This is a genomic window from Nonomuraea sp. NPDC050556, assembly GCF_044457355.1.
Taxonomy (GTDB): domain Bacteria; phylum Actinomycetota; class Actinomycetes; order Streptosporangiales; family Streptosporangiaceae; genus Nonomuraea.
On record NZ_JBITGU010000007.1, the window covers coordinates 1 to 113,735 of the forward strand.

Here is a 113,735-nt window from a genome sequence, read left to right on the forward strand (position 1 = left end):
CCCACCCGCGCCCTTATCCCTTTAGTGTCTTCCACTGGTGTGCCCTCCCTAACTACCCCCCGCCCCCCGCGCCCCCCCCCCCCCCCCCGGGGGGGGGGGGGCCCCGGGGGGGGGGGGGCCACGTCACTCTCCTACGGCGTCGCGTACGGGTTCGGCTCGGGGCAGTCGTGGATCACGATGATCGCCTCGCCCTGGGAGCAGTTCCCGCCGTCGCACGCCTTGACCGGCACCCGGTAGGTGCCCGGCTTGGTCGGCGTGCCGGTGACCGTACCGTTTGACCCGATCGTCACTCCCGGCGGGAGCTTGGACGGGTCCGTCACGGTGTAGGTGGGGCCGCCGTAGGCGCCGCCTCCCGTGCCGACCGAGCCGGTCAACGGCTTGCCGACCGGGCCGGACAGCACGGCGTCCGGCGCGGCGGGACCGGCGGGCGCCGGAGGCACGACCGGCACCGGCGGCAGCGGCATTACCGGCGGAACGACCGGGACCACCGGGACGACCGGCGCGGGCTGCCCGTAGGGCGGTGCCGGGGTCGTGCAGGTCACCTCGACCGAGTCGACGAAGTTGCCGTAGCTGGGGTAGCCCGTCCCGGAAGAGACCGGGACGAGTTCCAGCCTGGTCACCGTCTGACCGGCGGGAACCGTGTAGGAGCCCTTGTAGTGACCCCAGGCGTCGCTGCCGTCGGCCATGTCCGGCCCCTGCTGGACGCCCCCGATGCGCACGCGCATCACGTCCCTCTTGTACGGCCCGGTGCGCGCCCGGTGGGCGAGGCTCCAGTTGATCGTGGAGCCGGGCACGGTCTCGATGTCCTGGTAGACCGGCGAGTTGCTGGTCGCGTTGACCTCGATGTACTGCGAGCCGCTGTCGGCGGGGATGGTGAAGTTCATCGGATCCGCCCGGTTGCCCGGGCCCCAGACCTCGATGAGTCCGTCCCGGGCGGAGCTGTGCCAGCCGGGCATGTCCCTGGTCGTGTAGCCCTGGCCCCTGATGCCGCCGGGCTCCTCGAAGCCGCCGTTGACCAGGCCGCACGCGGCCATGGCCGCGGCCTGTCCCGGTACGGCGAATGCCGGGACGGCCAGCATCGCGGCCGCGCCCAGCAGGAATATCTTGCTTTTCATGTGTTTCCCCCGAAAGGACCGCTTTCTGCGGTCACGCCGGGTATGTTCCCCGCTACGGAGGGTGTCATACAGCCAGGTCGCGAATCAGCGCGTCGGCCAGCAGGCGGCCCTGGAGCGTGAGCACCATGCGGCCCTGCTTGAACGGCTCCGGCTGTAGGAGTCCGGTGCCGAGCGCCTGGGCGACAGCCGTACGGACCGAGGGGTCGACGTCGGCCAGCGGGAAGCCCGAGCTCAGCCGGAGCTCCAGCATCAGCCGCTCGACCCGCCGGTCGGCCGCGGTCAGCTCCTCGCGGGCGTGGGCCGGGGAGGCGCCCCCGGCCAGGCGCTGGGCGTAGGCGGCCGGGTGCTTGACGTTCCACCAGCGGGTGCCGCCGACGTGGCTGTGCGCGCCGGGGCCGACGGCCCACCAGTCGCCGCCGGTCCAGTACAGGAGGTTGTGGCGGCACTGCCCGGCTTCCGAGGTGGCCCAGTTGGACACCTCGTACCAGGCGAAACCGGCGCCCGACAGCAGCTCGTCGGCCATCAGGTAGCGCTCCGCGGCGACGTCGTCGTCCGGCATGGGCAGCTCGCCGCGCCTGATGCGGGCGGCGAGCTTGGTGCCGTCCTCGACGATCAGCGAGTAGGCGCTCACGTGGTCGGGTTCCGCCGCGATCGCCGCTTCCAGCGAGGCGCGCCAGTCGTCGTCCGACTCGCCGGGAGTGCTGTAGATGAGGTCGAGGTTGACGTGGTCGAACCCGGCGTTCCTGGCTTCTTTTACGGCTTGCGCTGCCCTGCCCGGTGTGTGCTGGCGGTCGAGGATCTGGAGCACGTGCTCCTTGGCGGACTGCATGCCGAAGCTGACCCGGTTGAAGCCGCCTTCGCGGAGTTCTTCCAGATATTTCGGGTCGACGGACTCCGGATTCGCCTCCGTCGTCACCTCCGCGTGCGGTTGGAGCCCGAACTCCTCGTCGATGGCCCCGAGGATGCGCGCGAGATCCCGCGCGGGCAGCAGGGTCGGGGTGCCGCCGCCGAAGAACACCGTCTCGACCGGGAGGTCGGCGTCACCCAGGACGCGCCTGGCCAGCCGTACCTCCTCGATGGCCGTGTCCGCGTAGTCGCGGTGCGAGGCGCCGGGGCCCAGCTCACTGGCGGTGTAGGTGTTGAAGTCGCAGTAGCCGCACCGGGTCACGCAGAAGGGCACGTGCACGTAGAAACCGAACGGGCGCTCGCCGAGGCCGTCGAGGGCCGAGGCGGGCAACTCGCCCGACGCGGGGGCCGGGTCGCCGTCGGGAAGGGTGGAAGGCACGAACCAACGGTAAGGCCGCCATTGACGTGCCCATTCCACGGGCCTACGATCCGGGAAAATCTTATAGGAAAGTTTCCTATCCGGAGCTGCCAGTGAAAAAGGTCCTGCTCGCCGTCTGCCTCGTGTTAGGCCTGACCCCCGTTCCGGCGTCCGCGTCTACCTCGCCGGGATTCAACCGTGTCGCCTACTTCATCCAGTGGGGCATCTACGGCCGCAACTTCCACGTCAAGGACATGGACACCAGCGGAGCGGCCGCCAAGCTCACCCACGTCAACTACGCCTTCGGCTTCGTCAGCGCGGCGGGCGAGTGCTACTCGGCCGACCCGTGGGCCGACTGGCAGCGTCCCGTCTCCGCCGAGGAGAGCGTGGACGGCGTCGCGGACTCCGGCCAGGAGCTCAACGGCAACCTGAACCAGCTGCGCAAGCTCAAGGCCAAGCACCCCGGGCTCAAGGCGCTGATCTCCCTCGGCGGCTGGACCGGGTCGAAATACTTCTCCGACGCGGTCCTGACGCCCGCCTCCCGGGCCAAGCTGGCGTCCTCCTGCGTCGACCTGTGGCTGCGCGGCAACCTGCCGGGCCTCACGCCGGGCGCCGGAGCCGGGGTCTTCGACGGCATCGACCTCGACTGGGAGTGGCCGGGCTCGTCGGGCAACGACGGAAATGTCATCCGTCCCGAGGACAAGCAGAACTTCACCCTCTTCCTGGAGGAACTGCGCGCCCAGATGCGGGCGTTCTCGTCCTCCTCGCAGCTGACCGCCTTCCTCCCTGCCGCCGCCCTGAAGATCGACGCCGGGTTCGAGGTGCGGCGCGTCTTCAGGCAGCTCGACTTCGCCACCATCCAGGGCTACGACCTGCGCGGCAGCTGGGAGCCGCAGACCGGGCACAACGGCAACCTGCTGACCGACCGGCGCGACCCCAACCCGGTGCGCTACAGCGTCGACCAGACCGTGCGTGACTTCCTGTCGCGCGGGGCGCCCGCCCGCAAGATCGTGGTCGGCGTGCCCGCCTACGGTCAGGGCTGGACCGGGGTGACCGGCGGCGGCAACGGCCTCTACAAGGCGGCCACGGGACCGGCCGCCGGCAAGTGGGGACCGGGCACCGAGGACTACAAGGACCTCGTCACCAAGCCGGGCAAGCGGTACCGGGACCTGCTCACCGGCACGCAGTGGCTCTACGACGGCAATGACTTCTGGTCCTACGACGACCCGGCCGTGATGCTGCAGAAGGCCGCCTACATCAGGCTCAAGGGCCTGGGCGGCTCGATGATGTGGTCCATCGACCAGGACGACGCCAAGGCCTCGCTCACCTCGGCTCTCTACCGGGTGCTGCGCTGAGTCCACCCTGGGGTGGAGATCCGGGACTTCTCCACCCCAGGGCCCATCCGGTTCTCCCGTCCCGTTCCTAACCTCGGCCGCATGACCACCCCTGTCTATCTCGCCATCGTCGCCTTCGTCGTCTACCGCCAGATGCGGACCAGGAAGACGGACGAGCGCGGCCTGCTCGTGCTCGCCCTCGCGCTGATCGTGCTCGGATCGCCGTCCGCCCTGTCCAGCCTCGCGTTCAGCGGTGTGGAGGTGGTCGCGGCGGTCGGGTTCGGCTTCCTGCGGGCGGCCACCGTACGCGTCTGGCGGGACCCCTCGGGCGTCGCCTGGTCGCAGGGCACGCTGTGGACGCTGGCCGCGTGGCTCTCCTCGGCGGCGGCCCGTTATGCCCTGTACGGCGTGGCCGCTCAGCTGGGCGTGGCGACGGACCCCACGGCGTTCCTGCTGTTCGCGGGGGTCACGATCGGGGTGCAGTCCCTGGTCGTCACCTACCGAGGGCGTACTACCGTCAGTGTGTGACCCTTTCCGGACGCCTGTCTTCGGCCTCGCGCCTCTTCGTGGGTCACCCGTCGTCGGCGTTGCGCCTCGTCGTGATCGTGCTCTTCGTCGTCGCCCAGGCCAGGAGCTCGCCCGGCCTCGACCATCTCCCCGTAGCGGTCGTCACGGCGGGCATTGCCCTGGCCATGGCGGCGGCCATCATCCCCAGTGTCCGGCTGGTCGCCCTCTACGTGATGGTGGCGCTGGCCCTCGTCCTCGACCACATCGCGTTCGGCGGCGGATCGGTGCTGGCCCTGCTGTACGGCGTGAGCGTCGCGTCGGCCCGCTACCCCCTGCGCCAGTCACTCCCCCTGGCCGGGCTCGCCCTGACCGGCCTGCTCGTCTCGGGACTCCTCGCCGGAGACGCCGAACGCGACCTGAGCCTCGGCTTCAGCACCTGCGTGATCTTCCTGACCTCCTACGCCGTCCGGCAGCGCAGGGAGACCAGGGCGGCGGAGGACAGGGAGGCCGTCCTGGCCGAACGCGCCAGGATCGCCCGCGAACTCCACGACGTCCTCGCCCACTCCCTCTCCGCCCAGATCATCCACCTGGAGGGCGCCAAGCTCCTCCTCCGCGCCTCTCGCCCGGAGGAGGCGTTGGAGCGCGTGGAACACGCCAGGGAGCTGGCCAAGAGCGGCCTGGAGGAGGCCCGCCTCGCCGTGTCCGCCCTGCGGGAGGACCTGCCTTCGCTTCCTGCGGCTCTATCCTCGTTGGCTGGGGAGTTCCGCGCGGCCACGGGGGCCGCGTGCTCGGTGGAGGTGTCCGGGGTGGAGCGGCGGATGGCCGGGGAGGCGCAGCTGGCTCTGCTGCGTACGGCTCAGGAGGCCTTGACGAACGCCCGCAGGCACGCGCCGGGCGCGGAGGTCACCGTACAGCTCAGCTACGGTCCGACGTCCACCTCCCTGACCGTGACCAACCCTCTTCAGGAGACCGTTTCCTCCACCGGGCGGGGCTACGGCCTGCTGGGCATGAGGGAACGCGTAGAGGGATTGGGCGGCTCCACAGCGGCGGGCCCCGTTGACGGCCGGTTCCAGGTGCGGGTGACCGTTCCCACATGACCCAGCCGATCCGCGTGGCGGTGGTGGACGACCAGGCCGTGGTCCGTGAGGGCTTGGTCCTGCTGCTCGGGCTGCTTCCCGGCATCGAGGTGGTGGGCGCGGCGGCCGACGGCGAAGCAGCCCTGGCCCTGGTCGCGGACCGGCGTCCGGACGTGGTGTTGATGGACCTGCGCATGCCAAGGATGGACGGCGTGGAGGCGACCGCCCGGATCCGCGCAGACTACCCGGACACCCAGGTAGTGGTCCTGACCACGCACGCGGACGACCAGTCCTTGTTCACCGCTTTGCAGGCGGGGGCGCGGGGTTATCTGACGAAGAGCGCCGACTCGGAGGAGATCGCCCGCGCGTTGACCACCGTGGCCGGCGGGCAGGCGCAGCTGGACCCCACCATCCAACGCCGCCTCCTGGAAACCCTCACCCCCGCCCCGCAAACCCCACCCCGAGCCACCTCGGACGACCCACCCCGTTTCAGCTCAGGCCCAACCCCACCCCCAGCCCCCACCGCCTCATCTCCACGCGACACCACCGCCCTTCCCGCACCCCTTTCCGCTACCCCAACCCCCGGAGCTCCCCGCAGCGACGCACCCCCAAGCAGCCCGCCCCCTCCCGACGACCTGACCCGTCGAGAGACAGAAGTGCTGCGCCTGATCGCCAACGGCCTGACCAACGCCGAAATCGCCACCCACCTGTTCATCAGCGAAACCACCGTCAAGACCCACATCAACAACCTGTTCGCCAAGACCCACGTACGCACAAGAGCCCAAGCCGTCACCTACGCCTACCGCCACGGCCTGGCCACCCCGCGCTAACGCCCTCCCACAGAAGGCCCCAGCGCCCGAAGCAAGGCATGGCGAATCAAACCCGACCCTGGAGCGGGGGGCTGTGACTCAAGCCCCACTTCGGGCGAGCATGGTGACTCAACCCCTGCCCCCAGGCGGGCGTGCACCCCGAGCTCCGCCCGCAGGCGGGCGCGATGGCTCCACCCCCTGGGCGGGCGTGGCACCCCAAGCGCCGACCCGGGCAGGACGTGGCGCAGCGCAAGCCCCTTCCCCAGCGGGCGTGGTGGCTCAAGGCCCGAGCCCAGGGCAAGGTGACGAGCCCAGGGCAAGGTGACGAGCCCAGGGCAAGGTGACGAGCCCAGGGCAAGGTGGAAGGCTAGAGGGGCAGGGTGGGGCCCAGGACTCGGTCGGCGACCTTGTCCCAGTGGGGGGCGTGGCCGGGGAAGGCGAGGATGCGGCGGAGCAGTTCCTTGTCGCCGTGATAGGCGCGGAACGACTCGGTGATCGTCACCGTCTCCGGGCGGGCGATGATCTCCACCGGGTCGTTCACCCCAAGGGTGCCCTCCTCCACGACGCGCAGGTACGCGCCGGGTCGGCCCGCTTCGGTGAAGCGTTTGACCCACCCCGGTTCGTCGACCCAGTTGCGGAACACCACGCACGGCACCCGCGGCCCCGAGACCTCGAGCACCGTGGTGCCGATGCGCCACTGTTCGCCCAGCATCGCGCCGTTGACGTCGAGCCCCGACGTGGTCAGGTTCTCGCCGAACTGGCCGTCGCGCAGGTCACGGCCCAGCTCCTGCTGCCACCAGTCGTAGTCCTCCCTCGCGTAGGCGTAGACGGCCTGGCTCGGTGAGCCGTGGTTGGGGGTGTCGGCGCGTTCGTCACCTGCCAGACCGTTCGGGGATACCCGCACTTGGCCCTGTACGGGCAGCTTGTTGATGGCGGTCCTGCCGAGCTTGCCTGCCCAGTCGGCCTCGACCGTCGTCCCTGTGTTCACCGATATGACCCGCATATCGGCGACGCTAGCCGACCTGTCTGTTGAGCTGCGACTCGGTATCCAGGTCGGTGAGTTGTAAGAGCTTGTCGAGCGCCCCCTGCCGCATTTCCTCCACCGAGGAGCCGCGGACGTCGAAGCACTCGGCGGCCACGTCGAGGACGGCTTCCACGACGGCGGCGTCCGGGTAGGGGACGCTGACGGCCACGGTGCCGTCGCCGCCCACTTCCACGGGTCTCAGGTGGCGTCGGAGCAGACGTCTCGTCTCCTCGGCCACGGCGACGCCCAGTAGGGCGGCGCTCTCGTATCGTTCGGCAGCACCCATCTCCACACTCCCAACTGTCGCACGTGTGTTCGAAATGAACAGTAGAACGCCCCACCGACAAAATCCCGCCCCTCACTCCTACACACCCCTTCCATGAGTCCTACGGGTGGCATCGCGGGCGGGGTGATTGGAGGCGAGGGGGAGGTCGCTGTGTGAGGTGGAGAGCGCGAGCGCAGGCCCGCACAGGCGTGGTGGCTGGGGGCCCGTTAAGGGCGCCGGGCTCCACCGTGCCTCGTCTCTCCGACGCGGCGCCTTGGAGTGCCCGGGTGGAGGAAGAAGGCGCGAGCGCGGGCCCGTTGTACGCGAGATGGCTGGGGTCGCCCAAAGGCGCCGAGCTGGGCCGTACCTCGTCTCGCCGACGCGGCGCCTTGGAGTGCCGGGGTGGAGGTGAGAGCGCAGGTCCGTGCACGGGAGATGGCTGGGGTCGCCGAAGGGCGCCGGGCCACGCCGTACCACGTCTCGCCGACGCGGCGCCTTGGGCGGCCGACATGGGAGGTGAGGGAGGAGGGCATGGGCCCGTGTCGGCGGATGGGTTGGAGGGTGGCGGGCCCGAGGTGTGACGTGGGTTAGAGCGTGGCGGTGAGGAGGGCTTGGGCGAGGGACTGCAGGTGGGATCTGAGGGCCACGGGGGCGTCCTCCAGGGTGAAAGGGGCGCCCAGGGAGGCCAGGTCGCGGGCGATCGGGGGGAGGGTGTCGGCGCCCAGCCGGAGTCTGCAAGTCCTGTCGTCGATCTTCTCTACGCGTCCGGGCAAAGCGTCTACCAGGCGGGCCAGCACCACCTCTGCTGGGGCCTCTACCACTGCATATGCCACGTAGCGGTACGGCGCTGCTGCCAATCCGGCGGCCACGTAGTCGCTTGCCTCTGGCACGTCGTCACGCACAGGGAAGCGGCGCTGCGCCAAAGAGAGGTCGGTCATGCGGTCCACGCGGTACGTTCGCCACCCCTCACGGTGCAGGTCGTAGGCCAGGAGGTACCAGAGGCCGTGGGATGTCACCAGCCGATACGGCTCCGCACGCCGCGACGAAGGCTCGCCCTCCCGGGACTGGTAGGAAAAGGACACTAGCTCCGCGTCCCGGATCGCCACGGACAGGAGCGCCAGCGCCGAGTGGTCCGCCGACGGCCCGGGGCGCGCCGAAATGGCCGAGCTCACCGCGTGCACCCGGTGTCGCAGCCGCACAGGCAGCACCTGCTCCAACTTCCCCAACGCCCGCAACGACGCCTCGTCAGCAGACGCACGCAGCCCGACGGCCACCGCCACCGCCTCCTCGTCGTCCAGCAACAACGGCGGCAACGACGCCCCCGCGCCGAGCCGGTAACCGCCGGCCGTACCCGTCGTCCCCACCACGGGATAGCCCAGCTCGCGCAGCCGTTCGATGTCCCGGCGCAAGGTGCGCACGGTGATCTCCAGCCGCGCGGCCAGCTCGGGCCCCGCCCAGGTCCGCCGCGACTGCAGCAACGAAAGCAGCTGAAGCATCCGAGCACGCGTCATACGTCCACATTAAGGTCGGAAACTGACCTCAAGCGTGGCTAGCGTGGAACGCATGAGAATCACCCGAGACCAACACGGCTACGACGAGGAGCGGTCCGGCTTCCAGACGCTCAAGCCCCACTCCCCCGACGTGATCTTCGCGGTGGAGACGGCGAGCGAGATCCAGGAAGCAGTGCGACACGGCCCGAAGGTGGCGGTCCAGGCGACGGGCCACGGGCTGTGGAAGCCCCTCGACGGCGGCGTCCTGATCAGCACGCGCCGGATGACCGCGGTGCGGATCAACGAGGAAGAGCAGACGGCGACGCTCCAGGCGGGCGCACAGTGGGCGCACGTGATCGAGGCGGCCGCGCCGTACGGGCTGGCCCCTCTCTCGGGCAGCTCGCCGCACGTCGGCGCCGTCGGCTACACGCTCGGCGGCGGCATCGGCCTGCTGTCCAGGCAGTACGGCTACGCCGCCGACCTCGTGCGCGCCATGGACGTGGTGACGGCCGACGGCGAGCGCGTACGGCTCACGCCGGGCGACGAGCTGTTCCACGCCATGCTCGGCACCAGAGGCGCCCTGGGCGTCGTGACGGAGATGGAGATCGGCCTGCTCCCGGTCACCACGGTGTACGGCGGCGGCCTCCAGTTCCCGGCCTCCCGCGAGGTCGTCGAGGGCTACCTGGAATGGACGCGAACCCTCCCGGACGAGGTCACCTCCGCCCTAGCCCTCATGACCTTCCCCGACGGCAGGCACCTGGCGCACATCAGGCTCGCCTCCACCGCCAAGAACGCCGCCGACCTGGCGGAACCGCTCAGATCCCTCGGCACCCCGCTGACGGACACCCTCAGAACGCTCCCCTTCACCGAGTCGGGCGCGATCGCCAACGATCCACCCCACCCACACGCGTACACGGGCACGAGCACCTATCTCGACTCCGTGGACGCTCGGGAGCTCCTGGAGGCCAGCACCCACCTGGTCGTCCAGCTCCGCCACCTGGGCGGCCGCATGACGGAGCCGAGCAGGAACCTCGTGGCCCACAGGGACGCGCAGTACCTGCTGAACGTCGTCTCCCCAGCAGCCGAGCCCCTGGAAGGCTTGAAAGGAAGGGGCCCGTTCCTCAACCTCGTGTACGGCGAGCCGACGGCGGACGAGCTGCGCCGAGCCTTCACCGACTACGACGAGGTGACCCAGCTGAAAAACACGTATGACCCGCAAAACCGCTTGACGGGCGATGTTACGGCGAGCACCACAACCGCCCGAATGCCATGAAAGAGAAAGGGCCACCCGCGTCGGCGGGTGGCCCTGACCTGGCGAAAGCCGTACAGAAAAGGGAAGTTACTTCTTGCCCGCCGACGAGTCGGTGGAGAGCGCGGCCACGAAGGCCTCCTGGGGGACCTCCACGCGTCCGACCATCTTCATGCGCTTCTTGCCCTCCTTCTGCTTCTCCAGCAGCTTGCGCTTACGCGAGATGTCGCCGCCGTAACACTTGGCGAGCACGTCCTTGCGGATCGCCCGGATGTTCTCCCGCGCGATCACCCGCGCCCCGATCGCCGCCTGGATCGGCACCTCGAACTGCTGGCGCGGGATCAGCTCACGCAGCTTCTTCGCCATGTCCACGCCGTACGCGTAAGCCTTGTCCTTGTGCACGATCGCGCTGAACGCGTCGACCGCCTCCCCCTGCAGCAGGATGTCGACCTTGACCAGGTCCGCCTCCTGCTCGCCAGCGGGCTCGTAGTCGAGCGAGGCGTAACCACGCGTCCGCGACTTGAGCTGGTCGAAGAAGTCGAAGATGATCTCGCCCAGCGGCAGCGTGTAGCGGATCTCCACCCGGTCTTCCGACAGGTAGTCCATGCCCTGCAGCGCGCCGCGCCGCCCCTGGCAGATCTCCATGATCGCGCCGATGAACTCGGCGGGCGCCAGGATCGTCGACTTCGTGACCGGCTCGAACACCGAGGCGATCTTGCCGTCGGAAGGGAATTCGGACGGGTTGGTGACGGTCAGCTCCTTGCCATCCTCCATCTCCACCCGGTACACCACGTTCGGCGCGGTGGAGATGAGCGACAGGTTGAACTCGCGCTCCAGCCGCTCCCTGATGATCTCCATGTGCAGGAGCCCGAGGAAGCCGACGCGGAAGCCGAAGCCCAGCGCGGCGGAGGTCTCCGGCTCGTAGACCAGGGAGGCGTCGTTGAGCTGCAGCTTGTCGAGCGCCTCGCGCAGCTCCGGGTACTCGTCGCCGTCGATCGGGTAGAGCCCGGAGAACACCATCGGCCTGGGGTGGTCGTAACCGGCCAGCATCTCGGTGGCCCCGCGGACGGCGGAGGTGACGGTGTCGCCGACGCGCGACTGGCGCACGTCCTTCACACCGGTGATGAGGTAGCCGACCTCGCCGACGCCCAGCCCCTGGTCGGCGACCTTCGGCTCGGGCGAGATGACGCCGATCTCGAGCGTCTCGTGGGTGGCCTGCGTCGACATCATGGTGATGCGCTCGCGCTTGCCGAGGTGCCCGTCGACGACCCTGACGTAGGTGACGACGCCGCGGTAGGTGTCGTAGACCGAGTCGAAGATGAGCGCGCGGGCGGGCGCGTCGGCGTTGCCCACGGGCGGCGGCACGGTCTGGACGACGTGGTCGAGCAGCTCCTTCACCCCGATGCCGGTCTTGCCGGACACCCTCAGCACGTCGGAGGCGTCGCAGCCGATCAGGCCCGCGATCTCCTCGGCGAACTTCTCTGGCTGCGCGGCGGGCAGGTCGATCTTGTTGAGCACCGGGATGATCGTCAGATCGTTGTTCATGGCCAGGTAGAGGTTGGCCAGCGTCTGCGCCTCGATGCCCTGGGCGGCGTCCACGAGCAGGATCGCGCCCTCGCACGCCTGCAGCGACCGGGACACCTCGTAGGTGAAGTCGACGTGCCCCGGCGTGTCGATCATGTTGAGCACGTGACCGTCCCACGGGAGGCGCACGGCCTGCGACTTGATGGTGATGCCGCGCTCGCGCTCGATGTCCATCCTGTCGAGATACTGTGCGCGCATGGAACGGTCGTCGACCACGCCGGTGATCTGCAGCATCCGGTCGGCAAGTGTGGACTTGCCGTGGTCGATATGCGCGATGATGCAGAAGTTGCGGATCAACGCGGGGTCGGTCTGGCCAGGCTGATTGCGCACCGAAGTCCGTTTCGACAGGGTTGAGGTCAAGCGTCTTCCATGGTGACATGTCCGGATGCTGATCCGGACCGTCCTCCGCCGCGGCCTGCGCCTGCTCGCGCTGGCATTGGCCGTCGTCGTCGCGCTGGCCGGTCTCCTCGCCGGCGCGCACCTCATCAAGTTTACCGGTGCGCCGGCGACTTGGGCGAAGAGCACCGGCAACGACGCTCTCTGGCTCGGCCACGCCTGGGTCGACGGCCGCAAAACCGAGCAGGACGTCAAGGACTTGGCGGTACGGCTACGCGCCACCGGCATCAAGGACGCCTACGTGCACAGCGGACCTTTCGCCAAGGACGGCACCCTGCAGCCCACCCAATACCCCGCCGCCCGAAATTTCGTTAGATGGTGGCGGCAGGAGCTCCCCCAGATCCGCCTCTCCGCCTGGCTCGGCCAGAAGGTCGACGACTACCTCGACCTGGACGACGCCACCACCAGGCAGAACGTCCTGACCAGCGTGCGGCAGGTGCTCCAGGAGGGCTTCGACGGCATCCACTACAACTTCGAGCCCATCGGCAGTGGCGACGAGGAGTTCCTCGACCTGCTCGACCGCACCAGGCCGCTCACCAAGCTGCTGTCCACCAGCACCCCGCAGATCGAGCCCTATCCCCTCATGCGCCCCCTGGCCCGCGTCCTGATAAGTCATGACAAGTATTGGTCGCAGGGCTACTTCGGCGAGGTCGCCAAACGCGTGAACCAGGTGGCGGTCATGACCTACGACTCCGGCATGCCGTTCAAGAGCCTGTACGGCGGGCACGTCGTACGCCAGGCGGAACTCGCCATGGACGTCACCCCCGCCACCACCTCGATCGTCATCGGCGCCCCCGCCTACCACGACCACGGCGTCGCCTACCTGGACAACGCGGAAAGCGTGGCCGTCGCGGCAGAGGCCGCCAAGCTCGCCCTGACCGGTCACGGCCGCCGCGAGGGCTTCGGTCTGGCGATGTACGTGGACTTCGCCGCCACCGAGGAGGACTGGAGCGAGTATCGCACCGGCTGGGCCGGATAGACTGGTGCACGCATCCGGTCGTTGATTTGAGCGACGACCTGGATTATTGGTACCCTGTACAACTGCGTGTGGCGCGCCCTCTGACCGAGCCCGCGCGCCCCATCCGATTCCAGATCTTCTTTTGAGGCTTCTTCGTGGCGAACATCAAGTCCCAGATCAAGCGTAACAAGCAGAACGAGAAGGCTCGTCTGCGCAACAAGGCCGTCAAGTCTTCCCTGAAGACCGCGGTGCGCAAGTTCCGCGAGGCCGCCGAGCAGGGCAATCTCGAGGAGGCCGCGGTGCTGCAGCGCGCTGCCGCCCGCCAGCTCGACAAGGCCGTCAGCAAGGGCGTCATCCACAAGAACCAGGCCGCCAACCGCAAGTCGGCGATCGCCAAGCAGGCCGCCTCCCTGGCTGCCGCCAAGTAACACCGCTCGTCGTCAGACGCCGCGCTCCCCTGGGGCGCGGCGTTCTTGGCGTTACCCGCGCGACGATACTTCGCGTGAATGAGTGAGAACATCCCCATTCTGTGCTTTTACTGTCACAATCTCGATATCACCGCAGCGTATCGGGTATGCAACCGTTGAGAAGATCGCCTTGCCCTTGTCCGACAAATCCTCAAAGGTGCTGTCAACGGGAGACAAGAGAGCGGGGTGCTCATGCGGGGGCGTGTGCCGTTGGTCATCAAGCGCGCCTTCAGCGAGCCCCTGCTCCTGCTGGCCGCCTTCGGCTCGATCCTCCTGGCCACCACCACGCTCGTCGCGCTGACCATGTACGCCTCCTCGATCGCCGAGGTGGGCGTCCGCCGGATCATGGAGACCGCGTCCCAGAGCACGATCTCGGCCACCGTCACCAGCTCGGTCACCGCCGAGACCTTCCCCAAGATCGACGCCGTCGTCCGCGACCAGGCCGTCAAGGCGTACGGCGGAGCCCCGCTGACGCTCTCGCTCAGCATCCGCTCCGACTCCTACGTGATGCCCGGCCAGGAGCGCCGCAAGAAGCCTGAACTCCTCAAGTTCGGCAGCTACGACGGCCTCGACCAGCACGCCAAGCTCGTCCAGGGCCAGTGGCCGTCGCCGGGGAACACGGGTGTCGTCGAGGCGGCGATCCCGCTCGCCGCCACCTCCAGCAGCGGCTTCAAGCTCGGGCAGACCTTCACCACCCGCAGCCGCCTGGACGGCAAGCCCGTCCAGGTGCGCATCAGCGGCGTCTTCCAGCTCGACGAGCCGTTCGGCGACCGATGGACCGGCGAGCAGCTGCTCAGCCGCGGCGTGGAGGTCGGCAGCTTCACCACCTACGGGCCGCTCATGGTGCCGCGCGAGACGTTCATGTCACGCTTCGCCACCCATGTCAGCGCGACCTGGACGGTCGTCCCCGACCTGCGTAATCTCACCCCGGAACAGCTCCGCCCGCTGGCCGAGGGCATCGCGCGGCTGCTGCCCGCGCTCAAGGACGCCGGATGTGACACGTGTACGGCCGGCAGCCGCCTGCCCGACATCCTCATCCAGCTCAACACCGCCTCGCTGGTGGCCCGCTCGACCATGCTGATCCCGGTCCTGCAGTTGCTGCTGCTCGCCGCCTACGCGCTGATGCTGACCGCGCGGCTGCTGGCCGACCACCGCCGCATGGAGGTGGCCCTGCTGCGCTCGCGCGGAGCGGGCTCGGTCACGCTCGCCTCGCTGGCCGGCGGTGAGGCGCTGCTGGTGGCCGTGCCGTGCGCGCTCATCGCGCCGTTTCTGGCCCCGCCGCTGCTCGCACTGGTCAACGCGCTGCCCTGGATCCAGGCCTCCGGCGTACGGCTGGCGCCCTCTGCCGACGTCGGGACGTTCGTCGTCTCGGTGAGCGTCGCGCTCGCCTCCGCCGTCCTGCTGGCGCTGCCCGCGCTGGCCGGGGCGCGCCGTACCTATGTCGAGGAGCAGTCGTCGCGTGGGCGCAGCGGCGGGCGCGGGCTCATCGAGCGCGCGGGCGCGGACCTGGCGCTGCTGGTGGTGGCCGGGCTGGCGATCTGGCAGCTCCAGCACTACGGCGCGCCGGTGACCGCCACCGCCTCGGGCGACCTGGGCATCGACCCGCTGATCATCTCCGGGCCCGCGCTGGCCCTGCTCACCGGCGGCATGCTGGGACTGCGCCTGGTGCCGCGCATCTCGAAGCTCGCCGAGCGGCTGACCACGCGCAGGCCGAGCCTGGCGCCCGCGCTCGGCGCCTGGCAGGTGAGCAGGCGGCCGCTGCGTTACGCGGGGCCCGCGCTGCTGCTGACGATGGCCATCGCGATCGGCATCGTCTCGATGTCGACGGCGGCCACGTGGCGCGGCTCGCAGCTCGACCAGGCCCGACACCAGGCGGGAGCAGACCTGCGCGTCTCCGGGCCGGCTGAGGAGCCCGAGCTCGGCTCGCTGGGCAGGGGGACGGCGTTCGCGTCCCTGCCTGGTGTGCGCGCGGCCGCTCCGGCGTTCCGCGGGCAGATCGAGTTCGGCGGCGAGGACGCCGTCCTGGTCGGGCTCGACGCCGACCGCCTCGGGGAGCTGTTCCAGCTCCGCCCCGACCTGTCGTCCTCGACGGTCGGCGAGATGGCCGCGGGGCTGCGCGCCGCCAGGCCGGAGTCCGGCACGCTGCCGATCCCCGGCCGTCCGAGGACGCTCGGCTTCGACGTGCGGGTCACGCGGGCCGGAGTGCCGCTGCAGGTCACGCTCTCCGACGGGCTGAACGTGTGGCACGAGGCGCAACTGCCGCCGCTCCAGGCCGGGCTCAACCACGTCGAGCTGGACCTCAGGCAGCTCGCGGGCAAGCGCGGCGCGCTCACCTACCCGCTGACCGTCCGCGCCTTCACCGCCCGCTCGGTGCCGGGCGTCACGGCCGTCAACGTCCTGACCATGGAACGGATCACCGCGGACGGCACGCCGCTCACCCTGCCCAAGGGCGCCCGGTGGGCGCAGAAGCGGCCGCAGGAGCAGCCGGTGGACGTCAGCTCCTTCGCGCTCAACGTCACCTGGAGCGAGGACGAGGAGTCCAGCACCTACGTGGCGCTGCCCGCGCCCGCCGGGCTCAAGGACGGCGACCTGTTCGCCGCGCCGCGCGCGCCGGAGGCGCTGATCAACAAGCCACTGCCCGTGGTGCTGACCGCCGCCCTGGCCGCCAAGCTCGGCCTGGCCGAGGGCAGGACGGCGGACATGACCATGGACCGCCTGCCCATCTCGGTCAAGGTGGCCGCGATCGTCGACCGGATGCCCACCACGGAGGCCACGCAGAACGGCGTGCTGGCCGACTGGACCTCGCTGCAGGGCCGCGCGCTCGCCGCCGGGCAGCTGGTCCGCCCGGCCACCGAGTGGTGGCTGTCGGCGGGCGGCGAGGACACCGGCAGGGCGGTGGCCGCCCTGCGCGGCAAGCCGGAGTGGAACGTCACCTACGTCGACCGCGTCGAGCTGGCCACCAAGCTCAGGGACGACCCGCTGGCCAGCGGCCTCCAGGGGGCGCTGATCCTCGGCTTCGCCGCCGCCCTGGTCTTCGCCGCGCTCGGCTTCCTGGTCAACGCGACCGTGGCGGCGCGCGAGCGGATGGGCGAGTTCACCATCCTGCGCGCGCTCGGCGTGAGCTTCCGCCAGGTGTTCGGGCTGCTGGCGATCGAGCAGGCGTTCATCATCGGGCTGTCGCTGGTCGCGGGGACCGTCCTGGCCGTCGTCGTCGGCGCGCTGGTCGTCCCGCACATCGTGCTCACCGGGCAGGCCTCGGCTGTGACGCCGGACGTGATCCTCGACATCCCGTGGCCGGCCACCGCCGCCATGCTCGCGCTCGTCGCGGCCGTGCTGTTCGCCATCGTCGCCGGGCTGGCGCGCAACCTGCGCAGGCAGGGGCTCGGCCGCGTGCTGCGCATCGGGGAGGACCAGTGAAGACCCTCGTTCTGGCCCGCGCGCACCTGGCGGCGGTAGCCGTACTGGGACTGCTCGCCCTGAGTGCGAGCCTGCTGGTCGCGGGGGCGCCCCGGGCGCTGCAGCAGGCCTACGACCAGGCGATGCGCTCCGGGCTGGCCGCCGCGCCGGCCGTACAGACCGATCTGGCCGTTCGTTTCCAGCCCTACGCGGCCGCCGACACGCTGTCGGGGCTCGACGCGTTCGAGATCAGGGACCGCGGTTTCCGCGAGGACCTGCCCGCGCAGCTCAAGCCGCTGGTGTCGGCGCCCGGTGTGGGCACCGGGCATATGAGCGCCAAGACGTTCGACACCCCGGTCACGGGGTCGCGGCACGACTTCGTCAACCTCGCGTGGCTGTCCGACGCGGACAAGCGGGTCGACTGGGTCAGCGGCTCCGCGCCCGGCGCGCCGACCTCGGTGAAGGGGCCGGAGGGCAAGCCCATCCCGCTGCTCGAGGTGGGCCTGCTCGACGAGGCCGTCACCAAGATGGGGATGAAGGTCGGCGACGTCAGGACGCTCGGAAACAGCGACCACGTCGCGATCAAGGTCGTCGGCGTCTTCCGTGCGAAGGACCCGGCCGACCGCTACTGGTCGCACAACGCCGACGTGCTGCACGTCAACCTGGTGCAGCAGCCGGGCGCCGCCGAGCTGGACCGCTACACGACCGTCCTGACCTCGACCGAGAGCCTCGGCTCGCTGAACGGCAAGGCCAGGCGGCTCGTCTACAGCTGGGTGTTCGCCTTCGACGCGACCAGGGCGGGCACGACCGACATCGAGGCGCTGACCGGCGCGGTGGCCGGATTCAAGCGGCTCGTCACGCTGACCGCCTCCGGCTACACCACCTTCACCCTCGACACCCGGCTGCCCGAGCTGCTCGCCGCCTTCAACGCCAAGCTGGCCACCGCGCAGACGGTGATGTTCCTCGTGCTCGGCGGGCTGCTGGTCGTGGGGATCGGCGTGATCGTGCTCGCCGTCCAGTTGCTGCTGGAGCGGCTGGACCCGGCGCTGACGCTGATCAGGGCGCGCGGCGGCTCGCTGCGCCAGGTGTCCTCGACGGGCACCGCGCTCGTCGCGCTGGCCGTCGCGCCGGGTGCGCTGGCCGGATTCGCGCTGTCCACGCTCGTGGCCGGTCCCGTCAGCCTGTTCGTGTACCTGGGGCCGGTGCTGGTCCTGCTCGCTTCGACCGCTTTCGCCGCTGTACGGCTGGCGCTGACCCACGTCGCGCCGCTCCACGAACGGCGCGGCGACGTGGCCACCGCCAGGCCGTCGGCCAAGCGGATCACGCTCGAGGTGCTGGTGGTCGGCCTGGCGCTGACCGGGGCGTACCTGCTGCGCTCGCGCGGGCTGACGACCTCGGTGGCGCGGCAGGGGCAGGACCCGTTCCTGCTGCTGGTGCCGGTCGCGCTGACCGTGGCGGCGGCGCTCGTCACGCTGCGCTGTTATCCGTACCCCCTGCGGTTGATCGTCAGGGCGGCGGCGCGCGGTCGCCTGGCGGTGCCGTTCCTGGGGCTGACCAGGGCGGCGCGGGCGCGGTCGTTCACGGCGCTGCCGGTGCTGATCCTGCTGCCCGCGCTGGCGGTGTCGGTGTTCGCCTCGGTGGTGTCCAGCGGCATCACCACCACCCAGGAGCTGGCCGCCTGGCGCAAGGTCGGCGCGCCGATCAAGGTGACGCTCGACGGGGAGCTGCCCGCCGCCGCCGTGGAGAAGGTCAGGCGGCTCGCCGGTGTCGACCTGGTCGTTCCCGCGCAGACCGGGCGGGTGCAGGTGGGGTTCGGCGGCGAGCGGGCGCAGATCATCGCCGTCGACCTGGCCGCCTGGCAGCGGACGCTGGACGGTTCCCCGCTCACGCTGCCGTCCCTGACCGGGTCCGGCATCCCAGCGCTGGTCTCCAAGGATCTGGCCGGGCGCGGGACGATGGAGATCGGCTGGCAGAGCCGGATGAAGGTGGAGACCAGGGGCGTCATCGACGCCGTGCCCGGGTTCTTCACCTCGGGCAAGTTCATGGTGGTGCCGCTGAGCGCGAACCAGGCGGGTGGCACCCGGGTCCAGGTGAACACGCTGCTGATCGCCGGGTCGGTCTCCGGCGACGCCGTGGCTCGTGCGCTGGCCGTACCGAGGGCTGTGGTGGAGTCGCAGGCGACCGTCCTAGCGGACATTCAGCACGATCCCCTGACAGATACCATCAGAACCACCCTGGTGGTGGTCACGGTCGCCCTGGCCGTCTACGCCCTCATCGCAGTGATCATCGCGCTGGTGATCAGCGCGGCCGACCGGGGACGGGCGGTGTCGTTCCTGCGGACCCTCGGACTGTCGGCCGGGCAGGCGCAGCGCCTGACCGTGCTGGAGATCTCCCCCATGATCGTCCTGACCGCGCTGGCCGGGCTGGCGCTCGGCCTCGGGCTGCCCGCCGCGCTCGGACCAGGGGTGGACCTGTCCTCCTACACCGGCGACGTCGCCGTCGGCAGCTACGACCTCGACCTGTTCACACCGACCTTGCTGGCCGCCGGACTCACCGCCGTCGCGGTGGGCGGGGCCTACGTGCACACAGCCATCAGCCGCCGGCGCAGCCTCGGCTCAGTTCTACGAGTGGGTGACTAGATTGAACCCGACCCTGTCCGAGCTGGAAGCCGATGCCAGCAGGCAACGGGCCGCATTCGGGGGCGACGCGCACATCGTCTGCGACAACCTCGTCCGCATCTACAAGACCGAGGGCGTCGAGGTCGTCGCCCTGCAGGGGCTCGACCTGCTCATCCAGAAGGGCGAGCTGATCGCCATCGTCGGCGCGTCGGGCTCGGGCAAGTCGACGCTGCTCAACGTGCTGTCCGGGCTCGACATCCCCACCGCGGGCGTGGCCAAGGTGGCGGGCACCGACCTGCTGTCCATGACCGCCAAGGACCGGCTGCGCTACCGGCGCGAGGTCGTCGGGTTCATCTGGCAGCAGACCGCGCGCAACCTGCTCCCCTACCTGACCGCGCGGGAGAACGTCGAACTCCCCATGAAGCTGGCCGGCAAGGCCCGATCCGGGCGGGCTCTGCAGTTGCTGGAGATGCTCGGCGTCGACTACTGCGCCGGCCGCAAGCCCTCCGAGATGTCCGGCGGCGAGCAGCAGCGGGTCGCCATCGCCGTCGCGCTGTCCAACTCGCCCCAGCTCATCCTCGCCGACGAGCCCACCGGCGAGCTCGACAGCGACACCTCGGAAGAGGTGTTCGACGCGCTGCGCAAGGCCAACAGGGAGCTCGGCGTCACCGTCGTCATCGTCACGCACGACTCGCTCGTGTCCGAGCAGGTCGACAGGACCATCGGCATCCGCGACGGGCGCACCTCCAGCGAGACCCTGCGCCGCGAGGGCGCCGAGGGGCAGATCATCGCCGAGGAGTACGCGGTGCTCGACCGCGTCGGGCGCCTGCAACTGCCGCGCGACTTCATGAACGCCCTGGAGATGGAGCGCAGGGTCCGTCTCGAACTCGAATCGGACCACATCGGGGTGTGGCCGTCTCGTGAGGAGTCTTCCGATGACAAGTGAACCGCTGGTCGAGGTCGAAGGCCTGCGCAAGGTCTACCGCACCGGGCCCAAGGAGGTCGTCGCGCTGCGCGAGGTGACCTTCAAGGCGTATCCGGGCGAGCTCATCGCGATCAGGGGGCGGTCGGGGTCGGGCAAGACGACGCTGCTCAACCAGATCGGCGGGCTGGACAAGCCGGACGCGGGGCGGGTGGTGGTGGCGGGAAAGGAGGTCACGTCCCTGTCCGAGGAGGGGCTGCTGGAGCTGCGGCGGGACGTGGTCGGGTTCGTGTTCCAGTCGTTCGGGCTGATCCCGGTGTTGTCGGCGGCCGAGAACGTGGGGGTGCCCATGCGGCTCACCAGGACGGCGGTGGACGAGCGGGAGAAGCGGGTGCGGATGTTGCTGGCCTTGGTGGGGCTCGAGCAGCATGTCAACCAGCGGCCGTACGAGCTGTCCGGGGGGCAGCGGCAGCGGGTGGCCATTGCTCGGTCGCTGGCTAACCGGCCGCGGTTGCTGGTGGCTGACGAGCCTACGGGGCAGTTGGACTCGCAAACGGGGCGGCAGATCATGCAGTTGATCAGGGCGTTGGTGCGTAGTGAGGGGGTTACGGCGTTGGTGGCCACGCACGACCCCAGCTTGATCACGCTGGCGGACCGGGTGCTGGAGATCAACGACGGGACTGTGCGCGAGGCGGAGCCGGTACTTCAGGAGTCCTAGGCGTTCCCCGATGGACGCGCGTCCCCCACGGGACTGCCGCGTCCCCCGGGGGGCGTACCGCGTCCCCGGCGGGATTGCCGCATAACCCGCGGGATTGCCGCATCCCACGCGGGGGACACCGCGTCCCATGCGGGGGTCTTCCGCGCCCCGGCAGGGTTGCCGCATCACCCGGCGAGGCCTACCGCATCCCCGGCGAAGCCTGCCGCATCACCCGCGGGGTTGTCGCCTCACCCCGCGCACGCCCTCAGGTTGGCCGCCTCACCCCGGACATGCCCCAGACAACCGCCTCACCCCGCGCACGCGCGTCCCCCGGGTTGCCCCCGGGCGGCCGCCTCACCCCGCGGCCAGCCGTACCCCCGCGTGAACTCAGCGCCCCGTCCGACTGGCCACGATGGTCTGAACGGCATGCTCCAACGCATACGCCGGATCCGCCCCACCCCCCTTGACCTGCTCGTCCGCCGAAGCCACCGCCTGCAACGCCCGCGACAACCCCTCAGGCCCCCACCCGTTGAGCTGCCGCCGCACCCGATCCACCTTCCACGGCGGCATCCCCAGATGGCTGGCCAACTGCCCGCCCCGAAGATTGCGCGGCGCCCCACCCACCTTCGCCAGCCCCCGCAACCCCCCGGCCAGCGCACTGACCAGCAACACCGGCGCCGTACCCGTGCCCAACGCCCACCGCAACTGCTCCAACGCGTCAGCGAGCCGCCCCTCCACGGCAGAGTCAGCCACGGTGAACCCACTCACCTCCGCCTGCCCCTTGTGGTAACGCGCCACCGCCTCCAGCGTGATCGTCTTGTCATGCGTGTCGAACGCCAGCTGATTGCACGCCGCCGCCAGCTCACGCAGGTCGTGCCCCACCGCATCCAGCAGCGCCTGAGCCGCGTCGGAAGCGATCCCCCGCCCAGCCCGCTTGACCTCGCTCTTGATGAAGTCAAGCCGCTCGCCGGCCTTGGTCACCTTGTTAACGGTGACCACATGCGCCCCAGCCTTCTTGACCCCGTCGACCAGCGCCTTGCCCTTCACCCCACCGGGATGCACCAACACCAGAACGGTGTCATCCGACGGATTCCCCGCATAGGCGACAACCTCCGCGATGACATCCTTGCCAAGATCCTGAGCGTTCCTGATCACCAGCACCGTACGGTCACCAAAGAGCGACGGTGACGACAACCGCGTCAACTCCCCAGGGTCCACCTTGCCGCCGAACAGGTCATGCACCTCAGCCGCCTGATCAGCCGCCCGCGCCGCGGCCACCACGCCGCTCACCGCCCGGTCCGCCAGCAGTTCCTCATCGCCGAGGACCAAAGTTACAAGTGCTGGATCGCTTCCCGCCATGCCGTGCAGCATGCCATGCCCCACCGACAACCCGCGCCACCTCCCCCAACAACCCTCCCCAACTCCCCCCACCCCGGCTCCCCAAGCCCCTCCCCAACACTCCCCTAACCCGGCTCCCCCGACGCTCCTCCCAACCGAGCTCCCCCAGCCAACTCCAACCCCTGCCAAACCCCTACCGAGCCCTCGCCATGACCCACCACCCACCCCTCGCCCTTGGCTCTACCCACCGCCCAACCCTCGCCCTTAGCTCTCATCCAGCCGTTTCCCGCATGACCTCCTGCTCACCACCATCCGCCCAGCCCCGCCTCCACCGGCCCGCACCTTCCCCGCCCAGCCCCGCCTCCACCACCCACCCGCACCCCGCATTAACCCGCCTCACCCCGCCTAGCACCCCCGTGCCCCACTACCTCGCCCGTCCACAGGCCCACCCCGCCAAAGCCCGCCCGTCCACAGAACCCCGCTCGCCCGCTTCGTCCAAACCCCTCTCCGCCTACCGTCTCGGGCGTGCGCACCCCCGACCCCACCTCGGAGCAGACGATCGCCGAGTCCCGCCTGCGCTCGATCACCACCCCGGCCACCGGCGTGCGCCCGCCCAACATCCCCCAGTCCTTCCAGGCCTTCCGCACAGCCATCTCCACCCAGGCACCCACCCTCGACCCAGGCCGCCCCGCCGTACGCATCCTCCTGATCCTGGCCGTCATAGCCGCCCTGGCAGGCGCCATCTACGCCTGGCAATCCCAACCCACCCCCGCCCCACTCCCCCCGCCACCATCCCCCACAGCCCCACCCACACCCGCCCAAGCCCCCACCCCCACAACAGGCGTGACCATCCACGTGACAGGCAAGGTCCGCCACCCAGCCGTCTACACCCTGCCCACCGGCGCCCGAGTAGCCGACGCAGTGGAGGCGGCAGGCGGCGTACGCCCAGGAGCCTCCACCGGCACCATCAACCTCGCCAGACGCCTAATGGACGGCGAACAAATAATCGTCGGCGCCCCAGCACAACCAGGCACACAACCAGCCCCAGCCCAAGACCCCGCCAGCACGATCCTCGACCTCAACACCGCCACCCCAGACCAACTCGAACAACTCCCCGGCGTAGGAGAGGTCCTGGCCCAACGCATAACCGACTACCGCACAGCCCACGGCGGCTTCCGCTCAGTGGACCAACTCCGCGAAGTCACCGGCATCGGCCCCCGCAAATACGAAGAAATCAAACCCAAGGTCCACACCTAACGCCCCAACCCCACGCCTAACGCCCCACCCCACGGCCTCACATCTCCCACCCACGCCCGCACCCAGCCCCAAGAGCAGCGCACTGTAGCCCTACCTCCACGCACACCCACCCCGGCACCCCCGCGCACGCCGTTGTCCCTAGACCAGCGCCCGCAGGCCCAGTCCCTAGACCAGCACACAACCGCGGGTCCCACCCACCGCCCCACACGTCCCACGTCCCGCCCGCGCCCCAACCCCGAGCCGTCCACACACACCCGCACCAGCGCCCTATAGGCCCGTCCACGCCTGCACAGCCCGCCCTACTCCCCGCGCTGATGCCTCCAACCCACGCACACCCTCAACCACGACCTCGACCGGCCATCCCAGCCCGACCACGCGCTCTGGCACGCCATGCCATCGGCCAACCGAGCAGTGCCACCACCGTCATCGAGTCCAAGCCACCCGAAGGGAGCCACGAGTGACGTCCACAGATGACGCCCTGAGGTCGCCGCACTCGTGGACCCTCGCCCTCCCCGCCATCTCCGCCTGGGCCTGCGCCCTGGCCCTCCTCGGCGCGCCCGCAGCCCTCGGTGCCGCCGTCTCCCTGACCGCCGCCCTCAGCGCCCTCGCCATTGCACTCTGCACGCGCGGCACCCCCACGCCCCGCCGTACCAAACCCAGCCCTCTACACGCCTGGCCACCCGTCACCAACCACCTGACCGCCCTGTGGACCTGGATCCACGCACAACCAATGAAGACAGTCAGGGCAGACGTCCGATCCCTACGCCTCTGGCGCAACACGCTGATCGCCGTCCTCGGCTGCTCAGCCGCCGCCTCGGCCGCCGTCGCCTTCCGGGTCCATGCCGTCACGACCAGCCCCGTAACCGCACTCGCCACCCGAGGCGCCACCGTAACCGCCGACATCGAACTCACCGACGACCCCCGCATCCGCCCCAGCCGCGCCGCGTTCATGCGTGACAGCATCGTGGTAGAAGCCACAACCCTGACGATCCAGACGGGCACCGTACGGCAGGCCGTACGCGCCCCGATCGTGATCTTCGCCTCAGGAAGTGTGTGGCGGACCCTCCTCCCCAGTCAGCAACTCCACGTCACCGGCCGCCTGGCCCCCTCCGACCCAGGCAACCTCACCGCCGCGATCCTCCTGGTCCGCGGCCCCCCGCGGATCCTGACCGGACCCTCGCGACTCCAAGCGGTCGCCGGGGAGCTGAGGGCTGGGCTGCGAACGGCCTCCGACGTGCTCCCGCCCGACCAGCGCGGCCTCCTGCCCGGCCTCGTCGTGGGTGACGTGTCACGTATGGACCCCCACGTCACGGCAGACCTCAAGGAAGCGGGCCTCAGCCACCTCAACGCCGTAAGCGGCGCGAACCTCGCCATCGTGGCTGGCGCCGCTCTCGCGCTGTCACGGCTCGCGGGGCTGCCACTGGCCGCAAGGGCAGTGATCGCCGCCATCGCCATGCTGGCGTTCGCAGTGGTGGCGAGGCCGTCGCCGAGCGTGCTGCGTGCGCTCCTCATGGGCCTGACCGCCGCGATCGCCCTCGGCACGGGCCGCGCGAAGGACGGCGTCGCCGCGCTGTCCTGCTCGGTGCTGCTTCTGATCATGTTCGATCCGGAGCTTGCAAGGTCGTACGGCTTCGCGCTGTCGGTCTGCGCCACGGCTGGCATCCTGCTGCTCGCGCCTCGATGGCGCGACCGCCTGGCCGTACGCCTCCCCCGATGGGCCGCCGAGGCCATCGCCGTACCCGCGGCGGCTCAGGCGGCCGTGACGCCCGTATTGGTGCTGATGTCCGGGCAGTTGACGCTCGTCGCAGTGCCAGCGAACCTCCTCGCGGGGCCGGCCGTCGCGCCCGCAACCCTGCTCGGGTTCGCCGCCGCCCTGATCGCCCCGTTCTGGACGTCCGCTGCCCAGTTGGTCGTACGGCCTGCCGGGTACGCGGTCGGCTGGATCATCCTGGTGGCGCAACACGCCGTCCAGATGCCCTTCGCCACGGCACCGTGGCCGGGCGGCCTCGCGGGGCTGGCGATGCTGGCCGTCGCGGTGGCGATCGCCGTACCGATCCTGAGACGCGCCTCGTGGCGGTGGATCGTGGCCACTCTGACGGTGGCCGCGCTGATCGGCGTGCTCGCCGTGGGACCCGTCGTGTCGTCGTGGCCGGCGGCGCGGTGGCTCATGGTGGCATGTGACGTGGGCCAGGGGGACGGGCTCGTCGTGTCAGCGGGTCCCGGCCGGGCGGTGGTGGTGGACACGGGGCCGGATCCGGTGGTCATGGACCGCTGCCTGCGCGACCTCGACGTGACGGAGATCCCACTGCTGATCCTCACCCACCCCCACGCCGACCACATCGGCGGCCTCGCCGGCGCCGTCCGAGGCAGACGCGTCGGGACCATATTGGTCAGCCCCCGCCACCCACCAACCCAACGAGACCTCACACCGAGCGGTACGGACAACGCGGCGATCCAACCTCTGCCCCTCGCCTCAGCCACCCAGGGACAGGCCACCGACAAGACCTCTACAAGACCGACGAACACCCGCCCAGCCCTCACCACCCCGGGAGGCACCCTCACCCCATCGAACAACTCCGACACATCAGACAGCACCCTCTCCACGCCAGGGATCAGCACTGGCCTGCCAGCGATCAGCCCTGCTCTGTCAGGGCTCAGCCCTGCCCTGTCGGAGAGCGGCCTTGCCTCGCCGAGGGACGGAGTGAAGGTTCAGGCTGCGCTCGGTGGAGCGGTGAGTTGGCAGGTGGCTGTGCCGGGTGCGCGATGGGTGTTCGGACCGTCGGAAGTGACCGTACTCGCTCCCGACGGTTCCGACCCCGCAGACGACGGGCCGGGAGAAGGCAGCGTGCTCAACAACTCGAGCGTCGTGGTGATGGTGCGGTGGCGGGCGGGGACCGCGCTGCTCAGCGGCGACATCGAGACAGAGGCACAGGCTGAGCTGCTCCAGAAGGCGGCGCCGAGGGCGGACATCCTGAAGGTCCCGCACCATGGATCGGCTCGGCAGGATCCGGCGTTCCTCGCGGCTGTGGGTGCTCGGGCGGCGTTGATCAGCGTCGGTGCGGACAACGACTACGGGCATCCGGCACCGGTGACGCTTGGGGCGTTGCAACGCTTCGGAGCCACCGTGTACCGAACGGACCTGTCGGGCGACCTCGCAGTGGTGGACCAGGACGGCCACTTAGCCGTGATCGCCAGAGGCAAACGCTGACACCGCACCCCTACCCGGGGGGTGAGCACGAGCGTTGCGGCGCGCCAGACACGAGACACAGCCCCGGAGGCCGCACCCAGGGGGGCCGATGGGCGTGAGGTGATCGTCGGGGCGGGGTGCTGCGGGCGTGAGGGCGTGAGCCGATGGTCGGCGCGGGGAGTTGTGGGCGCAGGGGCGCGAGGGCGCGGAGGGGTGATCGGCCCAGGGGCAGGGCGCGAGGGCGCGAGGGCGGGGAGGGCGGGGAGGGCGGGGAGGGGTGGTAGGCCCACGGGCGAGGCACGGTGCGCTGGGCGAGGGGCGCGCGAGGCGCGAGGCGCGCGGAGGGGTGGTGGGCGCGGGGACGGCGGGCGGTGGCGGGACGGTGGGCGCAGGGGCGCGGGGGTGGTGGGGCGGGGTGGTGGTGATGGGGGTGGGGTTAGGGGGTGGGGCTGATGGTTAGGCCGAGCATGCCGGGGCCTACGTGGGCGCCTATCACGGTGCCCAGCTCTACCACCATCAGGGTGGCCAGGTTGGGGAGGCGTTGGCGGAGGTGGTCGGCCAAGGCGTTCGCTCGATCCAGGGCTGCTACGTGTTGTACGGCTACCTCTACCTCGGACAGGCCTGCGGCGTCCACCGCCAGGTCTTCCAGGCGGGCGATTCCTCTGGCGGCTGTTCTGACCTTTTCGAGGGGGGAGATCTTGCCGTCGGTTATGTGGAGGAGGGGTTTGATGTGGAGGGCTGAGCCGACCAGGGAGGCGGCGGCGCCTATGCGGCCGCCTCTGCGGAGGTACTCCAGGGTGTCCACGTAGAAGAACGTGCGGGTGGTGCTGGCTCGGTGGCGGGCTGTGGCGGCTACCTGTTCCAGGGAGGCGCCTGCTTTGGCTGCCTGGGTGGCGGCCAGTACGGGGAAGCCCAGGCCCATGGCTATGGAGCGGGTGTCCACGACCTCCACCGGGATGGGGGCGTCGCGGGCGGCGATCTTGGCTGCGTCGGCTGTGCCTGACAGGTCTCCGGACAGGTGGATGGAGACCACGCCTGTCGCACCACGGGCGGCCGCCTCGGTGTACGCCTCCAGGAACCGCTCGGGGGATGGGCGGGAAGTGGTTATGGGTGAGGGGCGAGGGGTCGCCGTGGAGGGCCCGGGTGGGGAGGGTCGTGCGGGTGAGGATGGGGGGCCGTCTGGTGACGCGGCGGCTGCGAGGGAGGGGGACGGTCTGCCAGGTGGGGTGGATGGCGGCTCGCCGCGCGAGGTGGTGGTTGGGGAGGGCGAGCCACCAGACGCGGCGGCGGCGCTGGTCGGGGACGGCGAATCGCCGGACGGGGCGGCGGTTGACGGGGTGCCCAAGAAACCGGCTGGCGGGGCGTCCGAGAGAGCGGCTGGTGGAGTGGCCGAGGGGGCGGCTGGTGGGGTGCCCAAAACAGCGGCTGGTGGAGTGGCCGAGGGGGCAGCTGGCGGGGTATCCGAAACAGCGGCTGGTGGGGTGCCCCACACTGCGGCTGGTGGGCTGGCCGAGGGGGCGGTTGGGGTGGTGGGCGGGGTGCCCGAGGGAGCGGCTGGCGGGCCGGCGGCGGGAGTGGCGGCCGGTGCGGGAGATCCGGCGGCGGGAGCCAGGTGGGGCCAGGGGAGGGTGGTGGGGGTCATGGGGAGGTCGTCGTAAGAGCGGCCGCCGATGATGACCTGCAGAGGCACCACCAGAACGCGCGAGTCCGCCGCCAGATACGAGCTCGAGTCCGTGACGATGAAGATCATCGGCTACTGGACAGGGGTTCCACCCCGCCACACCCGGCGCGGCTTGAGGCCGAAGGACCAGGCGAACGCGCCCTCGTGATCAGCGTCCCACTGCACGATGTCGGCCAGCCGCCCGGGCGCGAGCACCCCGCGGTCCGGCGCGCCGAGTACGGTCGCCCCGCCCAGAGTCGCCGCGCGCAGCGCGTCGCCCACGGACATGCCGAACGCCGCTACCGCCATCGCGATGACCAGCGACATCGAGGTGATCCCGCAGTGTCCGGGGTTGTGGTCGCTGCCGAGCGCTACCGTCACGCCCTGGCTGATCATCCGACGGACCGGAGGGACGCTGCCGCGGCCCATGGCGGTCGCGGGGCAGACCACGGCAGGCACGCCGTACCTGGACATGATCGCGATGTCCTCGTCCGACGTGTGGTGGAGGAGGTCGGCGGAGGCGCAGCCGAGTTCGGCGGCGAGCTGTACGGCTCCGCGGCGCGAGTAGGCGCCGGCGTGGATGCGCGGCAGCAGGCCGACGTTGCGGCCGGAGGCGAGGACCCAGCGGGCTTCCTCGGTGGTGAAGTGGCCCTCGTCGCAGTAGACGTCGACGCTGTCGGCACCGGCAGCGGCCGCGTCGGCGCACCAGGAGCCCACGGCTTCGACGTAGTCGCGCTGGCGGCCGAAGTACTCGGGCGGCACGACGTGCGCGGCGAGGAACGTGACGTGCACCCGCGGCATCATCGGCTCCTTCTCCAGCTCGCGCAGGAGCCGCACGTCGGCGAGCTCGCCGTCGCGGGTGAGGTGGTAGCCGGTCTTGGCCTCGACCGTGGTGGTGCCGCTGAGCAGCCAGGAGCGCAGCCGTTCGCGCACGCCGTTGCAGAGCGTCCAGGGGTCGGTGCCGCGCGTCACGGTGACGGTCGAGCCGATGCCGCCGCCCGCTGCGTTGATCGCCGAACTAGACGAGCCACCGGAGCGCATGGCCATTTCGGCGTAACGGTTGCCCGCGTAGACGGGGTGCGTGTGGGCGTCGATGAGGCCGGGCGTGACGAGCGCGCCGCCGAGGTTCTCCACGTGGTCGACGTCGACGATGTCGTCGACGACACCGGGCACGCTCTGCGGGAGGTCCGCCGCACGCCCCACCCAGGCGATGCGGTCGTTGTGGACGAGGATGGCCGCGTTGCTGAGGACGTCGTTGCCGGTCCACAGGCGGCCGATGTTGGTCAGCAGGCGAACGGTCACCGCATCACCGCCCCCGTAAGAGCGCAGCACTCAGCACGCGGCGGGTGCACCGCGCCCACTGAGTCCGCTCCGGGTCCGGACGGCATGGGGGTCTCCTGCTCTCATCCCGCTGAAGAGCCGCCGGACTCATGATCCGGCGATTCAGTTCAGTTACGTTATTTCACAGGTCCGTCGGCTGTACAGGCTTATTCGGAAGAAATCACACGCATCACGCGTCCCTGCAGCAGCCATCGGTCGGAATGCTTGGCTCATCCTAGCAATCAGGCCGCGCGAGAACCATAAGCCGGTACGGCGAGAGCCGTACCGGCAAAGGATTGGTCAGACGCGCTCGACCGGCTTGGCCACCTTTTCCAGCTCGTGGTAAAGGCTGGGCAGCACCCGGGCGTGCAGGACGGTGCCGTCCTCGGTGTGGTCGACCGAGAGCACCTCGCCCTCCTTGTGCGCGCGCGAGATCAGGTCGCCCCTGTCGTAGGGGACCAGCAGCGTCACCTCGAGGTCGAGCCTGGGCAGCTCGCGCTCGATGACCGCCATGAGCTCCTCGATGCCGGCGCCCGTCCTGGCCGAGACGACGATGCTGTTGCGCTCGCGGCGCTGCAGCCTGTCGATCACGTCCTGGTCGGCCGCGTCCGCCTTGTTGATCACCACGATCTCGGGCACGTCGAGCGCGCCGTCGATCTCGGAGAACACCTCGCGGACCGCTACCAGCTGGCCCTCGGGGTCGGGGTGGGAGCCGTCGACCACGTGCAGGATCAGGTCGGCGTCCGCGACCTCCTCCAGCGTGGAGCGGAACGCCTCGACCAGCTGGGTCGGCAGGTGCCGCACGAAGCCGACGGTGTCGGCGATCGTGAACAGCCTGCCCTCAGGTGTGCGCGACTTGCGCACGGTCGGGTCGAGGGTGGCGAACAACGCGTCCTCGACCAGCACGCCCGCACCGGTGATGCGGTTGAGCAGCGAGGACTTGCCGGCGTTGGTGTAACCGGCGATCGCGACGGCCGGGACCTCGCGGCCCTGGCGGTGCGCGCGCATGGTGTCACGCGCGACCGACATGCCGGCGATCTGGCGGCGCAGCTTGGCCATCCGCTCGCGGATGCGGCGGCGGTCCAGCTCGATCTTCGTCTCACCGGGGCCACGGCCACCGATGCCCACGCCGCCGGCGGCACGGCCACCGACCTGCCTGGACAGGTTGCCACCCCAGCCGCGCAGGCGCGGCAGCAGGTATTGCAGCTGGGCCAGCTCGACCTGGGCCTTGCCCTCGCGGCTCTTGGCGTGCTGGGCGAAGATGTCGAGGATCAGGGCGGTCCTGTCGATCACCTTGACCTTGACGATCTCTTCCAGCTCGCGCAGCTGCGCGGGGGTCAGCTCACCGTCGCAGATGACGGTGTCGGCGCCGGTCGCCTCGACCACGTCACGCAGCTCGAGCGCCTTGCCCGAGCCGATGTAGGTGGCGGAGTCCGGCTTCTGGCGCCGCTGGATGAGGCCTTCGAGCACTTCCGAGCCCGCGGTCTCTGCCAGCAGTTTCAGTTCGAGCAGGGAGTTGTCGGCGTCGACCGCCGTTCCCGTGGTCCAGACGCCGACGAGTACGACCCGCTCCAGCCGCAGCTGCCGGTATTCGACCTCGGTGACGTCCTGCAGTTCGGTGGAAAGACCAGCCACACGCCGCAGCGCCTGGCGCTCTTCTAGATCGAGTTCACCGGTCTCGAAATCGGATATACGGGTTTCGTTCTGCATTCGTGTCATCTCTACTAGGGAACGTCGGGACACCGCAGTGTCTTCCCTGATGGTGACACGACGCACCGACAAGCTTCATCCCCTTATCGGGGCAACACGCTCACGTCGATCTTGGTGAACGACCCGAGAGGACTGGCGACACCGCATTTCAGACAACAAAGGCCCAAACAGGGCTTGGGCCGGTGGCCGGGGCCTGGGGCTGGAGTCGGGGTCGGGGCATGAGGTCGGGGCATGGGGTCGGGGCCAGGGGCCCGGGGTCGGGGGCCCGGGGTCGGGGGCCCGGGGTCGGGGGCCCGGGGTCGGGGGCCCGGGGTCGGGGGCCCGGGGTCGGGGGCCCGGGGTCGGGGGCCCGAGGTCGGGGGCCCGAGGTCGGGGGCCCGAGGTCGGGGGCCCGAGGTCGGGGGCCCGAGGTCGGGGGCCCGAGGTCGGGGGCCCGAGGTCGGGGGCGGGGCTTGGGGCTGGGGCTGGGGACAGCCGGGTCGCAGACAGCGGGATCGCGGACAGCCGAGCCCCACACAGCCGGGTCGCGGATAACCGAGCCCCACACAGCCGGGTCGCGGACGGCGGGGCCCCAGACCGCGGGGCCGCCGGCAGCGGGCGTGAGCGATCCGAGCGGCGCCTTAGCCAGGCAGTACGCTCACGTCGCCTGAACCGGCGCTCAACGAGATCTTGTGCGCGGACTTGGGGTCGTTGGTGACCTTGATGTCGGAATCACCAGAGCCGATGTCCGTGGAAACCGCATAAGCCCCAGCAGGCACGTAAATCTGGGTATCCCCCGACCCCGTCCGCGTCTCCACGCTGTCCGGCGCGACCGCGAACTTCAGCTCCAACGTCCCCGACCCGTTCTCCGCCACCACCGTCTTCGACGTCAGCCCGTTGGACTGCACGTCGCCAGAGCCCAGCTTGGCCTCCAGCGCCCCCGACAGCGACCGCAACGTCACGTTCCCCGACCCCGCGTCCAGGATGACCTGCAACCCCCGAGGCACCTCGATCCGGTAGTTCACCCCGCAACTCCCGAAGGCGTCGCTCTTGCACTCGTAGGACATGATCAACGTCTCGCCCTCGACCTTGTGCTCGGGCTTCGGCTCGTTCTTGCGCCAGTAGAGGTTCTCGGTGACCTTGATCCCCGTCCGGTCGGTCTCCGTGATGACGGTGTCACCGGAGCCGCTCGTCAGGTTCAGGCTCGCGACCTTGTCGGTCACGTCATAAGTCGTCTCTTTGTGCTGGTTCGCCCCGCCGATCCCGGCGAACCCACAGCTCGTCAGCGCGACCGATGCGGCCAGCGCCGCGCCAGCAATGGCCACAGTCCTCATGTTCATGGAGCCAATCCTGCCGCTCCCCGCAGGCACCGGCATCGGGGATACCCCCGAGGCCACCCCGCCTTTGACCCCCGAGAGACCATGAAGTAGCTTCCTTCCATAATTCAGAAGTCATTTTCCACAATGCGGAAAGAGATCCCATGGAAAACGAGATCCTCACGCCGGAAGCCCTGGAGTTCGTGGCCACCCTGGAGCGCGAGTTCGGCGCCAGGCGCCTGGAGCTGCTCGAAGCACGTCAGGTACGGCAGGCAGAACTGTCGGCCGGCGGGACCCTCGACTTCCTCCCCGAGACCAAGGCGGTCAGGGACGGCGACTGGACGGTCGCTCCCCCGGCGCCCGGCCTGGAGGACCGCAGGGTGGAGATCACCGGCCCGGTGGACCGCAAGATGACCATCAACGCCCTCAACTCCGGCGCCAAGGTGTGGCTGGCCGACTTCGAGGACGCCAACTCCCCGCTGTGGGAGAACTGCGTGAACGGCCAGCTCAACCTGCGCCTGGCCCTCGACCGCGAGATCGACTTCGAGCAGGGCGGCAAGTCCTACACGCTGAAGGACGACGCCGAGCTGGCCACGATCGTGGTCCGCCCGCGCGGCTGGCACCTGGAGGAGAAGCACGCGGGCGGCATGTCGGCGAGCCTGTTCGACTTCGGCCTCTACTTCTTCCACTGCGCCCAGAGGCAGATCGACAAGGGCAAGGGCCCCTACTTCTACCTGCCGAAGATGGAGTCGCACCTGGAGGCGCGGCTCTGGAACGACGTCTTCGTCCGGGCCCAGGACCTGCTCGGCATCCCGCAGGGGACGATCAGGGCGACCGTGCTCATCGAGACGTACCCGGCGGCGTTCGAGATGGAGGAGATCCTCTACGAGCTGCGCGACCACTCGGCCGGGCTCAACGCGGGCCGCTGGGACTACCTGTTCTCGGTGATCAAGAAGTTCAGGACGCGCGGGCGCGAGTTCCTGCTGCCCGAGCGCAACGCGGTGACCATGACGGCCCCGTTCATGCGCGCCTACACCGAGCTGCTGGTGCGTACCTGCCACAAGCGCGGCGCGCACGCGATCGGCGGCATGGCGGCCTTCATCCCCAGCCGCAGGGACCCCGAGGTCAACGCGACCGCGATGGCCAAGGTGACGGCCGACAAGACGCGCGAGTCCGGCGACGGGTTCGACGGCTCGTGGGTGGCGCACCCCGACCTGGTGCCGATCTGCCGCGAGGTGTTCGACAACATCCTCGGCGACCGGCCCAACCAGCTCGACAACAAGCGTGAGGACGTCCACGTGACGGCCGCCGATCTCCTCGCGGTGAACCAGACCCCGGGCGACATCACCGAGGCGGGCCTGCGCAACAACGTGGACGTGGCGCTGCGCTACCTGGCCGCCTGGATGGGCGGGCTCGGTGCGGTCGCGATCCACAACCTCATGGAGGACGCGGCGACCGCCGAGATCTCCCGCTCGCAGATCTGGCAGTGGATCCACAACGACATCGCGCTGGCCGACACCGGCAACGTCGTGACCAAGGAGCTCGTCGAGCGGATCATCGCCGAGGAGCTGGCCAAGATCGCGCAGGAGCCCGGCTACGACGAGGGCCTTTACAAGCAGGCGGCGGAGCTCTTCAAGGAGGTCGCGCTGGACGATGATTTCGCCGAGTTCCTCACGCTTCCGGCTTATGCTCGGATGCCATGATCCCTCTCGATGAGCTGCGCGAGGTCGCCGAGATCATCACCGATCCAGTGCGCCTGCGCACCTACGAGTCCGACGGGCTGACCTATCACCGGGCCACCCCGGGCGTCGTGGTGCTCGCCGAGTCCGCCGAGCAGATCGCCGCCGTGGTCAGGCTGTGCAACGTGTACGGCGTGCCGTTCGTGGCCCGCGGTTCCGGCACCGGCCTGTCCGGCGGCGCGCTGCCCAGGACGGACGGCGTGCTGATCGTCACCTCGAAGATGCGCCGCATCCTGGAGATCGACCTGCCGGGACGGCGCGCGGTGGTCGAGCCTGGCGTCACCAACCTGGCGATCACCGAGGCGGTCAGGGAGCAGGGCTACTACTACGCCCCCGACCCGTCCAGCCAGCAGATCTGCTCGATCGGCGGCAACGTGGCCGAGAACTCGGGCGGCGCGCACTGCCTGAAATACGGCTTCACGGTCAACCACGTCGAGGCGTGCGAGATCGTCACTCCGGACGGCGACATCATCCAGCTCGATCGGATGGACCCCGGCTACGACCTCCTCGGCGCCTTCGTCGGCTCCGAGGGCACCCTGGGCATCACGACCAAGATCACGGTACGGCTCAGCCGTACGCCCGAAAGCGTGATCACGGTGCTGGCCGCCTACGACGACATCGAGCAGGGCGGCCAGGCGGTCTCGGAGATCATCGGCGCGGGCATCGTCCCCGCCGCGATCGAGATGATGGACGCCCTGGCCATCGAGGCGGCCGAGGCGGCCGTCGCCTGCCGGTATCCGGAAAAGGCGGGAGCCGTCCTCATCGTCGAGCTGGACGGGCCGCAGCAGGAGGTCGAGCGGCAGTTCGAGCAGCTCAAGGAGATCTGCAGGGGCGCGTTCGAGCTGCGCGTCGCGGCCGACGCGGCCGAGCGGGCGGCCATCTGGAGGGGTCGCAAGTCGGCCTTCGCGGCGGTCGGCCGCATCAGCCCCGCCTACATCGTGCAGGACGGCGTCGTGCCGCGCACGGCACTCCCCCAGGTTCTCGCCGCGATCGACCGGATCTCCCAGGAACACGGCATCAGGGTCGCCAACGTCTTCCACGCGGGCGACGGCAACCTGCACCCGCTCGTGCTGTTCGACGACGCGGAGCCGGGCGCGGGCGAGCGCGCCGAGACGGTGTCCGGCGCGATCCTCGACCTGTGCATCGAGCACGGCGGCTCGATCACCGGCGAGCACGGCGTCGGGGTGGACAAATCCCGCTATATGCCGAAGATGTTCACGGACGAGGATCTCGACACCATGCAGCTCGTCCGCTGCGCCTTCGACCCGCACGGCCTGTCCAACCCGGGCAAGGTCTTCCCCACGCCGCGGCTGTGCGGCGAGGTGCCTGGGGTGCGCAAGGGCGTGCATCCGCTGGTCGAGGCGGGAAAGGCGGAGCAGTTCTGATGCAGGGGGTCACGGTGCGGGACGCCGGTCCCGGCGACGCCGTCGAAGGGGTCCAGCCGCGGTGGGTGGCGCTGCCCGAGTCGGTCGAGGAGATCGCCGCGGTGCTGCGGTCGTGCGCGGAGCGGGACCTGGCCGTGGTGCCCGTGGGCGGCGGGACCAAGCTGCACTGGGGTTCGCCGCCTGAGCGTTGCGACGTGTTGCTCGACCTGTGCTGCCTCAACGAGATCGTCGAGCACGCTGCCGGGGATCTGGTGGTCCGCACCCAGCCAGGGGTGACGATGGAGGCGCTGGCCGAGGTGCTGGCGGGCAAGGGGCAGGAGCTTGCGCTCGACGTGCCGCTGGAGGGGGCGACGGTCGGTGGCACGCTGGCCACGGCTACGGCGGGGCCGCGGTCGCTGCGGTACGGCACGGCCAGGGATCTGCTGATCGGCATCACGGTCGTGCTGGCTGACGGGACGATCGCACGGTCCGGGGGCAAGGTCGTCAAGAACGTGGCGGGCTATGACCTCGGGAAGCTGTTCACTGGCTCGTACGGCACGCTGGGCGTGATCGCGGAGGCCACGTTCCGCCTGCACCCCTTGCCTGCCGATCGGCGCTGGGTGGTGGGTGAGGCGAGTGAGGCTCTCCTGGAAACCCTCGCGGCCAGCCAGGCGGAGCCGTCGGGCATCGCGGTCGACCTGCCCAGCGGTACGGTGGCCGTCCTTCTGGAGGGTTCTGCGGCGGACCGAAGGGCGGCCGCGATCGGCCTGCTGATGGGAGGCCGCGTGACGGACACCGCGCCTGGGTGGTGGGGCGCGTTGCCGGGTGAAGGGGCCGATGACGAGGTGCTCGTGGAGGTGCGGGCGCGGGTCACCGAGGCCGACGCGCTGATCCGGGCGCTCGGTGACGCTCCGGCCAGGATGTGGGTGGCCGACCATCTGGTGGCGCACGTCGCACCACCACCCGGCAGCGACCCGACCGCCCTCGTGACCCGCCTTCGTGAAGACGCGGGGTGGCGCACCCGGGTGGTTGCCGGGCGGGTGGGGGTGGATCGGTGGGGGGCGGTCGATGCGCTGCCGCTGATGCGGCGGGTCAAGGAGCGGTTCGATCCCGGGCGAAGGATGTCTCCCGGACGTTTCGTGGGAGGCATCTGATGGACCCGGAACTCATCAACGACTGCGTGCACTGCGGCTTCTGCCTGCCCACCTGCCCGACCTACGTCCTGTGGGGCGAGGAGATGGACTCCCCACGCGGCCGCATCCACCTGATGAAACAGCACGTCGAAGGCGTCCCCATCACCCCCGAGATGGCCGGGCACTTCGACGCCTGCCTCGGCTGCATGGCGTGCGTCACCGCCTGCCCGTCCGGCGTGCGGTACGACCGGCTGATCGAGCAGACCAGAGCCGAGGTCGAGACGAAACACGTGCGCGACCCCCAGGAGCGGGCCGTACGCGGGATCGTCTTCTCCCTCTTCCCCTACCCGCGCAGGCTGCGGCTGCTCAGGCTGCCGATGAAGCTCACCGGACGGCTGCAGCCGTTCCTGGCAAGGGTGCACCCGAGCCTCGGCGCGATGGCGGCACTCAAGCCGGACACCGGCAAGAGGCAGCGCCTGCCGCGCAGGGTGCGCGCGAGGGGCCCGCGCAGGGCGGTGGTGGGCATGCTCACCGGCTGCGTGCAGGGCGAGTTCTTCCCGCAGGTCAACGCGGCGACGGCGCGCGTGCTCGCGCTGGAGGGCTGCGAGGTGGTCATCCCGCAGGGCCAGGGCTGCTGCGGGGCGCTGAGCACCCATTCAGGGCGCAACGACCAGGCCAGAAGGTTCGCCAAGCGGACGATCAGGACCTTCGAGCGCGCCGGGGTCAGGACCGTGGTGGTCAACGCGGCGGGGTGCGGATCGTCGATGAAGGAGTACACGGAGCTGCTGGCCGGGGAGCCGGAGTGGGCGGCCAGGGCGCGGGCGATCAGGACCGTCGACCTGGCGGAGTGGCTGGCCGAGCTGGGGCCGGTGGCCGAGCGGCACCCGCTGCCCGTCAAGGTCGCCTATCACGACGCCTGCCACCTGGCGCACGCGCAGGGCATCAGGAGCCAGCCGCGCGAGCTGTTGCGTGGCATCCCCGGGCTGACGCTGAGCGAGGTGCCCGAGTCGGCGATCTGCTGCGGCTCCGCCGGGACGTACAACATCTTCCAGCCGGAGGCGGCCCGCGAGCTGGGCGACCGCAAAGCAGGAAATGTCAGGACTACGGGGGCTGAGCTGCTCGTCTCGGCCAACCCCGGGTGCACGATGCAGATCGTCGCGGCGATGCGGCGTAAGGGCGACGACATCAGGGTCGCGCACACCGCCGAGGTCCTGGACGCCTCCCTGCGAGGGGTAACCCTGTGAGCGTGCAGTCCGTCGACCGGGCGCTCGACGTGATGGAGGCGCTGGCCGCCCACGGCGGTGAGGCAGGGCTGTCGGAGATCGCCCAGCGCACCGGCCTGCCGTACGGGACCATCCACCGGCTGCTGCGCACGCTGCTCGACCGCGGGTACGTCCGGCAGGAGTCCGACCGCCGCTACGCGCTCGGCGGCGCGCTCGTACGGCTGGCCGGGGTCGCCGAGCGCATGGTCGGGGTGTGGGCGCAGCCGTACCTCACCAGGATGGTCGAGCTGTCCGGTGAGACGGCCAACCTGGCGGTGCTGGAGGGCGACTTCGTCGTCTACGTCGCCCAGGTGCCCTCGCCGCGCAGGCTGCGGATGTTCGCCGAGGTCGGCCGCAGGGTGCTGCCGCACAGCACGGCCGTGGGCAAGGTGCTGCTGGCCGACAGGTCCCAGGCCGAGGTCCTGGCCCTGCTGGAGCGCACCGGCATGCCCAAGCGGACGGCCAACACCATCACCACCGCGCCCGCCCTCCTGGAGAAGCTCGAGGAGGCCAAGGAGCGGGGCTTCGCCATGGACCTCGGCGAGGAGGAGCTGGGCGTGCACTGCCTGGCCGTCCCCGTGCGGGACGGCGAGCGGGTGATCGCGGCGATGTCGGTGTCCGGCCCCGCCGAGCGCATCGACGCGCTCGACAGGACCGAGCTGGCCGAGGGAATGTGCAAGATCGCCGCGGAGTTCAGTCGCGACCTCGGGGCGTGATGTTGACGCTGCCGTCCTGAGGCACGGGCACCACGTCGACCTTGCCCTCCTGGATGGCCTTCCACATGATCGCGCCGTTGGGGCCGAGGACCTTCACCAGGTCCTGGATCGACTCCAGCTCGGTCTTCACCTTGGCGTTGATCTGCTGCTGGGCCAGGTTCTGCTGCTTGGCGGCCTGCTCGGCGGCGAGCGCGCTGATCAGGCTCTCCGGCGGCTGCGGCTTCTGGATGGTCAGCACGACGTCGCCGCAGTCGCCGGTGCCCGCGTAGTTGGGCTGGCAGAAGTACTCGGCGCCAGCGGTCTCCTTGATGAACTGCCTGGCGAGCTGGCCGACGCGCTGCTCCCACTGCTGCTTGACCGCCGGGTCGTTGAACAGCTTCTTCCACTCGAACTCCTGCGAGGCGGCGTCCATCGCCCGGTCGAGCGGCTGCTTGAAGTAGAAGTTGAGCATCTTGGTCCAGCCGCGCGACTCGCCGTCCTCGAAGTAGGCGCCGAACTTGCGGCCGATCTTCTCGTGGAACTGCTGCAGGACCTTGCAGTCGGTGTTGAGCGTGAAGGTGGCCGACCCGGCGACCTTCATCTCGACGTTGTCCTTGGAGACGATGCTGATCCCGCCGGACTCGGACGTGTCGGTGCCGGAGAAGTCGAACGTGCGCTGGCCGAACGGGTAGTGGTAGGCGGTGTCACCGGGCCCGAGCAGGGTGGCGCCGCTGGAGGGGTTGATGCACCGCTCGAACTTGATCGCCTCGAACGTGCCGCCCGCGTAGTGCAGCACGACCTCGTCCGGCTCGGTGCTGACCCGCGAACACCCCGTGGCGGTGAACCCGAGCACCACGGCCAGAACCACCGCTAACCAGAACGCCCGCCAGAGCCAGGACCGCTTGCCACTTCGCTGATTATTCACGCGCCGAGATACTAGTCTGTTGCGCTATGAGCAACAGCTCGGTTCAGTCAGTCGATCGGGCGATCGCGATCCTGGAGATCCTCGCCCGCAAGGGCGCGACGCGGGTGACCGACCTCGCCGCCGCCCTCGACGTGCACAAGTCGACCGCGTTCCGCCTGCTCGGCGCGCTGGAGCAGGGCGGTCTGGTGGAGCAGAGCGGCGACCGCGGCCGCTACCGGCTCGGCTTCGGCGTCGTACGGCTCGCCGGGGCGGCCACCGCGCAGCTCGACCTGTCCAGGGAGAGCCGCGAGGTGTGCCTGCGCCTGGCCCAGGAGGTCGGCGAGACGGTCAACATAGCCGTCGCCCAGGACGGGCACGCCGTCAACATCAGCCAGGTCCGCGGCCCTGCCGCGATCAGCGGCCACAACTGGGTGGGCCAGCGCACTCCCCCGCACGCGACCTCCAGCGGCAAGGTGCTCATCGCCTTCGGCGCGCTGGCGCCGCCGGAGAAGCTGGAACGCTACACGCCGCACACCCTTCAGAGCCTCGACGACCAGCTCGCCGAGATCAGGGAGCGCGGCTACGGCTCGACGATCGAGGAGCTGGAGCTCGGGCTCAACGCGGTCGCCGCGCCGATCAGGGGCGCGGACGGCGCGGTGATCGCCGCGGTCAGCGCGTCCGGGCCGTCCTACCGGCTGACCCCCGAGCGCATCCCGGACATAGGCCGCATCCTTGTGCAGGGCGCCGACGAGATCAGCGAGCGCATCGGCTATTACCGTTAGGGGCATGTGCCGAAGCATCAAGACCCTGCGCCCGCCGTACACCGAGGACGTGACCGAGGAGGACGTGCGCGCGGCAGCCCTGCAGTACGTCAGGAAGATCTCCGGGTTCCGCGCGCCGGCCGCGCACAACGCGGAGGCGTTCGACCGGGCCGTCGCCGAGATCACCCGCGCCTCGGAAGAGCTGCTCGCCTCGCTCCAGGTTCGCGGAGCCCATTGACAGTTTCCCCAGGTAGGGGGAGTCTCCCGGTGTAGCCTTCGATCCTCCGGGAGCCTCAATGATCAGTGGGCTTTATCGCGGCCAGGACCTCGAGTTGCGCGTCGACGTGGACGGGAACCGGCCGATGGGCCGGGTCAGCGGCGACCTGTTCACCACCGCTGGGGCGACGACGTCGTACGTGGGTTCGTTCGTGGTCAACACGCCCACGGTGAACGGCGGGCAGATCGAGGGGCTGGGCGTCTTCAGCTTCGCCGTACCCACCAAGGCCGTGACGGTGTCGATCACCGAGAGCGCCGCGACCGCGTCCGTCGGCGGCAGGGACTACGAGCTGACGTTCGCGTCGCGGTTCTTCCGCACGGTCGACGTCGAGCAGGACTCGGTGGTGGGCACCGTGCCGTTCGTCGACTACAACACCGGCTCGCTGCCCGGCCCGTCCGGCTCTCCCGCCAGGACCCTGGGAGTGGCGGCCGCCTACGCCGAGGCGGGCATCGAGGTGCGTACGGCTCCGCCGGGCGTGATCCCGACCGGCATCGAGGGCGCCGACCTGGCGTGGGACGACGCCGAACTGCACCACGCGATGACGCAGCAGTTCAGCATGTTCGGCAACGCGCCCGCGTGGAAGTTGTGGCTGCTGGTGGCCAGCAAGCACGTGGGCGGCTACCGCGGCATCATGTTCGACTACAACGACGCGTTCCAGCGCCAGGGCTCCGCCGTCTTCTACGACGCGATCAAGGGCGACTCGGCGGCGGCGCAACGCGCCCAGCTCCGCACCTACGTGCACGAGCTCGGCCACGCCTTCAACCTGCTGCACTCGTGGCAGAAGAACCTGGGCAACCCGCCCCAGCCCCTCGGCCCGCGCGGCGGCTTCGGCGACCTGTCGTGGATGAACTACGTCCAGAACTACCAGCCCGGCGGCGAGTCGGGCTACTGGGCCGCGTTCCCCTTCCAGTTCACCGACAACGAGCTCGTCCACCTGCGCCACGGTTTCTTCCGCGAGGTCGTCATGGGCGCCAACGCCTTCGGCACGGGCGCCGCCGAGATCGCCCCGTTCGAGCAGCCCCTCGACGACCGGTCCGGCCTGCTGCTGGAGGTGCGCGCCAAGGAGTCGTTCTGCTTCGGCGAGCCCGTGGTCGTCGAGCTCAAGCTGTCGACGGCCGGAGAGCCGCGCCTCACGCACAGCCACCTGCACCCGGACACCGAGTTCACCCAGATCGCCATCACCCAGCCGTCCGGCAGGACCGTCCTCTACCGGCCGATGATGCGCCACTGCGTCGACCAGTCGCTGGAGGTCAGGCTCGACGCGGCCAACCCGGCCATGTACCGCAGCGCCTACATCGGGCACGGACGCGACGGCCACTACTTCCAGCAACCCGGCGAGTACCAGGTCAGAGCCCAGTACATCGCGGCCGACGGCTCCCGCATCGTGTCGCCGTCGTGCCTGGTCAGGGTGCGTTACCCGATCTCGCACGACGACCACCGGGTGGCCGAGCTGATGCTGGGCGAGGACCAGGGCAAGCTGTTCTCCCTGCTCGGCTCGGACTCCCCCACGCTGCGCTCGGGCAACGACGCCCTCGACGAGGTCATCGACCGGTACGGCACGCACCCCCTGTCGATCTACGCCCGCATGGTCAAGGGGCTCAACGCCGAGCGGGGGTTCAAGAACATCACGTCGGCCAAACGCCTGGTGGTGCGCGCCCCCGATCCGAAGGAGAGCATCGAGCAGCTCAGCGAGGTGGCCCGCGAGGCGACGATCGACAACATCACGCTCAACATGGTCATGCGCCGCCTGGCCAGGGCGGAGGCGCGTCAGGGCGACCTGGTCAAGGCGAACGCGGTGATGGACGACATGGTCGCCACCTTCGCCGCCAAGGGCGTGAACCCGTCGGTGATGCGGCAGATCAAGCGGCAGGCGGAGCTGACCAAGGACGCGCTCAGCGCGGAAGCATGACCGGTTCGCCGTTTGCGCAGCCGAGTTCGAGCTCGACGTCCTCGCCCTCGTCGGCCTCGAACTCGACCTTCACCTTGTCGTCGGGGTCGGTGTCCGGGTCGTCGACGGCGTAGCCCTGGGCCGGGCTGGCCGAGCGGACCTGGACGAGGCCGTCGTGGCAGGAGGCGATGACGGTGCCGCCCGCCGTACGGAAGGCCTTGGGGGTGCCGTTCGCCGGAGCAGGGGCTCCTGACGCCAGAGCGGGCGCGGAACCCAGCGCGGCGCGGGCCTCCTCCTGGGTCATCACCCGGCCGGAGGCGCCGGTGAGCGACCCGCCGAGCAGCCCGAGCACCGCCACGGCCGCCGCCGTGGCGGCGACGGCGGTGGCCAGCCAGGCCAGCACGAGCCTCTTCATCACCCCAGCGTCCCCCATCGCTCTTTAAAGCCAGGTTAACGTGGCCATAAACCGCAAGCGGCTACGGTTCTTCCCATGGCGGACATCCTGCTCATCGAGGACGACGTGACCATCCGGACGGCCCTCACCCGGGGCCTGCGCGAGCGCGGTCACGCCGTCTCCTCCTCCCCCACCGCGCTCGACGGGCTCCGCCTGGCCGTCCAGGACCGGCCCGACCTCATCGTGCTCGACCTCGGCCTGCCCGACCTGGACGGCAAGGAGCTGCTGCGCATGCTGCGGGCGGTCAGCCAGGTGCCGGTGATCGTCGCGACGGCCCGGGACGGCGACGCGGCGATGGTGCCCGTCCTCGACGCGGGCGCCGACGACTACGTGGTCAAGCCCTACACCGCGGCCCAGCTCGACGCCAGGATCCGCGCGGTGCTCCGCCGCACCAGCTCGCCGCAGGCGGCGGCGCTGGAGGTGGGCGGCCTGGTCGTCGATCCGCGCGCCAGGACGGCCACGCTGGACGGCTCCGCGCTCGATCTGACGCCGCGCGAGTTCGACGTGCTGCACTACCTGGCCGCCCGCCCCGGCGAGGTGGTTACCAGGCGCGAGCTGCTGACCGAGGTCTGGCAGGTCCCGTACGGCGGCGCCGACAAGACCGTCGACGTGCACCTGTCGTGGCTGCGCCGCAAGCTCGGCGAGACCGCCTCGTCCCCGCGCTACCTGCACACCGTGCGCGGCGTCGGCGTCAAGCTGGTCGACCCGTCGTGAGGCGGTGGCTCGCCCTGCTGGTGGCGGCGACGACGTCGCTGGTGCTGATCGCGCTGCTGGTCCCGATGGCGCTGCTGATCAGGGCCGTCGCGGAGAACGGCGCTGTCGTGCGCGCCACCACCGCGGCAGAGTCGGTGGCCGTCGCGGTGGGCACGCCCGAGCTGGAGCTGACGGTGGCGCGCGTCTCGCTGCCGCTGACCGTCTTCCTCCCCGGCGGCCGCACGCTCGGCCGCCCCGTCGAGCCCTCCGACGCCGTACGGCTGGCACAGACCGGGCGCAGCCTGACCGCCGAGGCGCCCGGCGGCAGGGAGGTGCTGGTGTCCGCGCGGTCCAGCGAGGGCACGGCCGTGATCAGGGTGTTCGTCGGCGACGCCGAGCTGCTGAAGGGCGTGCCGCAGGCGTGGCTGGCGCTGCTGGTGCTGGGTGTCGGGCTGGTGGCGCTCGGCATCGTGCTCGCCGACCGGCTGGCCCGCGCGGTGACCACGCCGATCGCCGGACTGGCCGGGGTCTCGCACCGCCTCGCCGGAGGCGATCTGGCCGCGCGGGCCACGCCGGGCGGGCCGCCCGAGGTCAGGTCGGTGGCGCTCGCGCTCAACCACCTGGCAGGGCGCATCGACGACCTGCTGGCCGCCGAGCGGGAGTCGGTCGCCGACCTGTCGCACCGGCTGCGCACGCCGCTCACCGGCCTGCGTCTGGACGCCGAGGCGCTGCGCGACCCGGCGGAGGCGGCCCGCATCGCCGAGCGGGTGGACGCACTGGAGCGGGCGGTGAGCGCGGTGATCACCGAGGCCAGGCAGCGCTCGGCGGAACGCGCCTCGTGCGACGCGGCCGCCGTGGTGGCAGACCGGGTGCTGTTCTGGTCGGTGCTGGCCGAGGACCAGGAGCGCGAGGTGACCCTGGAGCTGGATGCGGGCCCCCTGCCCGTGGCCGTCGGCGCGGCCGAGCTGGCCGCGTGCGTGGACGCCCTGCTGGGCAACGTCTTCGCGCACACCCCCGAGGGGACGGCCTTCGGGGTACGGCTGTCGCCCGGAGTGTCGCTGACGGTGTGGGACGCGGGCCCCGGGTTCTCCCCGGAGTTCCTGGAGCGGGGCACCAGCGGGGCAGGGTCCACGGGGCTGGGTCTCGACATCGCCCGCCGTACGGCCGCGTCGTTCGCGGTGACGCGCGCGCCGGACGGCGGCGCGCAGGTCTCGCTGACGTTAACCCCCGCTTAGCGCGCCTTTACCGTGGATCGCGATGTGCTGGGGGCATGCAGATCACCACGAAGATCATCGCCGTCAGCGTCGGAACCATGGTTCTCGTCGGAGCCGGGAGCGCCGCGTTCGCCATGACCCGCGAGGGTCCGGCGATCACCCGCGAGCAGGCCGTGAAGATCGCCCAGACCGAGGTGCCCGGGGCGCGCGTCACCGACGTCGACTACGAGCACCGCTGGGGCACGCGCCCCGCGCACTGGGACGTCGAGCTCAAGACCGGCACCACCGAGCACGACGTCGAGATCCACGCGACCACCGGCAAGATCCTCGACCACGACGTGGAGACCGACGACTAGCAGTTGCTGAGGATGCCCTCCATGGCCGTCTTCTCCGCCGCCGTCACCCAGACGTCGTACTTCGCCTTCACCGAGATCTGGCGCGCGATGTACGCGCACCGGTACGCCTTGCGCGGCGGGAGCCAGGTGGCGGCGTCGGAGTCGCTCTTCTGCCCGTTGAGCGGCCCGTCGACGGCCAGGAGGTTCAGCGGGTCGTTGGCCAGCTGCTTGCGCTTGTCGGCCGACCACTGCTGGGCGCCCTTCTGCCAGGCGTCCGACAGCGGGATCACATGGTCGATCTGCACGTCGGTGCTGGTGTCCTGGCCGCGCTTGAACTTGATCGTCTTGCCGCTGTAGGGGTCGTCCAGGACGCCGGTCAGCACGATGCAGTCGTGGGTGCCCGGCTTGAAGGTCTCGTCGTGCAGGTCGCGCTTGAGGATGTCGTTGCGGGTGTCGCACCCGTTGTGGTCGACGTCGGACCAGGCGGGGCCGAAGTTGTCGCGGTCGAAGCCGGTGCGCGGGGCCCGGCCCTTGACCTTGAGCGTCTTGAGCTGCTCCTTCGCCTTGCCGACGTCGGCGGGCTCCGTCTTGTCGCCCTTGTCGCCCTTGACGGCCGGAGCCGCCGCCTCCAGCCCGCTGCACCCGGTGAGCAATGCCACCATGGCCAGCCCGGCACCGAGCTCACGTACCCGCAAAGCAACCCCCAGACCTTGAATGTGCAAAGTCTAGGTCAAGTACCCATTTATCGGTTTAATGCACCGAGAAGCCACTCCGACAGGTAAGACGTGAAGGACGACCGCACGTAGATGCGGAAAGCGTCCTGATCCGTGCGTTCGAGGATCACGCCGGTCTTGGCGAGCAGCGTCTGCACGTGGCCGTCGAGGCGCTCGACGTCGGCGGGGCAGCCGGTGATCAGTACCTCGACGGCGTCGGGGCCGGACAGCTCCAGGACGGTTCGCTGGCCGGACACGTCCACCCAGCCGTCGGCCGCCTGGCCGCCCACGACGAGCCACCACGCTGGGCCGAGCCGCAGGCCGCGCCCGGGGTCCTCGCCGCGCACCTCCCACATGGGCTGGGGCGGCAGCTCGCGCAGCCGGACGCTCTCGTTGGAAGCCTCGGCGAACCTGCTGGCGAACGCCGATGCCGGGCTGATCGCCTGGGCGGGGGAAACCTCCACGGAGACCTGGCCCGCGTCCTCCCCGTCGCGGCGGAGGTTGTCCTTGTCGTAGAAGACCGGCTCGGTGACCGTGACCGGCGTGGAGACGCCGTCGGAGACCGCGACCAGCCGATCGCCGACCACCACGTCCTTCACCAGGGCGAGCGTCGCCCCCGGATAGCTGGACGTCACATGGCCCAGCATCGATCCATCACTGACTACCTGTGCACCCTCAGGCACGACCACGTCCGCCAGCAGGCCGACCATGCGCTTGCGTCCGGTGCGGGCCGTGTCCGGCCTGGCGTGCGACCTCTTGCCGACGTAGTCGGGCTTGCGCTTGGAGACGATCCACGACATCCCGAGGTCCTGCGGGGTGACCGTCCCGTCGGTGTCCTGGCCGACGATCGCGAACCCCTTCTCGGCGCGCAGCACGTGCATGGTCTCCGTGCCGTACGGCACCGCGCCCAGGTCGAGCACGGCCTCCCAGACGGCTCTGCCGTACGCCCAGGGGACGTTGACCTCGAAGGCGAGCTCGCCAGAGAAGCTGATCCTGAACACCCGCCCGGCCACCCCCATGACCGTCGTCTCGGAGAACGTCATGAACGGCAGGTCCACCGCGTCGGGGGCGATCGCGGCGATGATCCGGCGCGCGTGCGGCCCGACGACCGCGACGGTCGCCCAGTGGTCGGTGACCGAGGTGAAGGACACGTCGAGCGACGGCCACTCGGTCTGGTGCCACTCCTCCAGCCAGTCGAGGACGGCCGCCGCGTTGCCCGTGGTGGTCGTCATCAGGAAGCGGTCCTCGGCCAGGCGCGTGGTGACGCCGTCGTCGAACACCATGCCGTCGGCCTTGCACATCAGCCCGTACCTGCACGAGCCGACCGCGAGCGTGGAGAACAGGTTCGTGTAGATCCGGTCCAGGAACTCGGCCGCGTCCCCGCCCCTGATGTCGATCTTGCCCAGGGTGGAGGCGTCCATGGCCGCGACGTCCGTGCGCGCCGCCAGGCACTCGCGCGCCACCGCGTCGTGCATCGACTCGCCGTCCTGCGGGAAGTACCAGGGGCGCTTCCACTGGCCGACGTCCTCGAACAACGCGCCCCTGGCCACGTGGGCGTCGTGCATGGAGGTCGTCCTGATCGGGTCGGACAGCGGCCCCCTGTCCCGCCCCGCGAGCGTGGCGAAGGACACCGGCGCGTACGGCGGGCGGAACGTGGTCGGCCCCGCCTGCGTACCGGTAAGGGCGGAGACCACCCCGGCGACCAGCACGCCGGAGGTCTTGCCCTGGTCCGCACCGGTTCCCGCGGTGGTGTAGCGCTTGATGTGCTCGGCCGAGCGCATGCCGGTGCCCGCCGCCCTGGCCACGTCCGCCACGGTGACGTCCCGGTGCAGGTCCACGAAGGCCTGCTCGGGCGCCCCCTCGACCACCCACAGCCGGGCGGGCGGCCGCAGCTCGTCCTCGTCGCTCCTCGGGACGTGGAACACCTCGCGCTCGCGGATCCCGGCCAGCTCGGCCGCCTGGGAACCGGCGGTGTAGCCGTCGGCGATCGCCTCTGCCGTGCCGTACCAGCCCCTGCAGGCCCCGGCCGACCGCTCGGCCTGGGCGGACAGGTGCGGGACGAAGGCCTGCAGCTCCTCGTCGAACCTGGCCCTGCCCTGCGACTGGCTGAACAGGTGGATCGCCGGGTTCCAGCCGCCCGCGACAGCGAGCAGGTCGGCCTCGACGTGCAGGTCGCCGATGCGGACGCCGGTCAGGACGCCGTCGGCGTCTGCCGTCGTGCCGGTGACGACGCTGCCGTCCACGCGCGGGTCGACGATCTCGGCGATCTCCACGCCCGCTTCCGCGAGGTCCCTGGCTGCTTCGTAGCCGGAGTCCGCGCAGGCGAACACGACGGCGCGGCTGCCGGGGAGCGCGCCGTACCGGTTGGCGTAGGTCCTGGCCGCCGAGGCGAGCATGACGCCGGGCCGGTCATTGCCGGGGAAGGCGATCGACCGTTCGTGCGCGCCGGTGGCCAGCACGACGCGGCGCGCTCTGACGTGCCACAGGCGCTCGCCTCCGCGCGCGCGTCGCTCCACGGCGACGACGTAGTTGTGGTCGTAGTAGCCGATCGCGGTCGTCCTGGTCAGCACGCGCGCCTTCAGCTCCAGCGCGTCCACCCAGTCCAGCGCGGGCGCGCCGTCCAGGCGGACCTTGCTATTGAGCAGGTCGCCGCCGAGCCTGGGCTGGTCGTCCATGAGGATGACCCGCGCGCCGACCTCGCCGGCCGCGTGCGCGGCCGCGAGACCGGCCGGGCCGCCGCCGATCACCAGGACGTCGCAGTGCAGGTAACCCTTGTCGTTGCGGCGATCGTCCACCGCGTCCAGGTCGATGCGGCCCTTGCCGCGCAGGCTCCAGGCCGCCAGCCCGTCGAACAGCTCCACGGTCGTCGCCGCGACCATCGGGTCGGGGCCCACCTTGACCAGGGCGTTCGGCTCCTCGGAACCGGCCGAGAAGACGCCGCGCGGCCGTCCGAGGTCGACGCTGTGCCCGGTGATCCGCACGCCGTTGCGCAGCAGCGCGGCGGCGAGCGTGTCGCCCTCCCGGCCCTGCATCGTGCGGCCGTCGAAGGTGAAGGTCAGCATCACGCCTGCCTGATCTCGTGGGTGACCGTGTGCCGCCGCACGGTGAACCAGACGCGGCAGCCGTGCGCGTGGAACCAGCGCTCGTGGAACCAGCCCTTGGGGTTGTCGCGCATGAACACGTACGCGGCCCACTCCTCGTCTGTGGTGCCCTCGGGGGCGTAGGCGATTCCGGCCTGCCCGCCGTAGGAGAACTCGTTCTCGTCGCGGGGCCCGCAGTGCGGGCAAGTGATCATCAACATCAGTGTGCGACCGCCGCTGCTCCGTGCTCGTCGATGAGCGCGCCTGTGCTGAACCGCTCCAGCGCGAACGGCTCGGCCAGCGGGTGCGGCTCGCCGTTCGCGATCGTGTGCGCGTACACCCAGCCGGAGCCCGGGGTGGCCTTGAAGCCGCCGGTGCCCCAGCCCGCGTTGATGAACAGGTTCTCGACCGGGGTGCGTCCGATGATCGGCGAGGCGTCGGGCGAGACGTCCACGATCCCGGCCCAGGTGCGCAGCACCCGCACCCTGCTGAAGATCGGGAACAGCTCCAGGGCCGCCGCCATCTGCGCCTCGATGACGTGGAAGGCGCCGCGCTGGCCGTAGGAGTTGTAGGAGTCGATGCCCGCGCCCATGACGAGCTCGCCCTTGTGCGCCTGGCTGACGTAGACGTGCACGGCGTTGGACATCACCACGCAGTCGAGCACCTGCTCCAGCAGCTCGGAGACGAGCGCCTGGAGGGGGTGCGACTGGAGGGGCAGCGCGATGCCCGCCTGCTCGGCGAGCACGGAGGTGTGCCCTGCCGAGGCCAGCGCGATCTTCCCGGCTGAGATGGTCCCTCTGTTGGTCTTCACCGCCACGGCTTTGCCGTGCACGATCTCGAAGCCGGTGACCTCGCAGCCCTGGATCAGGTCGACGCCCAGGAGGTCGGCCTGGCGGGCCAGCGCCCACGCGACGTGGTCGTGCTTGGCGATGCCGCCGCGCCGCTGCAGCGTCGCCCCCATGACCGGATATCTCGCGTTGTCAGAGGTGTTGATGATCGGGCAGAACTTCTTGACCTCGTCGGCGTCCAGCCACTCGGCGTCGACGCCGTTGAGCTGGTTGGCGTTCACGCGGCGCCTGCCCTCGCGCACGTCGTGCAGGTTGTGCGCCAGGTTGAGCACGCCGCGCTGGCTGAACTGCAGGTCGTAGTCGAGCTCCTCGCTCAGGCCCTCCCAGAGCTTCAGCGAGTGCTCGTAGATCGCCGCGCTCTCGTCCCAGAGGTAGTTGGAGCGGATGATCGTGGTGTTCCTGGCCATGTTGCCGCCCGCCAGCCAGCCCTTCTCCAGGACGGCGACGTTCGTGATGCCATGATTTTTCGCGAGATAGTAGGCGGTGGCCAGCCCGTGCCCGCCGCCACCCACGATGATCACGTCGTAGGCGGGCTTGGGGTCGGGGTTGCGCCAGAGATGGTCGGGATGCTGGCTCACCGGCGGATCTTCTCCATCTTCGCGTCGAACAGCGGCTCGGCGGCTACCTCGGCGGCAACGCTCCGCCCAAAGTATGAAATATCCAGCTGTGTCCCAGGTGAGGTCAGCTCGAACGGCAGCCAGGCATACGCGATCGGCCGCTGGATCGTGTAGCCGTAGGCCGCGCTGGTCACGTAGCCGACCGTGCGCCCGTCGTGCCTGACCGGCTCCTTGCCCATCACCACCTCGTCGGAGAGCAGCGGGACGAGCTTGCGCGTGATGTCCTTGGTCAGGGCGTCCCTGCCCAGGAAGTCCTTGTCCTCCCGTACGGCGAAGCCCAGCCCGGCCTCGTACGGACCGTGCTCGGGCGTCATGTCCACGCCCCACAGCCGGTAGCCCTTCTCCAGCCGCAGGCTGTTGAACGCCGAGCGCCCACCGGCCGTCACGTGCGGCTGGAACAGCGTGTCCCAGAGCTTCAGCCCCAGGTCGGCGGTGGTGTAGAGCTCCCAGCCGAGCTCGCCCACGTACGACACCCGCATCGCGGTGACCGGCACGTGCCCGACGTACCCCTGCTTGGCGGTGAAGTAGCGGAACCCCTCGTGCGACAGGTCCATGTCGGTGAGCGGCTGCACGAGCTCCCTGGCCTGCGGCCCCCACACGCCGATGCAGCAGGTGCCCGGCGTGATGTCGGTGACGCGCACCCCGGTGGGCGCGTGGCGGCGCAGCCAGTCGAGGTCGAGGTTGCCGTTCGCGCCGACCTGGAACCTGTCCTCGTCGAGCCTGGCCACCGTGAGGTCGGACCTCACGCCGCCCTCGGCGTCGAGCAGCAGCGTGTAGGTGACGGCGCCCGGCTTCTTGTCGACGTTGTTCGTCGTCATGTGCTGCAGGAACGCCACCGCGCCAGGACCCTGGACCTCGATGCGCTTGAGCGGGGTCATGTCGTAGAGGGCGACGCGCTCGCGGGTGGCGTGCGACTCGGCCGCCGCGATCGGCGACCAGTATCGGCTCGCCCAGGCGTCCCTCTTGCCGGTTTCTCCGTACTCCAGCGCGCTGTTGGCCTCGAACCAGTGCGGACGCTCCCACCCGGCGCCCTCCAGGAAGAACGCGCCGAGCTCACGCTGTCTCGCGTGGAAAGGGCTGACCCGCAGCGGGCGCGGCGACTCCATCGGCTGCAGCGGGTGGATGATGTCGTAGACCTCGACGAAGTTCTGCTTGCCCCGCTCCTCGACGAAGGCGGGGGCGAGCTGCACGGGCTCGAACCGGTTGAGCTCACACTCGTGCAGGTCGAAGCTCGACTGGCCGTCGACGAGCACCTCGGCCAGCGCCCTTGCCACACCGGCCGAGTGGGTGACCCAGACGGCCTCCGCGACCCAGAACCCGTCCAGCTGCGGCGCCTGCCCGATCAGCGGGAAGCCGTCGGAGGTGAAGGAGAAGATGCCGTTGATGCCCTCCTCGTACTTCGACTCCCTGAGGGCGGGCAGCAGCTCGCCGGCGTCGCGCCAGGCGGGGTCGAAGTCGTCCTCGGTGAAGGCCTGGACGCTGGGCATCACCGTGCCCTTGGGGCCGATCTCGGCCTGCTTGACGGGCATCGGGCGGTGGGCGTAGGAGCCGACGCCGATGCGGTCGTGGTGCTCGCGGAAGTAGAGGTCGGCGTCCTGGTGGCGCAGGATGGGGGCGTCGCGCGGGGCGCTCTGCACGGAGCCGGACTTCGCGTACTGGTGGGCCAGCGGCAGCAGCGGGATGGTCAGCCCGGCCATCGCGCCGATGCTCGGGCCCCAGAACCCGGCGGCGCAGACCACGACGTCGGCGGGGACGACGTCGCCGCCCTCGACCGCCACGCCGGTGACCCGGCCGCCGCTCTGCTCGATCCCGACGACCTTCTGGTGGGCCAGGAAGACGGCGCCGCGCTCGATCGCCCGGAGCGCCTGCCGCTCACCGCAGGCGACCGCGTTGGCCAGGCCGTCGGTGGGGACGTGGAAGCCGCCGAGGACCTTGGCCCGGTCGAGCATGGGCCATAACTCCAGGCACCGGCCGGGGTCGACGACCTCGCCCGCGACCCCCCAGGACTCCGCCCATCCCTGCCTGCGGTGCAGCTCGGCCAGCCGCTCGGGGGTGGTGGCCACCTCCAGCCCGCCGACCTGGTGGAAGGTGCCCAGCTCCAGGTACTTCTCGACGGTGTAGGTGGCGAACTCGGTCATGGTCTTGGACGGGTTGGTCTGGAACACCAGGCCGGGGGCGTGGGAGCTGGACCCTCCCGCGGCGAAGAGCGGGCCCTGTTCGAGGACGGTGACATCCGTCCATCCGCGAGCGGTGAGCTCGTCGGCCAGAGCGCAGCCGACAATTCCTGCGCCAATGATCACCAGTCGCGGCATGCGCCCTCCGGTTGTTCCTTAATACGCAACACGTACCGGACTACGCAACGAACATAGAGCCCACCCCGCCACCCCGACAAGAGGGCTATTGCTCCTTGGCGAAGTCGTAGGTGCGCCACCGCTCCGGCCGCACCCGCACGGTGATCATCGTGCTCACGAATCCCTTGATCCCGTCGAAGAACCGCGCTCCCGCCTCCTCACCGAGGTAGCGGATCGACCACTCCCGATACTCCTCCGCGTCCGTCGGCTCGTACCCCACGACGTCGCCCTCGATGGCCACGTACCTGTACGGCAGCGCCTCCTGCTGCACCGTGAACCCGACCTTCCCCGCGGCCCTGATCAGCGCCATCTTCTGGCTGTCCGGGCTCGTGGCGAACGTCAGCTCCCCGCCCGGCGCGTAGCCGTACCAGATGGGCACCGACATCGGCGCCCGCCCCTCGGCCCCCGCCACGCTCAGCACCCCGATGTGCGTCCCCGCCAGAAACTGCTCCCGCTCGTCGGCGGTCATCTTCGTCGTCATGCCCGTCACTCTGCCCCGCCCCGCGCACGAAACGCTGGGGGTACGAAAAAGCACCGCCCCCTTTCAAGGGCGGTGCCTCCGTAAGAGCTAGGACCTGCCGTACGAGTCTTCGAGGCGCTCGATGTCGTCCTCGTCGAAGAACCCGAACGCGATCTCCAGGATCCGCGTGGCCGGCCCGGAGGAGCTCAGCCGGTGCGTCTGCCCCGCCTCGATCAACACCCGGTCCCCCACCGCCGGCTCGGTGCGCACGCCGTCGACCTCGAACACGCAGCCCGGGTCGAGCGCCACCCACATCTCCGACCGGTGCTCGTGCCGCTGCAGGCTGAGCCGCTGCCCCGGCGCCACCTCGATGATCTTCACGGTGGACTGCTCGTTGAGGGTGAACCGCTCGAACCCACCCCACGGCCGCTCATCGCGGATCACTGCTTTAAGCCTGTCACTCATAGCCGCAAACCCTCGCACATCCAGATGAACATCGAGAAATCAGGTGATGAGCACTCCGCCGTCCACCGGGAGCGTCACCCCGGTGACGTACGACGACGCGTCGCCGGCCAGGAAGATCGCCGCCGCCACCAGCTCCGTGGCGTCGCCGGGACGCCCCATGGGCACGCGCTCGAGCACCTTCTCCATGTACTCGGGCTTGTACTGGGACGTCATCTCCGAGGCGAAGAAGCCGGGTTCGAGGCAGTTGACCCTGATCCCCCGCCGCCCGGTCCACTGCTGCGCCAGGTCGCGGGTCAGGCCGATGATCGCCGCCTTCGACGCGCTGTAGGCCGCCTGCGGCAGCCCGGCCGTCGTCTCGCCCAGGATGCTGCCGATGTTGACGATCGACGAGCCGGGCTTCATCACCCGCGCGCACGCCTGAGCCATCCAGTAGGTGCCGTGCAGGTTGATGTCGACGACCGCGCGGAACTCCTCCGGCGTCTCGCGCAGAGCGGGTACGGCGGTGCCGACCCCGGCGTTGTTGATCAGCACGTCCACCGAGCCCAGCTCGCGCAGGGCCGTCTCCACGAGCGCCGTGCAGTCGTCCGGCGAGGTCACGTCCGTCGGCACGGCGACGCACCGGCGACCGGTCTCCTCGACCAGCCGCCGCGTCTCCTCCAGCTTGTCCGCGCGCCGGGCGCCGATCGCGACGTCGGCGCCCGCCTCGGCGAGCCCGCGGGCGAACGCCACTCCGAGCCCCGAGGAGGCGCCGGTGACGACGGCGACCTTCCCCTGGAGGCTGAACCTGTCGAGCATCTAGAGCCCGTACTCCTTCACGATGCGCTCGTGGCGCTCGGTCTCGACGCCGACCTCGCGGGCCAGGTCGAGCCAGGCCAGCGGGTGCGACCAGCGCTCGGTGGCGTCGTCGAGCAGCGCGTCGACCTCGACGGCCGACACGTTCGGCGGCACGGCCACCCAGCCGTAGACGCCGGGCAGCTGCTCGCCGCCCGCCGGGTGGGTGACGGTGTAGTTCTCGTCGCTGTAGACCCACATCGGCCAGCCGCGCTCGGCCATGACCTCGGTGAACTCCGCCCAGTCAGACTCCGTCGGCGCGGCGCCGTCGAAGAAGTAGCTGGTGTAGCCGCCGGGACGCAGGATGCGCACGGCCGCGAACGGCGGCACGAAGTTCTGCTGCTCCGCCGGGTCCTCGGGGACGGGCTCCAGCAGCTGCGGGTCGAAGACGACCAGGTCGCCCGCGTTGTAGTCCATGCCGCGCGGCTGCGGCAGCGCCAGCCTGGCGGTGGCCGGGCCGGTGCGGATGCTCAGGACCTGGCGCTGGCCGCCGTCGGGGGCGGGAAGGATGACCCTGATCAGGCCCATCTCCTCCTCGACCGGCCCTTCGGTCGACTGGAGCGGCATGCCGATCTTCTTGGCGCCCTTGCGTACGGTGTCCCAGTCCTCGGCCGAGGTGGCCATGACGACCATGCGCCAGACGTCCTCGTCGAGGATCTCGTCGCTGTCGATCACGTCGAGCAGCGCCTTGGCGCCCTTGACGTTCTCGTCGAGCTGCTGCAGCGAACCGGCGAGCAGGCGGCGCGCCTCGATGCCCGCGCCCGCCTCGACGGCGGACTCGGCCTCGCGCGCGGTGTCCTCCCAGCGCTCGCGGGCGCTGTGCAGCCTGGCCAGGGCCAGGTGCTTGTCGGCGTGCGGCAGGTGACCGGCCATCTGCTCCAGGCGCTCGTCCTGGCGGGCCTCGCTGAGCAGCGTGGTCAGGTAGGCGATGTCGTCCGGATCGGCGTCGGCGATCTTGCCGCTGTCGACCAGCATCTCCCAGTAGATGTCCGCGCCGGTCGACGGGTAGCCGAGGAAGCCGAGCGTGGTGGTGTGGCGCCTGGTCGCCTCGATGTCCTTGCCGGACAGCGGAGCCAGCCAGCCGACCCAGCGCTCGGGGTCGGCGTTGTAGCCGTCGGCCGCGTCGAAGTAGGCGACGCGCTCGTCCACCGGGCCAGGGGCCTCGGGGGCCTCGGTCTCCGCCGCCGCGGCGCGCAGGGCGGCGATGCGCTCGGGCAGGCCGTCGCTCACGCGCAGCTCCGCCGTACCGGACTCGGCCAGGTCGGCCAGGAGCTCGGCCTGCCAGACGCCCTTCCTGGCGATGGCCAGGTCGCCGGCGACGAGCGCCAGCTCGACCCGGGCGCGCCAGGCGCCCATCATGCCGAAGTAGTCGACCCACTGGCGCAGGATGCGGCCCAGCTGCCAGGTGTTGGTGATCTGCGAGGACGCGGCGAGCTTGCTGACCGCCTGCGACCACTCGACGAAGACCCGCGGGTGCTCGCCGACGACGTCGAGGTCGGGCAGGGCGTCGACGGCTTCCGCCGTACGGCCCAGCGTGGCCAGGATGAGCGCCCTGCGCACGCCGTCGCGGTGCGGCTTGGCCACCGGGTCGTCTGACCTGAAGTCGGCGGCCGCCTGGATCGCGGTGAGCGCGGCGTCGGCGCGGCCTGCGGTGAGCAGGGCGCGGGCGCTCTCGGCGCCGAGCTCCCAGCTCGCCTCGCGGCCCGCGCCGCGCAGGCGCTCGACGGCGGACTCGGCGTAGGCCACGGCCTCGTCGGCCCGGCCCGCGTCCACGAGCGCGGAGACGTACTGCGTCACCAGGCCGCAGAAGGCGGGGTTGTCCGGCTGGACGGCGTCGATGGCCGGGCCCAGCTTCGCCAGCCGGTCGGCGGCGTAGCCGGGACCGTCGGCGTTGGCCTGGGCGACCGCCAGGGCCTCGACGGCGGCCGGGGCCGCCGGGCAGTCACGGACCTCTTCGCTCTGGGCGAACGCGAGCAGGCCCTCGGCGTCGCCGATCGCCACCGCGCCCTGCGCGCGGTCGCCCACGCGGCCGATCAGGTGCCAGTAGCGGGCATAGAACTCGAGCCACGGCAACTGAAGGGACTTCCCCTGCTCGGCGATGGCTGGTGCCATCACGTCGAGCTGCGGATATCTCCCCTCGTATGCCTGCGCGGGCAGATCGCCCAGCGCCATGGCGAGCCCGGCGTTACCCGCCTCAGAGAGCTGCTGCTGGGTTTCGCCGACCCACGCCCAGATGTCCACGTCCATGGGCAGTCAGTCTGCCAGGTCAACCGGCATGCCCCAAACGCCGCGAGGGAGCGTCGGTCTCTGGACCGAGGAACGCGGGGAGCGAAGCGACCGGAGTGACGAGGGAAGAGATCGACTCAAAGCGACCGAGCAGCGGCGCGAAGCGACGTTAAAGGCGGAGCAGGCTTATGAGCTCGTCCGATTCCCCCTCGTTCAGGACGGAGAATGCGGGGATCATGAGTTTGTCCGTCTGCTCCTCGACCCGCTGCCTGCGTTCCACGGCTTCCCGGCTCGGGGTGGCGTACGGTTCCGGCCAGGTGAAGAACCTGGCGACCATCTCGCCCGTCGCGACGTCGCTGAGCGGGGTGCCCAGGTGGTCGGCGGCGAGCGTGGCCTCCAGCGGGTCGAGGCCCTCGGCGACGACGACCGCCGCGTGCAGGCCGCCGCGCAGCTCCCTCACCACGTGCAGCAGCTGTGCCGCCCTGCCTGGGCCGTCCCCCTTGGGCAGCGGTACGGCACGCCAGCCCGCGAACAGGGGTGCGCCGATCGACGACGCGTTCTCCACGACGGGTTCCAGCAGGTCGGCGATGCGCTCGATGCCGGGGTGGGCGGCGAGGTTGCGCCTGCCCCAGGCCTGGCACGCCTGGGCGTACATCTCGACGGCCTCGGTGGTCGGGAGGCGCCTGCCGCCGTCCCAGCTCTCCTTGACGTGCTGGGGCGGGAAGAACACCGCGACCGAGGTGACGACGTCGGCGTCGACCTCGCCGAGGACGCCGAAGCGGCCTCTGAAGTACATCTCGCGTGGGCCCAGGCCGGTCTGGTCGCAGAGCGCCTTGATCTCGCGGGAGATCATCCAGCGGCCGCCTAGCTTGCCGATGGGACCTTTGACTGCGGCGGCGGTGGTACGTGGGTCAGCCATGGGCCCACGATCCCCTACTAGAACAACATTCGGCAACCCGCCCCCGCGAAGACCCGCCCTTGGGGCCCGCCCCCCGTAATCGCACCCGTCCCTTTGGACCGCGCCCCCGCAGTGGTGACCGTCCTTTTCGGGGCCGACCTCTTCATGGGGTGACCCTCTTTTGGGACCCGACCCCTATGAAGGGGTGACCCCTCAGGGAGGGGACGGCCCCACAGAGGGCTCCCCTTGTCTTGGGGTCGTCAGAGGGTGAGGTCGCCTGAGGCGACGATCACGGCCGGGCCTGTGAGGTAGCTGGTGTCCTCGTCCAACGTCACCTGCAGCGTCCCGCCCGGCACCTCCACCGTCCACACGCCCGTCGTCTCACCGGAAAGGTGCGCGGCCGCCACCGCGGTCGCCACCGTCCCGGTGCCGCACGACCGGGTCTCCCCCGAGCCGCGCTCGAACACCCGCATCACCGCCCGCCGCTCCCCCACCGCGTTGAGCAGCTCGATGTTCACCCCGCTCGGAAACACCGCAGGGTCGAAGGCAGGCTGATGGCTGAGGTCGAGCTGCGCGACAGGATCCCCGATCACGCACGCCAGATGCGGGTTCCCCATGTCCACGTGCAACCCGGTGTACTCCCGCCCGGCCACCGTCGTCGTGCTCTCGCCGTGAACGACCGGCTTGCCCATCTCGACCGTGATGTCCCCGGAGGTGTACCGCACCCGCCGCACCCCGCCCCGCGTGGCGACGGCGAACTCGGCGGAGTCGACGAGCCCTGCCGACACCAGGTAGCGGGCGAAGACCCGAGACCCGTTGCCGCACATCTCAGCCACGCTGCCGTCGGAGTTGCGGTAGTCCATGAACCACTCCGCCTCCCCCGCCTGCTCGGCCACCTCAGGACTGAGCTTGGTACGGACCACCCGCAGCACCCCGTCGGCCCCGATGCCCGCCCGCCGGTCGCAGACCGCGGCCACGAAGGTGGCAGGCAGGTCGAGCTCGCCATCGGGATCAGGCAGGATGACGAAGTCGTTCTCGGTGCCGTGCCCCTTCAGAAACCTCATGGCACAACCCTATCGAGCGTCTGCCGGAGCAGGTCGGGCGCGTCGAACGGCAGCCAGATCACCCGCGGATCCCGCCTGAACCACGACTCCTGCCGACGCGCGAACCGCCTGGTGGCCCGCACGGTCTCCTCCATCGCCTGCTCCTCGCTCCACTCCCCCGACAGGAACCGCAGCACCTGCGCGTAGCCGAGCGCCCGGCTCGCCGTACGCCCCTCGGCCAGGCCCTGGTCGAGCAGGGCTCGCACCTCGCCGACCAGCCCGGCGGCCCACATCCGCTCCACGCGCAGCGAGATGCGTTCGTCCAGGAGCGGGCGCGGCACCTCGACGCCGATCTGCACGTTGGGGACGACGCTGTCGTAGGAGGGCATCGTCGCGGAGAACGGCCGCCCGGTCAGCTCGATCACCTCGAGCGCGCGCACGATCCTGCGCCCGTTGCTCGGCAGGATCGACGCGGCCGCCACCGGGTCGAGCCGCTCCAGCCGCTCGAAGAGGGCAGCGGGCCCGGAGTCCGCGAGCTCCGCCTCCAGGCGCTCCCTGATCTCGGGGGAGGTTCCGGGGAACTCCAGGTGGTCGAGAGCCGCCCGGACGTACAGCCCGGAACCCCCCACGAGGACCGGCACGGTGATCTCCGCGAGCAGCGGGCGGACCAGCCGCTGGTACTCCGCGACGGAGGCCGTAACCGTCACATCCCAGATGTCCAGAAGGTGGTGCGGGACCCCGCGACGCTCGGAAAGGTCGAGTTTGGCCGTTCCGATGTCCATACCTCGGTAAAGCTGCATGGAGTCGGTATTGATGCACTCCCCACCTAGTTGAAGCGCCACATCCACGGCGAGATCGGACTTTCCGGCCGCGGTCGGACCCACGACGGCGATGACTGGCTGCTGACCCACACGGATAAGTGTGTCAACTGCTTGGGTATGAATGTGCCGACGACGCTCATGGCGTCGGATCGGGGGGTTTGATGTCGATATTCGACAAGGTCAAGGACCTGCTCGGAGACAACGCCGACAAGGCCAAGCAGGGCATCGACAAGGCTGCCGACCTTGCCAAGGACAAGACCGGCGGCAAGTACGACGAGCACATCGACACCGCGGCCGGAAAGGCCAAGGAGATGGCCGACAAGCTGGACGGCCAGCAGAACAAAGCATCGGGGGAATGACATGTCGATCTTCGACAAGGTCAAGGAGATGTTCAGCGGCGCCGACGAGAAGCTGCAGAACATCCCTGAGCAGGCCAAGAACGCCGCGGAAGACGCCATGGGGAAGGCGAAGGACGCGGCGGGAGACGCGGCGGACACCGCCCAGAACGCGGCCGGGGACGCCAAGGACCAGGCCGGCGGAATGCTCGACGGCCTGCGCGACAAGGCTGAGGACATGGCCAAGGACGGCATCGACAAGGCGTCGGGGGCGGTGGACAGCGCCACGGGTGGCAAGTTCACCGAGCACATCGACAAGGGCGCCGACATGGCCAAGGACGCCGCCGACAAGATCGACGGCAAAGAGGGCTGAGCTGGGGGGCCGCGGGGAACGCCCCGCGGCCCGCTCGCTCACAGGTCCAGGAGTGACGGCTGCAGATAGCCCTCGTGGGTGAGCAGCCAGCGCTTCGTCTCCACGCCGACGCCACCGCTGAACCCGCCGAGCCCGTTGCCCGCGACCACCCGGTGGCACGGCACGACGATCGGGATCGGGTTGGCGCCCATGATCGCGCCGATGCCGCGGGCAGGCACGCTCGATTCCGCCTTCCTGGCCAGCTCGCCGTACGTGACGACCTTGCCGTACGGCACGCGGTGCAACGCCTGCAGCACCTGGCGCTGCACCGGGCTGGTCAGCCGCCAGTCCACCGGCGTCTCGAAGGCGCGCAGCCGTTCGGCGAAATAATCCAGGAGCTCGCGCACGGCGAAAGCCGTACGATCCGGGTCATGAATTTCCGTCGCACCGAGCGCCTTGACCAGGCGAGCCTTGGTCTCCGCGTCATATCGCCAGCCGGTCGCGGCCAGGCCGTCCTCGGTGACGGCCAGCAGGAATGCGCCGACGGGCGTGGGAACCTCGGCGAAAGCGACGGTGCTCATCATGTCCTCGCGTGAACTCGTCGTGCTCGGCACCTCCAGCGCGGTACCTACCCGACACCGTAACCACAATGGGTACCTTCTGCGCTGGGATGGGCAAGCCCTGCTTTTCGACCCGGGCGAGGGCACGCAGCGCCAGCTGGTGCACGCCGGGGTGAGCTCCAGCGAGATCCACTGGCTGTGCGTCACGCACTTCCACGGCGACCACTGCCTCGGCGTGCCCGGTGTGGTCATGCGCATCGCCCGCGACCGCGTCACGCATCCGGTCAAAGCGGTCTATCCCGCGTCCGGCGAGGTCTTCTGGCGCAGGCTCAGGCACGCGGCCGCCTTCAACGACACCTCGGTCATCGCCGAGCACCCGGTCGAGGGCGAGGTGGCGCATCTTGGACCGCTGACGGCGCGCCGCCTGTCCCACCCGGTCGAGTCGTACGGCTACCGCCTGCAAGAACCCGACGGGCGCCGGATGCTGCCCGCCAAGCTCAAGGCGCACGGGATCAGCGGGCCTGAGGTCGGCGAGCTGCAGCGCACCGGGCAGGTGCGGGGCATCACGCTGGAGGAGTGCAGCGAGCACAAACCCGGGCAGAGCGCGGCGTTCATCATGGACACCCGCATCTGCGACGCCGTCTTCGATCTCGCTCTGGGCGTGGACCTGCTGGTGATCGAGTCGACGTTCCTGTCGCCCGAGGCGGGGCTGGCCAAGGAGCACGGTCACCTGACCGCGTTCGAGGCGGGTCAGGTCGCGGCGGAGTGCGGGGTACGGCGGTTGGTGCTGGCGCACTTCTCCGAGCGGTACGGCTTCGACGACGAGCCGCTCTTCCTGGAGGAGGTCAGACGCAGCTTCTCCGGCGAGGTGTTCCTGGCCAGAGACTTCATGACCATCCCCGTGCCACGCCGCCTCTAGCTCCAGGTCGCGACGAAGTAGCCCACGCCGTAGGGTGCGACGTCGGCGAGGAGCCGTCCCGTGAAGGGGCGCTCCGCCGCCGCACCGGCCAGCACCTGCAGCGCCGCACGCCCCCCGACCCACAACCCGGCCGCCTCCACCGGGTCGAGCCCGGCGAGGGCCTGCGGGTCCGCACCCCCCAGCGCGCGGGCGATCAGGTCGTTGTACGGCTGGGCCGCCTCGTCGAGGTAGCCGGGCGCCTTCTCGGTCAGGCAGGCGGACCCGTCGCCCATGACCAGCATCGCCACCCGCCGATCCGCCACCAGCCCGGCCCCCAGCGCCAGACACGCGTCGGCAGCGGCGTCCTCGGCGATCGCCTGATAAGTCGCCCGCGGTGCCCCGTCCCCGAGGAGCCAGGCGCCGACCGTCAGCGAGAGCGGCAGCACCGGCTCACCGTCGCCGACGCGCACGTCCACCCCCCAGGGGCGCAGCGACCCGCCGGGCCGCTCGCCGTACGCCCGGGTGGCCGGACCCCCACCGACGACCACCAGCAGGTCGTGGTCGGTGGCCAGCAGGGCGTCGACCGCGGCGCCGCAGGCGGCGCGCAGGTCGTCGAGCTCGGCCGCCGCCGCCCCGGCCAGCTCGGGCACGATCAACGGAGGGTGAGGGCACACGGCCACGACAGCAAGCACCCAGCCAGGCTATAGCGCGTCGTGCACACGCCCGAGCAGCGTGTGGAGCTGAGCGCGTTCCTCGCCGTTCAAGGGCGACAACAAAGCGTCCTGTACGGCTCGCGCCCGCGCGGTCAGCGCCTCCAGCGTGTCGGCGCCCGCGGCCGTGAGCGTGACCACGGTGCGGCGACGGTCGGCGGGGTCGCGGGTACGGTCGACGCCACCGTCCAGCTCGTCGAGCACCTTGACCATGTCGCTGGGGTCGATGCCGAGCCTGGACGACAGCTCCCGCTGCGTCTGCGGGCCGAAGTCGGCGAGCGCGGCCAGGACGGCCATGTGCCACAGCCGCAGCCCGTCCCCGGCCAGCTCGGCCGCCAGCCGCCCGCGCGCGGCCTTGCCCGTGCGGGACAGCAGGTAGGTGGTGAGCGCCAGGAGGCTGGGTGGCAAATCGTCCATGGTTCCCTATTATAGGTGTCGACCAATGATTGGAGTACACCCATGGATGCGTTGCACCCGCGGCTGCTCGTGACCGCCTTCGCCGAGACGTTCCGCTTCTATGACGCCGTGCTGCCCGCGTTGTTCGGCGCGGTGCGTGCGCAGGGCGGTGAGGAGGGGCCCTACGCGCACTGGGACGTCGGCGACGAGGGCCTCCTGACCCTCATGGACCGCAGGGGGATGGCCGGGCTGACGGGCGGCGAGGTGAGCGGCGACCGTTCCATGAACGTGTGCCGCGTGCCCGACGTCGACAAGGCCTACGACCTGTGCCTGCGCCACGGCGCCAAGCCGGTCGCGGCGCCGGTGGACCGGCCGGAGTGGGGTCCCAACCTGCGCACCGCCCACCTGCGCGACCCGGAAGGGAACCTCCTGGAACTGCAGTCCTACTGATAGGGGCAACGGCCCTCGATCTAGTAGGGGCTGCGGCCCTCGGCGACCGCGGCGATCAGGCTGACGGCGTAGTGGTGCGCCGCCCGGTGCAGGCCGCCGCCGTAGCTGACCCTGGCCACGCCGAGCTCTGCCAGGTCGGCCAGGTCGGGGGTGCCTGGGCGGAACAGGATGTTCACCGGGCCCGGCACCTCGGCGACGAACGCGGCGACCTCCTCGCGCTCTCCCAGGGTGATCGGGTACACGCAGTCGGCCCCTGCCTCCAGGTACGCCTTGGCACGGGCGACGGCGTCGGCGCGCTCCCTGGTTCCGCGCACGTAGGTGTCGACCCTGGCGTTGATCACCAACGCGTCGCCCGCCGCCTGCCGTACCGCGGCCAGGTAGTCGGCCTGGCGGTGGACGTCGACCATGGCGTCGGCGGTCGAGTCCTCCAGGTTGCAGCCGACGGCGCCGGTCGCCAGCAGCCGCTCGACCAGCTCGGCCGGGTCGAGACCATAGCCGCGCTCCAGGTCGGCGGTGACCGGGACGTCGACGGACCTGGCCATCCTGGCGACGGCGGCGAGCATCTCCGCGACCGGCGTTCCCTCGCCGTCGTCGTAGCCGAGCACCTCGGCGACCGCGTGGCTGCCGGAGGCGACGGCGGGGAACCCGGCCTCCTGTACGGCTCGCGCGGAGGCGGCGTCCCAGGCGTTGGGCAGGATGAGCGGCTTTCCGGGGATATGCAGGGATCGAAGGGTCTCAGCAGTCATGCCATCGACCCTACGGACGGACCTCCACCCTCAGAAGGTCCAATCCCAACAGGAAACCTGACACGCCTCCGGGCCGTTCCCCCGGACGGTCGTCTCTCCGAAGGGTCGTCTCGTCGGACGGTCATCTCTCCGGACGGTCATCCGGGCGGTCGTCCGGTCGTCCGGGCGGTCGTCCGTCCGGTCGTCCGTCCGTCCGGTCGTCCGTCCGTCCGGTCGTTCGTCCGGGCGGTCGTTCGTCCGGGCGGTCGTTCGTCCGGGCGGTCGTTCGTCCGGGCGGTCGTTCGTCCGGGCGGGCGGGCGGCCGTTCGTCCGGGCGGCCGTTCCTGCGGGAGGAACGGCCCTTCGGGGGCGGGGTGGGTCAGCAGCCTGCCGTGGAGCACTGGCCGGAGAGCTCGCCTGCCGGGCCGTCAGCCGGGTTGTCGGCCGCCGGGGGCGGGGTGGCGGTGCCGGACGGCTTGTTGGTGTTGCCCGCGGAGCCCTTGTCGGTGGGCTTGGTGGTCGGCTTGATGTCGCCACCCGTAGTGGTGTCACCGCCGGTCGTGGTGTCGCCACCCGTGGTGGTGTCGCCGCCTGTCGCGGTGTCGCCGCCGCCGGTCGTGGTGTCGTCGCCGGTCGTCGCGTCGCCGTCGGTCGCGTCGCCGTCAGCGACGTCGCCGTTGGTGGCGTCGTGCTCCGCGGGCTGGTCGGCGGCATCGGAGGTGGGCGCGGGGGACTGCTGGGTGGCGGCCGGGGTCTTGCCCGCCCCGGCCATCACGTAGCCGACGCCACCGGCCGCGAGCACCGCCACCAGCGCGGAGGCGGCGATGATCGTCACCTTCTTGCGTGACTGGCGAGGGGGCTTGGGGTCGTCGGCCGGGCCGGAAAGGATCTCCTGGCGGTCGGACATGTGAAACAGCTCCTGCGGTCGTTTCGGGGGGAAAGCACACCGGCTTCCGCGGGCGATGGACCACACTAGCCGCAGAAGTGGAATGCCCGCACACCAATCACGAAGGAATCACGACTTGTCGCCCCTCGACCCCATTCGTGCAGGTAGGCGGAATCGGGTGGCTCCCGTGGCAGGCGTGGCCGCGATCCTCGCCACCGCGGGCCTTGGCATCGCGCTCGCATTCACCGCCATTCCCGAACCGGAAAGCCCACCTACCATCCAGAAAAATCCCGTATTAACGCCTAGCCCGACGCGGCTCGATCCGATGGACCCCTCCTGGGTCGCGCCAGTACCGGGCCGCCCGTGGGTCGCCCTCGTCCGCCCACCCGTCGTCTCCGCCACCCCCGCCACCCCCGCCGTCCCCGCGAAGGTCGCGCGCCGGACGAACCCCTCTCAACCACCCAAGGGCCACGACCCGTGCGCGACGTTCAAGGACTTCCGCCGCGACTACTGCTACCAGGTGCTCGAGGACCTGACCCGCTAGAGGTCCGACGGGGAGACCAGCCCCGTGGCGTAGGCGAGGACGACCGCCTGGACGCGGTCGCGCAGGCCCAGCTTGGACAGGATCCTCGCCACGTGCGTCTTCACCGTCGTCGGGCTCAGAACCAGCCGCTCCGCCAGCTCGGCGTTGCTCAACCCGGTGGCCAGCAGCCGCAGCACCTCCAGCTCACGGGGCGTCAGCTCCGACAGGTCCCGGTGCACCGCCACCGTGACCTCGTCCTCCCGCCGCGCGAACCGCTCGATCAGCCGCCGCGTGATCGTCGGCGCCAGCAGCGCGTCCCCCGTGCGCACCAGCCGCACGGCGGCCACCAGGTGCTCGGGCGTGACGTCCTTGAGCAGGAACCCGCTGGCCCCGGCGGTGATGGCCGCGTAGACGTACTGGTCGACGTCGTAGGTCGTCAGGATGAGCACGCGCGTGGCGACGCCGGACGCCATGATCTGCCGCGTCGCCTCCAGCCCGTCCATGCGCGGCATGCGGATGTCCATGAGCACGAGGTCCGGCCTGGTCCGCCGTACCTCGGCAACGGCCTCGACCCCGTCAGCCGCCTCGGCCACCACCTCGATCCCGTCGGCGGCGAGGATCATGCCGAACCCGCTGCGCACCAGCGCCTGGTCATCGGCGACGACCACCCTCATGCGGACTCCCACGGCAGCCGCGCCCTGGTCCGGTACCCGTCGCGAGAGGGCCCCGCCTCCAGGGTCCCGCCGTAGAGGGCGAGCCGCTCGCGCAGCCCGATCAGCCCGCGCCCCTCCCCCTCGCCGCGCCTGGCCCGCCCGCCCGCGTCCGAGACGTCGATCTCCAGCCACCCCCCGGCATGCCCGATCACCACAGTGGCGGACGCGCCGCCCCCGTGCTTGAGGGTGTTGGTCAGCGCCTCCTGCACGACCCGGTACGCGGTCAGCTCCACCCCGGGCGACAGCGCGGCAGGAACGTCGATCTCGGCGCTGACCGGCACCCCGGCGGCGCGCACCCGGTCGATCAGCGCGTCGAGCTGCCCGAGCCCCGGCTGCGGCTCCAGGCCGTCCGCCCGGGTGTCGGCCCGGTCGCTGTCCGGACCCGCGAGCAGCCCCATGACGTGCCGCAGCTCGGCCATGGCCGCCCGCCCGCTGGCCTCGACGGCGAGCATGGCCTGCTTCGACCGGTCGGGCGCCGCGTCCATCACCTTGCGCGCCGCCCCCGCCTGGATCACCATCACGTTCACATTGTGGGTGACCACGTCGTGCAGCTCGGCGGCGATCCTGGCCCGCTCTCCCTCGACGGCCCTGCGCGTGGCCTCCTCCTGGGCGAGCTGCACCCCGGCGAGCCGCTGCCGCCAGTAGCGCACGCCACCGGCTGCCACCCCCGCCGTCAGCAGCACCACGAACGGCCCCATCCAGCTCGGCAGGTCGGCGGCCGCGTCCTTGAACGCGACACCGGCCAGTACGGTCGCCAGCACGAGGCAGCCGATCGCGACCGGCCGGTGCCTGCTGTGGAGCACGGCGCTGTAGGCGGCGACGGCGCAGGCCAGCACGGTGATCCAGGTCGCGTGGTCGTGCGTGGCCAGCGCGGCGAGCAGCACCGCCCAGAAGGCCGCCAGCGGAAAGTACCGGCGGGCGGCCAGCGGCAACGTCGTGAGCATCACCAGAAGGGGAAGGGGATCCTGGTCCACGGGGATGTCACGCACCAGCGACGGCGGCGCCGGGACCAGCGAGCGCACCAGCCCCGAGTCCGAGCCGCCCACGGTGGCCGCGGTGGCCGCGACGGCGAGGGCGGTCAGGACGATCGCCAGCACCAGGTCCGCCACGAGGGCACGTCGCAGTCTCACGCACGCATTGTCCCGTCCGTCCCGTATCTCCCGCGTCAGCCGCAGTGACTACATCGCAGGGACGACACCCGCCGCGATGTCGCCATCCAGGCCGACGCGCCCCGGCAGGGGCCGCTCCTAGCGTCGTTCCCGCCAACAGACGTCGACTGGAAGGACCCCTCATGCGTCAGGTGACCCTGGCCGCGCTCCTGGCCCTCTCGGCCTGCAGCGCCGCGCCCGTCTCCGCCGACCGCGACACGGCGGGGCCGCACCGCAACCCGTCACCGGGCGCCACGAAGCCCGCGATGACCGCCAAGCCGGTCGGCACGCCGTACCTGCCCGAGCCGACCGGCGGGCGGCCCGTCGGGATGACGAACCTCCATCTCAAGGACACCTCGCGCTCCGACCCGTGGGTGCCCAGCGTGAAGGCGCGCGAGCTGATGGTCTCGCTGTGGTTCCCGGCGAAGAAGCCCGGACGTACGGCTGCGCCGTACATGACGCCCAAGGAGTCCGAGTTGCTCCTGACGGCGGACGGCGGGGTCAAGGGCGTGCCGCTCGACCTGGTCAGCAGGACGCGGACCAACGCGTTCACCGACGCAGAGCCCGCCGGACGCAAGCACGGGCTGCCGCTGGCCGTCCTCTCCCCCGGGTTCACCAAGCCGCGCGCCACCCAGACCGCCCTGGCCGAGGACCTGGCGAGCAGGGGGTACGCCGTGGTCGTCATCGGCCACACCTACGAGAACGTCGCCACCAGCTTCCCCGACGGCCGCGTCGCCACCTGCGTGGCCTGCGACAGCCAGAAGAAGGATGAGGCGTTCTGGGACAAGGTGGCCGCGACCCGGGCCGCCGACGTGTCCTTCGTCCTCGACCACCTCACCGCGTGGAAGGGCGCCGACCTGATCGACATGTCCAGGATCGCCATGGCAGGACATTCGGCGGGTGGCGCGAGCGCGGTGGCCGCGATGGTCAAGGACCGGCGGCTGCTCGCCGGGATGAACATCGACGGCACGGCCTTCGCCGAGGTCCCGGCGAAGGGGCTGGCACGCCCGTTCATGTTCCTGGGCTCCGAGGCGGTGCACAGCCCCGGCGGCAAGGACCCGTCCTGGGACGCCGCCTGGAAGCGGCTGACCGGCTGGAAGCGCTGGATCACCGTGGCGGGTACGGAGCACGCGTCGTTCACGGACGTCGCCCTGGTGGCCGAGCAGTTCGGCCTCCCGCTGGAGACCAGGACGTCGGCCACCCGCGCCACGGAGATCACCAGGCGGTACGTCGCCGCCTTCTTCGACCTGCACCTGCGCGGGAAGCCACAGCCCCTGCTCGACGGGCCGTCCGCCGGCTACCCGGAGGTGACCTCGCACCCCACCGCCTCGGGCAGCGGCGCCGGGCGGCCGATGGACGGCATCCCGAGCGAGACCCCCTGAGGCTTGGCGGGCGCGCCCTGCCTGGCCGCCCAGGCGTCCCCCGCCCGGGTACGGCGGAGCGAGACCGCGCGGTCGGCCACCAGGTGGTGCGGGGCCGCGTAGGTCACCTCGACCGTCACCATGTCGCCGGGGCGCGGCACGTCCTCGCCGACGGCGAAGTGCACGAGCCGGTTGTCCGCCGCGCGCCCGGACAGCCGCCGGGTGGCCTCGTCCTTGCGCCCCTCGCCCTCGGCGACGAGGACCTCGAGCGTCCTGCCGACCTGCGTCTTGTTCTCCTCCCAGGAGATCTCCTCCTGGAGGGCGACCAGGCGCTCGTAACGCTCCTGGACGACCTCCTTGGGCACCTGGTCCGGCATGGTGGCGGCCGGGGTGCCTGGGCGGATGGAGTACTGGAAGGTGAAGGCGTTGGCGAAGCGCGACTGCCTGACCACGTCGAGCGTGCCCTGGAAGTCTTCCTCGGTCTCGCCGGGGAAGCCGACGATGATGTCGGTGGAGATGGCCGCGTCGGGCATGGCCGCGCGCACCCGCTCGATGATGCCCAGGTAGCGCTCGGCCCGGTAGGAGCGGCGCATCGCCTTCAGCACCCGGTCGGAGCCGGACTGCAGCGGCATGTGGAGCTGGTGCATGACGTTGGGCGTCTCGGCCATGGCGGCGATCACGTCGTCGGTGAACGCGGCGGGGTGCGGGCTGGTGAAGCGCACCCGCTCCAGCCCCTCGACCGAGCCGCAGGCGCGCAGCAGCTTGCCGAAGGCGAGCCGGTCGCCGAACTCCACGCCGTAGGTGTTGACGTTCTGCCCGAGGAGGGTGACCTCCAGGACGCCCTGGGCGACCAGGGCCTCGACCTCGGCGAGCACGTCGCCGGGGCGGCGGTCCTTCTCCTTGCCGCGCAGCGCGGGCACGATGCAGAAGGTGCAGGTGTTGTTGCACCCGACCGACACCGACACCCAGGCGGCGTAGGGGGACTCGCGCTTGGTGGGCAGCGTGCTCGGGAAGACCTCGAGCGACTCCTTGAGCTCCACCTGCGACTCGCCCGCGATGCGCGCCCGCTCCAGCAGCACCGGCAGCGAGCCGATGTTGTGGGTGCCGAACACCACGTCGACCCACGGCGCGCGGCGGACGATCTCGCCCTGGTCCTTCTGCGCCAGGCAGCCGCCGACGGCGATCTGCATGCCGGGCCGCCCGGCCTTGACCGGGGCCAGGTGGCCCAGGTTGCCGTAGAGCCGGTTGTCGGCGTTCTCGCGCACCGCGCAGGTGTTGAAGACCACCACGTCGGGGGTCTCGCCGTCCGGCGCCGCCGTGTATCCAGCGTCCTCCAGCAGGCCGGACAGGCGCTCGGAGTCGTGGACGTTCATCTGGCACCCGTAGGTGCGCACCTCATAGGTCCTCATGGCACCTTCCAGGGTAGGCGGTCCCGGGGGGCGAGCCGTACGAAGGTAAAAGCTTGACCGTCGAAAACACCTATAACGCCTGGTTGACAACGCCTCGTGATCTGATCGGTACCGCTCGGTTAGTGACCAGCGCCCTTGGGACCTCTACGTTTTGATCCATGACGGAGAACGCTGACGAGACTCCACTGGTCCAGATGGAGGACGTGCAGAAACACTTCGGGGCCTTGCATGTCCTCAAGGACATCAATCTGACCGTCTCGCGCGGCGAGGTGCTCGTCGTGATCGGCCCTTCCGGCGGCGGCAAGTCGACGCTGTGCAGGACGATCAACCGCTTGGAGACCATCGACGGCGGCAGGATCGTCTTCGACGGCAAGGTGCTGCCCGCTGAGGGCAAGGCGCTCGCGGCGCTCCGTTCCGAGGTCGGCATGGTGTTCCAGTCGTTCAACCTGTTCGCGCACAAGACGATTCGCGAGAACGTCACGCTCGGCCCCGTCAAGGTGCGGCGCCAGGCCAGGGCGCAGGCGGACAAGAGGGCCATGGAGCTGCTCGAGCGGGTCGGCATCGCCGCCCAGGCCGACAAGTATCCCGCCCAGCTGTCCGGCGGCCAGCAGCAGCGCGTGGCGATCGCCAGGGCGCTGGCGATGGATCCGAAGATGATCCTGTTTGACGAGCCGACCTCGGCACTCGACCCGGAGATGGTCCAGGAGGTCCTCGACGTCATGATCGGGCTCGCCCGCGACGGCATGACCATGGTGGTCGTCACCCACGAGATGGGGTTCGCGCGCCGGGCGGCCAACCGGGTCGTGTTCATGGCCGAGGGCCAGATCGTCGAGGAGAACACTCCCGACGAGTTCTTCACGAACGCACGGACAGACCGGGCCAAGGACTTCCTGTCCAAGATCCTTACGCACTGAGAGGGCTATCCATGAGAATCCATCGCGCAGGCGCCGCCGTTGCGGCAGCCACCGTGCTCATCGGGGGCCTGGCGGCCTGCGGTGGCAGCAAGACCTATGGGAGCGTGCAGGAGAAGGTCGCCGACGGCGGCAAGATCGTCGTTGGCACCAAGTGGGACCAGCCGGCCCTCGGGCTCAAGGGCGCCAACGGCCCCGAGGGCTTCGACGTGGACGTCGCCAAGGCCGTGCTGAAGGAGGTCAACGGCGGCAAGGACGTCGACATCGAGTGGAAGGAGTCGACGTCGGCCAACCGCGAGACCTTCCTGGAGAAGGGCACCGTCGACATCATCTTCGCGACCTACTCGATCACCGACGCGCGCAAGACGAAGGTCACCTTCGGTGGTCCGTACGTCATCGCCCACCAGGACGTGATGACCCGCAAGGACGACACGTCGATCAACGCGCCCACCGACCTCAAGGGCAAGAAGATCTGCAAGGCGGCCGGCTCCAACTCCTACAAGCGGATCACCGACCCGCCGCCGGACGGCAAGCTCGACATCGACGCGACGCCGGTCGACGCGGCCAGCTACTCCGAGTGCGTGCAGAAGCTGGGCGGCAACAACCTCGACGCGGTGACCACCGACGACCTGATCCTGGCCGGCTTCGCCAAGCAGGCGGGCGGCAACTTCAAGGTTCTCGGCCAGGGCTTCACGGACGAGAAGTACGGCATCGGCCTCAAGAAGGGCGACACCAAGACCTGCGAGGCCGTCAACACCGCGGTGAAGAAGCTGTGGGACAACGGCGAGATGAAGAAGATGCTGGACAAGTGGTTCGGCGGCATCGAGGGCCTCAAGGTGTCTGACACGGCTCCCCCCGCTGAGGGTTGCGCCTAAATCGGAACGAGTCGCGGCGGCCGGTGATCCGGCCGCCGCTGCCTTACGCGGTGGAGCACCATGGACGAACTCATTGAATACGGGCCGCAGCTCGCCAAGGGCTTCCTGGTCAACATCGAGCTCTCTCTCGTGGGCGCGGTGTGTTCCCTCATCATCGGCACGATCCTGGTCTCGATGCGGGTCTCGCCCACGCCCGTGTTGCGCCTGGCGGGCACCGTCTACGTCAACGTGGTGCGCAACACCCCGCTGACCCTGGTGCTGGCCTTCTCCTCGCTGGGTCTCAGCGACCAGCTCGGGCTGATCTTCTCCGGCGTGCCCAGGACCAACTCGTTCTGGATCGTCTCCATGGGCCTGTCGGTCTACACGGCGGCGTTCGTGTGCGAGGCGCTGCGCTCGGGCATCAACACGGTGCCCATGGGCCAGGCGGAGGCGGCCAGGGCGATCGGGCTGACCTTCGGCCAGACCCTGACCCTGATCATCCTGCCGCAGGCGTTCAGAGCCGTCATCGCGCCGCTCGGCAGCGTGATGATCGCCATGATCAAGAACACCACGGTGGCGATCGCCGGCGGGCTCGCCATCGACTCGGCGGCGAACATGAAGGAGATCTTCGACACCACCGGTGTCTCGATCCCGCTGTTCCTGGGGCTCGTGGTGGGCTTCATGGCGCTGACCCTGCCCATCGGATACTTCACAGGCTGGCTCGCCCGGCGGTTGGCGGTGGCGCGTTGAGCACCTCGGTCCTGTACGACGTTCCCGGTCCGCGCGCCAGGGTGCGCAACGCGCTGCTCACGGTGGTCGGCCTCGTGCTGGTCCTGGGCGTCGCCTGGTTCGTCATCAGCGGCTTCAACGCCAAGGGCCAGTGGGAAGGCAAGATCTGGAAGCCGTTCCTCGACCCGGTCACCTGGACGGCCTACATCCTGCCAGGACTGTGGGGGACGCTGAAGGCGGCTGCCGTGGCCGCCGTCCTGGCGCTGGTGTTCGGCGCGGTCTTCGGCCTGGCGCGGCTCTCCGACCACCGGTGGATCAGGCTGCCCGCCGGGTTCGTGGTCGAGGTCCTCCGTTCCATCCCGCTGCTGCTGCTGATCTTCTTCATCTTCTATCTCGCGCCCGACATCATGGGCGGCGGCGACTACGCGTTCGTGGCCGTCGTCAGCGGCCTGATGCTCTACAACGGCTCGGTGCTCGCCGAGATCGTCAGGTCGGGCGTGCTGGCCGTGTCCAAGGGCCAGTCGGAGGCGGCGTACGGCATCGGCCTGCGCAAGAACCAGGTCATGCGCCTGGTCCTGCTCCCGCAGGCGGTCACGGCCATGATGCCGGCGATCGTCAGCCAGCTCGTCGTCCTGCTCAAGGACACCGCGCTCGGCTACATCATCGCCTACGTCGACCTGCTCAACATCGGCTTCAAGGTCTTCCCCGCGGTCAACTACGGCTCGCTGATCCCGGCCGCGATCGTGATCGGCATCATCTACATCGCCATCAACATGGCGCTGAGCGCGCTGGCGACCTGGCTGGAGAAGCGCAGCCGCCGCAGCCGCAAGACCTCGGCCAAGCCCATCGAGCCGCCGGGCGCGCTCCCCACGGGGATGGCGCCGGGCACACCGGGGGCCGGAGCCATCGCGACGATGGAATAGCAACATCGAGGGTCAGTTTTCCGGCAGGATGCGGTTATGCCATTCTGGCCCTCCCCCATTTCCACCACGGACGTAGCGCGCGCCGGCCTGTACGTGGGCTGGCCGACCGCCATGGGCGGGCAGGTCTGGTGGACCGAGGACCGGCCGGACGAAGCGGGCCGCACCACCATCGTGCACCGCGCGGCGGACGGCACCCGCACCGAGCTGCTCCAGGCCCCGTGGAACGCCCGCACCCGGGTGCACGAGTACGGCGGGCGGCCCTACGCCGTGGCCGAGGACGGCAGGGTGGTCTTCACCGACTTCGCCGACCAGCGCCTCTACGTCGTGGACGGCGAGCCCAGGCCGCTGACCGCCGAGGGCGACGTCCGCTACGCCGACCTGCTGGTGCGCGACGGCCGCGTGTGGTGCGTGCAGGAGAAGCACGAGGGCAAGGTGACCCGCTCCATCGTGTCGGTCGACCTCGGCACCGGCGCGGTCAAGGAGTGGGCCTCGGGCAGCGACTTCTACGCCTACCCCGCGCTCTCCCCCGACGGGCAGCACCTGGCCTACGTGAGCTGGAGCCACCCGCGCATGCCGTGGAACGGCACGGAGCTGCGCGTCACCCGCCTGTCCGACGGCAACTCCTGGACGGTGAAGGGCGGCTCCAGCGAGTCGATCCTGGCGCCGCAGTGGAAGGACGACACCCACCTCTACCTCGTCTCCGACTGGTCGGGCTGGTGGAACCTCTACCAGGTCGGCATCTACGGCACCTCCTCCCAGGCGCTGTATCCGGCCGAGGAGGAGTTCGCCGGGCCGCTGTGGCGGCTGGGCGGCGTGCCGTACCTCGTGATGGGTGACGGGCGGCTGGCGGTGCTGCACGGGCAGGGTGACATGCGGCTGGGGGTGCTCGACCCGGAGACGGGGGTGCTCACCGACCTCGACGTGCCCTACTCGGGGTGGGATCCGTCGCTGGCCGTCGACGGCACGACCCTGGTCGGGGTGGGGTACGGCTCGGCCGTACCGAGGTCGGTGGCCAGGGTGGAGCTGGTGACCGGGCGGGTCGAGGGGCTCCGCCGCGACATCCAGGAGCTGCCCGACATCGCCTACCTGCCGTCGCCGCGACCCGTGGAGTTCCTGTCGCGGTTCGGGCGCCGGGTGCACGCGTTCGTCTACCCGCCGTCCAACCCGGCGGCCGTGCACGAGGACCGCCCGCCGTACGTCCTGTTCGTGCACGGAGGGCCGACCGCGCACAGCGACAGCTCGCTCGACCTGACCAAGGCGTTCCTGACCTCACGCGGCCTGGGCGTCATGGACGTCAACTACGGCGGCTCCACCGGGTACGGCAGGGCCTACCGGGACCGGCTGCGCGGCCAGTGGGGCGTGGTCGACGTGGAGGACACCATCGGCGCGGCCGAGTGGCTGGTCGCCGAGGGGCTGGCCGATCCGGCGCGCATCGCGGTCAGGGGCGGAAGCGCGGGCGGCTGGACGGTGATGGCCGCGTGCTGCACCTCGGAGGTGTTCGCCGGCGGCGTTTCCTACTACGGCATCAGCGCGCTGGCGCCGCTCGCCGCGCACACGCACGACTTCGAGTCGCGCTACGTGGAGTGGCTGGTCGGCCAGGAGGACCCGGACGTGTACGCGGCGCGCGAGCCGCTGAGCCTGGCGGCGGGCGTGAGCTGCCCGATGTTGCTGCTGCAGGGGCTCGACGATCCGGTGGTGCCGGAGCAGTCGGCCGGGTTCGCCGAGGCTCTGTCGGAGCGCGGCGTGCCCTGCACGTACCTCGCCTTCGACGGCGAGTCGCACGGTTTCCGCAGGGCCGAGACGCGGACAGCCGCTCTCGCGGCGGAATTGGCCTTCTACCAGCAGATCTTCGCCTGATGTCACGATTTATGCACTGAACCGGCATTACTTCGGCATCGCGCCTGGCCAACGGTTCAGTAACCGATCTCGACTTCGGCGGCCGTAGATGGGTTGCTCTAGGGGAACCACGGGGCGCGCGCCGCGCCAACGACGCGCGCCCCGCTATCAGCCACCTATGTACTCCGTCTCGGCACGAGGGAGGGCAGATGGCCAACACGCGCCATCTCACCATTGCCGTGGTCGCCGCTGCAACTCTGCTGGCGACCTCCTGCGCGACACAGAAGACCGCCGCACCGCCCAGTCCACAGGCCTCGGCGGCCGGCCAGCCCACCAAGGGCGGCACGCTGCGGGTCGTCGGCTCGGGCGACGTCGACCATCTCGACCCCACCAGCGCGTACTACACCGTCACCAGCGGTCTCATGCGCAGCTACGCCCGCCAGCTTTTCCAGACCAACGGCGTGGCCGGGGAGAAGGAAACAGAGAAGGGCTTCGCCGTCGTGCCCGACGTCGCGGCCGAGTTGCCCAGTACGGACAACGGCGGCATCAGCGCCGACCATCTGACCTACACCATCAAGCTGCGCGACGGCGTGATGTGGGACACCCAGCCGGCCCGCGCCGTCACGGCCCCCGACTTCGTGCGCGGGTTCAAGCGCATCTGCAACCCGGTCGCCGGTTCCGGCGCACCCGGTTACTACACCAGCACGATCAAGGGCATGGCCGAGTACTGCGACGCCTACACCAAGGCGTTCGCCAAGGACAAGCCGACGGCAGCGGCGCTCGCCGCGTTCCAGAACGGCAACGACATCGCCGGGGTGCAGGCGGTCGACGACAAGACGGTGAAGTTCACGCTGGTCCAGCCCGCGTCCGACTTCCTGAACATCCTGTCGCTCAACTTCGCGTCCGCGGCTCCGGTGGAGTACGACGGCTACCTGCCCGACGACGCCGACTTCCGCCAGCACACCGTCTCCAACGGCCCGTACAAGGTCGAGAGCTACGTCGCGACCAAGTCGATCCACCTGGTGAAGAACCCGGCGTGGCAGCAGGACGCCGACCCGATCAGGCACCAGTACGTCGACGCCATCGACGTCAAGATGGGCGTGGCCGAGCCTGACGCGGTGCAGCAGCAGATCGAGGCGGGCAGCGCCGACCTGGCGTGGGACCTGCCGGTGCCGACCTCGCAGCTGCCCAGGCTGAAGAGCGGCGACCCCAACTACAAGAACTTCCCCGGCTCGGTGAACAACCCGTACATCGTCTTCAACATGCTGAGCAAGAACGAGAACGGCGCCATGGGCAAGCTCAAGGTGCGCCAGGCGGTCTCGTACGCGGTCAGCAAGGTCGCCATCGCCAAGGTCTACGGCGGCCCCGACGTGGCCGTGCCGCTGCACCACGCCATCCCGCCGGGCAACATCGGCTCGGAGGAGTTCAACGACTACCCCTCGCCGAACGACGCGGGCGACCCGGCCAAGTGCAAGCAGCTGCTCACCGAGGCCGGATACCCCAACGGGCTGACGCTCATCGGCGCCTTCCGCAACGCGGGCAACCACCCGGCCAACTTCCAGTCCTACTCGGCCGACCTGAAGAAGTGCGGCATCACCGTCAAGGGCCTGCCCGTACGGCAGGGCGACTACTACGGCGCCTTCCTCCAGAACCCGTCGATCGCCAAGGACAGCAAGTGGGACATCTCGGCTCCCGGTTGGGTGCCCGACTGGTACGGCAACAACGGCCGCTCGATCTCCCAGCCGCTGTTCCAGACCAACTGCACCCCGGGCACGAGCAACTTCGGCTGCTACAGCAACCCGAAGGTCGACGACCTGATCAAGCAGGCGCTCGCCGAGCCTGACCAGACCAAGGCCGCTGGCCTGTGGCACCAGGTCGACGAGCAGGTCATGGCCGACGCGGTGATGGTGCCGCTGAACAACCAGAACACGCCGATCTACAAGAGCAAGCGCGTGCGGAACGCCCTGTATCTGCCCTCGTTCCAGCTCTACGACTACACCAACATCTGGCTCGACCCGAACACCCCATGAGCCTGCTCGAAGTCGCGGACCTGAAGGTGGCGTTCCACACGTCCGACGGCGTCGTCCAGGCGGTGCGCGGGCTGTCGTTCACCATCGACAGGGGCCAGACCCTGGCCATCGTCGGCGAGTCGGGCAGCGGCAAGACCGTCAGCACCCAGGCGATCCTCGGGCTCACCCCCGAGGCCGACATATCGGGCCGCGCCCTCTTCGAGGGCGTGGACCTGCTCCAGCTCGACGAGGAGCAACTGCGCAGGATCAGGGGCTCGCAGGTCAGCGTGGTCTTCCAGGACCCGCTGACCAGCCTGCATCCGCTGTACAAGGTCGGGTGGCAGATCGAGGAGCTCATCAGGGTGCACCAGCCTGCGGTTTCCCGCAAGGCTGCGCGCGCCCGTGCGGTCGAGCTCCTCGGTCTGGTCGGCATCCCGCAACCGGGGCGCAGGGTGGACGACTACCCGCACCAGTTCTCGGGGGGTATGCGCCAGCGCGCCATGATCGCCATGGCGCTGGCGCTCAACCCCCGGCTCATCGTCGCCGACGAGCCGACCACCGCGCTGGACGCGACCGTGCAGGCACAGGTGCTGGAACTCATCGCCAAGGTGCAGCGGGAGTTCGAGATCGCACTGATCATGATCACGCACGATCTCGGGGTGGTGGCGGGGATCGCCGACGAGGTGCTGGTCATGTACGCGGGGCTGCCGGTCGAGCGGGCCGACCGGCGGACCCTGTACTACCGGCCGCACCACCCGTACACGAAGGGGTTGCTGGAGTCGATCCCCGGCAGTACGGGCACCAGGGGCGGGCGGCTCAAACCCATTCCCGGGTCGCCGCCCTCGCTCATCGCGCTCCCGGCGGGGTGCGCGTTCCACCCGCGTTGTCCGTACGCCATGCCGGTCTGCGTGGCCGAGCGGCCGCCGCTGTCCACGGTCACGGGCGACCGCGGGCACGCCTCGGCGTGCTGGCTGCCGCACGAGGCGGTCGGGCTGTCGGCCGAGGCGGAAGCCGTACGTCTCCAGGCGAAGGGAAGCTGATGTTGCTCGAAGTGGACAACGTCGTCAAGCACTTCCCCATCCAGGCGGGCACGCTGATCAAGCACACGGTCGGCCAGGTCCAGGCGGTGGACGGCGTGAGCCTCACGCTGGCCGCCGGGGAGACGCTCGGACTGGTCGGCGAGACGGGCTGCGGCAAGTCGACGCTGGCCAGGTGCGTGGCCGGGCTGCACCCGGTGACGTCCGGCCGGGTGCGGTTCGACGGCCAGACGATCACGGGCCTGTCGCGCCGGGAGATGCGTCCCTTCCGCAGGGACATCCAGGTGATCTTCCAGGACCCGTACGGCTCGCTGAACCCCCGGCGCCGGGTGGGCTCGATCATCGCCGATCCCCTGGTCATCCACGGGATCGGCACGCCCCTTGAGCGGCGACGTACCGTGCAGGAACTGATGGAGCGGGTGGGGCTCAACCCCGAGCACTACAACCGCTTCCCCGCCGAGTTCTCCGGCGGGCAGCGGCAGCGCATCGGGGTCGCCAGGGCGCTCGCGCTCAGGCCCCGGCTGATCATCTGCGACGAGCCGGTGTCGGCGCTCGACGTGTCGATCCAGGCGCAGATCCTCAACCTGCTCAAGGACCTGCAGGACGACTTCGGCCTGACGTACCTGTTCATCGCGCACGACCTGTCGGTGGTCGAGCACGTCAGCGACCGGATCGCGGTCATGTACCTGGGGAAGGTCGCGGAGGTCTTCGTCGACCAGCCCCGCCACCCCTACACCCACGCCCTGCTGTCGGCGACCGCGGTCGCCGACCCGGATCTGGCCGAGCAGCGCCACCGCATCATCCTGGTCGGCGACGTGCCCTCGCCCATCGACCCGCCGTCGGGCTGTCGGTTCCACCCGCGCTGCCCGCGCGCGCAGGACGTCTGCTCCTCGGTGGAACCCGTCCTGGACGGGTTCGCCTGCCACTTCCCAGTGCAACCAGGGGAGACCTTGTGACACTCACCGAACTCCGGGTCGCCCCGGCAGCGCCCGCCATCGCCGGGCGCAGTCCGTGGCAGCTGGCCTGGCTCAGGATCAGAACCGACAAGGTGGCGCTGATCTCCGCGGTCGTCATCGTGGTCCTGATCGTGCTCGCCGCGACCGCGCCGCTCATCTCGGCGTGGAACGGCCACGACCCGGACGAGCCGTTCCGCGACGTCGGGATCACCGACGACGGGCTGCCCGTCGGGCCCAACGGCCAGTTCTGGTTCGGCACCGACCGCCTCGGCCGGGACCTGTTCGTCAGGGTCCTGTACGGCGCGCGGGTGTCGCTGGTCGTCGGGCTCGTGGCCACCGGGCTGGCCGCGCTGGTCGGGGTGGTGATCGGCCTGCTGGCCGGATACTACGGCGGGGTGATCGACACGCTGCTGTCGCGGCTCATGGACGTGGTGCTGTCGTTCCCCTACCTGATCTTCGCCATCGCGGTCGTGTCGATCGCCGGGCCGTCGCTGACCGCGACGATCGGGGTGATCTCGTTCTATTCCTGGGCGGCGATCGCCCGCGTGGTGCGCGGGCAGACGTTGTCGCTGAAGGAGCGGGAGTACGTCGAGGCGGCCAAGTCGCTGGGCGCGGGCGACCTGCGGATCATGTTCGTCGACATCCTGCCCAACCTGCTCGCGCCGGTGATCGTCCTGACCACGCTGCTGATCCCGGCGGCGATCGTGTTCGAGTCGACGTTGTCGTTCCTCGGGCTCGGCATCGTGCCGCCCACGCCGTCGTGGGGGAACCTGCTGAGCGAGGCACAGGGGTTCTACCGGGTGGCCTGGTGGTACCTGAGCTTCCCCGCCCTCACCCTGCTCGTCACGACGCTCGCCTTCAACCTGCTGGGCGACGGCGTCCGCGACGCCATCGACCCCAGGACGGAACGTCTGTTCGCCCGCCGTCGTCGGAGGTCACGTCGTGCTGCGTAGATTCCTTGTCCGGCGCGGCCTGCTCGGGCTGCTGGTGCTCTGGCTGGTCACGCTCGGCACGTTCTGCCTGTTCTTCGTCGCCCCGGGCGATCCGGCGCGCACCCTGGCCGGGCGGCAGGCGACGCCCGAGCAGGTGGAGCTGATCAGGCGAAACCTGGGGCTCGACCGGCCCCTCTTCGAGCAGTACCTCTCCTACCTGAACCGGCTGCTGCACGGCGACCTCGGGCAGTCGTACTTCTCCGGAGAGTCCATCGGCAAGCTGCTGGCCGCCGACTTCCCGCCGACCGCGTCCCTGGTGCTCGGTGGCGCGGTGTTGTGGTTCACCGTCGGTGTCGGGGCCGGGGTGTTCAGCGCCACCCGTGCGCGGTCGTTCCTGGACCGGGTGCTGACCTTGCTGGCGCTGGCCGGGGTGTCGATGCCGACGTTCGTGGTCGGGCTTTTGTTGCTGTACTTCCTGTTCTTCCAGCTCACCATGGCGGGGGCGCCCCTCCTGCCACCTGACTCCTACGTCGCGTTCACGACCAGCCCTGGGGAGTGGGCTCGGCACCTGATCCTGCCGTGGATCACGCTGGCGATGGTGATGGCCGCGTCCTATGTCCGGCTGACGCGGGGGTCGATGCTGGACGTCCTGGGCGAGGACTACATCCGTACGGCTCGCGCCAAGGGGGTTCCCGAGCAGCGGGTGATCTACCGGCACGGGCTGCGGGCGGCGTTGACGCCGGTGGTGACGCAGCTGGGGGTGGACGTGGGGACGTTGATCGGGGGGGTGGTGGTGACGGAGTCGGTGTTCGGGCTCGGGGGCATCGGGCAGGCGGTGGTGCAGGCGTTCATCAGCGGGGACCTGCCGGTCATCATGGGGGTGGTGGTGCTGGCCACCACGGCGGTGGTGGTGGCGAACCTGCTGGTGGACATCGCTTACGCGGTGCTGGACCCACGGGTACGGCTGGCGTAGAGGTTTGTCGAGCCTCGGGTGCGGCGGTCCTCCCTCTGCCGCACCCGAACCCGCCGTTGACCTGCCACCCTCTCGCCGCCCGACTCACCGATGTAACGGCGGCCGGCCACCTACGGGCGAGTGCCAATGGGAGAGGCCCCAAGCCCCGTGCGGCGGGTGGCGATCCCCTGGCCCGCCGTACCCCTTATCTTGCAAATTCTGTGGCCCGAGACTCCCGAACCACAGTGATCCGGATCTGCCCCGGATACGTGAGTTCCTCCTCCACCTGCTTAGCCACGTCCCGCGCGATCACCTGGGCCTGGATGTCGTCGACCCCGTCCGGCTTGACCATCACCCGGATCTCCCGCCCCGCCTGCATGGCGAAGACCTTGTCCACGCCCTCATACGACTGCGCGATCTCCTCCAACCGCTCCAGCCGCTTCACATAAGCCTCGAGCGACTCCCGCCGCGCCCCAGGACGGCTCCCGCTGATCGCATCGGCCGCCTGCGTCAGCACCGCCTCCACCGTCCGCACCTCGACCTCGTTGTGATGCGCTTCGATGGCGTGCACGACGTCCTCGTTCTCGCCATAACGCCGGGCGATCTCCGCGCCGATCAGCGCGTGGCTGCCCTCCACCTCATGCGTCAACGCCTTGCCGATGTCGTGCAGCAACGCGCACCGCTTCATCAGCGGCGCGCTCATCTTCAGCTCGGCCGCCATGATCCCGGCGATGTGGGCCGACTCGATGAGGTGCTTGAGGACGTTCTGTCCGTAGCTCGTGCGATACCTGAGCTGGCCCAGCAGCAGCGTCAGCTCCGGGTGCATCTCGGTGATCCCCAGCTCCACCAGCGCGTCCTCACCGGCCCGCGCGCACAGGTCCTGCACCTCGGCGCGGCTGCGGTCGTGCGCCTCCTCGATGCGCTGCGGATGGATCCGCCCGTCGAGCACGAGCTTCTCCAGCGTCAGCCGCGCGGTCTCGCGCCTGACCGGATCGAAACACGACAGGAGCACCGCTTCCGGCGTGTCATCGATGATCAGGTTCACCCCGGTGGTCGTCTCGAACGCCCGGATGTTGCGCCCTTCACGCCCGATGATGCGACCCTTCATCTCATCGCCGGGCAGGTGCAGCACGCTGACAACGGACTCCGCCGTCTGCTCGGCAGCCACCCGCTGTACGGCCAGCGTCACGATCTTGGTGGCCCGCTTCTCGCCCTCCTTGCGCGCCTCGCCCTCGATCTCCCGGATGATCAGCGCCGCCTCGCGCTTGGCCTGGTTCTCGATCTCCTTGACCAGCTCGTTCTTGGCCTGCTCGCCGGTGAGCCCGGACACGCGCTCCAGGATCGCCTTGCGCTCCCCCTCGACCTGCAGCAGCTCCTCGCGCCTGGTGGCCAGCTCGGTCTCGGTCTCGGCCAGCTTGCGCTCGCGCTCCGCCTGCCTGCGCGTCTCCTCGTCGAGCCGCTGCTCACGCTCGGCCAGGCGCCCTTCACGGCGTTCGAGGTCGGCTCTGAGCTCCTTGAGTTCGTGCTTGAGCGTGCGCTGCTCTTCCTCGACGTCCCGCCGCAGCTGGGAAGCGTTCTCCGCGGCCAGCTCGGACCGTCGCAGGATCTCGACGGCCTCGGTCTCGGCCTTGTCCCGAATCTGCCCAGCTTCCTTGCGCGCGAGCTCGAGCTCGTCCTGCGCCTCGGCCAGCTGCTCTGGAGTCGCTTTGAGCGGTTGTGGAGTCTGTACGGACGTCCTACGCAAGACGATCACCAGCGTCGCGATCATCCCAAATGCCAGCAGGAGCACCGCCACCGACAGCACCACAACAAGCGGCTCCATGTGCGCCCCGCCCTCCTCTTCAAAATACGGGGAGGATTACACGCACAGCGCAGACGGGACAGATATCGGCACAGGGGTAACCGGGCATCGACCAGCACAGCCGACACCTCGCCCAAGCCTTCGTCCGTCGCTCACCGGTATGGCAATCCGCACTGCGCGGAGTAACTCCTCACTGCCGTCGAGGTTATGCGTCGAAGAGGTAACGAGCAAGCAAAGACAGGCTGTCAAGCGTGTCTTACGACCCGCCCGCCGCGTTTTAAGCAGACACCATACGATCTTGCACGAAATACCCCGACACATCCCCACTACGCCCACATATCCCACATACCTCCCCACCCACCCCCACCCCACACCCCCCACAGCCCGCCATTTGGATCATGCCCCCAGACCCCCTCGCCGGGCCCCCAGAAGCACCACAGAGAGACCCACCACCGAAGCCCCTCGACCACAGAGCCGCAGAGCCAACCACGCCAGCGGATGCCACAGCAGCGAAGTACACGGATGAACGCCATGGCAGAGGAGCGCACGAGCGGATGTCCTAGCGAAGAAGGGCGCACGAGCGGATCAGCCCAGGCAGCGCGAACTGACCCATGGCGGGTGGATCGTCGCACCCAGCGACCATCTCTTCGTCGCCCCCCGCCACGCCCCCACGGCGTAATGGCCGACGCCCTCCCCCTCGACGCCCATCACCCCCAAGTGACCGTCACCCCTGGACGGCCATGCCCCCCGACCCGGACCGCCACCCCTGAACGACCATCACCCCCGACCCGGACCGCCACTCCCGAACGACCATCACCCCCGACCCGGACCGCCACCCCTGAACGACCATCACCCCTGAACGACCATCACCCCTGAACGACCATCACCCCGAACGACCGTCACCCCCGAACGACCGTCAGACCGAGCAGCCCCCATGCCCTAAAGATCGTCCTACAGCGAGAATCCGTCACATGCTGGGATCATCCTCAACCTCGATCCCCTCCTGCTCCAACGCCTCCCGAACCACCCGGAACGCCAGCCCAGGCGCATACCCCTTACGCGCCAGCATCCCCGCCAACCGCCGAATCCGCGCCTGAGGTTCCACGTTCCTCGTGGACGCCAACTTCCGCTCCACCAGCCGTCGAGCCGTCTCCAACTCCTGCTCAGGCTCCAACCGCTCCACAGCCTCGCTCACGGTCTCACTGTCAACCCCACGATGCCGCAACTCCTGAGCAAGCGCCCGCTTAGCCAACCCCCGCCCATGATGCCGAGAATCCACCCAAGCCTCAGCGAACGCCTCATCATTGATCAACCCAAGCTCAACAAACCGATCAAGTACGGCCTCCGCGGCTGCCTCAGGCACCTCCCGCTTCCGCAACGCCTCAGCCAGCTGCGCCCGCGTCTTGGGCGCCATGGTGAGCAACCGCAAACAGATCCCCCGAGCTACGGCCTCAGGATCAGCATCCATCTGACGACTGGCCGAACTCCCCTCAGCCGGCCCCTCAGGCAACCACCCAGAGCTCCGCCGCCCCCCACTCCCCCGACGCCGCCCTTTCCCCTTCCGCCCACCAGCCCGCCCCCCAGCAGACCCCAGCCCCTCACCCTCCCCAGCAGAGCCCGAACCCCCACCCCACCCGGCCGAGCCCGACCCCCCATCCTGACCGGCCGAGCCCGAGCCCCCATCCTGCCCGGCAGAGCCCCAAGCCCCGCTCCGCCCGGCCGAACCCCCATCCCGCCCAGCCGAGCCCCAAGCCCCATCCCGCCCAGCCCCCTCACTCCCGCCCGAGCCACCCCATAGCCCCGACGCCTCACTTCCGGCCGAACGCCCATCGCTGTCCCGAGCCTCATCAGCCCAGACATACACATCCGGCTCAGGGTCCGGCTGCCCACCCCGTACACCGCCGTCCCCCTCAGCACTGCCAGGTGAAGCGCTGTCCTCCTCCAGGGGAGCCGCGATCTCCGAAGCACCACCGACCCCGCCTCCCCCCTCAGCTTGAGAGGAACCCTCAGCAGGGACCTCGGGGGAAACGCCCTCATGGGAAGGCACGGCCTCGAAAGAAGACCCTGTCGGGACCGCCACTTCCTCCCACGAAGCGACAGCGTCCAGGGGAGCCATAGCTTCGTGGGGGGCTACAGCTTCTCGGGGTGCCCCAACCTCGTGGGGCGCTACAACCTCGTGGGATGCCCCAACCTCGTGAGGTGCCACGACCTCGTGGGATGCTACGACCTCGTGGGGTGCTACGACCTCGGGGCGATCAGCGGGATGGTTGCCGACAGGAGGCTGCGGCCGCGAGTCGAGAGGCTCCACGGACGCCTGCGGTGTCGACGCGAACGGATGGGTACGGCCAGCAGGTGTGTCAGCCGCACCCCCTGCCGCGAACGCCTCGAAAGCCCCCGCCCCCGGCCCTCCAGACGCACTCCACGACCCATCGGCGACGAAAGCATCGAACGCCCCAGACGCTCCACTACGGGACGATGTCTCAGCACGGTCATCGGTCGCGGGCGCAGCGAACAACGAACCCTCCGCAGCAGCCCAAGCAGCCGTCACATGCGCGGGCGGTCCCACCGAACGCGCAGCCTCCGCAGAGGACCCGCCTACCCGCGATCCATCCGTCCCACGTGCCGCCCCCTTGGCACGTCGCACACGCTTCCCCTGCGCCGGGCTCTCCGCCTTCGGGATGTCATCCGCACGCGGCAACTCACCCTCCGCAGGTGGCGTGGTCCCCTCATGCCGCGCACCCTCCGCAGGCAGCACGCCCCCTTCGTGCGACGCACCCTCAGCATGCAGCGCACCCTCCACCCCTGGTGCGCCACCCGCAGACGGGCCGTCACCCACACGCGAGTTCGCCTCCGCCCGTGAGCCCGTATCCTTACGCGAGCCCACCCCCTCACGCGAATCCGCACCTGAGCCCACCTCGCCACGAGGGCCCGCCCCCACGGGAAGGGCGTCCTCCGCAAGTGTGGGCACCGTCGCCGCAGACGTGGGCGGCGACTCCGGGTCAGTGGGACGCGGGGCGCGCGGTGGGATGGCCGACGGCCAGGCGTCGATCGCGGAGCGGGCGAGGTCGCGCCCGCCGCTGCCGGTGGTGTCCTGGGCGCGCCCGGCCCTGCGGGTGGGTGCGGCGCCCGTGTCCCGCCCGCCCCTTGGGGAGGAGGTGTCGTGGTCATGCGAACGAGACCCGTCGTTGTCCGAGGGTTCGTCTGTCCCGCTGGGCGTCGAGCGGCTGCCGTCTTGCCTCATGCCGTCCCGTTGCTCTCTGCGCCGGGGGCCTCGCCGCCCGGCGGGGTTGCGTGCTGACCCGCCGCGACAAGCCACGCGGCGGGGTGTCGGTGAGTGACCCTCCCGGCGGCGCGAGCCCGCACCGCCGGGAGGTGTAGGTGGGGTTAGACGTCGCCCGGCTTGGGAGCGGCCGCCGCCTTGGCGCCGCGGGCCGCCGGAGCGGGCGGGGCAGCGGCGGCAGCCGGCGCCGGGGCGTCGGCGGGAGCGTCGAGGCGCGGCCCGACACCCAGCTTGTCCTTGATCTTCTTCTCGATCTCGTTGGACATGTCCGGGTGGGTCTTCAGGAAGTTGCGCGCGTTCTCCTTGCCCTGCCCGAGCTGCTCGCCCTCGTAGGTGTACCAGGCGCCCGACTTGCGGACGAAGCCGTGCTCGACACCCATGTCGATCAGGCCGCCCTCACGCGAGATGCCCACGCCGTACAGGATGTCGAAGTCGGCCACGCGGAACGGCGGGGCCATCTTGTTCTTGACCACCTTGACGCGGGTGCGGTTGCCGACCGCCTCCGTGCCGTCCTTGAGGGTCTCGATGCGGCGGATGTCGAGCCGCACCGAGGCGTAGAACTTCAGCGCCTTGCCACCGGTCGTGGTCTCCGGCGAGCCGAACATGACGCCGATCTTCTCGCGCAGCTGGTTGATGAAGATCGCGGTCGTGCCGGTGTTGTTGAGCGCGCCGGCGACCTTGCGCAGCGCCTGGGACATCAGGCGGGCCTGGAGGCCGACGTGGCTGTCGCCCATCTCGCCCTCGATTTCCGCCTTGGGCACCAGGGCGGCGACGGAGTCGATGACGATGAGGTCGACGGCGCCGGAGCGGATCAGCATGTCGGCGATCTCGAGGGCCTGCTCACCCGTGTCCGGCTGGGAGACGAGCAGCGCGTCGGTGTCGACGCCGAGCTTCTTGGCATAGTCGGGGTCGAGCGCGTGCTCGGCGTCGATGAAGGCCGCGATGCCGCCGGCGCGCTGGGCGTTGGCCACCGCGTGCAGGGCGACCGTCGTCTTGCCCGACGATTCAGGCCCGTACACCTCGACGATCCTGCCGCGCGGCAGACCTCCGATGCCCAGCGCGACATCGAGGGAGATCGACCCCGTGGGGATCACTTCGATCGGGGCTCGCACCTCGTCGCCGAGGCGCATGACGGAGCCCTTGCCGAACTGCCGCTCGATCTGTGCGAGGGCAGTCTCAAGGGCCTTCTCGCGGTCGTTGATAGCCATGGGAACTCCCCTGTGGGGTCGTGGTCCGGTCAGTCGAGTGAAAGCTACGGGCTGCCACCGACAATTTCCGCCGAAGCCGGGGAAGAAGCGGTCCGGCGTTTCTCATCGTAGCCGAACGACTGTTCGATCTCATCACGAACACGCCATCAACGTGAACCTGGGCCCCCCGACCCGCGACTCTATGAATGTGACCGATGAGCTGCTGATTCTCCGGTGCCAGCTCGGCGAGCGCGAGGCGCTCACCGAGCTGGTCCGCGCGTGGCACGAGCCCGTATGGACTTATGTCAGGCGCATGCTCGACGCGGAGCGCGCCGACGACGTGGCGCAGGAGGTCTGGCTCGCCGTACTGAAAGGACTGCCCAGGCTCAAGGACCCGGCCAGGTTCACCCCCTGGCTGTTCACGATCGCCAGGCGGGCGGTCATGAACAGGCTCAGGCAGCAGTACGGCGAAGCCGAGCCGATGGAGATCGAACCGCAGGGCGAGGCGCCCTTCGACCGCGCCGAGCTCATCGAGGGGCTGGCCGCGCTCCCTCCGAAGGAACGGGAGATTCTCGTCCTGTTCTACCTGGAAGACCTGTCGATCGAGGACTGCGCCGAGATCTGCGCGATCCCGGCGGGAACCGTTAAGTCCCGGCTCAACAGGGCCCGTCGCCTGCTCAGGAAGGAACTCGCATGAACGAGGACGAGATGCTCGCCCGGCTGTCCGGCGCGCTGTCGCCCTGGCGGCGCGTGAGGGTCGTCTGGGCCCTGGTGGCAGGGGTTGCTGGCGCCGTTTTCACCGGTTCGCTCTGGGCCACGGAGCCGGGGCCGCTGCCCGCCAGGACGAATCTGGCTTTCGCCGCGATCACCGCGTTCTGCGTGGCGTGGGCGGTGTACGGCGCGTGGGCGATCAACAGGAGGACGGCTCTGCTGGCCGTCGACCGGGTGATCGCGGCGTGGATCGCGATGGGCGCCTCGGTGGTGACGACGGCATTGCTCGCCTTCGCCGCGCCGCAGGCTCTGGTGGTGGGAATCATCGCGATCGTCGCGTCCGGGGCGCTTGCCGTACAGGCCCATAGAAAGCGCGCGGCGCTGCTGAAGCGCAGGAACGAGCTCAGCTGACAGACATTCACGGGCATTACGCCGCGCCTGTTGCCACGGCCATGACCTGGGGCGATCCTGGGAGAAAGGTCGAAGGGCGGCGACGTGACGAGCACGTACACCGGTGAACGGCGCACCCATCTGGAGGCTCTGGCCGAACTCCTTCCCGATCACGGGCTCGTCGGCCGCATGATCGGCGGCGACGATCCCGTGCTCTGGGCCTGGCATCCGAGGACGGGCCGTCAGACGATCATCTTCGCCACCCCGACGACCGGCGGCTGGCTCTTCCTGTGGGCGCCCGGCGGCCAGGGCGAGGCGGACGATCTAGAAGCGGCGGCGGAAAAGCTCAAGTCGACGCTCAGCGAAGGTTAGACGCGACGTCCTCCACCTGGCACACCGCGCGCCACACGGACTTCGCGCTCTCGCCGTCGGCCAGCGCCTGCGTGACCGTACGGCCGCCGAGCGGGGCGATGACGTAGTCGCGCGCCCACGATTCGGCGTACGTCCCGCCGAAGTGAGCGTGCATCCTTCTCCAGAACTCGGTCAGGCGCATTTTCCAAGTATGGAACCAGGCCTGGAGTGGGTAGGACGAGCCACATGGCGAAATCCCCCAAACACGCCCCCCATCCCAGCGCCGTGACGAAGGCGCACCGGGCGAAGCGCCGCCACATCCTCCTTCTGCAGCGGCAGGCCGTACAGCAGGACAAAGCCGAGCGTTCCGAGCGGCATCAGGGCATCAACCGGCAACCGCGCGAAGGAGGGTCGCGTACGCGGAGAGCGTCGCGCAGATAGTCACATCACGCGCGAGCCGTACATCTCACCGAGATGGTCGGCGAGCAGCTCCAGCCGGGCGCCGTCGGGGTCCCTGAAGTAGATGGAGGCGCCGCTCTCGATCTGGTGCGGCACGCCGGCCATCTCCAGCTTGCCCCTGAGCCGCTCCCACGTGGCCGGGTCGACGGAGATCGCGATGTGGTGCAACCCGCCCAGAACCTCTTGGTAAGGCCCGAGCTCCAGGCCGGGGAAGTCGAAGAAGGCCAGCAGGTTGCCGTTGCCTATGTCGAAGAAGAAGTGGTTGGAACCCTTGTAGTCGCGGTTCTCGAAGATCTCGGTGAGCGGAAACTCCAGGAGCTCCTGGTAGAAGCGGATGGTTCGCTCGACGTCCGACGACAGCAGTGCGAAGTGGTGCAGACCTCGCGCGCTGCTCGACGGCCTGTGCGGCAGGAGGTACCGCTCCCTGATGCGCTCGCGCTCGGCCTCGATGGCCGCGTGATCGATGCTCACAGACCTCACCTCTCCGCCTGTATGTCCCCGCAGATCGGGGCTCAATCGCCCCACGCAGCCTCAATCTCTTTTCTGTCGGTACGGCGAGGCACACTGAACAGGTGAACTTCAGCAGGGTGACCAGGGAGTGGTTCGACGGCGCCTTCGCCGCGCCGACCGCGGCGCAGGAGGGCGCCTGGGCGTCGATCTCGCGCGGCGACAACACGCTGGTGGTCGCCCCGACGGGTTCCGGCAAGACGCTCGCCGCCTTCCTGTGGTCACTCGACCGCCTCACCGTAGAGCCGCGCACCGACAAGACGTGCAGGGTCCTCTACGTCTCGCCGCTCAAGGCGCTGGCGGTCGACGTGGAGCGCAACCTGCGCGCGCCGCTGGCCGGGCTCAAGCAGACCGCGCGGCGGCTCGGCGAGCCCGTGCCCGAGATCTCGGTGTCGATCAGGTCGGGCGACACCTCGGCAGAGGAGCGCAGGCGGTTCGCCTCGAAGCCGTCCGACATCCTCATCACCACACCTGAATCCCTGTTCCTGCTGCTCACCAGCCAGGCGCGGGAGGCGCTGCGCGGCGTCGAGACGGTGATCGTCGACGAGGTGCACGCGGTGGCCGCGACCAAGCGCGGCGCGCACCTGGCGGTCAGCCTGGAGCGGCTCGACGCGCTGCTGGAGAAGCCCGCCCAGCGCATCGGCCTGTCGGCGACCGTGCGTCCGGTGAGCGAGGTGGCCGCCTTCCTCGGCGGCTCGCGCCCGGCGACCGTCGTGCAGCCGCCCTCGGACAAGGAGATCGAGGTGCGGGTCGTCGTCCCGATCGAGGACATGACGGAGATCGAGTCGCAGAACGGCGAGGAGCAGACCAACAGGTCGATCTGGCCGCACGTCGAGGAGCGGTTGTTCGACCTGATCGAGCAGCACAGCTCGACGATCGTGTTCGCCAACTCGCGGCGGCTGGCCGAGCGGCTCTGCACGCGGCTCAACGAGCTGGCCTATGCGCGCCAGCAGGGCACGGAGGTCGTCGACCTGTCGATCTGGGAGACGGGTTCCGCCGCTCCCGCTGAGGTGATGGCGCAGGCAGGAGCGTCCAAGGGCGCGATCCCCGAGATCGTCCGCGCGCACCACGGCTCGGTGTCGAAGGAGGAGCGCGCCCAGATCGAGGAGGCGCTGAAGTCGGGGCGGTTGCCGGCCGTGGTCGCCACCTCCAGCCTGGAGCTGGGCATCGACATGGGCGCCGTCGACCTCGTGGCCTGCGTGGAGGCGCCGCCGAGCGTGGCCAGCGGGCTGCAGCGCATCGGGCGGGCCGGGCACCAGGTGGGCGCGGTGTCGCGTGGCGTGATCTTCCCGAAATATCGCGGCGACCTGGTGCAGACGGCCGTGGTGGCCGAGCGGATGAAGAGCGGGCAGATCGAGGAGTTGCGCTATCCGCGCAATCCGCTCGACGTGCTGGCGCAGCAGATCGTGGCGATGACGGCGCTCGACGACTGGACGGTCGAGGAGCTGGAGACCGTGGTCAAGCGGGCCGCGCCGTACGCGACCCTGCCCAGGAGCGCGCTGGAGGCGACGCTCGACATGCTGGCCGGGCGCTACCCGAGCGAGGAGTTCGCCGAGCTGCGCCCGCGCATCGTGTGGGACCGGGTCACCGGAACGCTCCAGGGGCGGCCGGGCGCGCAGCGGCTCGCGGTGACCAACGGCGGCACGATCCCCGACCGCGGGCTCTTCGGGGTGTTCCTCGTCGGCGAGAAGGCCTCGCGGGTGGGCGAGCTCGACGAGGAGATGGTGTACGAGTCGCGGGCCGGCGACGTGTTCGTGCTCGGCGCCTCCTCTTGGCGCATCGAGGACATCACCGCCGATCGGGTGCTGGTCTCCCCCGCTCCCGGCCAACCGGGCAAGCTGCCGTTCTGGCACGGCGACATGCTGGGCCGTCCGGCCGAGCTGGGGCGGGCGATCGGCGAGTTCCTGCGCAACCCTGACGAGGAACGGCTGCGCGCCGCCGGGCTCGACTCCTTCGCCACGGCCAACCTGCTGGCCTACATCGACGAGCAGCGCGCGGCCACCGGCTACGTGCCCGACGACCGGACCCTGCTGGTGGAGCGGTTCCACGACGAGCTGGGCGACTGGCGGGTGGTGATCCACTCCCCCTACGGCGCGCGGGTCCACGCGCCGTGGGCGCTGGCGATCAACCGGCGGCTGCGCGAGCGTTACGGCGTCGACGTGCAGGCGGTGCACTCCGACGACGGCATCGTGCTGCGCATCCCGGACACGCTGGCCGAGCCGCCGAGCGACGTGGCCGCCTTCGACGCCGACGAGATCGAGCGGATCGTCACCGAGGAGCTGGGCGGCTCGGCGCTGTTCGCCTCTCGGTTCAGGGAGTGCGCCGGGCGGTCCCTGCTGCTGCCCCGCCGTACCCCTGGGAAAAGGACCCCGCTGTGGCAGCAGCGGCAGCGGGCCGCGCACCTGCTCGGGGTGGCGTCGCAGTACGCGTCGTTCCCCGTGGTCCTGGAGACGATGCGCGAGTGCCTGCAGGACGTCTTCGACGTGCCCGGCCTGGTGCAGCTCATGCGGGACATCGCTGCGCGGCGGGTGCGGGTGGTGGAGGTGGAGACGTCGCAGGCCTCGCCGTTCGCCGCCTCGCTGCTGTTCCACTACATCGGCGCTTTCATGTACGAAGGCGACGCTCCCCTCGCTGAACGGCGTGCGCAGGCGCTGGCGCTGGACACGTCGCTGCTGGCGGAGCTGCTCGGCCAGGCCGACCTGCGCGAGCTGCTCGACCCCGACGTGATCGCCGACGCCGAGCGCGAGCTGGCCAGGCTCGACCGGCCGCTGCGCGACCTGGAAGACCTGTCCGACCTGCTGCGTTCGCACGGCCCGCTGCTGGCGGCCGACGTCAGCGTCCGCTCGGGCGACCCCGCGTGGCTCGACGAGCTCGAACACGCCCGCCGCGCCATCCGCGTGCGCGTCGCCGGAGCGGAACAGTGGGTCGCGATCGAGGACGCCGCACGCATGCGCGACGGCCTCGGCGCGCCGCTGCCCGTGGGGGTGCCGCACACGTTCCTGGAGCCGGTGGCCGACCCGCTCGGCGACCTGCTGGCCCGCCACGCGCGCACCCGCGGTCCCTTCCATGCCGGTACGGCTGCCGCCAGGTTCGGCCTGGGCGTCGCGGTGGTCACCGACGCGCTGCGGCGGCTGGCCGCTTCTGGCCGGGTGGTGAACGGCGAGTTCCGTCCTGGCGGGCGGGGCGAGGAGTGGTGCGACGCGGGCGTGCTGCGGATGCTGCGCCGCAGGTCGCTGGCGCGGCTGCGCAAGGAGGTCGAACCGGTCTCCGCCGAGACGCTGGCGGCTTTCCTTCCTGTATGGCATGGCATTTCCGGCACGCGGGCGGCGCGGGGGATGGACGCGCTTGTGGGGGTCATCGAGCAGTTGCAGGGGGCGGCGGTGCCCGCTTCCGCGCTGGAGACGCTGGTGCTGCCCTCGCGGGTGCCCGGCTACTCGCCCGCGCTGCTCGACGAGCTGACCGCGTCGGGCGAGGTCATGTGGGCGGGCAACGGGTCGCTGCCCGGCGGGGACGGCTGGGTGTCGCTCTACTTCGCCGACACCGCTCCGCTGCTGCTGCCCGACCCGGCCGACATCACGCTCACGCCGTTGCACACGCGGATCCTCGAGGTGCTGGGCGGGGGTGGCGCGCTGTTCTTCCGCGGGCTGTCCGACCAGGTCGGCGCACTCGACGACCAAGCCCTTTCGTCTGCTTTGTGGGATCTGGTGTGGTCGGGGCGGGTTTCCGGCGACACGCTGGCCGCGCTGCGTTCGACGCTCGGGTCCGGGCGGCCTGCGCACCGGCCAGCCACGACGCGGCGGCGGCGCGCTGTGCTGCCTTCGCGCAGCGGGCCGCCTACGGTGGCTGGGCGGTGGTGGTTGCTGCCCTCGCCCGCCGTGGACGGGACGTTGCGTGCGCAGGCGCAGGCTGAGGTGCTGCTGGAGCGGCACGGGGTGGTGACCCGGGGGGCGGTGATGTCGGAGCGGCTGCCTGGAGGGTTTGCTGCGGTTTACCAGGTGTTGCGGGCTTACGAGGAGAGCGGGCGGTGCCGGCGGGGGTACTTCGTGGAGGGGTTGGGCGGCGCGCAGTTCGCGTTGCCTGGTGCGGTGGACCGCATGCGCGCCCTCTCCCCCACCCCACTGGGCGGGACCGAGCCTTCGTCGGCTCCCTTCGCCGGCGCCGCTGGTTCCCAGGGTGGGTTGCCACTCGGCGGAGACGCTTCGGCTTCTCGGAGCGGGGCGCCTTACGAGGAGCGCCCTGACGGTGGCGGTCCCTCCTTCCGGGGCGGCTCGCCGTACGGTGGGCGTCCTGAGGCTTCCGGGTCGCGTGGGCGGTCGGGGCCGCGGGCGATCGTGCTGGCGGCGGCGGATCCGGCGAACCCGTTCGGCGCGGCGCTGCCGTGGCCGGTGCATCCCGGGGAGCTCGGCCACAAGCCTGGGCGGAAGGCGGGGGCGTTGGTGGTGCTCGTCGACGGCCGGTTGGTGTTGTACGTGGAGCGGGGCGGGAAGACGCTGCTCTCCTTCGCGGACGAGGACGCGTTGCAGCCTGCGGTGGACGCGTTGGCGCTGGCGGTGCGTGATGGGGCGTTGGGGAAGCTGACGGTGGAACGCGCCGACGGCACCTCGATCACCGACTCACCGTTGGGGGCGGCGTTGGAGGCGGCAGGCTTCCACCCCACCCCCCGCGGCCTCCGCCTCCGCGCCTGACCTACACACCCGGCCAACAACCCGTAGAGGTCTCACCCCACACTGGCCAACAACCGCACAGAGGTCTCAGTCCCTGCTCGCCCTCCGACCCCGGAGGGCGAGCCCCGTCGCCCGAAGGGCCCAGCAACAACCGCACAGAGGACTCAGCCCCTGCTCGCCCTCACACCCCGGAGGGCAACCCCCGTCGCCCGAAGGACCGCCTGCGCTGCCTACGTCGTTCACGCCCGCTTCCCTCCCTGCCTTCTTCGTCGCCGTCTCCCCTGTCGTGCGCGCTGCGGTCGCCGCCATCGCACTCATCCGCGGTAAAGGGCGCCGGGCACTGCCGCACGCCGTCCCGCCGACGCGGCGCCTGGGAGCGCGTGGCCCGCGGCGTATGTGAAGCGGCGTGGAGACTGTCGCGTGAGGTGGTGCGTGGTCGGGGATACGCGAAGCGAGCCGGGGGCGCGGGTGGGCCGCGGGCGCGGGCGCGAAGGCGGGGGCGGGAGGCGGGCTGGGGGCGGGCTGGGGGCGTCGGGTGCAAGGTGGGTGGGTTCGAGGAAGTGGGGTAATGCGGAACGAACCCTTCCGCATTGGGTGGGAGGGTTGGGGCATGGAAAACATCGAGAGGTTCCGGGTCGACGTTTCGCAGGCGGAGCTCGACGAGCTTCAGGGTCGGCTGCGCCGTACGCGCTGGGCTGGACGGCTGCCTGGCCAGGACTGGCAGCGCGGGGTACCCGTGGAGTACCTGCGCGAGCTGGTCGACTACTGGCAAGACGGGTACGACTGGCGGGCGCAGGAAGCCAGGCTCAATGCCTTTCCGCAGTTCACCACCGTCATCGACGGCCAGCGCATCCACTTCATCCACGTTCGGTCGGCCAAGGCCGACGCCGTACCGCTGATCATGACGCACAGCTGGCCCAACACGGTCGCCGAGTTCATGGACGTCATCAACCCGCTGGTCGAGGCGGGGTTCGATGTGGTTGCGCCGTCCCTGCCCGGGTTCGGGTTCTCGCCGTTTCCCGAGCCTGCCGACGAACGGCCCTGGAGCATCGTCCGGGTGGCGCACACCTGGGCGGTGCTCATGGAGAGGCTCGGGTACGAGCGCTACGGGGCGCATGGGAACGACGCCGGGGCGCTGGTCACTCCGCAGCTCGCGGCGCTCTATCCGGACAGGGTGATCGGGTCGCACATCACCGCGGGGCTGGGGGTTCCCACCGGGGTGCCTGGTGAGCTGGACGGGGCTTCCGAGGAGGAGCTGGCTGGGCTCGCGAAACTGGGGGCGCTGTTCGCGGGCGGGAGCGGGTACGGGACGTACCTGGCTAACCGGGTCCAGACGCTGGCGTATGGATTTGTGGATTCGCCGGTCGCGCAGCTCGCCTACCTCGTCGAACGGTTCCAGGAGTTCGACGGGTGGGCCGGGGTGGAGACCGTCGGGCGGGATCAGCTGCTCACCAACGCCAGCATCTACTGGCTGACGGGCACCGGCGGGTCGTCGTCCTGGACGTACTACGAGGGTGCAGCCGGGATGCCGATCGACCAGAAGGCGGTGCCCACCGGTGTCTCGCACGGCGGGTATCCGATCATGCGCAGCATCGCCGAGCGCGGCAACGACATCGTGCACTGGGCGGGGTACCACGCGAGCAGCCACATGGTGGCGATGGTCGATCCCGCGGGTTTGGTGGACAGCATCACAACATTCTTCGCAGTGGGTAGTAAACCTGCATGAAGGTGACATCGGAGGACATCGGGGTTCTGTTGCTGCGGGTGCCTGTCGGGTTGTTGCTGATGGGGCACGGGGCGCAGAAGCTGTTCGGCTGGTTCGGCGGCGGTGGGCCGGAGAAGACGGGTCAGATGATGACCGCGCTCGGGTATCCGCAGGGGCGGCTCATGGGGGTCGCCGCCGGGCTGGGCGAGGTGGGGGCGGGGGCGGGCATCGCGCTGGGGGCCGCGACGCCGCTCTCGTCGGCGGGGCTCATCGCGACGATGACCAACGCGGCTGTGTCGGCGCATCTGCCGAAGGGGTTGTGGGCGCAGCACGGGGGGTTCGAGTATCCGCTGGTGCTGGGGACCGGGGCGGCGGCGCTGGCGGTGCACGGGCCGGGGGCACTGTCGGTGGACGCGGTGCTGGGTCAGCAGCGTAAGGGGCTGCTGTGGGGTGCGGTCGCCGTGACCGCGGGCCTGGTAGGGGCGGCCGCCGTCCTCGCTCTGCGCCGCAGGGAACAGGCGAAGGAGCAGGAGTGACCGCCCGCCGCGGGTGATGCGCGAGGGTCGGCGGTGGTCAGGCGTGGGGTCGCAAAGCCGCCGGGGCAGTGCGCCCGGGGGAACCCCAAGGAGCCAAGGGAGCGCCCGTGAAGGAGCCCCGGGGAAAGGACCCCGGGAGGGAGCAGTAGCCTGGTCGGCGCCGAGGGCAGCACCGCGAGGAGCCTGTCATGGCTGTAGCGGCCACGATGGTCAGGATGAAGATCGCCATCATCCGCAACTCGATGACCGGCGGGCGCGCCGGGCTGATCGGCTCGGCCGCGGTGCTCGGCGTCATCCTGGCCGGCGGCACGATCTTCCTGGCCTTCCAGAGCGCGGACCTGCTCGCCGCGGCGTACGCCGTCTGGATGCTCGGCTGGATCCTCGGCCCCGCCTTCGCGGGCGGCGGCGACGAGACCCTGCGCCCCGAGTACTTCTCCCTGATCGGCCTGAAGCAGACCCGCCTGGCGCTGGGCCTGCTGATGTCGGCGTTCGTCGGCGTCGCGCCGCTGGTCAGCCTGCTGGCCCTCACCGGCCTGGCGGTCTTCGGCGTACGGCAGAGCCCGGGAGCCACACTGGTCGCCGTGCCCGCGATGCTGCTGCAGCTCACCCTCTTCGTGCTGATGTCCCGCGTGGCGGTCGCGCTGCTGGGCCTGGCGCTGCGCTCGCGGGTGGGCGCGATCGGCGCGGGCGTGCTCAACGGGTTGATCCTGGCCATGCTCGGCCAGGGCTGGGTGTTCGGCGTCGCCTTCGGCCGGCAGGGCGAGCTGCCGCCGACGGTGGCCACGGTGGTCCGCTACCTCCCGTCCGGCTGGGGGCTGCTCGCCGTGGAGTCCAGCCCGTGGATGCTGGTGGCGATGGCGCTGGCCATCGGGCTGCTCCTGGCCGCGTGGGCCGCGCTGCTCACCCTGCGGGCCGGTTCCGTCAAGGCCTCGGCGCGCGGGCGCAGGCCGATGCGGGCGACGACGGCGCAGGGCGCGGTGGTGGCCAAGGAGTTGCGGACCTGGTCGCGCGATCTGGTGCGTACGCATCAGCTGACCTTCGCCCTCGCCTACGGGATCTTCTTCGCCGGCGCCCCGCTCGTCCTCGGGTGGTACGGCATGCTGCCGTGGGCCGCGCCGATCTTCGTGGTGATGGCGGCCGCGATGACCGCGAACCTCTACGGCGGCGACGGCACCGCGTTATGGCTCCTGATCATGGCGAGCGCGACGGACGTGCGCGGACGGCAGCGCGCCTGGCTGCAGGCGGTGGCGCCGATCGCGATCGTGCTGGCGGTGGCGTTCACCGCGGTCAACGGCGGGCCGTGGCCGGTGATCCTGGCGGTCCTGCCCGCCGTGCTCGGCGGTGCGGCCGGGCTGGTGCCGCTGGTGGCGGTGTACGCGCTGGTCCCCGGCACCGATCCGCACAAGCGCGCGGGCAACCCGCTCAAGTCGAGCGAGGACGACGGCGGCATGACCGGCCTCGCCTACCTGATGTTGTTCCTGGCGCTGCTCACCGGGGTTCCCGCCGGGATCGTGGCGGTCGTGTACGGCTGGCCGGGCGTGGCGGTCGGCGTGCTCACGGGAGCGCTCTGCTTCTGGGGGTTCGGGCTGCTGGCCGAGCGGCGGATCAGCGCGGCCGGGCCGGAGCTGCTGGAGATGATGCGCACCGGCAGGCGCCCGGAGAGCTCGTGGAGCTTCACGATCGACGACATGCCGCAGGCCAAGAGGACGCTCGTGTGGACCTGCATGGGGCTCGGCGCGATCCCGCTGGTGCCGCAGGGCGTCGTCGCGGCGGTGTTCGTCGCCAACGGGCAGGTGCGGCACAGCTGGTTCCTGGCCACCTACATGCCGCCCGGCCTGCAGTTTCCCGTGGCGATGGGGATGATCCTGCTGGGGATCGGCATGTACGCCACGGGCATCGTCACCTACAAGCGGCACATCACGCGACGATAGAGGTGGGCCCGTAGACGGCGTGGGACGCGCCGGTCGTGTAGGCCCAGTAGCGGTCGCCGTAGGACCAGTGCCACCACTCGGTCGGATAGTTCACCAGGCCCACGCCTTCGAGGGCCGCACCGAGGATCTTGCGATGGGAGCGCGCTTCGCCGGAAATATCGGGGGAAGCGGTGAAGCAGGCGCCCGCGCTCTCCTCGGGCGTGTCGTTGACCGCCGTGCCCATGTCGTACTCGGTGCCGTCGTCGGCGCACAACGTCAGGTCGACCGCCGCGCCCGCCGTGTGCGGCGCGACCGGCACCGGCGACACGTACCGGGAAGCCGCAGCGTAGAGGTCGTCGGGCGACATGTCGGGGTAGGTGCGTCGCAGCGTGTCGCTGTAGGAGTCGAAGATCTCCTGCTGCACCGCGATCTCCCGGTACCCCTCCACGATCAGCAGGTGGAACCCGGCGGGCAGCCGCCGCTCGGCCCGCTCCAACCGCCCCAGCAACCCGGCGCGCAGGAACGAGTAAGCCCCGGACGCGGACGCCATGCGCTCGTCGAGTCGCAGCCGCCCACGGACCGGCGCCAGTGCCTCACCACACTCCCGCACCTCGATCGCGGCCACGCGGGGGTCTGAGATGAGCACGATGTCCATAGCTGGAAATTTTCACACAGTGTCGGAGAAGACCTGTTCACGGGCCTGCTCCAGCGCGGCGACCAGCGCCCCGCGCAGCACCGGGTTGCCGGAGACCCCGGTCGTGACCACGCTGGGCTGGCTGGGGCAGAAGCGCGCGACGGCCGCCTCCACCCGGTCGGCGAGCTGCCTGCCGCCCGCCCTGCCGATGTCGCCGCTGAGCACGATGAGACCGGGATCGAGGACGACGGCCACCGCCGCGACCCCCACGGCGAGGCGTTCAGCGACCGCGTCGAGGAAGCCGACCGCGCCGATGGCGGCAGCCGTACGGACCTGGTCGGGAACGGTTCTGCCCGTGACGCCGAACGACGCGGCCAGCCCGGCGAGGGCGTCGTGGCCCACCAGGCGCTGGAAGGACCCGGACTGCGGCTGGCTCACGTCGGCGGGCAGCGGCTCGCCGGGCACGGGCAGCCAGCCGATCTCGCCGGCGCCCCCGGTGATGCCGCGGTGCAGCCGCCCGCCCAGCATGACGCCGAGGCCCTGGCCGACCCCCGCCCAGATCACCACGAAGTCATCCTGGCCGACGGCCGCGCCGTAGAAGTGCTCGGCCAGCGCGACGAGGTTGACGTCGTTCTCGATGGTGACCGAGGCGCCGAGCGTCGCGCGCAGCGAGGCGAGGACCCCGACGTGCCACGACGGCAGGTCGTAGGAGAAGCGCACGTCGCCCGTGCGCGGGTCGACGACGCCGCGGGTGCCGATGACGAAAGCCCGCAACTGCGACTGGTGGATGTTGGCGGAAGCGCACGCGCGTTGAACCGCGTTATGCACGGTCTTGACCGGATCTTTGCCGTCGGCGGGATTGACCGTGATCTCGACAACGATTTTACCTGTGATGTCGGCCACAGCGACGGTGATGCTGTCGGGCAGCACTTCGAGCCCGGCGACGTACGCACTCGCGGCGACGACGCCGTACAACGCAGCGTTGGGACCCCGGCCGCCCGCCCGTTCCCCCGCGACCTGAACGAGGCCCCTTTCCTCCAGGCGTGCCAGCAGTTGTCCTGCGGTTACCTTGGAGAGCCCGGTGCGTTCGCCCAGCTCAGCGCGGGTGAGAGGACCGTCGGAGAGAAGGAGTTCGAGTGCGGCTCTGTCGTTCAACCTGCGCAACAGCCGTGGAGTCCCCGGACTCTGGGTCATGGACGTGCCCCCTCTCGTCACGATCAGCTAACACCTGTTTCTTTTAAGAAAGTTTCTTGTTAGTTTAGCAGCAGTCAACACGACACTGACGATCAGCCAGGTGCGGACCTCAGGCCCAGCACCCGATGAGCGCAAACCCCGACGCGTTTTAGCCGGGAAGGGAGAACCCTAGTGAGGATCGCTAAGATCACGGCCACTTCGGTCACCACGGCCGCCCTGGCCCTGGGCCTGGCCGCATGTGGCTCGAGCGAGACCCCCAAGGCCTCGGAGGCGCCCAAGGCCGCCGAGTCCTCCGCCCCCGCGGGCCCCAAGTACGCGGGCAAGACCCTCACCGTCTGGCGTCTTGGTGACAGCAACCCCGCTGCCGCCAAGTACATGGAGGAGCTCAACGCCGAGTTCAAGAAGGTGACCGGCGCCGACGTCAAGCTCGAGTGGATCCCCTGGCCGCAGGTCAACGACAAGTTCGCCGCCGCCGCGACCGGCGCGGGCCCGGACGTCACCGAGATCGGCAACGACCAGGTCCCGCTGTGGCAGAGCCAGGACGCGCTCACCCCGATCACCGACATCGCGCACGCCGGTGACCAGGCGCAGATCCCGCAGAACCTGTTCGGCCTGGAGACCATCGACAACGAGGTCTACGGCATGCCTTGGGGCGCCGGCGCTCGCGCCGTGCTCTACCGCAAGGACTGGTTCAAGGAGCTGAAGATCGAAGTCCCCAAGACGTGGGACGAGGTCGTCGCGGCGGGCAAGAAGATCCAGGCCAAGAAGGGCGCCGGCGTCGACGGCTTCGCCTTCAACGGCGGCTCTGACGCCAACCACCTCCTGGGCGCCTTCGCCTGGTCCGAGGGCGGCGAGTACGCCGTCAAGGAGGGCGACAAGTGGGTGGGCAAGCTCACCGACCCGACCTTCCAGAAGGGCTTCGAGCGCTACGTCAGCCTGGTCAAGGACGGCCTGTCCGGCAAGGCGAACCTGACGCTCAACACGGTCGACATCCGCAAGCGCTTCGCCAACAACAAGGTCGGCATGTACCTCACCGCCGGCTGGGACCTGCCCGGCATCGAGGTCGACTCCAAGGGCAAGCTCAAGGCCGACAAGCTGGGCTTCTTCCCGCTGCCCGACACCAAGGGTGAGGTCGCCCCGTCGTTCTTCGGCGGCAACGACATCGCGCTCTGGGGCGGCACCAAGGAGGCCGACCTCGGCAAGGAGTACCTGAAGCTCGCCACGAACAAGACGTGGGCCGACAGGTACGCCAAGGAGGGTGGCCTGCTCCCGATCTACCCGGACACGCTGGCCGCGCTGAACGAGGACCCGGCCCAGGGCCCGTTCGCCCAGGCCTTCGCCAAGGCCAAGGCGTTCCCCGCCGACTCCAACTGGACCGAGGCCGGCGAGACCAAGGCCGTGCTCCAGAACGCGGGCCGCGCGGTCATCGAGGGTAAGAAGGACGTCGCCACGGCCCTGGCAGACGCCAACAAGGAACTCGAAGAGATCCTGAACCAGTAGTAATGGCTGACACGTCTACGATCGCCCGGGGCGGGGGTTCATCCCCCGCCCCGGGGCGGCGCCGCAGAAGCTCCCGCCGCCCGACCAGGGCCAGCGGGCTTCCCAACTGGGCCGTCCCGTACGTCCTTCTCGTGCCTGGCCTGTTGGTGATCGCTGGACTTCTGCTGTACCCGATGGTGCAGCTGGTCATCATTTCCTTCCAGAAGTTCGGCATCGCGCAGCTGCGCGGCAAGCCGGCCATCTGGGTGGGCTGGGAGAACTTCCAGAAGGTTCTCGGCAACGACCTGTTCTGGTCCTCGCTGCGCAACACGGTGGTCTTCGCCGCCGTCGCCGTGACGCTCACCCTGGTGGTGGGCACGGCGGTCGGCGTCCTGCTGAACAAGCTGGGCAAGAAGATGTCGCTGTTCGTGGTGATCGGGCTCATGTTCGCCTGGGCCATTCCCCCTGTGGCCCAGTCCGCGATCTGGCGCTCCCTGTTCGACGCCGACTCCGGCATCATCAACTGGGCGCTGAACCTCCTGCCGGACTGGCTGTCGCAGCTCGTGTTCGGCCGGGCCGACTGGACCGGCGAGCCGTGGCTGAACGACGCCTTCACCGTGTACATCGTGCTGATCTTCTGCGTGGTGTGGGCGGGCGTCCCGTTCATCGCGGTCTCGGTGCTGGCCGGGCTCAAGGGCATCCCCAACGAGCTGTACGAAGCGGCCACGATGGACGGTTCCAGCGCCTGGCGCACGTTCAGGAAGATCACGCTTCCGCTGCTGAAGCCGGTCTTTGCCGTGCTGGCGGTGCTGTCGATCATCTGGGACTTCAAGGTCTACACCCAGCTGCACATCCTGCTGAACGGCCCCACCAACCGTGAGGCGTTCAACCTGTCGATGTACTCCGTGGCCGAGGCGTTCAAGCCGCCGCCCAAGATGGGCACGGGCGCGGCGATCTCCATCGTCCTGACGATCATCCTGCTGATCATCACGGTGTTCTACGTCAGGCAGATCGTGAAGCAGGAGGACATGTGAACCCGTTGACACGTAAGCGCATCGGCAAGATCGCGCTGAACACCACCGGTGTCCTCGTCTTCATCTACGCGATCTTCCCCGTGTACTGGATGGTGTCGACCGGCTTCAAGGCCAACGACCAGATCTTCACCACGGACTTCATCCCGTTCCCCACGCACTTCACGCTCGACCACTTCAGCCGGGTGCTGACCGAGGGCGTGGCGAACAACTCCATCTGGCTCTACATGCGCAACAGCGCGATCGTCGCCCTCGGCACGGTCCTGATCGGCTCGCTCTTCGCGCTGCTGTCGGCGACCGCGATCGCCCGCTTCCGCTTCAAGGGTCGCGGCACCTTCCTGATCCTGCTGCTCGTCGTGCAGATGCTGCCGGCCGAGGCCATGCTCATCCCGCTCTCGGTGATGATCAAGCGCGTCGGTCTCGGTGACCAGCTGCTCGGCATCATCGTGGCCCAGGTGGCGGTGACCCTCCCCTTCGGCATCTGGATGCTGCGGACCTTCGTGGCCGCGGTGCCCAAGACCCTGGAGGAGGCGGCGTGGATCGACGGCGCCAGCCGGATGACGACCTTCTGGAGGGTGCTCTTCCCGCTGGTCGCCCCCGGTCTGGTCGCCACCAGCATCTTCTCCTTCATCACCGCGTGGAACGACCTGGTCTTCGCGCTCTACCTGATGTCGGAGTCGTCGGGCTACACCATGCCCGTCGCCCTGCAGTACTTCTTCGGTCAGAAGGGCGTCGACTGGGGCTCGATCATGGCCGGTTCCACCCTGATGACCATTCCGGTCGTCATCTTCTTCCTTCTGGTTCAGCGTCGCATGGTGTCCGGCCTGGTGGCCGGGGCCGTCAAGGGCTGAGCCGATCCAAGGTTCCGGTACGGCGAGCGCCCACCCAACGCGCCCGCCGTACCTGACCCTGCCATCAAGCAGGGGGTACGGCTCGCGCCGCCCGCCGTACAGGCCGCGGCGCGAGCCGTGCGAGACCCCCTGCCTCTCACCGTGATGAGGAGCCATGAGTCAGAGTGATCGGGGGCTGCGTCGCCTCGCGGCCGGCACGCTGCTCGTCGCCTTCCAAGGCACCACCGCGCCCGACTGGGTGCTTTCCGGGATCGAGCAGGGGCTCGGGGGCGTGACGCTCTTCGGCTTCAACGTGGCCGACCACGCCCAGCTCGCGGCGCTCACCGGCTCGTTGAAGAGCGCGGGCGACCCGGTGATCTCCCTGGACGAGGAGGGCGGCGACGTCACCCGCCTCGCCTACCACGTCGGCAGCCCGTACCCGGGCAACGCGGCACTGGGCGCGGTCGACGACGTCGAGCTGACCCACCGCGTCTACCGGGCGATCGGCTCGGAACTGGCCGCCAGCGGGATCAACCTGGACATGGCGCCGGACGCCGACGTCAACACCGCCGACGACAACCCGGTGATCGGCACGCGCGCGTTCGGCAACGACGCCGCGCTGGTCGCCAGGCACACCGTCGCCGCCGTTCAGGGCCTGCAGTCGGTGAACGTGGCCGCCTGCGTCAAGCACTTCCCGGGGCACGGCGCCACCCGCGTCGACTCCCACCTGGCCATCCCCGTGGTCGACGTCACCCTGGACGTGCTGCGCGAGCGCGAGCTCGTGCCGTTCCAGGCGGCGATCCACGCGGGCGCGAAGTCCATCATGACCGCGCACGTCTCCGTGCCGGTGCTGACGGGCGACGACCCGGCGACCCTCTCCCCCGCGGCGCTCACCGGGATGCTGCGCGGCGAGATGGGTTACGACGGCGTCGTCATCTCCGACGCCCTCGACATGCACGCGATCACCCAGAGCGTCGGCCTGGCCGGCGGCGCGGCGCTGTCGGTGTCCGCCGGCGCCGACCTGCTGTGCCTGGGCCCGCTGCCCACCTTCGACGACATCCAGCAGGTCATCGCGGAGATCGCCGCCAGGGTGCCCGGCGAGCGCCTGGAGGAGGCCGCCGCCCGCGTGGCCGACCTGCGCGCCTGGTTCGGCTCTGGCTCTTCAGGTACGGCGGAGCAGAACGTCGTGGGCCTCGACGCCGCGCGCCGCGCCGTGCGCCTCACCGGGGCCACCGAGCCGCTGGTCGACCCGCTGGTCATCGAGATCGACACGCCGCCGACGATCGCCGTGGGCGACGTGCCGTGGGGCGTGGCCCCGTGGCTGCCCGACGCGGAGATCGTCCGCATCAAGCCCGCCGACGCGGACGCCACCGCGCTGCTGGAACGTGCCCACGGCCGGTCCCTCGTAGTGATCGTCAAGGACGCGCACCGGTACGCGGAGAGCCGCTCGCTGGTCTCCACGCTGGTCGCCGCGCGGCCGGACGCGACCGTGATCGAGATGGGACTGCCCATCTGGCGGCCGGACGGCGGCGCCTACATCGCCACCTACGGCGCGGCGCGCGCCAACGCCCAGGCGGCCGTGGAGCTCCTGACCGCCTGAGCGTTACGACGCGAAGATCTCCTCGCGAGCCTGGTCGAGGGCGGCCAGCACGGCGCCGCGCAGCACCGGGTTGCCCTCGACCGTGGTGGTGACCACCTCGGGCCGTATCGGGCAGATCCTGGCCACCGCCTCCTCCACCCGGGTGGTCAGGGCGGTGCCGCCGGCCCGGCAGACGTCGCCCGCGAGGACGACCAGCCCGGGGTCGAGCACCACGCACACCGAAGCGACGCCCAGCGCCAGCCGGTGGGCGATCTCGTCGAGCAGCGGCTCGCCCCGCTCGCCAGCCGCGACGGCCGCCTCGACGGCCTTCGCCGCGTTCTCGACCGCGAAGCCGTACCCCTCGGCCAGCTCCACCACGGCCTCGGCGCTCACCAGCGACTGCAGGCCGCCCGCCAGGGCGGGCAGCCGTCCTGGGACGGCGCGCACGTCGGCGGCCAGCGGCACGCCGGGCACCGGCAGGTAGCCGATCTCGCCAGCGCTGCCCGAGCGGCCCCGGTGCAGGCGGCCGTCGAGCATGACCGCCAGGCCGAGACCGCGCCCGGCCCAGAGCAGGACGAAGTCGTCGGCGCCCTTGGCGGAGCCCGTGTAGCGCTCGGCGACGGCGGCGAGGTTGACGTCGTTCTCGATGGTGACCTCGCGCTTGAGGTCTCTGGCCAGCGCCTCGTGTATGCCCTCGTGCCAGGCCGGCAGGTCGAAGGAGAAGCGCACGTCGCCGCTGCGCGGGTCGACCACGCCAGGGGTGCCGATGACGACGCCGCGCAGCTTCGCCTGGCTGACCTTGGCGCTGCGGCACGCCTTGACCACGGCCGCGTGCACGACGGACACCGGGTCGTCGCCGTTGGGCGCCACGGTGACCTCGGCCAGCGTGCGCCCGTGGATGTCGGCGATCGCCGTCGACACGAACTCGGGCCCCACGTCGAGCCCGGCCACGTAGGCGCTGGAGGGGATCACCGAGTAGAGGGCCGCGTTGGGCCCCCTGCCGCCGCCCTGCGAGCCGACCACCTCGACCAGGCCGCGCTCCTCCAGCCTGGCCAGCGTCTGGGACGCCGTGACCTTGGACAGGCCCGTCAGGTCGCCGATCTGCCCGCGGGTCATCGGACCCGTGGCGAGCAGCAACTCCAGGGCGGCCCGGTCATTGATCTCCCGCAGCAGCCTGGGCACACCAGGACGTCGCTCCACGCCGTATCCCACCGTCAAAATCGTTAAGGTTGTTGGAAGTTTAGCGCCTTGCCACAAGGGGTCATCGGACCTGAGGATGCCTCATGACCTTCCCCCGCGGCGCGGCTCTCGCGCTGGGTCTCGGCATCGTGCTCTTCTTCGACGTCCTGCGCGTTTTCCTGCCGTCGCTGATCACCCTTTTCGGCCGCGCCGGGGAGACTCCCGCCGAGCAGATGGGTCTCTTCGCGGCCCTGTGGTTCGTGTTGCCTTTCGTGGCTCTGCTGATGAACCCCCGCTGGTCACTGTACGGCGGCGCGGCCGGTCTGGTCGTGTGCCGTCTACTGTTGCAGGGAGAGGTGTCGCAACTCTACGTCTCCTCGCTCGGCGTAACCTTCGGCCTGTTCTTCCTGTACGGCTGCGCCCACACGTTGCCCCGCGCAGCGGTCCCCGTGGGCATCGGCGGCGGCCTCGGCGCCTCGGTCGTGGTCCACCTGCTGCTGGACGGCGTGGATCTGGTGTGGCGCGACGGCACGCTGCCGTGGCTGGCCACGATCACCCTCTGCGCCGCCTTCCTCGCCACCCTCCGCCAGGCCCCCTCCGACGACCTCGCCCCGTCGTCCACCTGGTTCCTCCTCGCCCCCACGCTGCTCCTCGTCGGCATGCTGGTCCTCACCCCTGGACTGCCCGACGAACCGGCCTCGCCCTGGCTGTCCGCCGGTCGCACGGCGCTCGTCGCCCTCGTGGCACTCACACCGGTGATCATGACGACGCTCCCCGACGACGGACGGAGGTCGCCCTGGTTCCTTGTCGCCGGATTCGCCTTGATCGCGACCGATGCGGTGGTCGAGCGTCGGCTGGCGCCGACGATGGTCGGGATGCTCCTGCTCGGATATGCCCTGTGCGTCACGGCTTCCCATGGGAAGTCTGGCAAGCGCCCCGGCCTGGTGATTTTGTCAGGAATGTCGCTCTTCCTCGTGGCGACCTTTCTGTACTACGCCGCCTACGACCTCGATCTCGGTTTCCCCAACGTGGCGGTCCCCATCGCGTTGCTCTTCCTCGTGGCGTTCATCGAGATCGTCACCAGGGAGACCGCGGCCAAGCGCCCCGGGCTGGGGCGGCGAGTGTGGCTCATCGTGCTGGGCCTGGCGCTGGTGGTCGGCGCCACCGGCTGGCGGACAGTGCCGGAGGTGCGGCCCAAGCAAGGGGACACGTTCACGCTGATCGCCTACAACATCCGGATGGGGTTCGGCCTCGACGGGCGGTTATCGCTGGACGACATCGCCGCCTGGGCAGCCACCAGGAAGCCCGACGTCGTCCTGCTGAGCGAGGTCGACCGGGGCTGGTTGCTCAACGGCGGGCACGACGATCTCGCGCGGATCGCCCGAGGGCTCGGGATGCGCTATTACTTCGCCCCCGCCGCCGACCCGCTCTGGGGCGACGCGCTGCTCACCAACCTGCCGGTCAAGGACGTCGCCTCGCATCGGCTGGGGAAGTACGGCTACCCCACCGGCGCCCAGGCCCAGACCGCCGTGATCCAGGTGGGCGGCAGGGAGGTGGGGATCGTCAACACGCACCTCCAGGCGCCACCGGGACAGGCACCCGAGGTGGCGGCCCTGGTCAACGAGCTGTCCAGGACCCGCCCTGTCGTGGTGGCGGGCGATCTCAACACCACACACGCCGACCCGCAGATGAAGGCCCTGGAGGCGGCAGGCCTCACCGACCCGCTCATCGCGCTCGGCGACCCCAGGACCTCCCCCGCCGACGCACCCACCAAGCGCATCGATCACGTGCTCCTCACCAACGGCCTGACCGTGGTGAACGCCGAGGTGCCAAGCGTGCCGTACTCAGATCATCTGCCCGTTGTGACCACCTTGCGCATAACCACTGTTGACCAGGGGGGATAATCGAGAACATGCGTCTATCCGCTCGTGTCGACTACGCCCTTCGCGCCGCTGCCGAACTCGCCGCCGCAGGTGCCGGCCCGACCACCGTGGGCGAGCTCGCCAAGGAGCAGGACATGCCGCCCAAATACCTGGAGAACATCCTGCTCCAGATGCGCCGCGCCGGTCTCGTCCGAGGTCAGCGCGGCCCCGAGGGTGGTTACGTGCTGGCCAGGCCGGCCGCCGAGATCTCGCTCGCCGACGTGATCAGGGCCGTCGACGGCCCGCTCGCCAACGTGCGCGGCGAGCGTCCCGAGCACGTCGGCTACCGCGGCCCGGCCGAGTCGCTCCAGCAGGTGTGGATCGCGCTGCGGGCGACCGAGCGCGCCATCCTGGAGGAGGTCACGCTCGACCACGTCGCCACCGGCGCCCTGCCGGAGCGCGTCACGACCCTTGCAGCCGACCCTGCGGCGTGGGACTGATCCGCTCGCGCAACCAGTGGTAAGAAGCCCTCGGCGTACGCACCAGGGTGTCGAAGTCGACGTGCACCAGCCCGAACCGCTGCGTGTAGCCCTCGGCCCACTCGAAGTTGTCCATGAGCGACCAGACAAAGTACCCGCGCACGTCCACGCTCTCGTCCCGGGCCTTGCGCAACGCCTCCAGGTGGCCGTCCAGGAAGTCGATGCGCCGCTGGTCGTCGAGCTCGCCCGCCGAGCAGCCGTTCTCGGTCACGTAGACGGGCGGGAGCCGGTCACCGTACCGCTCCTTGAGCGTCACCAGGATCTCCCGCAGCCCGTCCGGCACGACCGGCCAGCCGAAGTCGGTCAGCGGGTACCCCTCGATCTCGCGGATCCCGAACGGCAGGTCCGGCGGCAGGTCCACCCCGGCGAACGACGTCAGCGGCTCGGCCACCGGAGCGCCGACCAGGGTGGGGTTGTAGTAGTTGATCCCGTACCAGTCGAGCGGCGCCGAGATGACGTCCAGGTCGTCCATCTCGAACCCCTCAGGGCTGCGCCCGGCGAGGATGGGGTCGGCGAACAGCCAGTTCATCAGCGTGTCGTAGAGCTCGGCCGCCCCTGAGTCGTCGGCCGCCCACACGGGCGTGTGCGACATGGCCACCCCGATGTTGGCCCCTCCGGCGGCACGCAGAGCCTGTACGGCAAGGCCGTGCGCCAGGAGCAGGTGATGCGCCACGGGCAGCGCGTCGAACATCAGCTCCTGCCCGGGAGCGTGCGTGCCCAGCGCGTGCCCCAGCAACGTCACCTCGGCCGGCTCGTTGATCGTGATCCACATCGGCACCCGGTCGGCCAGCCGTTCCCCCACCGTGGAGGCGTAGTCGGCCAGCTTGTACGCCGTGTCCCGCTCCAGCCAGCTCAGCCCCAGCGGCGTGTCCCAGTGGTAGAGCGTCGGCACCGGCTTGATCCCGGCCGCCAGCAGCTCATCGACCAGCCGCTCGTAGAAGTCGAGCCCGCCCGGCGCCAGCACCCGCGGCCAGCTCACCGAGAACCGGTAGGCGCCGACCCCCAGCTCCTTGAGCAGCGCGACGTCCTCCTTGTAGTGCGTGAGGTGCCCGGTGGCGACCGACGCGTCGGAGCCGTCCTTGATCTTGCCGGGCAGGGCGGTGAACGCGTCCCACACCGAGGGGCCGCGCCCGGCCGCCCCCTCGATCTGGAACGCCGACGTGGAGACTCCCCACAGGAAGGTCATGGGCGTGGTCCTCTCGCGAACATGAACAATGCTCACGTAGGACTGTAGTGCACGGCGGGGTACGGTGACACGCATGCCAGAAGGTGACGCCGTCTACCGGACAGCCGCCCGACTGCGCGAAGCGCTCGACGGCCGGGTCCTCACCCGCTCCGACTTCCGGGTGCCGCGCTACGCCACGTCCGACCTCACCGGCCGCACGGTGCTGGAGAACCTCTCGCGCGGCAAGCACCTGCTCACCCGCGTCGAAGGCGGCCTGACCGTGCACACGCACCTGCGCATGGACGGGAGCTGGCGCATCACCCCGCCCGGCCGCCGCCCGGCGCCCGGCGACGTGGTGCGGCTCATCCTCGCCAACGACACGTGGCAGGCCATCGGCGTCAAACTGGGCATGGTCGATCTGGTGCGTACGGACCAGGAGCACAGGGTCGTCGGGCATCTCGGGCCCGACCTGCTCGGCGCCGACTGGGACGCGGCGGAGGCCGTCGCGCGGCTGCGCGCGCACGAGGGGATGACGATCGGCGAGGCGCTGCTCGACCAGCGCAATCTCGCGGGCATCGGCACGATCTACCGGGCCGAGACGCTCTTCCTGAGAGGCGTGTCACCCTGGCGCAAGATCGGCGACATAGAGGACCTGGACGGCCTGGTCTCGCTGGCCCAGCGGTTGCTGGACTTCAACAAGGATCTAGGGGCTACGGTGACCACGGGTGATCGCCGCCCGGGGTTCCAGACGTGGGTGTACGGCAGGGCGGGCAGACCCTGTCGCAGATGCGGCACACGCATCAGTCGCGGGGAGATGGGGGCATCGCCACAGGAACGGTTGATCCTGTGGTGCAGCGCCTGTCAACCGCTCTAGGCGGCGACCATGTCCTTGACCTCGGGGAACACGGAGTCGGAAATGCCTCCGGGAACCGTCTCGGCCAATGGCAGACGCTCGTGCTCGGGCGCGTCGGCGAGCACAGGGGCGGCCTGAAGCTCGGCCAGCGCGAACTGGTCGGACACCTCACGCAACACCTGCGACAGCGGGACGCCCAGCGCACCGGTAATCGAGGCCAGCAGCTCGGAGGAAGCCTCCTTCTGACCACGCTCGACCTCGGACAGGTATCCGAGAGAGACGCGCGCCAGCTGGGACACCTCTCGAAGAGTGCGTCCTTGCCGCACTCTCAGCCGCCTCAGCACGTCACCGAGCAGCTGACGCAGCAGGACCATCTGTCGCTCCCTCCCCGGCGTGGACGTCTTCACCACGCCCCGCGCGATCGGATCGTGCCGCCCGTCTTTCTTCCTGACTTCGTACATACCCCTCGCCGTCATCAGCGGCATACGCCGCGCATCAGGCCCGCCTGCCGGGCTCTTGCTGCTTGCAGATGGCTCACGGACCTCACTCACACAACCACCGTACCCGTATCCACCGACACCGCGTCAGACCGTGTCTTGCATGTTCGCTGGCGACGTAACACGGTAATCACCCGGAATGTTCCCCCGTGTTCGTCTCCAGCACACGTGCGAGCAGGTCAACCGCCTCGTTCACGGTCCTTGCCCGGATCTGTTCGCGCGAACCTCCACCAGCCAGATCGTGGTGCCAGATGTGACCATTGGGGCCGCTCAGAGCTATGTGAACGGTGCCAACGGGCTTCCCGTCCTGCGGGTCGGGCCCGGCCACGCCGGTCACCGCGAGTCCGAATGTGGCCACGCACAACCGGGCCACCCCGGTCGCCATCGCGGCCGCCACGTCGGGGTGCACCGCGCCCTCGCGGGCGAGCAGGTCGGCGGGCACGCCCAGCAGGGTGTGCTTCAGCTCCGTCGCGTAGACGATGGCGCCGCCCCTGAACGACCTGGAGGCGCCGCTCACCGCGGTGAACGTGGCGCCGATCAGCCCGCCGGTCAGCGACTCGGCCACGGCGAGCGTGGCGCCCCGCCGTACCAGCAGGTCGAGAGCGCGGGCCGCGGTCATTCCGCCCTGGCCCGCTTGGCCACCTGGCGCAGCCTGATCGCGCGCCAGACGTAGTCGACGCCCGTGGCGACGGTCACCACGACGGCCGCGCCCATGACGATCCACCGCAGCACGTCAGGGCCCCAGGGCAGCAGGTAGAGCACGATCGCGGCGATCTGCAGGACCGTCTTGACCTTGCCGCCGTAGCTGGCCGGGATCACCCCGTGCCTGATGACCATGAACCGCATGATCGTGATGCCCAGCTCGCGCACCAGGATCAGCGAGGTCACCCACCAGGGCAGCTCGCCCAGGATCGACAGCGACACCAGGGCGGCACCGGTCAGCGCCTTGTCCGCGATCGGGTCGGCGATCTTGCCGAAGTCGGTGATCAGCCCGTAGCGCCTGGCCAGCTCCCCGTCGAAGTAGTCGGTGAGCGAGCCGATCACGAACAGCGCGAGCGCGACCAGCCGCCAGCCCTGGCTGGGCAGGAAGAGACAGAAGACGAAGAACGGGACGAGCGCTAGCCGGATGACGGTGAGCACGTTGGCGATGTTCCACGGGCTCACCAAGCGACGCTCGTCCCTGGTCATGGACCGGCCTTGATGCGCGCGATGAGGTCGACGCCCTCGGCGTCGACCACGATCGCCCGCACGATCTGGCCGGGGACCAGACCGATGCCCTGTACGGTGACCGACCCGTCGACCTCGGGACCCTGGTGGGCCGCGCGGCCCTCGTAGCCGCCGTCGCCCAGGTCCTCGTCGATGAGCACGTCGACCTCGGTGCCGATGCGCTCCTCAGCGCGCTGCGCGGTCAGCTCCTCGGCCAGCTCGGTCAGGATGCGGACCCGCTCGTCCACGGTCTCCTGGTCGAGCTTGCCCGGCAGGTTGGCCGCCTCGGTGCCGTCCTCGTCCGAGTAGCCGAACACGCCGATCACGTCGAGGCGCGCCTGCTCCAGGAAGCCCACCAGCTCGCCGAACTCCTCCTCGGTCTCGCCAGGGAAGCCGACGATGAAGTTGGAGCGCACGCCCGCCTCGGGCGCCTTGGCCCTGACCGCGTCGAGCAGGTCGAGGAAGCGCTTGGGGTCGCCGAAGCGGCGCATCCTGCGCAGCACCGTGCCGCTGGCGTGCTGGAAGGACAGGTCGAAGTAGGGCACGACGCCAGGGGTGCCGGCGATCACGT

General features: G+C 70.2%; 100 protein-coding genes (1 of these 100 running past the window's edge). 54 read left to right on the forward strand and 46 right to left on the reverse strand.

What is annotated here, in order from left to right:
* Positions 1-131 precede the first annotated feature (131 nt).
* Together ACIBG8_RS50265 and hemW are read right to left on the reverse strand one after the other, a co-directional pair.
* Positions 132-1,115 (reverse strand): hypothetical protein, encoded by a 984-nt coding sequence (locus ACIBG8_RS50265; RefSeq protein WP_397350476.1) that lies wholly within the window; start codon positions 1,113-1,115, stop codon positions 132-134.
* 64 nt (positions 1,116-1,179) lie between these two features.
* The gene (gene hemW / locus ACIBG8_RS50270; RefSeq protein ID WP_397350477.1) at positions 1,180-2,400 is read right to left on the reverse strand and encodes a radical SAM family heme chaperone HemW; all 1,221 of its coding nucleotides are present in this window, start codon (positions 2,398-2,400) and stop codon (positions 1,180-1,182) included.
* 92 nt (positions 2,401-2,492) lie between these two features.
* Here hemW and ACIBG8_RS50275 point away from each other — a divergent pair, with 92 nt between their 5' ends.
* The 4 genes from ACIBG8_RS50275 to ACIBG8_RS50290 all read left to right on the forward strand — a co-directional run bounded on the left by ACIBG8_RS50275 (position 2,493) and on the right by ACIBG8_RS50290 (position 6,126).
* A complete protein-coding gene (locus ACIBG8_RS50275) occupies positions 2,493-3,734 on the forward strand; it encodes a glycoside hydrolase family 18 protein (RefSeq protein ID WP_397350478.1) in 1,242 nt (413 codons plus the stop codon).
* An 81-nt stretch (positions 3,735-3,815) separates the two neighbouring features.
* The gene (locus tag ACIBG8_RS50280; RefSeq protein WP_397350479.1) at positions 3,816-4,241 is read left to right on the forward strand and encodes a hypothetical protein; all 426 of its coding nucleotides are present in this window, start codon (positions 3,816-3,818) and stop codon (positions 4,239-4,241) included.
* A complete protein-coding gene (locus ACIBG8_RS50285; protein ID WP_397350480.1) occupies positions 4,238-5,317 on the forward strand; it encodes a sensor histidine kinase in 1,080 nt (359 codons plus the stop codon). The genes ACIBG8_RS50280 and ACIBG8_RS50285 overlap by 4 nt, the downstream gene beginning before the upstream one ends.
* Positions 5,314-6,126: a response regulator gene (locus ACIBG8_RS50290; RefSeq protein WP_397350481.1), complete on the forward strand. Its 813-nt coding sequence runs from the start codon at positions 5,314-5,316 to the stop codon at positions 6,124-6,126. The genes ACIBG8_RS50285 and ACIBG8_RS50290 overlap by 4 nt, the downstream gene beginning before the upstream one ends.
* Before the next feature lie 346 nt (positions 6,127-6,472).
* Here ACIBG8_RS50290 and ACIBG8_RS50295 read toward each other — a convergent pair whose 3' ends face one another.
* From ACIBG8_RS50295 to ACIBG8_RS50305, 3 genes are all read right to left on the reverse strand, one after another.
* The gene (locus tag ACIBG8_RS50295) at positions 6,473-7,108 is read right to left on the reverse strand and encodes an MOSC domain-containing protein (RefSeq protein WP_397350482.1); all 636 of its coding nucleotides are present in this window, start codon (positions 7,106-7,108) and stop codon (positions 6,473-6,475) included.
* 10 nt (positions 7,109-7,118) lie between these two features.
* A complete protein-coding gene (locus ACIBG8_RS50300; protein WP_397350483.1) occupies positions 7,119-7,415 on the reverse strand; it encodes a hypothetical protein in 297 nt (98 codons plus the stop codon).
* A gap of 566 nt (positions 7,416-7,981) precedes the next feature.
* Positions 7,982-8,890: a helix-turn-helix transcriptional regulator gene (locus ACIBG8_RS50305; protein ID WP_397350485.1), complete on the reverse strand. Its 909-nt coding sequence runs from the start codon at positions 8,888-8,890 to the stop codon at positions 7,982-7,984.
* Between the two features lie 67 nt (positions 8,891-8,957).
* On the opposite strand from ACIBG8_RS50305, the gene ACIBG8_RS50310 reads away from it, so the two are divergent.
* On the forward strand, positions 8,958-10,157 hold the full coding sequence (locus ACIBG8_RS50310) for an FAD-binding oxidoreductase (protein ID WP_397350486.1): 1,200 nt from the start codon (positions 8,958-8,960) through the stop codon (positions 10,155-10,157).
* Positions 10,158-10,223: 66 nt separating this feature from the next.
* Here ACIBG8_RS50310 and lepA read toward each other — a convergent pair whose 3' ends face one another.
* On the reverse strand, positions 10,224-12,047 hold the full coding sequence (gene lepA, locus ACIBG8_RS50315) for a translation elongation factor 4 (protein WP_397350487.1): 1,824 nt from the start codon (positions 12,045-12,047) through the stop codon (positions 10,224-10,226).
* A 55-nt stretch (positions 12,048-12,102) separates the two neighbouring features.
* Between lepA and ACIBG8_RS50320 the strand changes: the two genes are divergently transcribed.
* The 6 genes from ACIBG8_RS50320 (at position 12,103) to ACIBG8_RS50345 (ending at position 21,192) form a co-directional block, all read left to right on the forward strand.
* Positions 12,103-13,092, forward strand: a complete 990-nt coding sequence (locus ACIBG8_RS50320; RefSeq protein ID WP_397350488.1) for a hypothetical protein — start codon at positions 12,103-12,105, stop codon at positions 13,090-13,092.
* Positions 13,093-13,226: 134 nt separating this feature from the next.
* Positions 13,227-13,499 (forward strand): 30S ribosomal protein S20, encoded by a 273-nt coding sequence (rpsT, locus tag ACIBG8_RS50325; protein ID WP_397350490.1) that lies wholly within the window; start codon positions 13,227-13,229, stop codon positions 13,497-13,499.
* Between the two features lie 243 nt (positions 13,500-13,742).
* Complete coding sequence (locus ACIBG8_RS50330) at positions 13,743-16,955, forward strand: FtsX-like permease family protein (RefSeq protein ID WP_397350492.1); 3,213 nt, start codon at positions 13,743-13,745, stop codon at positions 16,953-16,955.
* Positions 16,952-19,573, forward strand: coding sequence for a hypothetical protein (locus ACIBG8_RS50335; RefSeq protein ID WP_397350493.1), 2,622 nt, complete (start codon positions 16,952-16,954; stop codon positions 19,571-19,573). The genes ACIBG8_RS50330 and ACIBG8_RS50335 overlap by 4 nt, the downstream gene beginning before the upstream one ends.
* Positions 19,566-20,498: an ABC transporter ATP-binding protein gene (locus ACIBG8_RS50340; protein ID WP_397350494.1), complete on the forward strand. Its 933-nt coding sequence runs from the start codon at positions 19,566-19,568 to the stop codon at positions 20,496-20,498. Before ACIBG8_RS50335 ends, ACIBG8_RS50340 begins: the two co-directional genes overlap by 8 nt.
* Positions 20,488-21,192, forward strand: a complete 705-nt coding sequence (locus ACIBG8_RS50345; protein WP_397350495.1) for an ABC transporter ATP-binding protein — start codon at positions 20,488-20,490, stop codon at positions 21,190-21,192. Before ACIBG8_RS50340 ends, ACIBG8_RS50345 begins: the two co-directional genes overlap by 11 nt.
* A gap of 366 nt (positions 21,193-21,558) precedes the next feature.
* Here ACIBG8_RS50345 and holA read toward each other — a convergent pair whose 3' ends face one another.
* On the reverse strand, positions 21,559-22,542 hold the full coding sequence (gene holA / locus ACIBG8_RS50350) for a DNA polymerase III subunit delta (RefSeq protein WP_397350862.1): 984 nt from the start codon (positions 22,540-22,542) through the stop codon (positions 21,559-21,561).
* A gap of 492 nt (positions 22,543-23,034) precedes the next feature.
* Between holA and ACIBG8_RS50355 the strand changes: the two genes are divergently transcribed.
* On the forward strand, positions 23,035-23,766 hold the full coding sequence (locus ACIBG8_RS50355; protein ID WP_397350496.1) for a helix-hairpin-helix domain-containing protein: 732 nt from the start codon (positions 23,035-23,037) through the stop codon (positions 23,764-23,766).
* Between the two features lie 457 nt (positions 23,767-24,223).
* On the forward strand, positions 24,224-26,974 hold the full coding sequence (locus ACIBG8_RS50360) for a ComEC/Rec2 family competence protein (protein WP_397350497.1): 2,751 nt from the start codon (positions 24,224-24,226) through the stop codon (positions 26,972-26,974).
* A 415-nt stretch (positions 26,975-27,389) separates the two neighbouring features.
* Here ACIBG8_RS50360 and ACIBG8_RS50365 read toward each other — a convergent pair whose 3' ends face one another.
* From ACIBG8_RS50365 to ACIBG8_RS50380, 4 genes are all read right to left on the reverse strand, one after another.
* Positions 27,390-28,703 (reverse strand): DegV family protein, encoded by a 1,314-nt coding sequence (locus tag ACIBG8_RS50365; RefSeq protein WP_397350499.1) that lies wholly within the window; start codon positions 28,701-28,703, stop codon positions 27,390-27,392.
* Between the two features lie 3 nt (positions 28,704-28,706).
* Complete coding sequence (hutI, locus tag ACIBG8_RS50370; RefSeq protein WP_397350500.1) at positions 28,707-29,915, reverse strand: imidazolonepropionase; 1,209 nt, start codon at positions 29,913-29,915, stop codon at positions 28,707-28,709.
* Positions 29,916-30,233: 318 nt separating this feature from the next.
* Entirely contained in the window at positions 30,234-31,652 is a 1,419-nt protein-coding gene (gene hflX / locus ACIBG8_RS50375) for a GTPase HflX (protein WP_397350501.1), read from the reverse strand.
* A gap of 611 nt (positions 31,653-32,263) precedes the next feature.
* Positions 32,264-32,962 carry a DUF4097 family beta strand repeat-containing protein gene (locus tag ACIBG8_RS50380; protein WP_397350502.1) on the reverse strand — a complete coding sequence of 233 codons (699 nt, stop codon included), beginning with the start codon at positions 32,960-32,962 and terminating at the stop codon, positions 32,264-32,266.
* A 140-nt stretch (positions 32,963-33,102) separates the two neighbouring features.
* Here ACIBG8_RS50380 and aceB point away from each other — a divergent pair, with 140 nt between their 5' ends.
* The 5 genes from aceB to ACIBG8_RS50405 are packed head-to-tail and all read left to right on the forward strand — an operon-like array spanning position 33,103 to position 39,152.
* Complete coding sequence (aceB, locus tag ACIBG8_RS50385) at positions 33,103-34,641, forward strand: malate synthase A (RefSeq protein ID WP_397350503.1); 1,539 nt, start codon at positions 33,103-33,105, stop codon at positions 34,639-34,641.
* Entirely contained in the window at positions 34,638-36,062 is a 1,425-nt protein-coding gene (locus ACIBG8_RS50390; RefSeq protein WP_397350504.1) for an FAD-binding oxidoreductase, read from the forward strand. The genes aceB and ACIBG8_RS50390 overlap by 4 nt, the downstream gene beginning before the upstream one ends.
* Complete coding sequence (locus tag ACIBG8_RS50395) at positions 36,062-37,195, forward strand: FAD-binding oxidoreductase (protein WP_397350505.1); 1,134 nt, start codon at positions 36,062-36,064, stop codon at positions 37,193-37,195. Before ACIBG8_RS50390 ends, ACIBG8_RS50395 begins: the two co-directional genes overlap by 1 nt.
* Entirely contained in the window at positions 37,195-38,418 is a 1,224-nt protein-coding gene (locus tag ACIBG8_RS50400) for a (Fe-S)-binding protein (protein WP_397350506.1), read from the forward strand. The genes ACIBG8_RS50395 and ACIBG8_RS50400 overlap by 1 nt, the downstream gene beginning before the upstream one ends.
* Positions 38,415-39,152: an IclR family transcriptional regulator gene (locus tag ACIBG8_RS50405; RefSeq protein ID WP_397350507.1), complete on the forward strand. Its 738-nt coding sequence runs from the start codon at positions 38,415-38,417 to the stop codon at positions 39,150-39,152. The genes ACIBG8_RS50400 and ACIBG8_RS50405 overlap by 4 nt, the downstream gene beginning before the upstream one ends.
* Here the strand turns inward: ACIBG8_RS50405 and ACIBG8_RS50410 are convergent.
* A complete protein-coding gene (locus tag ACIBG8_RS50410) occupies positions 39,130-40,056 on the reverse strand; it encodes an SPFH domain-containing protein (RefSeq protein ID WP_397350508.1) in 927 nt (308 codons plus the stop codon). The genes ACIBG8_RS50405 and ACIBG8_RS50410 overlap by 23 nt on opposite strands.
* Before the next feature lie 26 nt (positions 40,057-40,082).
* On the opposite strand from ACIBG8_RS50410, the gene ACIBG8_RS50415 reads away from it, so the two are divergent.
* Genes ACIBG8_RS50415 through ACIBG8_RS50425 form a run of 3 tightly spaced genes read left to right on the forward strand, consistent with a single transcriptional unit; the run spans position 40,083 to position 42,982 of the window.
* Positions 40,083-40,817: an IclR family transcriptional regulator gene (locus ACIBG8_RS50415; RefSeq protein WP_397350509.1), complete on the forward strand. Its 735-nt coding sequence runs from the start codon at positions 40,083-40,085 to the stop codon at positions 40,815-40,817.
* Between the two features lie 4 nt (positions 40,818-40,821).
* Positions 40,822-41,034 carry a DUF2277 domain-containing protein gene (locus ACIBG8_RS50420; protein ID WP_397350510.1) on the forward strand — a complete coding sequence of 71 codons (213 nt, stop codon included), beginning with the start codon at positions 40,822-40,824 and terminating at the stop codon, positions 41,032-41,034.
* A 58-nt stretch (positions 41,035-41,092) separates the two neighbouring features.
* Complete coding sequence (locus ACIBG8_RS50425; protein WP_397350511.1) at positions 41,093-42,982, forward strand: hypothetical protein; 1,890 nt, start codon at positions 41,093-41,095, stop codon at positions 42,980-42,982.
* Here the strand turns inward: ACIBG8_RS50425 and ACIBG8_RS50430 are convergent.
* A complete protein-coding gene (locus tag ACIBG8_RS50430) occupies positions 42,966-43,376 on the reverse strand; it encodes a hypothetical protein (protein ID WP_397350512.1) in 411 nt (136 codons plus the stop codon). The genes ACIBG8_RS50425 and ACIBG8_RS50430 overlap by 17 nt on opposite strands.
* 75 nt (positions 43,377-43,451) lie before the next feature.
* Between ACIBG8_RS50430 and ACIBG8_RS50435 the strand changes: the two genes are divergently transcribed.
* Genes ACIBG8_RS50435 through ACIBG8_RS50445 form a run of 3 tightly spaced genes read left to right on the forward strand, consistent with a single transcriptional unit; the run spans position 43,452 to position 45,678 of the window.
* Positions 43,452-44,129, forward strand: a complete 678-nt coding sequence (locus tag ACIBG8_RS50435; RefSeq protein ID WP_397350513.1) for a response regulator transcription factor — start codon at positions 43,452-43,454, stop codon at positions 44,127-44,129.
* Complete coding sequence (locus ACIBG8_RS50440; RefSeq protein ID WP_397350514.1) at positions 44,126-45,343, forward strand: sensor histidine kinase; 1,218 nt, start codon at positions 44,126-44,128, stop codon at positions 45,341-45,343. The genes ACIBG8_RS50435 and ACIBG8_RS50440 overlap by 4 nt, the downstream gene beginning before the upstream one ends.
* A 35-nt stretch (positions 45,344-45,378) precedes the next feature.
* Positions 45,379-45,678: a PepSY domain-containing protein gene (locus ACIBG8_RS50445; RefSeq protein ID WP_397350515.1), complete on the forward strand. Its 300-nt coding sequence runs from the start codon at positions 45,379-45,381 to the stop codon at positions 45,676-45,678.
* On the opposite strand, the gene ACIBG8_RS50450 is transcribed toward ACIBG8_RS50445, so the two are convergent.
* The 12 genes from ACIBG8_RS50450 to miaA form a co-directional block, all read right to left on the reverse strand.
* Positions 45,675-46,352: an HNH endonuclease family protein gene (locus ACIBG8_RS50450; protein ID WP_397350516.1), complete on the reverse strand. Its 678-nt coding sequence runs from the start codon at positions 46,350-46,352 to the stop codon at positions 45,675-45,677. The two genes, ACIBG8_RS50445 and ACIBG8_RS50450, sit on opposite strands and share 4 nt — an antisense overlap.
* Positions 46,353-46,399: 47 nt before the next feature.
* The gene (locus ACIBG8_RS50455) at positions 46,400-49,432 is read right to left on the reverse strand and encodes a 2Fe-2S iron-sulfur cluster-binding protein (RefSeq protein WP_397350517.1); all 3,033 of its coding nucleotides are present in this window, start codon (positions 49,430-49,432) and stop codon (positions 46,400-46,402) included.
* A complete protein-coding gene (locus ACIBG8_RS50460; RefSeq protein WP_397350518.1) occupies positions 49,432-49,665 on the reverse strand; it encodes a sarcosine oxidase subunit delta in 234 nt (77 codons plus the stop codon). Before ACIBG8_RS50460 ends, ACIBG8_RS50455 begins: the two co-directional genes overlap by 1 nt.
* 5 nt (positions 49,666-49,670) lie before the next feature.
* A complete protein-coding gene (locus tag ACIBG8_RS50465; protein WP_397350519.1) occupies positions 49,671-50,876 on the reverse strand; it encodes a sarcosine oxidase subunit beta family protein in 1,206 nt (401 codons plus the stop codon).
* On the reverse strand, positions 50,873-53,227 hold the full coding sequence (locus ACIBG8_RS50470) for an FAD-dependent oxidoreductase (protein WP_397350520.1): 2,355 nt from the start codon (positions 53,225-53,227) through the stop codon (positions 50,873-50,875). Before ACIBG8_RS50470 ends, ACIBG8_RS50465 begins: the two co-directional genes overlap by 4 nt.
* Before the next feature lie 85 nt (positions 53,228-53,312).
* Positions 53,313-53,747 carry a pyridoxamine 5'-phosphate oxidase family protein gene (locus ACIBG8_RS50475; RefSeq protein WP_397350521.1) on the reverse strand — a complete coding sequence of 145 codons (435 nt, stop codon included), beginning with the start codon at positions 53,745-53,747 and terminating at the stop codon, positions 53,313-53,315.
* Between the two features lie 87 nt (positions 53,748-53,834).
* The gene (locus tag ACIBG8_RS50480; RefSeq protein WP_397350522.1) at positions 53,835-54,191 is read right to left on the reverse strand and encodes a phosphomannose isomerase type II C-terminal cupin domain; all 357 of its coding nucleotides are present in this window, start codon (positions 54,189-54,191) and stop codon (positions 53,835-53,837) included.
* Between the two features lie 39 nt (positions 54,192-54,230).
* On the reverse strand, positions 54,231-54,986 hold the full coding sequence (locus tag ACIBG8_RS50485) for an SDR family NAD(P)-dependent oxidoreductase (protein WP_397350523.1): 756 nt from the start codon (positions 54,984-54,986) through the stop codon (positions 54,231-54,233).
* Entirely contained in the window at positions 54,987-57,269 is a 2,283-nt protein-coding gene (locus ACIBG8_RS50490) for a tetratricopeptide repeat protein (RefSeq protein WP_397350524.1), read from the reverse strand.
* A 148-nt stretch (positions 57,270-57,417) separates the two neighbouring features.
* Positions 57,418-58,167, reverse strand: coding sequence for a hypothetical protein (locus tag ACIBG8_RS50495; RefSeq protein WP_397350525.1), 750 nt, complete (start codon positions 58,165-58,167; stop codon positions 57,418-57,420).
* 239 nt (positions 58,168-58,406) lie between these two features.
* On the reverse strand, positions 58,407-59,210 hold the full coding sequence (gene dapF, locus ACIBG8_RS50500; RefSeq protein ID WP_397350526.1) for a diaminopimelate epimerase: 804 nt from the start codon (positions 59,208-59,210) through the stop codon (positions 58,407-58,409).
* The gene (miaA, locus tag ACIBG8_RS50505) at positions 59,207-60,100 is read right to left on the reverse strand and encodes a tRNA (adenosine(37)-N6)-dimethylallyltransferase MiaA (protein WP_397350527.1); all 894 of its coding nucleotides are present in this window, start codon (positions 60,098-60,100) and stop codon (positions 59,207-59,209) included. The genes dapF and miaA overlap by 4 nt, the downstream gene beginning before the upstream one ends.
* Positions 60,101-60,171: 71 nt before the next feature.
* Between miaA and ACIBG8_RS50510 the strand changes: the two genes are divergently transcribed.
* Entirely contained in the window at positions 60,172-60,369 is a 198-nt protein-coding gene (locus tag ACIBG8_RS50510; RefSeq protein ID WP_397350528.1) for an antitoxin, read from the forward strand.
* A gap of 1 nt (position 60,370) precedes the next feature.
* On the forward strand, positions 60,371-60,718 hold the full coding sequence (locus ACIBG8_RS50515) for an antitoxin (protein WP_397350529.1): 348 nt from the start codon (positions 60,371-60,373) through the stop codon (positions 60,716-60,718).
* A 38-nt stretch (positions 60,719-60,756) separates the two neighbouring features.
* Here the strand turns inward: ACIBG8_RS50515 and ACIBG8_RS50520 are convergent, their stop codons facing one another.
* A complete protein-coding gene (locus tag ACIBG8_RS50520; protein WP_397350530.1) occupies positions 60,757-61,281 on the reverse strand; it encodes a methylated-DNA--[protein]-cysteine S-methyltransferase in 525 nt (174 codons plus the stop codon).
* On the opposite strand from ACIBG8_RS50520, the gene ACIBG8_RS50525 reads away from it, so the two are divergent.
* Complete coding sequence (locus ACIBG8_RS50525) at positions 61,280-62,176, forward strand: ribonuclease Z (protein WP_397350531.1); 897 nt, start codon at positions 61,280-61,282, stop codon at positions 62,174-62,176. The two genes, ACIBG8_RS50520 and ACIBG8_RS50525, sit on opposite strands and share 2 nt — an antisense overlap.
* Here ACIBG8_RS50525 and ACIBG8_RS50530 read toward each other — a convergent pair.
* Together ACIBG8_RS50530 and ACIBG8_RS50535 are read right to left on the reverse strand one after the other, a co-directional pair.
* Positions 62,173-62,847, reverse strand: coding sequence for a hypothetical protein (locus tag ACIBG8_RS50530; RefSeq protein ID WP_397350532.1), 675 nt, complete (start codon positions 62,845-62,847; stop codon positions 62,173-62,175). The genes ACIBG8_RS50525 and ACIBG8_RS50530 overlap by 4 nt on opposite strands.
* A gap of 9 nt (positions 62,848-62,856) precedes the next feature.
* Positions 62,857-63,282 carry a MarR family winged helix-turn-helix transcriptional regulator gene (locus tag ACIBG8_RS50535; protein ID WP_397350533.1) on the reverse strand — a complete coding sequence of 142 codons (426 nt, stop codon included), beginning with the start codon at positions 63,280-63,282 and terminating at the stop codon, positions 62,857-62,859.
* Between the two features lie 42 nt (positions 63,283-63,324).
* Here ACIBG8_RS50535 and ACIBG8_RS50540 point away from each other — a divergent pair, with 42 nt between their 5' ends.
* The gene (locus tag ACIBG8_RS50540; RefSeq protein ID WP_397350534.1) at positions 63,325-63,711 is read left to right on the forward strand and encodes a VOC family protein; all 387 of its coding nucleotides are present in this window, start codon (positions 63,325-63,327) and stop codon (positions 63,709-63,711) included.
* A gap of 20 nt (positions 63,712-63,731) precedes the next feature.
* On the opposite strand, the gene ACIBG8_RS50545 is transcribed toward ACIBG8_RS50540, so the two are convergent.
* Together ACIBG8_RS50545 and ACIBG8_RS50550 are read right to left on the reverse strand one after the other, a co-directional pair.
* Positions 63,732-64,457 carry an isocitrate lyase/phosphoenolpyruvate mutase family protein gene (locus ACIBG8_RS50545; RefSeq protein ID WP_397350535.1) on the reverse strand — a complete coding sequence of 242 codons (726 nt, stop codon included), beginning with the start codon at positions 64,455-64,457 and terminating at the stop codon, positions 63,732-63,734.
* 358 nt (positions 64,458-64,815) lie between these two features.
* Positions 64,816-65,343 (reverse strand): hypothetical protein, encoded by a 528-nt coding sequence (locus ACIBG8_RS50550; protein ID WP_397350536.1) that lies wholly within the window; start codon positions 65,341-65,343, stop codon positions 64,816-64,818.
* 304 nt (positions 65,344-65,647) lie between these two features.
* Between ACIBG8_RS50550 and ACIBG8_RS50555 the strand changes: the two genes are divergently transcribed.
* Positions 65,648-65,866: a hypothetical protein gene (locus ACIBG8_RS50555; protein ID WP_397350537.1), complete on the forward strand. Its 219-nt coding sequence runs from the start codon at positions 65,648-65,650 to the stop codon at positions 65,864-65,866.
* On the opposite strand, the gene ACIBG8_RS50560 is transcribed toward ACIBG8_RS50555, so the two are convergent.
* On the reverse strand, positions 65,863-66,519 hold the full coding sequence (locus ACIBG8_RS50560) for a response regulator (RefSeq protein WP_397350538.1): 657 nt from the start codon (positions 66,517-66,519) through the stop codon (positions 65,863-65,865). The genes ACIBG8_RS50555 and ACIBG8_RS50560 overlap by 4 nt on opposite strands.
* The gene (locus tag ACIBG8_RS50565) at positions 66,516-67,688 is read right to left on the reverse strand and encodes a sensor histidine kinase (RefSeq protein WP_397350539.1); all 1,173 of its coding nucleotides are present in this window, start codon (positions 67,686-67,688) and stop codon (positions 66,516-66,518) included. Before ACIBG8_RS50565 ends, ACIBG8_RS50560 begins: the two co-directional genes overlap by 4 nt.
* 161 nt (positions 67,689-67,849) lie before the next feature.
* Here ACIBG8_RS50565 and ACIBG8_RS50570 point away from each other — a divergent pair, with 161 nt between their 5' ends.
* Positions 67,850-69,088 (forward strand): alpha/beta hydrolase family protein, encoded by a 1,239-nt coding sequence (locus ACIBG8_RS50570; protein ID WP_397350540.1) that lies wholly within the window; start codon positions 67,850-67,852, stop codon positions 69,086-69,088.
* Here ACIBG8_RS50570 and miaB read toward each other — a convergent pair.
* Positions 69,004-70,476 carry a tRNA (N6-isopentenyl adenosine(37)-C2)-methylthiotransferase MiaB gene (gene miaB, locus ACIBG8_RS50575; protein WP_397350541.1) on the reverse strand — a complete coding sequence of 491 codons (1,473 nt, stop codon included), beginning with the start codon at positions 70,474-70,476 and terminating at the stop codon, positions 69,004-69,006. The two genes, ACIBG8_RS50570 and miaB, sit on opposite strands and share 85 nt — an antisense overlap.
* A 194-nt stretch (positions 70,477-70,670) precedes the next feature.
* Here miaB and ACIBG8_RS50580 point away from each other — a divergent pair, with 194 nt between their 5' ends.
* The 10 genes from ACIBG8_RS50580 (at position 70,671) to ACIBG8_RS50625 (ending at position 81,636) form a co-directional block, all read left to right on the forward strand.
* On the forward strand, positions 70,671-71,390 hold the full coding sequence (locus ACIBG8_RS50580; protein ID WP_397350864.1) for an amino acid ABC transporter ATP-binding protein: 720 nt from the start codon (positions 70,671-70,673) through the stop codon (positions 71,388-71,390).
* An 11-nt stretch (positions 71,391-71,401) separates the two neighbouring features.
* A complete protein-coding gene (locus tag ACIBG8_RS50585; protein ID WP_397350542.1) occupies positions 71,402-72,262 on the forward strand; it encodes a glutamate ABC transporter substrate-binding protein in 861 nt (286 codons plus the stop codon).
* Positions 72,263-72,322: 60 nt separating this feature from the next.
* Entirely contained in the window at positions 72,323-72,991 is a 669-nt protein-coding gene (locus ACIBG8_RS50590; RefSeq protein ID WP_397350543.1) for an amino acid ABC transporter permease, read from the forward strand.
* Positions 72,988-73,893 carry an amino acid ABC transporter permease gene (locus ACIBG8_RS50595; RefSeq protein ID WP_397350544.1) on the forward strand — a complete coding sequence of 302 codons (906 nt, stop codon included), beginning with the start codon at positions 72,988-72,990 and terminating at the stop codon, positions 73,891-73,893. Before ACIBG8_RS50590 ends, ACIBG8_RS50595 begins: the two co-directional genes overlap by 4 nt.
* Before the next feature lie 36 nt (positions 73,894-73,929).
* Positions 73,930-75,750 (forward strand): prolyl oligopeptidase family serine peptidase, encoded by a 1,821-nt coding sequence (locus ACIBG8_RS50600; protein WP_397350545.1) that lies wholly within the window; start codon positions 73,930-73,932, stop codon positions 75,748-75,750.
* Positions 75,751-75,938: 188 nt separating this feature from the next.
* Positions 75,939-77,759 carry an ABC transporter substrate-binding protein gene (locus tag ACIBG8_RS50605; RefSeq protein ID WP_397350546.1) on the forward strand — a complete coding sequence of 607 codons (1,821 nt, stop codon included), beginning with the start codon at positions 75,939-75,941 and terminating at the stop codon, positions 77,757-77,759.
* Positions 77,756-78,778 (forward strand): ABC transporter ATP-binding protein, encoded by a 1,023-nt coding sequence (locus ACIBG8_RS50610; protein ID WP_397350547.1) that lies wholly within the window; start codon positions 77,756-77,758, stop codon positions 78,776-78,778. Before ACIBG8_RS50605 ends, ACIBG8_RS50610 begins: the two co-directional genes overlap by 4 nt.
* Complete coding sequence (locus ACIBG8_RS50615; protein ID WP_397350548.1) at positions 78,778-79,731, forward strand: ABC transporter ATP-binding protein; 954 nt, start codon at positions 78,778-78,780, stop codon at positions 79,729-79,731. The genes ACIBG8_RS50610 and ACIBG8_RS50615 overlap by 1 nt, the downstream gene beginning before the upstream one ends.
* Positions 79,728-80,684, forward strand: a complete 957-nt coding sequence (locus tag ACIBG8_RS50620; RefSeq protein ID WP_397350550.1) for an ABC transporter permease — start codon at positions 79,728-79,730, stop codon at positions 80,682-80,684. Before ACIBG8_RS50615 ends, ACIBG8_RS50620 begins: the two co-directional genes overlap by 4 nt.
* On the forward strand, positions 80,674-81,636 hold the full coding sequence (locus ACIBG8_RS50625) for an ABC transporter permease (RefSeq protein ID WP_397350552.1): 963 nt from the start codon (positions 80,674-80,676) through the stop codon (positions 81,634-81,636). Before ACIBG8_RS50620 ends, ACIBG8_RS50625 begins: the two co-directional genes overlap by 11 nt.
* 184 nt (positions 81,637-81,820) lie before the next feature.
* On the opposite strand, the gene rny is transcribed toward ACIBG8_RS50625, so the two are convergent.
* The 3 genes from rny to recA all read right to left on the reverse strand — a co-directional run bounded on the left by rny (position 81,821) and on the right by recA (position 87,904).
* On the reverse strand, positions 81,821-83,437 hold the full coding sequence (gene rny / locus ACIBG8_RS50630) for a ribonuclease Y (protein ID WP_397350553.1): 1,617 nt from the start codon (positions 83,435-83,437) through the stop codon (positions 81,821-81,823).
* Between the two features lie 946 nt (positions 83,438-84,383).
* Entirely contained in the window at positions 84,384-86,657 is a 2,274-nt protein-coding gene (recX, locus tag ACIBG8_RS50635; RefSeq protein ID WP_397350554.1) for a recombination regulator RecX, read from the reverse strand.
* A gap of 143 nt (positions 86,658-86,800) precedes the next feature.
* Positions 86,801-87,904 (reverse strand): recombinase RecA, encoded by a 1,104-nt coding sequence (recA, locus tag ACIBG8_RS50640; protein ID WP_397350555.1) that lies wholly within the window; start codon positions 87,902-87,904, stop codon positions 86,801-86,803.
* Positions 87,905-88,091: 187 nt separating this feature from the next.
* Between recA and ACIBG8_RS50645 the strand changes: the two genes are divergently transcribed.
* From ACIBG8_RS50645 to ACIBG8_RS50655, 3 genes are all read left to right on the forward strand, one after another.
* Positions 88,092-88,580, forward strand: a complete 489-nt coding sequence (locus tag ACIBG8_RS50645; protein ID WP_397350556.1) for an RNA polymerase sigma factor — start codon at positions 88,092-88,094, stop codon at positions 88,578-88,580.
* The gene (locus ACIBG8_RS50650) at positions 88,577-89,005 is read left to right on the forward strand and encodes a hypothetical protein (protein WP_397350557.1); all 429 of its coding nucleotides are present in this window, start codon (positions 88,577-88,579) and stop codon (positions 89,003-89,005) included. The genes ACIBG8_RS50645 and ACIBG8_RS50650 overlap by 4 nt, the downstream gene beginning before the upstream one ends.
* An 84-nt stretch (positions 89,006-89,089) precedes the next feature.
* Positions 89,090-89,356, forward strand: a complete 267-nt coding sequence (locus ACIBG8_RS50655) for a hypothetical protein (RefSeq protein WP_397350558.1) — start codon at positions 89,090-89,092, stop codon at positions 89,354-89,356.
* Here the strand turns inward: ACIBG8_RS50655 and ACIBG8_RS50660 are convergent.
* Together ACIBG8_RS50660 and ACIBG8_RS50665 are read right to left on the reverse strand one after the other, a co-directional pair.
* Complete coding sequence (locus ACIBG8_RS50660; protein ID WP_397350559.1) at positions 89,343-89,537, reverse strand: DUF3046 domain-containing protein; 195 nt, start codon at positions 89,535-89,537, stop codon at positions 89,343-89,345. The two genes, ACIBG8_RS50655 and ACIBG8_RS50660, sit on opposite strands and share 14 nt — an antisense overlap.
* Positions 89,538-89,776: 239 nt before the next feature.
* Complete coding sequence (locus ACIBG8_RS50665) at positions 89,777-90,265, reverse strand: VOC family protein (RefSeq protein ID WP_397350560.1); 489 nt, start codon at positions 90,263-90,265, stop codon at positions 89,777-89,779.
* A gap of 101 nt (positions 90,266-90,366) precedes the next feature.
* Between ACIBG8_RS50665 and ACIBG8_RS50670 the strand changes: the two genes are divergently transcribed.
* The 4 genes from ACIBG8_RS50670 (at position 90,367) to ACIBG8_RS50685 (ending at position 99,137) form a co-directional block, all read left to right on the forward strand.
* A complete protein-coding gene (locus ACIBG8_RS50670) occupies positions 90,367-94,986 on the forward strand; it encodes an ATP-dependent helicase (RefSeq protein WP_397350561.1) in 4,620 nt (1,539 codons plus the stop codon).
* A 589-nt stretch (positions 94,987-95,575) separates the two neighbouring features.
* Positions 95,576-96,691: an epoxide hydrolase family protein gene (locus ACIBG8_RS50675; protein ID WP_397350562.1), complete on the forward strand. Its 1,116-nt coding sequence runs from the start codon at positions 95,576-95,578 to the stop codon at positions 96,689-96,691.
* Positions 96,688-97,206, forward strand: coding sequence for a DoxX family protein (locus ACIBG8_RS50680; protein ID WP_397350563.1), 519 nt, complete (start codon positions 96,688-96,690; stop codon positions 97,204-97,206). The genes ACIBG8_RS50675 and ACIBG8_RS50680 overlap by 4 nt, the downstream gene beginning before the upstream one ends.
* 188 nt (positions 97,207-97,394) lie before the next feature.
* Complete coding sequence (locus tag ACIBG8_RS50685; RefSeq protein ID WP_397350564.1) at positions 97,395-99,137, forward strand: hypothetical protein; 1,743 nt, start codon at positions 97,395-97,397, stop codon at positions 99,135-99,137.
* Here the strand turns inward: ACIBG8_RS50685 and ACIBG8_RS50690 are convergent.
* Together ACIBG8_RS50690 and ACIBG8_RS50695 are read right to left on the reverse strand one after the other, a co-directional pair.
* Positions 99,124-99,771 carry a M15 family metallopeptidase gene (locus tag ACIBG8_RS50690; protein WP_397350565.1) on the reverse strand — a complete coding sequence of 216 codons (648 nt, stop codon included), beginning with the start codon at positions 99,769-99,771 and terminating at the stop codon, positions 99,124-99,126. The genes ACIBG8_RS50685 and ACIBG8_RS50690 overlap by 14 nt on opposite strands.
* 12 nt (positions 99,772-99,783) lie before the next feature.
* Positions 99,784-100,944: an ROK family protein gene (locus ACIBG8_RS50695; protein WP_397350566.1), complete on the reverse strand. Its 1,161-nt coding sequence runs from the start codon at positions 100,942-100,944 to the stop codon at positions 99,784-99,786.
* 171 nt (positions 100,945-101,115) lie between these two features.
* Between ACIBG8_RS50695 and ACIBG8_RS50700 the strand changes: the two genes are divergently transcribed.
* From ACIBG8_RS50700 to ACIBG8_RS50715, 4 genes are all read left to right on the forward strand, one after another.
* On the forward strand, positions 101,116-102,444 hold the full coding sequence (locus ACIBG8_RS50700; protein WP_397350567.1) for an extracellular solute-binding protein: 1,329 nt from the start codon (positions 101,116-101,118) through the stop codon (positions 102,442-102,444).
* A 173-nt stretch (positions 102,445-102,617) separates the two neighbouring features.
* Positions 102,618-103,457: a carbohydrate ABC transporter permease gene (locus ACIBG8_RS50705; protein ID WP_397350568.1), complete on the forward strand. Its 840-nt coding sequence runs from the start codon at positions 102,618-102,620 to the stop codon at positions 103,455-103,457.
* On the forward strand, positions 103,454-104,305 hold the full coding sequence (locus tag ACIBG8_RS50710; protein ID WP_397350569.1) for a carbohydrate ABC transporter permease: 852 nt from the start codon (positions 103,454-103,456) through the stop codon (positions 104,303-104,305). The genes ACIBG8_RS50705 and ACIBG8_RS50710 overlap by 4 nt, the downstream gene beginning before the upstream one ends.
* A gap of 154 nt (positions 104,306-104,459) precedes the next feature.
* The gene (locus ACIBG8_RS50715) at positions 104,460-105,884 is read left to right on the forward strand and encodes a glycoside hydrolase family 3 protein (protein ID WP_397350570.1); all 1,425 of its coding nucleotides are present in this window, start codon (positions 104,460-104,462) and stop codon (positions 105,882-105,884) included.
* Between the two features lie 3 nt (positions 105,885-105,887).
* On the opposite strand, the gene ACIBG8_RS50720 is transcribed toward ACIBG8_RS50715, so the two are convergent.
* A complete protein-coding gene (locus ACIBG8_RS50720) occupies positions 105,888-107,063 on the reverse strand; it encodes an ROK family protein (protein ID WP_397350571.1) in 1,176 nt (391 codons plus the stop codon).
* Between the two features lie 83 nt (positions 107,064-107,146).
* Here ACIBG8_RS50720 and ACIBG8_RS50725 point away from each other — a divergent pair, with 83 nt between their 5' ends.
* Together ACIBG8_RS50725 and ACIBG8_RS50730 are read left to right on the forward strand one after the other, a co-directional pair.
* The gene (locus ACIBG8_RS50725) at positions 107,147-108,946 is read left to right on the forward strand and encodes an endonuclease/exonuclease/phosphatase family protein (RefSeq protein WP_397350574.1); all 1,800 of its coding nucleotides are present in this window, start codon (positions 107,147-107,149) and stop codon (positions 108,944-108,946) included.
* Between the two features lie 8 nt (positions 108,947-108,954).
* Positions 108,955-109,404 carry an RrF2 family transcriptional regulator gene (locus ACIBG8_RS50730; protein ID WP_397350575.1) on the forward strand — a complete coding sequence of 150 codons (450 nt, stop codon included), beginning with the start codon at positions 108,955-108,957 and terminating at the stop codon, positions 109,402-109,404.
* Here the strand turns inward: ACIBG8_RS50730 and ACIBG8_RS50735 are convergent.
* A complete protein-coding gene (locus ACIBG8_RS50735; RefSeq protein ID WP_397350576.1) occupies positions 109,367-110,629 on the reverse strand; it encodes a family 1 glycosylhydrolase in 1,263 nt (420 codons plus the stop codon). The two genes, ACIBG8_RS50730 and ACIBG8_RS50735, sit on opposite strands and share 38 nt — an antisense overlap.
* A 73-nt stretch (positions 110,630-110,702) precedes the next feature.
* Here ACIBG8_RS50735 and ACIBG8_RS50740 point away from each other — a divergent pair, with 73 nt between their 5' ends.
* Positions 110,703-111,482: a DNA-formamidopyrimidine glycosylase family protein gene (locus ACIBG8_RS50740; RefSeq protein WP_397350577.1), complete on the forward strand. Its 780-nt coding sequence runs from the start codon at positions 110,703-110,705 to the stop codon at positions 111,480-111,482.
* On the opposite strand, the gene ACIBG8_RS50745 is transcribed toward ACIBG8_RS50740, so the two are convergent.
* The 4 genes from ACIBG8_RS50745 to rimO form a co-directional block, all read right to left on the reverse strand.
* Complete coding sequence (locus ACIBG8_RS50745; RefSeq protein WP_397350578.1) at positions 111,479-111,835, reverse strand: helix-turn-helix domain-containing protein; 357 nt, start codon at positions 111,833-111,835, stop codon at positions 111,479-111,481. The genes ACIBG8_RS50740 and ACIBG8_RS50745 overlap by 4 nt on opposite strands.
* Positions 111,836-112,088: 253 nt before the next feature.
* Positions 112,089-112,577 carry a CinA family protein gene (locus ACIBG8_RS50750; protein ID WP_397350579.1) on the reverse strand — a complete coding sequence of 163 codons (489 nt, stop codon included), beginning with the start codon at positions 112,575-112,577 and terminating at the stop codon, positions 112,089-112,091.
* Positions 112,574-113,146, reverse strand: coding sequence for a CDP-diacylglycerol--glycerol-3-phosphate 3-phosphatidyltransferase (pgsA, locus tag ACIBG8_RS50755; RefSeq protein WP_397350580.1), 573 nt, complete (start codon positions 113,144-113,146; stop codon positions 112,574-112,576). Before pgsA ends, ACIBG8_RS50750 begins: the two co-directional genes overlap by 4 nt.
* Positions 113,143-113,735, reverse strand: partial view of a 30S ribosomal protein S12 methylthiotransferase RimO gene (gene rimO / locus ACIBG8_RS50760; RefSeq protein WP_397350581.1) — the end only. 817 nt of this gene lie beyond the right edge of the window; the window shows 593 of its 1,410 coding nt (coding positions 818-1,410); its start codon lies beyond the right edge, outside the window; it ends in the stop codon at positions 113,143-113,145. The genes pgsA and rimO overlap by 4 nt, the downstream gene beginning before the upstream one ends.

Bases quoted from the DNA above. Each gene is read 5' to 3' on its own strand.
- ACIBG8_RS50495 (WP_397350525.1), bottom strand. From the start codon at position 58,167: ATGGCTGACCCACGTACCACCGCCGCCGCAGTCAAAGGTCCCATCGGC.
- ACIBG8_RS50675 (WP_397350562.1), top strand. From the start codon at position 95,576: ATGGAAAACATCGAGAGGTTCCGGGTCGACGTTTCGCAGGCGGAGCTC.
- ACIBG8_RS50280 (WP_397350479.1), top strand. From the start codon at position 3,816: ATGACCACCCCTGTCTATCTCGCCATCGTCGCCTTCGTCGTCTACCGC.
- ACIBG8_RS50485 (WP_397350523.1), bottom strand. From the start codon at position 54,986: ATGCTCGACAGGTTCAGCCTCCAGGGGAAGGTCGCCGTCGTCACCGGC.
- hflX (WP_397350501.1), bottom strand. From the start codon at position 31,652: ATGACACGAATGCAGAACGAAACCCGTATATCCGATTTCGAGACCGGT.
- ACIBG8_RS50290 (WP_397350481.1), top strand. From the start codon at position 5,314: ATGACCCAGCCGATCCGCGTGGCGGTGGTGGACGACCAGGCCGTGGTC.
- recX (WP_397350554.1), bottom strand. From the start codon at position 86,657: ATGAGGCAAGACGGCAGCCGCTCGACGCCCAGCGGGACAGACGAACCC.
- ACIBG8_RS50585 (WP_397350542.1), top strand. From the start codon at position 71,402: ATGAGAATCCATCGCGCAGGCGCCGCCGTTGCGGCAGCCACCGTGCTC.
- ACIBG8_RS50735 (WP_397350576.1), bottom strand. From the start codon at position 110,629: ATGACCTTCCTGTGGGGAGTCTCCACGTCGGCGTTCCAGATCGAGGGG.
- ACIBG8_RS50740 (WP_397350577.1), top strand. From the start codon at position 110,703: ATGCCAGAAGGTGACGCCGTCTACCGGACAGCCGCCCGACTGCGCGAA.
- ACIBG8_RS50310 (WP_397350486.1), top strand. From the start codon at position 8,958: ATGAGAATCACCCGAGACCAACACGGCTACGACGAGGAGCGGTCCGGC.
- ACIBG8_RS50715 (WP_397350570.1), top strand. From the start codon at position 104,460: ATGAGTCAGAGTGATCGGGGGCTGCGTCGCCTCGCGGCCGGCACGCTG.
- ACIBG8_RS50420 (WP_397350510.1), top strand. From the start codon at position 40,822: ATGTGCCGAAGCATCAAGACCCTGCGCCCGCCGTACACCGAGGACGTG.
- ACIBG8_RS50490 (WP_397350524.1), bottom strand. From the start codon at position 57,269: ATGGACGTGGACATCTGGGCGTGGGTCGGCGAAACCCAGCAGCAGCTC.
- ACIBG8_RS50345 (WP_397350495.1), top strand. From the start codon at position 20,488: ATGACAAGTGAACCGCTGGTCGAGGTCGAAGGCCTGCGCAAGGTCTAC.
- ACIBG8_RS50535 (WP_397350533.1), bottom strand. From the start codon at position 63,282: ATGGACGATTTGCCACCCAGCCTCCTGGCGCTCACCACCTACCTGCTG.
- ACIBG8_RS50380 (WP_397350502.1), bottom strand. From the start codon at position 32,962: ATGAACATGAGGACTGTGGCCATTGCTGGCGCGGCGCTGGCCGCATCG.
- ACIBG8_RS50425 (WP_397350511.1), top strand. From the start codon at position 41,093: ATGATCAGTGGGCTTTATCGCGGCCAGGACCTCGAGTTGCGCGTCGAC.
- ACIBG8_RS50480 (WP_397350522.1), bottom strand. From the start codon at position 54,191: ATGAGTGACAGGCTTAAAGCAGTGATCCGCGATGAGCGGCCGTGGGGT.
- ACIBG8_RS50570 (WP_397350540.1), top strand. From the start codon at position 67,850: ATGCGTCAGGTGACCCTGGCCGCGCTCCTGGCCCTCTCGGCCTGCAGC.
- ACIBG8_RS50600 (WP_397350545.1), top strand. From the start codon at position 73,930: ATGCCATTCTGGCCCTCCCCCATTTCCACCACGGACGTAGCGCGCGCC.
- ACIBG8_RS50475 (WP_397350521.1), bottom strand. From the start codon at position 53,747: ATGACGACGAAGATGACCGCCGACGAGCGGGAGCAGTTTCTGGCGGGG.
- ACIBG8_RS50545 (WP_397350535.1), bottom strand. From the start codon at position 64,457: ATGACTGCTGAGACCCTTCGATCCCTGCATATCCCCGGAAAGCCGCTC.
- ACIBG8_RS50725 (WP_397350574.1), top strand. From the start codon at position 107,147: ATGACCTTCCCCCGCGGCGCGGCTCTCGCGCTGGGTCTCGGCATCGTG.
- ACIBG8_RS50580 (WP_397350864.1), top strand. From the start codon at position 70,671: ATGGAGGACGTGCAGAAACACTTCGGGGCCTTGCATGTCCTCAAGGAC.
- ACIBG8_RS50745 (WP_397350578.1), bottom strand. From the start codon at position 111,835: ATGGTCCTGCTGCGTCAGCTGCTCGGTGACGTGCTGAGGCGGCTGAGA.
- ACIBG8_RS50265 (WP_397350476.1), bottom strand. From the start codon at position 1,115: ATGAAAAGCAAGATATTCCTGCTGGGCGCGGCCGCGATGCTGGCCGTC.
- ACIBG8_RS50435 (WP_397350513.1), top strand. From the start codon at position 43,452: ATGGCGGACATCCTGCTCATCGAGGACGACGTGACCATCCGGACGGCC.
- dapF (WP_397350526.1), bottom strand. From the start codon at position 59,210: ATGAGGTTTCTGAAGGGGCACGGCACCGAGAACGACTTCGTCATCCTG.
- ACIBG8_RS50455 (WP_397350517.1), bottom strand. From the start codon at position 49,432: ATGCTGACCTTCACCTTCGACGGCCGCACGATGCAGGGCCGGGAGGGC.
- miaB (WP_397350541.1), bottom strand. From the start codon at position 70,476: ATGAGGACCTATGAGGTGCGCACCTACGGGTGCCAGATGAACGTCCAC.
- ACIBG8_RS50555 (WP_397350537.1), top strand. From the start codon at position 65,648: ATGGACCCCTCCTGGGTCGCGCCAGTACCGGGCCGCCCGTGGGTCGCC.
- ACIBG8_RS50390 (WP_397350504.1), top strand. From the start codon at position 34,638: ATGATCCCTCTCGATGAGCTGCGCGAGGTCGCCGAGATCATCACCGAT.
- ACIBG8_RS50680 (WP_397350563.1), top strand. From the start codon at position 96,688: ATGAAGGTGACATCGGAGGACATCGGGGTTCTGTTGCTGCGGGTGCCT.
- ACIBG8_RS50470 (WP_397350520.1), bottom strand. From the start codon at position 53,227: ATGCCGCGACTGGTGATCATTGGCGCAGGAATTGTCGGCTGCGCTCTG.
- ACIBG8_RS50305 (WP_397350485.1), bottom strand. From the start codon at position 8,890: ATGCTTCAGCTGCTTTCGTTGCTGCAGTCGCGGCGGACCTGGGCGGGG.
- ACIBG8_RS50550 (WP_397350536.1), bottom strand. From the start codon at position 65,343: ATGTCCGACCGCCAGGAGATCCTTTCCGGCCCGGCCGACGACCCCAAG.
- ACIBG8_RS50750 (WP_397350579.1), bottom strand. From the start codon at position 112,577: ATGACCGCGGCCCGCGCTCTCGACCTGCTGGTACGGCGGGGCGCCACG.
- ACIBG8_RS50540 (WP_397350534.1), top strand. From the start codon at position 63,325: ATGGATGCGTTGCACCCGCGGCTGCTCGTGACCGCCTTCGCCGAGACG.
- ACIBG8_RS50400 (WP_397350506.1), top strand. From the start codon at position 37,195: ATGGACCCGGAACTCATCAACGACTGCGTGCACTGCGGCTTCTGCCTG.
- pgsA (WP_397350580.1), bottom strand. From the start codon at position 113,146: ATGACCAGGGACGAGCGTCGCTTGGTGAGCCCGTGGAACATCGCCAAC.
- ACIBG8_RS50610 (WP_397350547.1), top strand. From the start codon at position 77,756: ATGAGCCTGCTCGAAGTCGCGGACCTGAAGGTGGCGTTCCACACGTCC.
- ACIBG8_RS50365 (WP_397350499.1), bottom strand. From the start codon at position 28,703: ATGATCTTCATCGTCACGGACTCGAGCTCGTATCTGGCGGCGGACTCG.
- ACIBG8_RS50460 (WP_397350518.1), bottom strand. From the start codon at position 49,665: ATGATCACTTGCCCGCACTGCGGGCCCCGCGACGAGAACGAGTTCTCC.
- ACIBG8_RS50660 (WP_397350559.1), bottom strand. From the start codon at position 89,537: ATGCGCCTGACCGAGTTCTGGAGAAGGATGCACGCTCACTTCGGCGGG.
- ACIBG8_RS50685 (WP_397350564.1), top strand. From the start codon at position 97,395: ATGGCTGTAGCGGCCACGATGGTCAGGATGAAGATCGCCATCATCCGC.
- ACIBG8_RS50430 (WP_397350512.1), bottom strand. From the start codon at position 43,376: ATGAAGAGGCTCGTGCTGGCCTGGCTGGCCACCGCCGTCGCCGCCACG.
- ACIBG8_RS50590 (WP_397350543.1), top strand. From the start codon at position 72,323: ATGGACGAACTCATTGAATACGGGCCGCAGCTCGCCAAGGGCTTCCTG.
- ACIBG8_RS50445 (WP_397350515.1), top strand. From the start codon at position 45,379: ATGCAGATCACCACGAAGATCATCGCCGTCAGCGTCGGAACCATGGTT.
- ACIBG8_RS50525 (WP_397350531.1), top strand. From the start codon at position 61,280: ATGTCCTCGCGTGAACTCGTCGTGCTCGGCACCTCCAGCGCGGTACCT.
- ACIBG8_RS50730 (WP_397350575.1), top strand. From the start codon at position 108,955: ATGCGTCTATCCGCTCGTGTCGACTACGCCCTTCGCGCCGCTGCCGAA.
- recA (WP_397350555.1), bottom strand. From the start codon at position 87,904: ATGGCTATCAACGACCGCGAGAAGGCCCTTGAGACTGCCCTCGCACAG.
- ACIBG8_RS50395 (WP_397350505.1), top strand. From the start codon at position 36,062: ATGCAGGGGGTCACGGTGCGGGACGCCGGTCCCGGCGACGCCGTCGAA.
- ACIBG8_RS50520 (WP_397350530.1), bottom strand. From the start codon at position 61,281: ATGATGAGCACCGTCGCTTTCGCCGAGGTTCCCACGCCCGTCGGCGCA.
- ACIBG8_RS50605 (WP_397350546.1), top strand. From the start codon at position 75,939: ATGGCCAACACGCGCCATCTCACCATTGCCGTGGTCGCCGCTGCAACT.
- aceB (WP_397350503.1), top strand. From the start codon at position 33,103: ATGGAAAACGAGATCCTCACGCCGGAAGCCCTGGAGTTCGTGGCCACC.
- ACIBG8_RS50295 (WP_397350482.1), bottom strand. From the start codon at position 7,108: ATGCGGGTCATATCGGTGAACACAGGGACGACGGTCGAGGCCGACTGG.
- ACIBG8_RS50650 (WP_397350557.1), top strand. From the start codon at position 88,577: ATGAACGAGGACGAGATGCTCGCCCGGCTGTCCGGCGCGCTGTCGCCC.
- ACIBG8_RS50695 (WP_397350566.1), bottom strand. From the start codon at position 100,944: ATGACCCAGAGTCCGGGGACTCCACGGCTGTTGCGCAGGTTGAACGAC.
- ACIBG8_RS50515 (WP_397350529.1), top strand. From the start codon at position 60,371: ATGTCGATCTTCGACAAGGTCAAGGAGATGTTCAGCGGCGCCGACGAG.
- ACIBG8_RS50615 (WP_397350548.1), top strand. From the start codon at position 78,778: ATGTTGCTCGAAGTGGACAACGTCGTCAAGCACTTCCCCATCCAGGCG.
- ACIBG8_RS50705 (WP_397350568.1), top strand. From the start codon at position 102,618: ATGGTGCAGCTGGTCATCATTTCCTTCCAGAAGTTCGGCATCGCGCAG.
- ACIBG8_RS50300 (WP_397350483.1), bottom strand. From the start codon at position 7,415: ATGGGTGCTGCCGAACGATACGAGAGCGCCGCCCTACTGGGCGTCGCC.
- ACIBG8_RS50690 (WP_397350565.1), bottom strand. From the start codon at position 99,771: ATGGACATCGTGCTCATCTCAGACCCCCGCGTGGCCGCGATCGAGGTG.
- ACIBG8_RS50510 (WP_397350528.1), top strand. From the start codon at position 60,172: ATGTCGATATTCGACAAGGTCAAGGACCTGCTCGGAGACAACGCCGAC.
- rny (WP_397350553.1), bottom strand. From the start codon at position 83,437: ATGGAGCCGCTTGTTGTGGTGCTGTCGGTGGCGGTGCTCCTGCTGGCA.
- ACIBG8_RS50560 (WP_397350538.1), bottom strand. From the start codon at position 66,519: ATGAGGGTGGTCGTCGCCGATGACCAGGCGCTGGTGCGCAGCGGGTTC.
- ACIBG8_RS50415 (WP_397350509.1), top strand. From the start codon at position 40,083: ATGAGCAACAGCTCGGTTCAGTCAGTCGATCGGGCGATCGCGATCCTG.
- holA (WP_397350862.1), bottom strand. From the start codon at position 22,542: ATGCTGCACGGCATGGCGGGAAGCGATCCAGCACTTGTAACTTTGGTC.
- ACIBG8_RS50320 (WP_397350488.1), top strand. From the start codon at position 12,103: ATGCTGATCCGGACCGTCCTCCGCCGCGGCCTGCGCCTGCTCGCGCTG.